At 59.7% G+C, this 112647-nt stretch carries 110 protein-coding genes, 1 tRNA gene and 3 pseudogenes (1 of these 114 cut by a window edge); 40 read left to right on the top strand and 74 right to left on the bottom strand.

Annotated elements, in window-relative coordinates:
- The first annotated feature begins 325 nt into the window (after positions 1-325).
- The 4 genes from leuA to FCU66_RS15615 all read left to right on the top strand — a co-directional run bounded on the left by leuA (position 326) and on the right by FCU66_RS15615 (position 5740).
- Positions 326-2065, top strand: coding sequence for a 2-isopropylmalate synthase (leuA, locus tag FCU66_RS15630; protein WP_136616837.1), 1740 nt, complete (start codon positions 326-328; stop codon positions 2063-2065).
- 184 nt (positions 2066-2249) lie between these two features.
- A complete protein-coding gene (locus FCU66_RS15625; protein ID WP_136616838.1) occupies positions 2250-4013 on the top strand; it encodes a tetratricopeptide repeat protein in 1764 nt (587 codons plus the stop codon).
- Between the two features lie 195 nt (positions 4014-4208).
- Complete coding sequence (locus FCU66_RS15620; protein ID WP_136616839.1) at positions 4209-5012, top strand: alpha/beta fold hydrolase; 804 nt, start codon at positions 4209-4211, stop codon at positions 5010-5012.
- 110 nt (positions 5013-5122) lie between these two features.
- Entirely contained in the window at positions 5123-5740 is a 618-nt protein-coding gene (locus FCU66_RS15615; RefSeq protein WP_136616840.1) for a hypothetical protein, read from the top strand.
- On the opposite strand, the gene FCU66_RS15610 is transcribed toward FCU66_RS15615, so the two are convergent.
- Complete coding sequence (locus tag FCU66_RS15610) at positions 5724-6653, bottom strand: metallophosphoesterase family protein (protein ID WP_136616841.1); 930 nt, start codon at positions 6651-6653, stop codon at positions 5724-5726. The genes FCU66_RS15615 and FCU66_RS15610 overlap by 17 nt on opposite strands.
- 53 nt (positions 6654-6706) lie before the next feature.
- Here FCU66_RS15610 and FCU66_RS15605 point away from each other — a divergent pair, with 53 nt between their 5' ends.
- A complete protein-coding gene (locus FCU66_RS15605; protein ID WP_136616842.1) occupies positions 6707-7201 on the top strand; it encodes an NUDIX domain-containing protein in 495 nt (164 codons plus the stop codon).
- Between the two features lies 1 nt (position 7202).
- Here the strand turns inward: FCU66_RS15605 and FCU66_RS15600 are convergent, their stop codons facing one another.
- Positions 7203-8195 carry a glutathione S-transferase family protein gene (locus tag FCU66_RS15600; protein WP_136616843.1) on the bottom strand — a complete coding sequence of 331 codons (993 nt, stop codon included), beginning with the start codon at positions 8193-8195 and terminating at the stop codon, positions 7203-7205.
- A 273-nt stretch (positions 8196-8468) separates the two neighbouring features.
- Between FCU66_RS15600 and FCU66_RS15595 the strand changes: the two genes are divergently transcribed.
- The 6 genes from FCU66_RS15595 to FCU66_RS15570 all read left to right on the top strand — a co-directional run bounded on the left by FCU66_RS15595 (position 8469) and on the right by FCU66_RS15570 (position 13341).
- A complete protein-coding gene (locus FCU66_RS15595) occupies positions 8469-9005 on the top strand; it encodes a GNAT family N-acetyltransferase (protein ID WP_136616844.1) in 537 nt (178 codons plus the stop codon).
- A gap of 61 nt (positions 9006-9066) precedes the next feature.
- Positions 9067-9828: a 3-hydroxyacyl-CoA dehydrogenase gene (locus FCU66_RS15590; RefSeq protein WP_136616845.1), complete on the top strand. Its 762-nt coding sequence runs from the start codon at positions 9067-9069 to the stop codon at positions 9826-9828.
- A gap of 6 nt (positions 9829-9834) precedes the next feature.
- Positions 9835-11010 carry a CaiB/BaiF CoA transferase family protein gene (locus tag FCU66_RS15585; protein WP_136616846.1) on the top strand — a complete coding sequence of 392 codons (1176 nt, stop codon included), beginning with the start codon at positions 9835-9837 and terminating at the stop codon, positions 11008-11010.
- A 31-nt stretch (positions 11011-11041) separates the two neighbouring features.
- Positions 11042-11830, top strand: a complete 789-nt coding sequence (locus tag FCU66_RS15580; protein ID WP_136616847.1) for a HugZ family pyridoxamine 5'-phosphate oxidase — start codon at positions 11042-11044, stop codon at positions 11828-11830.
- Positions 11831-11975: 145 nt separating this feature from the next.
- Entirely contained in the window at positions 11976-12320 is a 345-nt protein-coding gene (locus FCU66_RS15575; RefSeq protein ID WP_136616974.1) for an ArsR/SmtB family transcription factor, read from the top strand.
- Between the two features lie 217 nt (positions 12321-12537).
- Positions 12538-13341, top strand: a complete 804-nt coding sequence (locus FCU66_RS15570; protein WP_136616848.1) for a TrmH family RNA methyltransferase — start codon at positions 12538-12540, stop codon at positions 13339-13341.
- A gap of 2 nt (positions 13342-13343) precedes the next feature.
- Here the strand turns inward: FCU66_RS15570 and FCU66_RS15565 are convergent, their stop codons facing one another.
- Both FCU66_RS15565 and FCU66_RS15560 read right to left on the bottom strand, forming a co-directional pair.
- Positions 13344-14474, bottom strand: coding sequence for a coiled-coil domain-containing protein (locus FCU66_RS15565; RefSeq protein WP_136616849.1), 1131 nt, complete (start codon positions 14472-14474; stop codon positions 13344-13346).
- Between the two features lie 232 nt (positions 14475-14706).
- Entirely contained in the window at positions 14707-15243 is a 537-nt protein-coding gene (locus FCU66_RS15560) for a DUF1134 domain-containing protein (RefSeq protein ID WP_245270509.1), read from the bottom strand.
- A 392-nt stretch (positions 15244-15635) separates the two neighbouring features.
- Here FCU66_RS15560 and chpT point away from each other — a divergent pair, with 392 nt between their 5' ends.
- Positions 15636-16265 (top strand): histidine phosphotransferase ChpT, encoded by a 630-nt coding sequence (gene chpT, locus FCU66_RS15555; RefSeq protein ID WP_136616975.1) that lies wholly within the window; start codon positions 15636-15638, stop codon positions 16263-16265.
- 236 nt (positions 16266-16501) lie between these two features.
- Positions 16502-16906, top strand: coding sequence for a response regulator (locus tag FCU66_RS15550; protein WP_136616850.1), 405 nt, complete (start codon positions 16502-16504; stop codon positions 16904-16906).
- 97 nt (positions 16907-17003) lie between these two features.
- Here the strand turns inward: FCU66_RS15550 and ctrA are convergent, their stop codons facing one another.
- Positions 17004-17699: a response regulator transcription factor CtrA gene (ctrA, locus tag FCU66_RS15545; RefSeq protein ID WP_006203583.1), complete on the bottom strand. Its 696-nt coding sequence runs from the start codon at positions 17697-17699 to the stop codon at positions 17004-17006.
- Between the two features lie 451 nt (positions 17700-18150).
- Between ctrA and FCU66_RS15540 the strand changes: the two genes are divergently transcribed.
- Positions 18151-18528, top strand: a complete 378-nt coding sequence (locus FCU66_RS15540; protein ID WP_109659601.1) for a flagellar export protein FliJ — start codon at positions 18151-18153, stop codon at positions 18526-18528.
- Positions 18529-18628: 100 nt separating this feature from the next.
- Here FCU66_RS15540 and FCU66_RS15535 read toward each other — a convergent pair whose 3' ends face one another.
- A complete protein-coding gene (locus FCU66_RS15535; protein ID WP_136616851.1) occupies positions 18629-19027 on the bottom strand; it encodes a winged helix-turn-helix transcriptional regulator in 399 nt (132 codons plus the stop codon).
- A 90-nt stretch (positions 19028-19117) separates the two neighbouring features.
- Between FCU66_RS15535 and FCU66_RS15530 the strand changes: the two genes are divergently transcribed.
- Positions 19118-20044, top strand: coding sequence for an NADP-dependent oxidoreductase (locus tag FCU66_RS15530; RefSeq protein WP_136616852.1), 927 nt, complete (start codon positions 19118-19120; stop codon positions 20042-20044).
- 71 nt (positions 20045-20115) lie between these two features.
- On the opposite strand, the gene sciP is transcribed toward FCU66_RS15530, so the two are convergent.
- Entirely contained in the window at positions 20116-20391 is a 276-nt protein-coding gene (sciP, locus tag FCU66_RS15525) for a CtrA inhibitor SciP (protein WP_013529904.1), read from the bottom strand.
- A 289-nt stretch (positions 20392-20680) separates the two neighbouring features.
- On the opposite strand from sciP, the gene mnmA reads away from it, so the two are divergent.
- The gene (mnmA, locus tag FCU66_RS15520) at positions 20681-21871 is read left to right on the top strand and encodes a tRNA 2-thiouridine(34) synthase MnmA (RefSeq protein WP_136616853.1); all 1191 of its coding nucleotides are present in this window, start codon (positions 20681-20683) and stop codon (positions 21869-21871) included.
- A gap of 8 nt (positions 21872-21879) precedes the next feature.
- On the opposite strand, the gene FCU66_RS15515 is transcribed toward mnmA, so the two are convergent.
- Positions 21880-22845, bottom strand: a complete 966-nt coding sequence (locus tag FCU66_RS15515) for a Gfo/Idh/MocA family protein (protein ID WP_136616976.1) — start codon at positions 22843-22845, stop codon at positions 21880-21882.
- Between the two features lie 240 nt (positions 22846-23085).
- On the opposite strand from FCU66_RS15515, the gene FCU66_RS15510 reads away from it, so the two are divergent.
- Both FCU66_RS15510 and FCU66_RS42650 read left to right on the top strand, forming a co-directional pair.
- Positions 23086-23162 (top strand) — tRNA-Met (locus FCU66_RS15510).
- A 40-nt stretch (positions 23163-23202) separates the two neighbouring features.
- A complete protein-coding gene (locus tag FCU66_RS42650; RefSeq protein WP_342778165.1) occupies positions 23203-23409 on the top strand; it encodes a hypothetical protein in 207 nt (68 codons plus the stop codon).
- A gap of 342 nt (positions 23410-23751) precedes the next feature.
- Here FCU66_RS42650 and FCU66_RS42645 read toward each other — a convergent pair.
- Positions 23752-24807 (bottom strand): annotated as a pseudogene (locus FCU66_RS42645) (recombinase family protein); the annotation flags it as partial.
- A 259-nt stretch (positions 24808-25066) separates the two neighbouring features.
- Here FCU66_RS42645 and FCU66_RS15500 point away from each other — a divergent pair.
- Entirely contained in the window at positions 25067-25414 is a 348-nt protein-coding gene (locus FCU66_RS15500; protein WP_136616854.1) for a hypothetical protein, read from the top strand.
- Positions 25415-25536: 122 nt separating this feature from the next.
- On the opposite strand, the gene FCU66_RS15495 is transcribed toward FCU66_RS15500, so the two are convergent.
- Entirely contained in the window at positions 25537-26388 is an 852-nt protein-coding gene (locus FCU66_RS15495; protein WP_246093913.1) for an SDR family NAD(P)-dependent oxidoreductase, read from the bottom strand.
- Between the two features lie 729 nt (positions 26389-27117).
- On the opposite strand from FCU66_RS15495, the gene FCU66_RS15490 reads away from it, so the two are divergent.
- From FCU66_RS15490 to FCU66_RS15465, 6 genes and pseudogenes are all read left to right on the top strand, one after another.
- The gene (locus FCU66_RS15490) at positions 27118-28023 is read left to right on the top strand and encodes a LysR family transcriptional regulator (protein WP_136616855.1); all 906 of its coding nucleotides are present in this window, start codon (positions 27118-27120) and stop codon (positions 28021-28023) included.
- A gap of 173 nt (positions 28024-28196) precedes the next feature.
- A complete protein-coding gene (mgrA, locus tag FCU66_RS15485) occupies positions 28197-29222 on the top strand; it encodes an L-glyceraldehyde 3-phosphate reductase (RefSeq protein WP_136616856.1) in 1026 nt (341 codons plus the stop codon).
- A 62-nt stretch (positions 29223-29284) separates the two neighbouring features.
- A complete protein-coding gene (locus FCU66_RS15480) occupies positions 29285-30316 on the top strand; it encodes an aldo/keto reductase (RefSeq protein WP_136616857.1) in 1032 nt (343 codons plus the stop codon).
- Positions 30317-30363: 47 nt separating this feature from the next.
- Positions 30364-31269: an NAD-dependent epimerase/dehydratase family protein gene (locus tag FCU66_RS15475; protein WP_136616858.1), complete on the top strand. Its 906-nt coding sequence runs from the start codon at positions 30364-30366 to the stop codon at positions 31267-31269.
- 254 nt (positions 31270-31523) lie between these two features.
- The gene (locus tag FCU66_RS15470) at positions 31524-32408 is read left to right on the top strand and encodes an NAD(P)-dependent oxidoreductase (RefSeq protein ID WP_136616859.1); all 885 of its coding nucleotides are present in this window, start codon (positions 31524-31526) and stop codon (positions 32406-32408) included.
- Positions 32409-32633: 225 nt separating this feature from the next.
- Positions 32634-32819 (top strand): annotated as a pseudogene (locus tag FCU66_RS15465) (ferritin-like domain-containing protein); the annotation flags it as partial.
- Positions 32820-33569: 750 nt separating this feature from the next.
- Here FCU66_RS15465 and FCU66_RS15460 read toward each other — a convergent pair.
- Genes FCU66_RS15460 through FCU66_RS15420 form a run of 9 tightly spaced genes read right to left on the bottom strand, consistent with a single transcriptional unit; the run spans position 33570 to position 42363 of the window.
- On the bottom strand, positions 33570-34481 hold the full coding sequence (locus FCU66_RS15460; RefSeq protein ID WP_136616860.1) for a dihydrodipicolinate synthase family protein: 912 nt from the start codon (positions 34479-34481) through the stop codon (positions 33570-33572).
- 17 nt (positions 34482-34498) lie between these two features.
- Positions 34499-35935: an aldehyde dehydrogenase family protein gene (locus tag FCU66_RS15455; protein WP_136616861.1), complete on the bottom strand. Its 1437-nt coding sequence runs from the start codon at positions 35933-35935 to the stop codon at positions 34499-34501.
- A complete protein-coding gene (gene fdxA / locus FCU66_RS15450; RefSeq protein ID WP_136616862.1) occupies positions 35932-36273 on the bottom strand; it encodes a ferredoxin in 342 nt (113 codons plus the stop codon). The genes FCU66_RS15455 and fdxA overlap by 4 nt, the downstream gene beginning before the upstream one ends.
- Positions 36274-36283: 10 nt before the next feature.
- The gene (locus FCU66_RS15445) at positions 36284-37060 is read right to left on the bottom strand and encodes an enoyl-CoA hydratase-related protein (RefSeq protein ID WP_136616863.1); all 777 of its coding nucleotides are present in this window, start codon (positions 37058-37060) and stop codon (positions 36284-36286) included.
- Entirely contained in the window at positions 37057-38259 is a 1203-nt protein-coding gene (locus FCU66_RS15440; protein ID WP_136616979.1) for a CaiB/BaiF CoA transferase family protein, read from the bottom strand. Before FCU66_RS15440 ends, FCU66_RS15445 begins: the two co-directional genes overlap by 4 nt.
- A gap of 7 nt (positions 38260-38266) precedes the next feature.
- A complete protein-coding gene (locus FCU66_RS15435; protein ID WP_136616864.1) occupies positions 38267-39622 on the bottom strand; it encodes an FAD-dependent oxidoreductase in 1356 nt (451 codons plus the stop codon).
- A gap of 41 nt (positions 39623-39663) precedes the next feature.
- Positions 39664-40512 carry an ABC transporter permease gene (locus tag FCU66_RS15430; RefSeq protein WP_136616865.1) on the bottom strand — a complete coding sequence of 283 codons (849 nt, stop codon included), beginning with the start codon at positions 40510-40512 and terminating at the stop codon, positions 39664-39666.
- On the bottom strand, positions 40512-41324 hold the full coding sequence (locus FCU66_RS15425) for an ABC transporter ATP-binding protein (protein WP_136616866.1): 813 nt from the start codon (positions 41322-41324) through the stop codon (positions 40512-40514). Before FCU66_RS15425 ends, FCU66_RS15430 begins: the two co-directional genes overlap by 1 nt.
- A 4-nt stretch (positions 41325-41328) precedes the next feature.
- Positions 41329-42363 carry an ABC transporter substrate-binding protein gene (locus FCU66_RS15420; protein ID WP_136616867.1) on the bottom strand — a complete coding sequence of 345 codons (1035 nt, stop codon included), beginning with the start codon at positions 42361-42363 and terminating at the stop codon, positions 41329-41331.
- Positions 42364-42531: 168 nt separating this feature from the next.
- On the opposite strand from FCU66_RS15420, the gene FCU66_RS15415 reads away from it, so the two are divergent.
- Complete coding sequence (locus FCU66_RS15415) at positions 42532-43452, top strand: LysR family transcriptional regulator (protein WP_136616868.1); 921 nt, start codon at positions 42532-42534, stop codon at positions 43450-43452.
- Positions 43453-44331: 879 nt separating this feature from the next.
- On the opposite strand, the gene add is transcribed toward FCU66_RS15415, so the two are convergent.
- The 17 genes and pseudogenes from add to FCU66_RS15330 form a co-directional block, all read right to left on the bottom strand.
- Positions 44332-45345, bottom strand: coding sequence for an adenosine deaminase (add, locus tag FCU66_RS15410; RefSeq protein ID WP_136616869.1), 1014 nt, complete (start codon positions 45343-45345; stop codon positions 44332-44334).
- Between the two features lie 101 nt (positions 45346-45446).
- Positions 45447-46292: a fumarylacetoacetate hydrolase family protein gene (locus FCU66_RS15405; RefSeq protein WP_136616870.1), complete on the bottom strand. Its 846-nt coding sequence runs from the start codon at positions 46290-46292 to the stop codon at positions 45447-45449.
- A 20-nt stretch (positions 46293-46312) separates the two neighbouring features.
- The gene (locus FCU66_RS15400) at positions 46313-47044 is read right to left on the bottom strand and encodes an SDR family oxidoreductase (protein ID WP_136616871.1); all 732 of its coding nucleotides are present in this window, start codon (positions 47042-47044) and stop codon (positions 46313-46315) included.
- A 63-nt stretch (positions 47045-47107) separates the two neighbouring features.
- Positions 47108-48890: pseudogene (locus tag FCU66_RS15395) on the bottom strand (IlvD/Edd family dehydratase).
- On the bottom strand, positions 48887-50056 hold the full coding sequence (locus FCU66_RS15390; RefSeq protein WP_136616872.1) for a fumarylacetoacetate hydrolase family protein: 1170 nt from the start codon (positions 50054-50056) through the stop codon (positions 48887-48889). The pseudogene FCU66_RS15395 and the gene FCU66_RS15390 overlap by 4 nt, the downstream one beginning before the upstream one ends.
- A 39-nt stretch (positions 50057-50095) precedes the next feature.
- Positions 50096-50644: a DUF4269 domain-containing protein gene (locus FCU66_RS15385; RefSeq protein ID WP_136616873.1), complete on the bottom strand. Its 549-nt coding sequence runs from the start codon at positions 50642-50644 to the stop codon at positions 50096-50098.
- A 34-nt stretch (positions 50645-50678) separates the two neighbouring features.
- Positions 50679-51638 carry a nucleoside hydrolase gene (locus FCU66_RS15380; protein WP_136616874.1) on the bottom strand — a complete coding sequence of 320 codons (960 nt, stop codon included), beginning with the start codon at positions 51636-51638 and terminating at the stop codon, positions 50679-50681.
- A gap of 72 nt (positions 51639-51710) precedes the next feature.
- Positions 51711-52679 carry an ABC transporter permease gene (locus FCU66_RS15375; RefSeq protein ID WP_136616875.1) on the bottom strand — a complete coding sequence of 323 codons (969 nt, stop codon included), beginning with the start codon at positions 52677-52679 and terminating at the stop codon, positions 51711-51713.
- Positions 52679-53791: an ABC transporter permease gene (locus FCU66_RS15370; RefSeq protein WP_136616876.1), complete on the bottom strand. Its 1113-nt coding sequence runs from the start codon at positions 53789-53791 to the stop codon at positions 52679-52681. The genes FCU66_RS15375 and FCU66_RS15370 overlap by 1 nt, the downstream gene beginning before the upstream one ends.
- Positions 53791-55383, bottom strand: a complete 1593-nt coding sequence (locus tag FCU66_RS15365) for an ABC transporter ATP-binding protein (RefSeq protein ID WP_136616877.1) — start codon at positions 55381-55383, stop codon at positions 53791-53793. The genes FCU66_RS15370 and FCU66_RS15365 overlap by 1 nt, the downstream gene beginning before the upstream one ends.
- Complete coding sequence (locus FCU66_RS15360) at positions 55377-57593, bottom strand: N,N-dimethylformamidase beta subunit family domain-containing protein (RefSeq protein ID WP_136616878.1); 2217 nt, start codon at positions 57591-57593, stop codon at positions 55377-55379. Before FCU66_RS15360 ends, FCU66_RS15365 begins: the two co-directional genes overlap by 7 nt.
- A 19-nt stretch (positions 57594-57612) precedes the next feature.
- Positions 57613-58620: a BMP family lipoprotein gene (locus FCU66_RS15355; protein ID WP_136616879.1), complete on the bottom strand. Its 1008-nt coding sequence runs from the start codon at positions 58618-58620 to the stop codon at positions 57613-57615.
- 177 nt (positions 58621-58797) lie between these two features.
- Positions 58798-59802 (bottom strand): BMP family lipoprotein, encoded by a 1005-nt coding sequence (locus FCU66_RS15350; RefSeq protein WP_136616880.1) that lies wholly within the window; start codon positions 59800-59802, stop codon positions 58798-58800.
- Between the two features lie 263 nt (positions 59803-60065).
- Positions 60066-60956 (bottom strand): NAD(P)-dependent oxidoreductase, encoded by an 891-nt coding sequence (locus tag FCU66_RS15345; RefSeq protein WP_136616881.1) that lies wholly within the window; start codon positions 60954-60956, stop codon positions 60066-60068.
- Between the two features lie 3 nt (positions 60957-60959).
- Positions 60960-61991, bottom strand: a complete 1032-nt coding sequence (locus tag FCU66_RS15340; RefSeq protein WP_136616882.1) for an aldo/keto reductase — start codon at positions 61989-61991, stop codon at positions 60960-60962.
- Entirely contained in the window at positions 61988-62677 is a 690-nt protein-coding gene (locus FCU66_RS15335) for a GntR family transcriptional regulator (protein WP_136616883.1), read from the bottom strand. The genes FCU66_RS15340 and FCU66_RS15335 overlap by 4 nt, the downstream gene beginning before the upstream one ends.
- Positions 62678-62705: 28 nt before the next feature.
- Complete coding sequence (locus tag FCU66_RS15330) at positions 62706-64073, bottom strand: aspartate aminotransferase family protein (RefSeq protein ID WP_136616884.1); 1368 nt, start codon at positions 64071-64073, stop codon at positions 62706-62708.
- A gap of 170 nt (positions 64074-64243) precedes the next feature.
- On the opposite strand from FCU66_RS15330, the gene FCU66_RS15325 reads away from it, so the two are divergent.
- On the top strand, positions 64244-64681 hold the full coding sequence (locus FCU66_RS15325) for a tyrosine-type recombinase/integrase (protein WP_246093912.1): 438 nt from the start codon (positions 64244-64246) through the stop codon (positions 64679-64681).
- A 224-nt stretch (positions 64682-64905) separates the two neighbouring features.
- Here FCU66_RS15325 and FCU66_RS15320 read toward each other — a convergent pair whose 3' ends face one another.
- The 5 genes from FCU66_RS15320 to FCU66_RS15300 all read right to left on the bottom strand — a co-directional run bounded on the left by FCU66_RS15320 (position 64906) and on the right by FCU66_RS15300 (position 70287).
- The gene (locus FCU66_RS15320) at positions 64906-66333 is read right to left on the bottom strand and encodes an NAD-dependent succinate-semialdehyde dehydrogenase (protein WP_136616980.1); all 1428 of its coding nucleotides are present in this window, start codon (positions 66331-66333) and stop codon (positions 64906-64908) included.
- 161 nt (positions 66334-66494) lie between these two features.
- Entirely contained in the window at positions 66495-66872 is a 378-nt protein-coding gene (locus tag FCU66_RS15315) for a nuclear transport factor 2 family protein (protein ID WP_168991779.1), read from the bottom strand.
- A gap of 13 nt (positions 66873-66885) precedes the next feature.
- Positions 66886-68193: an aminotransferase class III-fold pyridoxal phosphate-dependent enzyme gene (locus tag FCU66_RS15310; RefSeq protein WP_136616886.1), complete on the bottom strand. Its 1308-nt coding sequence runs from the start codon at positions 68191-68193 to the stop codon at positions 66886-66888.
- Positions 68194-68254: 61 nt separating this feature from the next.
- Positions 68255-69007, bottom strand: a complete 753-nt coding sequence (locus FCU66_RS15305; RefSeq protein ID WP_281285527.1) for an amino acid ABC transporter ATP-binding protein — start codon at positions 69005-69007, stop codon at positions 68255-68257.
- Positions 69008-69333: 326 nt separating this feature from the next.
- Complete coding sequence (locus FCU66_RS15300) at positions 69334-70287, bottom strand: LysR family transcriptional regulator (RefSeq protein WP_136616888.1); 954 nt, start codon at positions 70285-70287, stop codon at positions 69334-69336.
- A 190-nt stretch (positions 70288-70477) separates the two neighbouring features.
- Here FCU66_RS15300 and speB point away from each other — a divergent pair, with 190 nt between their 5' ends.
- A complete protein-coding gene (gene speB / locus FCU66_RS15295; RefSeq protein ID WP_136616889.1) occupies positions 70478-71425 on the top strand; it encodes an agmatinase in 948 nt (315 codons plus the stop codon).
- Positions 71426-71571: 146 nt separating this feature from the next.
- Here the strand turns inward: speB and FCU66_RS15290 are convergent, their stop codons facing one another.
- The 4 genes from FCU66_RS15290 to FCU66_RS15275 all read right to left on the bottom strand — a co-directional run bounded on the left by FCU66_RS15290 (position 71572) and on the right by FCU66_RS15275 (position 75813).
- Positions 71572-73293, bottom strand: coding sequence for a N,N-dimethylformamidase beta subunit family domain-containing protein (locus FCU66_RS15290; protein ID WP_342778164.1), 1722 nt, complete (start codon positions 73291-73293; stop codon positions 71572-71574).
- Entirely contained in the window at positions 73235-74014 is a 780-nt protein-coding gene (locus FCU66_RS15285; RefSeq protein ID WP_168991780.1) for a transporter substrate-binding domain-containing protein, read from the bottom strand. Before FCU66_RS15285 ends, FCU66_RS15290 begins: the two co-directional genes overlap by 59 nt.
- 129 nt (positions 74015-74143) lie before the next feature.
- Complete coding sequence (locus FCU66_RS15280) at positions 74144-74818, bottom strand: ABC transporter permease (RefSeq protein ID WP_168991781.1); 675 nt, start codon at positions 74816-74818, stop codon at positions 74144-74146.
- Positions 74819-74820: 2 nt separating this feature from the next.
- Positions 74821-75813 (bottom strand): ABC transporter permease, encoded by a 993-nt coding sequence (locus tag FCU66_RS15275; RefSeq protein ID WP_168991782.1) that lies wholly within the window; start codon positions 75811-75813, stop codon positions 74821-74823.
- 412 nt (positions 75814-76225) lie between these two features.
- On the opposite strand from FCU66_RS15275, the gene FCU66_RS15270 reads away from it, so the two are divergent.
- The 4 genes from FCU66_RS15270 to FCU66_RS15250 all read left to right on the top strand — a co-directional run bounded on the left by FCU66_RS15270 (position 76226) and on the right by FCU66_RS15250 (position 79650).
- Positions 76226-77380: a DmpA family aminopeptidase gene (locus tag FCU66_RS15270; protein WP_136616894.1), complete on the top strand. Its 1155-nt coding sequence runs from the start codon at positions 76226-76228 to the stop codon at positions 77378-77380.
- A gap of 392 nt (positions 77381-77772) precedes the next feature.
- Positions 77773-78525 (top strand): helix-turn-helix transcriptional regulator, encoded by a 753-nt coding sequence (locus FCU66_RS15260; RefSeq protein ID WP_136616896.1) that lies wholly within the window; start codon positions 77773-77775, stop codon positions 78523-78525.
- Positions 78526-78606: 81 nt separating this feature from the next.
- Positions 78607-79215, top strand: a complete 609-nt coding sequence (locus FCU66_RS15255; protein ID WP_136616897.1) for an acyl-homoserine-lactone synthase — start codon at positions 78607-78609, stop codon at positions 79213-79215.
- A 15-nt stretch (positions 79216-79230) separates the two neighbouring features.
- The gene (locus tag FCU66_RS15250; RefSeq protein ID WP_136616898.1) at positions 79231-79650 is read left to right on the top strand and encodes a LysR family transcriptional regulator; all 420 of its coding nucleotides are present in this window, start codon (positions 79231-79233) and stop codon (positions 79648-79650) included.
- Here FCU66_RS15250 and FCU66_RS15245 read toward each other — a convergent pair.
- From FCU66_RS15245 to FCU66_RS15180, 14 genes are all read right to left on the bottom strand, one after another.
- Complete coding sequence (locus FCU66_RS15245; protein ID WP_136616899.1) at positions 79642-79866, bottom strand: DUF2274 domain-containing protein; 225 nt, start codon at positions 79864-79866, stop codon at positions 79642-79644. The genes FCU66_RS15250 and FCU66_RS15245 overlap by 9 nt on opposite strands.
- Complete coding sequence (locus FCU66_RS15240) at positions 79863-81077, bottom strand: TraB/TrbI/VirB10 family type IV secretion system protein (protein ID WP_136616900.1); 1215 nt, start codon at positions 81075-81077, stop codon at positions 79863-79865. Before FCU66_RS15240 ends, FCU66_RS15245 begins: the two co-directional genes overlap by 4 nt.
- Positions 81074-82087, bottom strand: a complete 1014-nt coding sequence (trbG, locus tag FCU66_RS15235) for a P-type conjugative transfer protein TrbG (protein WP_246093911.1) — start codon at positions 82085-82087, stop codon at positions 81074-81076. Before trbG ends, FCU66_RS15240 begins: the two co-directional genes overlap by 4 nt.
- A 47-nt stretch (positions 82088-82134) precedes the next feature.
- Positions 82135-82821, bottom strand: coding sequence for a conjugal transfer protein TrbF (trbF, locus tag FCU66_RS15230; RefSeq protein WP_136616902.1), 687 nt, complete (start codon positions 82819-82821; stop codon positions 82135-82137).
- A complete protein-coding gene (trbL, locus tag FCU66_RS15225) occupies positions 82818-84188 on the bottom strand; it encodes a P-type conjugative transfer protein TrbL (protein WP_136616903.1) in 1371 nt (456 codons plus the stop codon). The genes trbF and trbL overlap by 4 nt, the downstream gene beginning before the upstream one ends.
- On the bottom strand, positions 84185-84553 hold the full coding sequence (gene trbK-alt, locus FCU66_RS15220; protein WP_136616904.1) for a putative entry exclusion protein TrbK-alt: 369 nt from the start codon (positions 84551-84553) through the stop codon (positions 84185-84187). Before trbK-alt ends, trbL begins: the two co-directional genes overlap by 4 nt.
- Positions 84554-84564: 11 nt before the next feature.
- Complete coding sequence (trbJ, locus tag FCU66_RS15215) at positions 84565-85314, bottom strand: P-type conjugative transfer protein TrbJ (protein ID WP_136616905.1); 750 nt, start codon at positions 85312-85314, stop codon at positions 84565-84567.
- Positions 85311-87860, bottom strand: coding sequence for a conjugal transfer protein TrbE (gene trbE, locus FCU66_RS15210; RefSeq protein ID WP_136616906.1), 2550 nt, complete (start codon positions 87858-87860; stop codon positions 85311-85313). Before trbE ends, trbJ begins: the two co-directional genes overlap by 4 nt.
- Positions 87861-87872: 12 nt before the next feature.
- Entirely contained in the window at positions 87873-88154 is a 282-nt protein-coding gene (locus FCU66_RS15205; protein WP_136616907.1) for a VirB3 family type IV secretion system protein, read from the bottom strand.
- The gene (locus tag FCU66_RS15200) at positions 88154-88417 is read right to left on the bottom strand and encodes a TrbC/VirB2 family type IV secretion system protein (protein ID WP_246093916.1); all 264 of its coding nucleotides are present in this window, start codon (positions 88415-88417) and stop codon (positions 88154-88156) included. The genes FCU66_RS15205 and FCU66_RS15200 overlap by 1 nt, the downstream gene beginning before the upstream one ends.
- Positions 88418-88466: 49 nt before the next feature.
- Positions 88467-89465: a P-type conjugative transfer ATPase TrbB gene (gene trbB / locus FCU66_RS15195; RefSeq protein ID WP_181956553.1), complete on the bottom strand. Its 999-nt coding sequence runs from the start codon at positions 89463-89465 to the stop codon at positions 88467-88469.
- 213 nt (positions 89466-89678) lie between these two features.
- Positions 89679-90080, bottom strand: coding sequence for a CopG family transcriptional regulator (locus tag FCU66_RS15190; protein WP_136616981.1), 402 nt, complete (start codon positions 90078-90080; stop codon positions 89679-89681).
- Between the two features lie 47 nt (positions 90081-90127).
- On the bottom strand, positions 90128-92125 hold the full coding sequence (locus FCU66_RS15185) for a conjugal transfer protein TraG (protein WP_136616910.1): 1998 nt from the start codon (positions 92123-92125) through the stop codon (positions 90128-90130).
- A gap of 700 nt (positions 92126-92825) precedes the next feature.
- On the bottom strand, positions 92826-93401 hold the full coding sequence (locus FCU66_RS15180; RefSeq protein WP_168991785.1) for a CGNR zinc finger domain-containing protein: 576 nt from the start codon (positions 93399-93401) through the stop codon (positions 92826-92828).
- Between the two features lie 119 nt (positions 93402-93520).
- Here FCU66_RS15180 and FCU66_RS15175 point away from each other — a divergent pair, with 119 nt between their 5' ends.
- A complete protein-coding gene (locus FCU66_RS15175) occupies positions 93521-93853 on the top strand; it encodes a putative quinol monooxygenase (protein WP_136616912.1) in 333 nt (110 codons plus the stop codon).
- A gap of 105 nt (positions 93854-93958) precedes the next feature.
- Here the strand turns inward: FCU66_RS15175 and FCU66_RS15170 are convergent, their stop codons facing one another.
- The 9 genes from FCU66_RS15170 to FCU66_RS15130 form a co-directional block, all read right to left on the bottom strand.
- Positions 93959-94675 carry an SDR family NAD(P)-dependent oxidoreductase gene (locus FCU66_RS15170; RefSeq protein WP_136616913.1) on the bottom strand — a complete coding sequence of 239 codons (717 nt, stop codon included), beginning with the start codon at positions 94673-94675 and terminating at the stop codon, positions 93959-93961.
- Entirely contained in the window at positions 94672-95043 is a 372-nt protein-coding gene (locus tag FCU66_RS15165; protein ID WP_136616914.1) for a YciI family protein, read from the bottom strand. The genes FCU66_RS15170 and FCU66_RS15165 overlap by 4 nt, the downstream gene beginning before the upstream one ends.
- 52 nt (positions 95044-95095) lie before the next feature.
- Positions 95096-95887 (bottom strand): SDR family NAD(P)-dependent oxidoreductase, encoded by a 792-nt coding sequence (locus FCU66_RS15160; RefSeq protein WP_246093910.1) that lies wholly within the window; start codon positions 95885-95887, stop codon positions 95096-95098.
- Positions 95877-96836: a sugar ABC transporter substrate-binding protein gene (locus FCU66_RS15155; protein WP_136616915.1), complete on the bottom strand. Its 960-nt coding sequence runs from the start codon at positions 96834-96836 to the stop codon at positions 95877-95879. Before FCU66_RS15155 ends, FCU66_RS15160 begins: the two co-directional genes overlap by 11 nt.
- A 54-nt stretch (positions 96837-96890) precedes the next feature.
- Positions 96891-97883: an ABC transporter permease gene (locus tag FCU66_RS15150; RefSeq protein WP_206077108.1), complete on the bottom strand. Its 993-nt coding sequence runs from the start codon at positions 97881-97883 to the stop codon at positions 96891-96893.
- 2 nt (positions 97884-97885) lie between these two features.
- Complete coding sequence (locus FCU66_RS15145) at positions 97886-98866, bottom strand: ABC transporter permease (protein WP_136616916.1); 981 nt, start codon at positions 98864-98866, stop codon at positions 97886-97888.
- The gene (locus FCU66_RS15140; protein ID WP_136616917.1) at positions 98856-100451 is read right to left on the bottom strand and encodes an ATP-binding cassette domain-containing protein; all 1596 of its coding nucleotides are present in this window, start codon (positions 100449-100451) and stop codon (positions 98856-98858) included. Before FCU66_RS15140 ends, FCU66_RS15145 begins: the two co-directional genes overlap by 11 nt.
- 105 nt (positions 100452-100556) lie before the next feature.
- Positions 100557-100877: a DoxX family protein gene (locus tag FCU66_RS15135; RefSeq protein ID WP_136616918.1), complete on the bottom strand. Its 321-nt coding sequence runs from the start codon at positions 100875-100877 to the stop codon at positions 100557-100559.
- The gene (locus FCU66_RS15130) at positions 100874-101356 is read right to left on the bottom strand and encodes a RidA family protein (RefSeq protein ID WP_168991786.1); all 483 of its coding nucleotides are present in this window, start codon (positions 101354-101356) and stop codon (positions 100874-100876) included. The genes FCU66_RS15135 and FCU66_RS15130 overlap by 4 nt, the downstream gene beginning before the upstream one ends.
- Positions 101357-101585: 229 nt before the next feature.
- Here FCU66_RS15130 and FCU66_RS15125 point away from each other — a divergent pair, with 229 nt between their 5' ends.
- The 7 genes from FCU66_RS15125 (at position 101586) to FCU66_RS15095 (ending at position 107103) form a co-directional block, all read left to right on the top strand.
- Entirely contained in the window at positions 101586-102476 is an 891-nt protein-coding gene (locus FCU66_RS15125) for a dioxygenase family protein (RefSeq protein ID WP_136616920.1), read from the top strand.
- Between the two features lie 23 nt (positions 102477-102499).
- A complete protein-coding gene (locus FCU66_RS15120; protein ID WP_181956552.1) occupies positions 102500-103315 on the top strand; it encodes an SDR family NAD(P)-dependent oxidoreductase in 816 nt (271 codons plus the stop codon).
- Between the two features lie 9 nt (positions 103316-103324).
- Positions 103325-104221 carry a beta-keto acid cleavage family enzyme gene (locus FCU66_RS15115; RefSeq protein WP_136616921.1) on the top strand — a complete coding sequence of 299 codons (897 nt, stop codon included), beginning with the start codon at positions 103325-103327 and terminating at the stop codon, positions 104219-104221.
- A 49-nt stretch (positions 104222-104270) separates the two neighbouring features.
- A complete protein-coding gene (locus FCU66_RS15110; RefSeq protein ID WP_136616922.1) occupies positions 104271-105308 on the top strand; it encodes a quinone oxidoreductase family protein in 1038 nt (345 codons plus the stop codon).
- 47 nt (positions 105309-105355) lie between these two features.
- Complete coding sequence (locus FCU66_RS15105) at positions 105356-105658, top strand: cupin domain-containing protein (protein WP_246093909.1); 303 nt, start codon at positions 105356-105358, stop codon at positions 105656-105658.
- Between the two features lie 21 nt (positions 105659-105679).
- On the top strand, positions 105680-106207 hold the full coding sequence (locus tag FCU66_RS15100) for a gamma carbonic anhydrase family protein (protein ID WP_136616924.1): 528 nt from the start codon (positions 105680-105682) through the stop codon (positions 106205-106207).
- A 158-nt stretch (positions 106208-106365) separates the two neighbouring features.
- Positions 106366-107103, top strand: a complete 738-nt coding sequence (locus tag FCU66_RS15095) for an SDR family NAD(P)-dependent oxidoreductase (protein WP_136616925.1) — start codon at positions 106366-106368, stop codon at positions 107101-107103.
- Positions 107104-107660: 557 nt separating this feature from the next.
- Here the strand turns inward: FCU66_RS15095 and FCU66_RS15090 are convergent.
- The 6 genes from FCU66_RS15090 to FCU66_RS15065 form a co-directional block, all read right to left on the bottom strand.
- Positions 107661-109400, bottom strand: a complete 1740-nt coding sequence (locus FCU66_RS15090) for a relaxase/mobilization nuclease domain-containing protein (RefSeq protein ID WP_136616926.1) — start codon at positions 109398-109400, stop codon at positions 107661-107663.
- Positions 109401-109646: 246 nt separating this feature from the next.
- Positions 109647-110735 (bottom strand): lytic transglycosylase domain-containing protein, encoded by a 1089-nt coding sequence (locus FCU66_RS15085; protein ID WP_136616927.1) that lies wholly within the window; start codon positions 110733-110735, stop codon positions 109647-109649.
- Positions 110736-110739: 4 nt separating this feature from the next.
- Positions 110740-111066: a DUF736 domain-containing protein gene (locus tag FCU66_RS15080; RefSeq protein ID WP_136616928.1), complete on the bottom strand. Its 327-nt coding sequence runs from the start codon at positions 111064-111066 to the stop codon at positions 110740-110742.
- A 45-nt stretch (positions 111067-111111) separates the two neighbouring features.
- Positions 111112-111672 carry a S26 family signal peptidase gene (locus FCU66_RS15075; protein WP_136616929.1) on the bottom strand — a complete coding sequence of 187 codons (561 nt, stop codon included), beginning with the start codon at positions 111670-111672 and terminating at the stop codon, positions 111112-111114.
- Positions 111669-112133 (bottom strand): DUF2840 domain-containing protein, encoded by a 465-nt coding sequence (locus tag FCU66_RS15070; protein WP_136616930.1) that lies wholly within the window; start codon positions 112131-112133, stop codon positions 111669-111671. Before FCU66_RS15070 ends, FCU66_RS15075 begins: the two co-directional genes overlap by 4 nt.
- A 319-nt stretch (positions 112134-112452) precedes the next feature.
- Positions 112453-112647 carry the end of a replication initiator protein A gene (locus FCU66_RS15065; RefSeq protein ID WP_136616931.1) on the bottom strand. Its footprint extends 690 nt past the window's final position, so 195 of the gene's 885 nt are visible here — the last part of the coding sequence; the start codon falls outside the window, past its right edge — the gene reads right to left on this strand; the stop codon is at positions 112453-112455.

The following is a 112647-nucleotide window of genomic DNA, read 5'->3' as shown; positions in this document are numbered from 1 at the left end:
ACTCATCTGCTTACGACACGCCATGTGGCCCCACTTGCCTCTCACAAGCCGCTCCTGTATGAGAACCGCCATGAACACGCGCGCCACCAACGCTTCCCGTCCGACCGGTTTTTCCGGCGAGACCGTGCGCGCGCTGGCCTCGACCCTGCTTCTTCTCGGCCTTATCGGCGATCGCCGGGTTCGCTGAAGGAGCGCCCGGCGGTCGAACCGCCGCGCAAGCGCATGCTCCTTGGCAATCACATCAAGCGAACGAAATTCTGGTAAAGGCGCCGCTCGCCATCAATCCACCTGAAGGTGGATCCATGAGCCGCCGGGAGAAACGACGATGAACGCACGAGAAGAGATCCGCTCCGATGCCGCGGTAGCCGGCAAGGATGCGACTAGAGGCATGCCTGACGCAGCCCGCAAATATCAGCCCTATCCCACCGTCGGCCTCACCGACCGCACCTGGCCCTCGAAGGTCATCGACAAGGCGCCGATCTGGTGCTCGGTCGACCTGCGCGACGGCAACCAGGCGCTGATCGATCCGATGGGCCACGAGCGCAAGGCGCGCATGTTCGGCCTGCTGCTCGACATGGGCTTCAAGGAAATCGAGATCGGCTTCCCATCGGCCTCGCAGACCGATTTCGACTTTGCCCGCTGGTGCATCGAGGAAGGCAACGTACCCGCCGATGTCTCGCTCCAGGTGCTGGTGCAGTGTCGGCCCGAACTGATCACCCGCACCTTTGAGGCGCTGAAGGGCGCCACCAACCCGATCGTCCATTTCTACAATTCGACCAGCGAATTGCAGCGCCGCGTCGTCTTCGAAAAGGACGTCGGCGGCATCAAGCGCATCGCCACCGACGCGGCCAAGATGATCACCGACATGGCGGCCAAGGCCGGCGGCGGCTTTCGCTTCGAATATTCGCCGGAGAGTTTTACCGGCACTGAGCTCGAAGTGGCGCTGGAAATCTGCAACGCCGTCACCGAGATCGTCAGGCCGACGGCGGACAACAAGCTGATCGTCAACCTGCCATCGACGGTCGAGATGTCGACACCCAACATCTATGCCGACCGCATCGAATGGATGTGCCGCAACCTCGACAACAGGGAGAACCTGCTGGTCTCGCTGCATCCGCACAATGACCGCGGCACCGGCATCGCCACCACCGAACTCGGCCTGATGGCCGGCGCCGATCGCGTCGAAGGCACGCTGTTCGGCAATGGCGAGCGCACCGGCAATGTCGACATCGTCACGCTGGCGCTCAACATGTACACGCAAGGTGTCGATCCCTTGATCGACTGCTCCGACATCAACCGGATGAAGGACGTCTACGAATATTCGAACCAGTTGAAGATCCCCGAGCGCCACCCCTATGTCGGCGAACTCGTCTACACCGCCTTTTCCGGCTCGCACCAGGATGCCATCAACAAGGGCATGAAGGCGCTGAAGAAGGCCAATACGAGCCTTTGGGAAGTGCCCTATCTGCCGATCGATCCGGCCGATGTCGGCCGCAGCTACGAAGCCATCATCCGCATCAACTCGCAGTCCGGCAAGGGCGGCATCGCCTATGTGCTGCAGGCCGACTACGGTCTCAACCTGCCGCGCAATTTGCAGATCGAATTCAGCCAGGAAATCCAGGCGATCACCGATGCCGAGGGCAAGGAAGTGCCGGCCCGGCGCATCTACGAGCGCTTTCTCGAGACCTATGTCGATCAGCCTGCCGCGCGGCTGAAATTCCTCGATCACCACACCTATCCCAGCACCGAAATCAAGGGCCGGCGCGTTGTCGAGGCCGTCATCCTCGACCAGGGTAAGGAAGTGACGATTACAGGCACAGGCACCGGTCCCATCGACGGCTTCGTCGATGCGCTGTCGCGTCATCTCGGTGTCGAGATGTCGGTGCTCGACTATTCCGAGCACTCGTTGCAGCGCGGCTCGAACGCGTCCGCCATTTCCTATGTCGAGATGGAATATCCCGGAGGCAAGCTGTTCGGTGCCGGCATCAACACCAACATCGTCGCCGCCTCGCTGGAAGCGGTGATGTCCGCCGCCAATCGTATCATTGGCAAGAAAGCCGGCTGACGCACGACCAGAGCAAAGATCGGGACCGTCCCAACCGGTTGATCGGTTCCGATCTTTCGAGCCATTAACCACCGCGGAATTATCCGGTGGGGTACGTGATCGCATAATGGGTGTATGCTTGTGTGGCGGTGCGGGAACTATATGATCGCGCCTCAACCTGTGCCGACTTCGAGAGGATCGACACTTGCAGCATGCCACGCCTGCCGCCCCCGCAGTGCGCGAGACACTGGAGCGACTGCTTGCCAGCCAAACGTTCGGTCGGTCCGAGCGTGCGCGCAAGCTGCTGCGTTATCTTGTCGAACGTGAACAAGCCGGCGAAGGCGACAGGCTCAAGGGCTTCTCCATTGCCATGGATGTTTTCGGCAAGGACGGCGATTTCGATCCGTCGACCGATGCCGTGGTGCGGGTGCAGGCAGGCAGGCTGCGCGAGCTTCTGCAGCACTATTTTGCCAATGAGGGCATTGCCGAACCCGTCCGCATCGCCATTCCGCGCGGCGGCTATGTTCCTGCCTATGAACTGAACGCGATCCGGCTGCCGGATGTTGCCGAGCTCAAACTCGACGGCGCTGTATCCGCCGATCCGCCCAACGACGCCAGCACGGGCATGCTGCACGCGGTATCGCTGGCTTCCGTACCGTCTTCGCCCGCCCCCTCGGTGGCGCGTCATCTCCGCTTCTTCTGGGTGGCGATCACCCTGGTCATCGCCATGCTGGGCGTATTGATCCTTCGACAGGGCAGCACTGCCTTGCTGACGGGCGGCGACATGTCGGCAACGCTCCAGACCGCCGGCGCAACCGGCAGCATCGTGCCATCGGCAATGGCTGACGTCCTGCCGCTCGTCCATATCGGCGTCAAGGCGGAAGGCGCCGATGCCAGTCGTGTCGCCGCGTCGTTGCGTGCCGGCCTGAGCGGCTTCGATACGATCGACTTCATCGGCCGCGACTCAGCCACCGATCCAGCGGACGATGCCACGAGCTTCATATTCGACATCCTGCCCGGACCAAACGCGGGCGACATCACCATCGAACTGCAAAGCATGGCGTCCGGACGGGTGCTTCTTTCACGCAATCTCACCCCTGCCGACAGCGCACCTGCCGCAGTCGAAGACCGTATCGCCGACATGCTGAGCTCGGCCCTTCCCGCCTCGGGCACGATCTACAACTATATCGAGCAGACCGGCGCGCCAAACGGTCTGACGCAATGCCTGCTGCTCAACGATAAATATTATCTCGACCAGAACGCCAGGACCCATGAGGCTGCCTATCGCTGCCTCGAAAAACTGGCCAATGGCGGAGCGAAATCCTCGCTCGTCTATTCGGAACTTGCCTCCCTGCATCTCGAGGCGGTCTCCGATCATTACGCCTATCCACCCAATGCGACGATTGAAAAGGCAATGGAGTTTGCCCATCGCGGCGTGCAGATGGGGCCGACCAGCCCTTATGCGCATCGCTCCTACGGCTACGTCAGTTCGCGCCTCGGCAACACCGACGAAGCGATCCGCTGGATGCGCAAGGCCTACGAACTCAATCCCTATGATCTCGGCATGGCTGCCACCTACGGCTATGGGCTGATCTTCGCCGGCCGCTACGCGGAGGGAACGCCGATCCTTGCCCATGCCGTGGAGACCTTCAGCGGCCACTCGACATGGTGGGATTACGGACTGTTCGTCGGCGAGTTCATGCAGGGCGACATGAACAAGGCCATCGCGGCCAGCACGGCACTGAGGACGACGGCAACGAAATCGCACTATCTGGCGGCGCGGCTGATCGGCGCCAAGGCTGCCGGACAGGACCATTTGGTGAGCACGCTGCTGAACCAACTGACCACCGAATTCCCTAAATTTGCCGCCGATCCGCGCGCGACCTTCGTCGAGCGGAAATATCCAGCCGACCTGACCGAGCGGCTGGTCCAGGCGCTGCGCGCCGCCGGGCTCGGCAACCCAAGCTGACACCATCAACCTCCGCGGATTGAGCGCGCCGCGTCCCGATGGATTTCCTGCACTCTTTCGCATGATGCCGATCAAGCGCCGAGTTCTGTCCGCAACCGTACGAATCGCGAAAATTTTACTGGCCATCGCTGTGGACTAGGAGCAATCCAGCCACAATTGGTGTCGCGCATCCTGCAATAACAAAAATCAGCTTTCATGACCGCATCGCTTTTTGCCGCCGAACAGGGTGTTGGCTCGAAGGCCATCGTCCTGCTGCATGGATTCGGCGGCTGCCACGATGTCTGGCGCGAGGTGATTTCCTCCCTGGCACCTTCCACGCACACACTGGCCTATGATCTGCCGGGGCATGGGTTGTCCCTCGATTTTCCCGCCGCCGGTCCGGCCAAGGTGGCGGCAAGGGCCGTGCTCGCCGATCTCTCGGAGCGTCGCCTGAAGCGCGTTCATCTCGTGGGCCACTCGATGGGCGGTGCGGTGGCGGCGCTGATGGCGCTGTCCGCGCCCGAAAAAATAGCCTCGCTGACGCTTTTGGCGCCGGGCGGCCTTGGCCCCGAGATCAACGGACCACTGTTGCGTCGCTATGCCGTCGCTGCGGATCGGTCCGAGATCCGGGCCTGCCTCGCCGCCATGTCGGGGCCAGGGACCCGGCCCTTCGATCGCACCGTGGACGTTCTCTGGGAAATGCGCAGGCGCCCCGGCCAGTTGGAAAAACTCGTCGAGATCGCAGCCGCCATGACCGTGGACGATCGGCAAGGCGTCATCCCGCACGATCGTCTCGACGGGCTGAACATGCCGGTGATGGTGGCGTGGGGAACCGACGACGCGCTGCTGCCCTTTACCCAGGCCGATGATCTGCCGGCGCATTTTCATGTGCACCATGTGCTGGAAGCCGGCCATATGCTGGCCGAGGAAGCCCCCGACCTCATTGCCGAGATCATTCGCCGCAACACCAACCGCCGCGCCAGGCCACAGCGCCAGAAATTAGCCGCCACGGCCAACTGACCTTTTCGCGCACAACACCTTCCTGAGCCTCGATCTCGTCCATCTCGCCAGTGCATTTTGCCGGCGGCTGTGTTAACCCCGTGTTAACCAAACCCGCGAGGCAGACGCCGATGAAGGAAGCAGGCGAGAAGACCATCGACCAGTCGAAGAAACTGTCCGACGCCATCCGTGATGTGAAAAATGCCTTCGCCGACCGCGACGATGTCGTCGTCGATATGCGTGAGGCCCATCGCATGCGCCTCGATCTGCTTGCCGCCGAGCTGGCGCCGGTTTTTGCCGATGTTCCGGCCGACATGGACAATTTCGACTTTGTCGTCTCGTCCGGCTTGCAGCCGCGCCTGTGGATCGACGCCGTCAGCCATGTCGCCATGGGACGCGACCGCCGCACCTATCGCTTCCTCAAGGACACCCGTATCGGCCGGGTGGTGCTTGCCGAATCCACCGAGATGAAGCCGGTTGTCGATTCCGTGACGCGCTATGTCGCCGAGCGTATCGTCGAGCGTCAGAGGATGATGGAAGGCGGGGTCGAGCCGGCTGTCGCCGGTATGAAACGCGCCGATGTATCGGAAGCCGAACCGCCACTGCGTGCGATGACGCGCGGCAAACGCTGGTCGGCCTTCCTGTCCGGGCTTGGCCTGGTCGCTGCCGGCGCGCTGGTCGGCCTTGTGGTGTCGGTCGTCTTGTTCTGGGACCGTATCGTCGCCATGGTTGTCAACTTGCGGCCATAGCGGCTCCAGCCGCGGCACCGAGCTCCAGCGTCTGCAAATCGGATGGCGGTATGGACGGCCCGGTCAGGCCGCGCCGTGTCAGCCGGATTCGCCAATTGCCCTTTTCACCGTCGATGTCGAACAGATTGTACTGCGCCGCCGGGTGCTTGCCGCCCGGCGCCTGGCCTGCGGCAGCAACGCCGACCGCCGGGATCCTGATGCCTCGACCGCCGATGAAGAACAGCGACGGCAGATGCGAGTGGCCGTGCAGCACAAGTTCGGCGCCATGGCGGCGAATGATCTTGTGAAAGCGGGCGATGCCGAACAGCCGCTTGTGCTGCGGGACCGCGCCGCGCACTGGCGGATGGTGGATCATGATGGCGCGGAACAGCCCCTGTTCGGCGGTATCCCGGAGGATTTTGCCGAGCCGCTCCGCCTGGCCTTCCATGAAGAACCCATTGGCCATGAAGGGTGCTGTGGCGCGTGCCGTCGAGACGCCGATCAGCGCGACATTGCCGCGCACGCGCAGATACGGGAACGCGTTGCGGTCGACCGGCGTGTTGATGCCGTCGCCGCTCATCCACGCCGCCCAGGATCGGCAGACCTTGTCGAAGGCGCCGGGCACATAGGCGTCATGGTTGCCCGGAACGACCGAAACATCATGCGGCGGTCCCAGCGTCTCCAGCCAGTGCCTGGCCATCTCGATCTCGCCGTCCAGCGCCAGATTGACCAGGTCGCCGGTGACGGCGAGGTGGTCAGGCGTGTTCGCCTTGATGTCGGCGACGATCGTGTCGATGACGGCGTCATGCATGTGGCGGCGGCGGTTGCGCTGCCAGTTGACGTAGCCGAGCACGCGCTTGGAGGCGAGATCGCGATAGGATACATCGGGGAGCGGCCCCAGATGGACATCGGAAATATGCGCGAGCCTGAACATTTCTCCTTCATAGGCGACCCGCGCTTGGCTTTCCACCCACGGTTTCGCAGCTGATGGCGAAGCCTGAAGATGCCTTCCGCCAGGCCGGCTGGGCGGGCCTCAGGGCCCGGCTGTTCCATCTCTATTTCGTGCTGCGGCGGCCGATGACGCTTGGCGTGCGCGGCCTGATCCACGACACGGCGTCCAATTCCGTCTTCCTCATTCGCCATACTTATGTGCCGGGCTGGCAGCTTCCCGGCGGCGGCGTCGAAGTCGGCGAGACGCTGGCCGAGGCGCTGGCACGTGAACTGGCCGAGGAAGGCAACATCGCGCTGACCGCCCCGCCGGTGCTCAAATCGATGCATTTCAATCGTCGCGCCAGCCGCCGCGACCATGTCGGCTTCTACCTGATCGAGCATTTCAGCCAGACGGCGCCGAAACTGCCGGACCACGAGATCGCCGAAGCCGGCTTCTTCCCGCTCGACCGCTTGCCCGAAAAAACGACGCCGGCGACGCTGCGCCGGATCGCCGAAATTTTTGGCGGCGAGCGGCCTTCGCCCTACTGGTAGATCAGGCCGCCACTTTTTCGAACCGCGCCCGGTCATGCCATGCGGCATAATCCAGTTCCGGGCCGGCAGGCACGATCCGCGTCGGATTGATCGTTTCGTGGCTACCGTAGTAATGCGCCTTGATGTGATGCAGATTCACGGTCTCGGCGACACCAGGCACCTGGTAGAGGTCTCGCAGATAATTCGACAGGTTCGGATAGTCGGCGATGCGGCGCAGATTGCATTTGAAATGGCCGACATAGACCGGGTCGAAGCGCACCAGCGTGGTGAACAGCCGCCAGTCGGCCTCGGTGATACGGCCGCCGACGAGATAGCGCTGTTTTGACAGCCGCTCCTCCAGCGTATCCAGCGCCGCGAACAATTCGCCGAACGCCTCTTCATAGGCGCGTTGCGTGGTGGCGAAGCCGGCGCGGTAGACGCCGTTGTTGACTGCTGGATAGACCAGCGCATTGATGCGGTCGATCTCGCGGCGCAGGTCCTCGGGATAGAAATCCAGGCTGGCGTCACCCCATTCATCGAAGGCTGAATTGAGCATGCGGATGATCTCGGAAGACTCGTTGGAGACGATGGTCTGCTCCTTTTTGTCCCACAGCACCGGCACCGTCACCCGGCCCGAATAGGCGGGATCGGCTTTGGCATAGATCTGGTGCAGGAAGTCGAGGCCGTAAGGCGTGTCGCCGGTGGCGCCGTCCTCAGCCACGAACGTCCAGCCGTTGGCGCCCATGAAATGATGCACCACCGACACCGATATGATGCCTTCCAGCTTCTTCAGCGCGCGAAAGATCAACGTCCGGTGCGCCCACGGGCAGGCAAGCGAGACATAGAGATGATAGCGCCCGGGCTCGGCCTTGAAGCCGCGCATCCGGCCTTCGGCCGGCGCCCCGTCAACGGTGATCCAGTCGCGCCATTGCGAGTGCGTTCGCAGGAACCTGCCGCCATTGTCCGCCGTATCATACCAGCGATCCTGCCACCTGCCTTCAACCAGCAATCCCATGCAAATCTCCTTGCGTCCTGTTGATTGATGTAGGCGCAAGATTGCCCTGTCGAAGACGTCAGGTGCTGAACAGACCGTCACTTGGCAGAAACGACGGACAAAAACGGCCGATTGCAGCGGCGGGAAATTGATGCTAGCGGACAATCCGCATGTTCGACTTTGCTTTGATCCGGTTTGACCGACGACGAAAGGGCGCCCGCGCTTGATGAAGCGCTGACTGGCGAACGCTGCCGTTTGCAGCAAACCTTTCCTCCTTACCGGAACGCAAAGACCATGAGCCTTGCCGACGTGAAATACCTGCCGGAAACCCCGGCGCATGACCTCCAGATCGAAGCCATCAACGACGAAGCCTTCGGGCCCGGCCGCTTTGTGCTGGCCGCCTACAAGATCCGCGAAGCCGGAGGGCATGAACGCTCGCTGTCCTTTGTCGCCGTCGACGGCGACCTTGTTGTCGCCTCGGTGCGCATGACCCGCATCGCCGCCGGCGCCGGTCGTGCGCTGATGCTCGGGCCGCTCGCGGTGCGGCCGGCCTTCAAGAATCTCGGCATCGGCCGCCGGCTGGTGGCAATCGCGCTGGAGGCCGCCGCCAAGGTCTGCGCGCCCGCCGTCATGCTCGTCGGTGACGAACCCTATTACGGTCCGCTTGGCTTCAAGCGGATCCCGCGCGGCCAGATTTCGATGCCGCGCCCCGTCGATCTCGACCGGCTGCTGTCACACGAGATCGTACCGGGCGCGGTCGCCAGGCTCTCGGGCGAGGTCTGCCACGCCGATCAGGCCAGGGTGGCCGATCCTATCGCGGCGATGGCTTGACCTTTCCCGTCGATCTGGCGCCTGATCCGTCCCACTGTTCCTGAGATCAAAGGATGACGCCATGAACCCGAACGGCCAGATCGCGATCGTCACCGGCGGCGGCTCCGGTCTTGGCGAGGCAACGGCGCGCGCGCTGGCCGCCAAGGGCGCCCGCGTCGCCATCTTCGATGTCGGTATTGACCGCGCGGCGAAGGTCGCGGCCGAGATCGGCGGCATTGCCGTCCAGTGCGACGTCAGCAGCGCCGACAGCGGAACCGCTGCATTCGCCGACGTCGCCGCCAAGCTTGGCGAACCGCGTATCCTGGTCAATTGCGCCGGCATTGCCATTGGCGTGAAGACGATCGGCAAGGATGGTCCCCATCCCCTCGATCAGTACCGCAAGGTGATCGAGGTCAATCTGATCGGCACGTTCAACATGATCCGCCTCGTCGCCGAGCGCGCGTCAAAGCTCGAGCCGCTGCAAGGTGGCGAGCGCGGCGTCATCGTCAACACCGCTTCGGTTGCCGCCTATGATGGCCAGATCGGCCAGGCCGCCTATGCGGCGTCCAAGGGCGGCGTCGTCGGCATGACGCTGCCGGTGGCGCGCGACCTTGCCCGTTCAGGCATCCGTGTCTGCACCATCGCGCCCGGCATCTTCAAGACGCCGATGATGGCCGGCATGCCGCAAGAGGTGCAGGATTCGCTGGGCGCCGCCGTGCCCTTCCCGTCGCGCCTGGGCGAGCCATCCGAATATGCCGCTCTCGCCCTGCACATCATCGAGAACCAGATGTTGAACGGCGAGACCATCCGTCTCGACGGCGCCATCCGCATGGCGCCGAAATAGAAGGTCATGAGCACCGGCCTGTCCGCTGCCGGGAAGACCGGTCCGCTGGCCGGGCTGAAGGTGATCGAGATGGCCGGGCTCGGCCCCGTGCCGCTGGCCGGCCTGTTGCTGTCGGAGATGGGCGCGCAAGTGCTGCGCATCGAACGGGCGGGGAAGAGCCAGCTCCTGTCGCTGCCGGATGAGTACAACATCGATCGCCACGGCCGCGCCCTCCTGCGCCTCGACCTGAAGCGCCGGGAAGGCACCGATCTGCTGCTGCGCCTGGCCGAAAAGGCGGACATCTTGCTCGAAGGGTTTCGTCCCGGCGTCATGGAACGGCTTGGCCTCGGCCCGGAGGCAGTGCTGGCGCGCAACTCGGCGCTGATCTACGGCCGCATGACCGGCTTCGGCCAGGATGGGCCGCTCGCCGGCCGCGCCGGCCACGACATCACCTACCTCGCCTATTGCGGCGTGCTGCACGCAATTGGCCACGCCAACAACCGCCCCGTCCCACCACTCAACCTCGTTGCAGACTACGGTGGCGGCGCCATGATGCTGGTTGCCGGTATGCTGGCCGCCTTGTTCCAACGCTCGCGCACGGGCAAGGGGGAGGTCATCGACGCCGCGATGGTCGAAGGCGCCTCGATGCTGGCGGTGCCCCTGCACGCCTTGATGGCCGCCGGGTTGTGGAGCGAAAAGCGCGGCGCGAACCTGCTCGATTCCGGCGCCCCCTTCTACGACACCTATGAGACGGCAGACGGACGCCACATCGCCATCGGCTGCCTCGAGCCGCAATTCTTCGCCGAATTCGTCAGGCTGCTGCCGCTCGACGAGCGCTTTGTGTCCGGCCAGTACGACAAGGCACTGTGGCCGCCGATGCGCGCGGCCATCGCCGATCGGGTCCGGCAGAAATCGCGCGACGACTGGGACCTGCTGTTTGCCCAGACCGATGCCTGCGTCGCTCCCGTCCTGTCGCTGCAAGAGGCGAAGCACCACCCGCACAATCGGGCGCGCAACGCCTTTGTGAGGGCGGGTGCATTCGAGCGCCCTGCCCCGGCGCCGCGTTTCTCGAGCTCGCAACCGACACTGGCCACTATGCCCGGCGATGAGGATTTGTCGCCGGCGACAATACTGGCACGTTTCGGCCTTGCGAAAGCCGAGATCGACGACCTTGTCAAATCCGGTTTGCTGACCGATAACTAGAGAAGAAAAATCAACTTATTGCGGTGCTGCCTTGGACGAACCGAAGAAGGACGTGATCCGCGAGACAGACGCCGAAGCGATCCGGCTGGGCAAGACGCTTCTGCGCAGCGCCCGCTTTGGCGCTCTGGCGGTGATCGAACCGCAAACCGGCTGGCCGCTGGCCAGCAGGGTCGGCGTGGCCACCGACATCGATGGCGCGCCGCTGATCCTGGTGTCGATGCTCTCGGCGCGCACCGGGGCCCTGCTTGCCGATCCGCGCTGTTCCCTGTTGCTTGGCGAACCCGGCAAAGGCGACCCGCTGGCGCACCCGCGCCTGACTCTGGTCTGCCAGACGGCACGGCTTGAGCGCGGATCAAGCGAACACACCCGCGCCGAACGCCGCTATCTCAACCGCAATCCCAAGGCGAAACTTTACGCCGGTCTCGGCGACTTTTCGATCTTTCGTCTTGAGCCGCAACGCGCCAGCCTCAACGGTGGCTTCGGCAAGGCCTATCAGCTCGATCAATCGGATCTGCTCACCAGCGGACCGATCGTCGAGGAACTGGCGGCGAGCGAACAATCCGCCATCGACCACATGAACGCCGACCATCTCGACGCGATCGCCGTTTATGCAAAGCACTTCACGAAAGTGTCCGGTAACGGCTGGAGCGTTGCCGGATTCGATGCCGATGGTATGGATCTGGTGTCGGGCGACGATGTTTGCCGGGTCTTCTTCCCACAACCCCTGGCGGCAGCACGCGAATTGCGACACGTTCTGGTCGAAATGGCCAGGGTCGGAATGGCCTCGGTCGACGCTGGGACCGGACTTAATTATGATTGATCAAAAGCAACACTTGAGATTTAAATGAAATGCTCTACCTTTTGTTGATGACGCTGAATCGCATGCGCCGATTCACGAGTGAGTTTATGGAATCAGATGCCATTGCCCCCATGGCGTCAGGATGAACAAGAAGCATGGGGGATCGATGGTCTCGACAAAGCTAATCGTCAACGCCGAAGCGGCGGCCGAATTTCTCATGCTGATGGGCAATGAGAAGCGGCTGTTGATCATGAGCTATCTCGCCGACGGTGAAATGTCGGTCGGCGCCATCGCCGAGAAGGTGATGCTCAGTCAATCCGCCCTGTCCCAGCATCTGGCCAAGTTGCGGGCGCTCGACCTCGTCGAAACCCGCCGCGACCGGCAGATGATTTACTATTCCTGTAAATCCGACGCCGTGCGCGAACTGCTCCATATGCTGGACGGCATTTTCGGCAGCGGCAAGGATGACCTGTCCCAGATGGCGCACCGTTTGCGCCGTGCCGGAACCTGACCACCCTGTAGCCGCTGTCCTCGCCGGCGACTTCAGAGCGACATGCGCCCATCCGGGCGCACAGAGGTAGCTGATCGTTTTCAGAGCGACATGCGCCCATCCGGGCGCACAGAGGTAGCTGATCGTCTCGAATTGTCGCATCGTGCTTTCCGAACCAAAGGTGAGCGCCGCGGATCGGTCCGGATTTTCGGGCCGATGCGACGGCCGCGAGGAATGCATGGATCCCATTCGCATTGACGACCCGCAAGATCCGCGCGTCGCTGCCTATCTCGACATCCGCGAGCGCGACCTCGCCGGCCGGCAAGGCCGCTTCGTCGCCGAAGGCAAGGTGGTGCTCGACCTGCTGCTCTCGGCCGGACGTTTTGCCGCCGAATCGGTTCTGGTCCTGGAAAACCGGCTGGCCGGCCTCGAGGATATCCTGCGCAAAGCGCCGGCCGACCTCCCGATCTATGTCGCCACCAGCGCGGTTATGGACGCAATCGCCGGATTTCACATGCATCGCGGCATCCTGGCCATGGGACGCAAGGGGGCGCCGCAGTCGGCTGAGGCTCTTCTCGATGCCTTGCCGGCCCGGGCGCTGGTCGTGGTGCTCGTCGGCATCGCCAACCATGACAATATGGGCTCAATCTTCCGCAACGCGGCCGCCTTTGGCGCCGACGCGGTTCTGCTGGATGCAACATGCTGCGATCCGCTCTACCGCAAGGCGATCCGCGTTTCCGTCGGCGCCGCGCTGAAGATCCCTTTCGCATCGTTCAACGACGCCGCCGACTTCACGACGATGCTCGTCCGGCGGGGCTTCGAACAATTCGCGCTGTCGCCACGCGGGCTGACCGACATCCGCGATGCGCAGCGGAGCGAGCGCCTGGCGCTCTATCTCGGCACCGAGGGCGAAGGCTTGCCGGACAGCCTGCTTGCAAGCCTGCACACTGTGCGGATCACCATGTCGGAAGGCTTCGACAGCCTGAACGTCGCAGCCGCATCAGCCATCGCGCTGCATCATTTTTCGGCAAAAGAGAGCTGATTTCAGCTTGTCGCGTCAGCCTTCTGCAAATCCCGCACGCGGTCGGCAAGACTGCGGTTGCCGGAGCGTGCATCCGAAGGTGCCGCCAGCGCCTTGGCGATCGGCGAACCAGGCCCCTCGAGCTTGGCCGTCAGATGGACGACCTCCGCCGCGAGTTCGTTCATCTGCTCGCGCAGGGCGGAGCTGCCGTCCGTGGGATTGGACACGGCCAGCGCGGTGAGGTCCGCCTTCAGCCGCTTGTTCTCGCGCGCCAGCGCCGTTAGCCTGGCCTCGAGCAGCTCACGGTCGCTGTCGAGCTTGGCGATTGCCTTGTCGAGGTCGTCGCTCTTGATCGTTTCGCCGCCCTTGCCGACCAGCCGCAAGGCCGGTGCGCTGTCTTCGGCTTTCGATTTTTCGCGCATGCGCGCCAGCTCCTTTTCGCGGCGGTCGAGCTTGTCCTCGCGATCGGCAAGCGTGGCCAGCAGCCGTTCGACCTTCTTGTCGAGCTCGGCGGTCCTTTTCTTCTCGGCTTTCAGGGCGTCGCGTGCTGCCTTGCTTTCGGCAGCGATTTCCTGGCCGCGCCTGTCGGCTTCCTTGCGCTGGCCGCGCAGCAGCGCAATGTCACTGGCGAGTTTCTGCATTTCGGATTCGCGCGCCACGAGCTCGATCTGCCGGCTGCTGGAGGAAAAACTGGCGTCGTCATACATGCGCTCCAGCTTTTCCAGCTCGAGCGCGCGCTTTTCCAGCTTGCGTTCGGTTTCCTTGAGCCGCTCCGAAAGCTGATGCAACTCGCCCTCGCGCTGATGCAACGCTTCATTCTTGGCGCCGAGTTCGGTCAGCGCATGGTTCTTGTCCATGCGCTCGACCGCCAGCCCCTTCAGGGCCTCGCGGCCGCGATTGATCTCGACGAACTGTTCGGCCGCCTTCTCGCGCAACGCCTTGACGCTGATTTCGAGGCGGCGCGTCGACATGGCGTACTCGGCGCGGATGCGGTCCTTGTCCGCCTGGATCTCGGTTTGCGTCAAAGGGATCGAGCCTTCGACACGTTTGCGTGTCAGGGCGACGGCGCGACGCCATATGGCCGGAGCCACCATAAGCGCTAGAAAGCCGGCGCAGAGAAAGCCAAGGACGAAGAACAGGACCGACTGGACCAAGTGACTACCCGTTGTGGACGGCAACCATCAAACCAATGCATGTCGCCCAAAAATGGGAACCGGTTCTGGGACAACGACACGCAACAAGAGCGCTTTTGACTGTGCCACGTTGACATGGCGGAAATCCAGCGTTGCGGCAAGGGTTTGCCGCAACGGTACGGGTTTAATGCATGTCGCCCAAAAGCGGTCCCGGTTTTGGGAGAACGACATGCATAGGCCAAAGACCTTCAGCTCAGAACGGATTCCAGGTGGCGCGCTCGGTAAGCTTCAGATAGCCGAGATTGACGCCAAGCCGGGCACCGACACCGGTGCGGATCGGCACCAAAATCACATTGTTGTTCTTCAGCACGTTGAAGCCTACACCAGCCACCACATAGGCCGAACCGGCGACGCCGCCATAGCGGTTGTAGAGGCTGCCCACATCGTCGAGATTGTAGACCAGCATCATCACCCGCGACCCCTCGCCGCCGAAATCCCAGCCGAGCGACGGGCCTTGCCAGAACACTTTGTGATCGCCGGCATTCTTGGTGTAGAGCGTGCCTTCGCCATAGGTCAGGCCGCCGATCAGCGCGCCCGAGCCCTCTTCGCCCAGCAGATAACCGTTAGGCAGGCCGTAGGAAGCAAAGATCTTCTCGACGACCGTGGCGAGCCCGCCTGATGTCGCGCCGAAGAACTTGTGCCCGGAATCGACAATCTCCTGAGCGGTGTATTCCTGGGCCCGCAGGGCTGAAGTCGAGAAGACGAGAACGCCCAGGAGCGTGACCGCCATTGAGAAGACACGGAGAAAGCTCCGGTCGTAGTATCGGGAAAACATGCTTCCAATCTCCGTCAGGGAGCACCTTCGCCGACGCCTCGCACCCCGTACGGCTCTTTTAGCCGGCCGTTAAGGGTAACTGTTACGGGCAAACTATGCCGTAATCCTTTTTCAACCATTAAGCTCCCACATGAACATGGCGGTTCGAAGGCTGTTTGGGGTCGCTCAAGTGGGGCCGGCGGCCTGCGTGAACACGCCATTTGCCACATCCACAATTTTGGATTTGTTGCTGCACGCACGGGTGCTGTGTATTCAGAAAGCCCGAGGAGAGAGTGCGTGATTCGTATGGGCAGGCGACGATCGATCGCTCGGCCATGAGTTATGAGATTTTGCAGGGATTTTCGCCGATGGCCGAACTGTTCACCCTTTCCGCACCCGATCTGGCAGCGCTTTTGTGCAGCCGGGTTTGCCACGACATCATCTCGCCGGTCGGCGCGATCAACAATGGGCTCGAACTGCTCGATGAAGGCGGCGCCGACGAAGACGCCATGAAGCTGATCCGTCAGAGCGCGCGCAACGCTTCGGCCCGCCTGCAGTTCGCCCGCATCGCCTTCGGCGCCGCCGGCTCAGCCGGCATGCTGATCGATACCGGCGATGCCGAAGCGGTCGCCATCGCCTTCCTCAAGAACGAAAAGCCGGAACTGACCTGGAACGGGACCCGGGCACTGCTGCCCAAGAACAAGGTCAAGCTGCTGCTCAACCTGATCCTCGTCGCCAACGCCGCCATTCCGCGCGGCGGCAAGCTTTCGGTGACGCTGGAAAACCTCGAGACCGAACCGCGTTTCGCACTTGCGGCGGCTGGCCCGATGCTGCGTGTGCCGCCGAAATTCCTCGAATTGCATTCCGGCCACAAGCCGGAGGAGCCGATCGACGCGCATTCCGTGCAGCCCTATTACACGCTGCTTCTGGCGCGCGAGGCCGGCATGACGATATCGATCCACGCGACGCCGGAAGAAATCGTGCTTTCGGCGGCCTGATAGCGCGGTCGAGAAGCTGAAGTATTTTTACATCGAAATCTGTAGTTCCGGCCCATCGACATGAAGTGCGGTTAGTCGCCTGGGCAGTGTCGAAGCATTCGCGAATAAAGCAAGCAGCCGCCATCTTTGTAAAAATTTTACCTAACGCCTTTTCGGCTTCTTTACCAGATTGGCCTATGGTGCGTCTGGATGCCCCCGACGCTACCGGATTGCCAGAAGGCAAAGAGGACCCGGAAATGAAACGCTGCATGTTCGTCGACGATTCAAGCGTCATCAGGAAGGTTGCAAAACGCATCCTGGGCGGCTCCGAAATGATTGTCATCGAGGCAGCCAGCGGACTTGACGCGCTGGAGATGTGCGCCGCCGACATGCCCGACATCATCGTCGTCGATGGCGCCTTGCCTGATGTGCCGGCGGTCGATCTCATCCGTCGCGTGCGCGCCATGGAGAGCCCGATAAGGCCGCAGATCCTGATTTCACTGGTCGAGCTCGATATCGCCTCGATCATGCGGGCCAAGCGCGCCGGCGCCCAGGGCTATCTCTTGAAGCCGTTCAACAGGCCGCAACTGCTCGAGCGTTTTCGCACCTTGAAGATCGCACCTGATTCGGCGGCGTTGAGCAATTCCAGGAAAAGCGCGTGACGGCCTTCCGTCTAAAAGTGTGCAAAAACCAATAGTTGTCAGCTATAATGCAAAAACCCGGCCGAGGCCGGGTTTTTTGTTCGAACGTGTTCGTCGCTCAGGCGCTGACGCGGATGTCTTCCGGTTCGCGCAGCACATAGCCGCGACCCCAGACCGTCTCGATATAATTCTGGCCGCCGGATGCCGCGTCGAGCTTCTTGCGCAGCTTGCAGATGAAGACGTCGATGATCTTGAGCTCAGGCTCGTCCATGCCGCCATAAAGATGGTTGAGGAACATTTCCTTGGTCAGCGTCGTGCCCTTGCGCAGCGAGAGCAGCTCCAGCATCTGGTATTCCTTGCCGGTCAGGTGCACGCGCTGGCCGCCGACTTCGACGGTCTTGGCATCGAGGTTGACCACCAGGTCGCCGGTGGTGATGACCGACTGGGCATGTCCCTTGGAGCGCCGCACGATGGCATGAATGCGGGCAACCAGCTCATCCTTGTGGAACGGCTTGGTCATGTAGTCGTCGGCGCCGAAGCCGAGGCCGCGCACCTTGTCCTCGATGCCGGCCATGCCGGAGAGGATGAGGATCGGCGTCTTTACCTTGGAAAGGCGAAGCGTTCTCAAGACCTCGTAGCCCGACATGTCAGGCAGGTTGAGATCGAGAAGGATGATGTCGTAATCGTAGAGCTTGCCTAGATCGACGCCCTCCTCACCGAGATCGGTCGTGTAGACGTTGAAACTTTCCGATTTCAGCATCAACTCGATGCTTTGTGCGGTTGCACTGTCATCTTCTATCAGCAGAACACGCATTTCATTCCCCTTTTCTGCTGCCGGACCATTTCACGACCCGTCCGGACCCGGAGCAGTGGTTGCCTTGTGCAGAGGCTGCCATCAAATGGTTAACAAAACCTAATTTCCCGTCCACGACGGTACCAGATTTTTTAACCTCTTTCTACACCCTCTTGAATCTAATAACGAATCTCAGAACCAAATCCTAATGCAACACATCAACAATCTGGACTAAGTGACTCCAGGGACTCATCGACGTCGCTTCCGCATCGGCGGCCGGAATTTTTACCCGGCCTTAAGTCCTGACCCGTATGATTAACAATGCCCGTAAACGAATGGTTACCGCCGGCAAAAAACTTTAGGGTTTTGTTTCCCATAGTTCGGGGAAAGCCGGTGGACACGGGTGCGGCCTGGGCGTTTCCAGGTGGTTTGGACGATAAGTGCGGGTGTGCGTTTCCGGGAGTACCGAATCATGAAGTCACGTGAAAACCTCGTTCGGCTGAAACAGTTTCAGGTGAATGAGAAGCGGCGGCAGCTGCTGCAGCTCGACATGATGATCGCCGAGTTCGAACGCATGGCCGTCGAACTGGAGCTTCAGATCACCGCTGAAGAAAAGAAGGCCGGCATCACCGACATCAACCATTTCGCCTATCCGACCTTCGCCAAGGCGGCGCGTTTGCGCCGCGACAACCTCAGAAATTCGCAAAGCGACCTCGCGCAGCAGCGAAGCACTGCCGAATCATTACTCGGCGAAGCTGAAGCGGAGCTTTCCAAGGCGGAAATGCTGGAATCGCGTGACACCAAGATCCGCGAAGCCGAAATCGGCGGCCGCAGCGCCATGATCGGCTGAAGCCGGCCTGTACACGACATCAGCGCTTGCCACCCGGCGAGTGCATGATCTCGGCTTCCAGCCTTTGGCGGGAAGGCCGCCAAGAGAACTGAAAACCGCCCTAAGCGGCCCAATCCCCTTCACCATCGGCAATTGCCCTTGCACGGGCATCCTTGATGTCCGGTGCATGCTGCTCCGCCCATGATCTGATCTGGGTAAGCAGTCCCGCCAGGTTCTGGCCGAGTTCGGTCAATTCATATTCGACTCGCGGCGGGATGACCGGGAAGATCTCGCGCCGCACCAGTCCGTCGCGCTCGAGCACGCGCAGCGTCTGCGTCAGCATCTTCGGCGTAATGCCTTCGAGCTTGCGGGCAAGCTCGCCATTGCGCAGCCGGCCTTTGCGCAACGCGCAAACCACCAGATAGACCCATTTGCTGGCCAGCATCTCCAGCACGGTGTGCGAGGGGCACGTCCGCCGGAAAGCATCATAGCCGAAACCGCAGTCATCCTCACTATCCATAAGGTGCATATATATCAAAAAGGTACATACTAGACAACAGACAATTACTATCCAAATGATAGTGGCACCAACCAAGCAGGAGACATCTCAATGCGTGCCGTTATCCAGAATTCCGTCGGCGGACCCGACGTCCTTGTCATCGCCAACCAGCCCGACCCCACACCAAAGGCCGGCGAGGTGCTGGTCCGCGTCAAGGCCGCCGGCATCAATCCGGTCGATGGCTCCGTCCGCGCCGGCCACTATCAGCTGCTCGGCGAGCCGCCCTTCATCCTGGGCTGGGATATCTCGGGGACAGTCGAGGCGCTCGGCGCTGGCGTCACCGGCTTCAAGATCGGCGACGAGGTGTTCGGCATGCCGCGCTTTCCCAAGCAGGCGGCGGCCTATGCCGAACTGGCGGCTGTGCCTGCCGATGAAATCGCACTGAAACCGAAGGGCGCCGACCACCTCCAGGCAGGCGCCCTGCCATTGGCCGGCCTGACCGCCTGGCAAGGCCTCGTCCGCCATGGCGGACTGAAATCGGGCCAGCGCGTATTGGTGCATGCGGGGGCCGGCGGCGTCGGCCATCTGGCGGTGCAGATCGCCAAGGCGCGCGGCGCCTATGTCATCGCCACCGCCAGCCCGGGCAAGCTCGATTTCGTCCGCAAACTCGGCGTCGACGAGGTGCTCGACTACACCAAGGGCGATTTTGCCGACCAGGTTCGCGACATCGACCTGGTGCTGGACCCGATGGGCGGCGAGCATGCCGAACGCTCACTGAAGGTGCTCAAGCGCGGCGGCGTGCTGGTGTCATTGCTCAATGTCAGCGACGCCACCAGGGCGCAGGCCAGTGCGCAAGGCATCCGGGTCGAGCGCATGTCCGTCGTACCCGACAGGGAGGGCCTGCTGGAACTGGCTCAGTTGATCGATGCGAAAGAGCTCGCCGTCCATGTGGCCAAGGCATTCCCGCTCGACCAGGCGGGGGCTGCTCACGCCTTCCTCGCCACCAAGCCAATCGGCAAGGTGGTGCTGGCGGTCTGACCGCCGCAACAATCGCGTCAAAAACAAAAGGGCGCGGAGTGCCGCGCCCTTTGATCGTGTTCAGACCGGCTCTAGTGCCGGTATTGCTGGATGCGCGTCGTGCGCAGCCCGGCAAGGCCATATTCGTCGATCGACGCCTGCCAGGACAGGAATTCCTCGGTGGTGAGCTTGTAGCGTTGGCATGCCTCGTCCAGGCTCAAAAGCCCGCCGCGCACTGCCGCAACCACTTCCGCCTTACGCCGGATAACCCAGCGACGTGTATTCGTCGGCGGCAGATCGGCAATCGTAAGAGGGCTGCCGTCAGGCCCGATAACATACTTGACTCTCGGTCTAACCAGATCGGTCATCGTACTCTCTACAAAAAACTCAAAGACCCAATCCCCGCCACGTTACCGCCACAGCTTTAAAAATTGCCTAAGCAGACCCTAATGACTAGGTAAGGATCATGAACGCCGCGTTAGTCTTTTCACCGGCATTTGAAACATCCGCCCGGAAGCGCCTGCTACACGCGGAAAAATCCGCCCATTCCCCGGACCGGTCGCTGCTTGTCGATCGGCCCTGCAAGCTGGCGTAGCCGCAAAGCTTGACCTATATTCCCGTCATTGGCATTCAGACGCCGTGCAGAACGAAAGAACCATGAACAGCCTCGATCTTCCCGGACGCCCCGAAAACACCCGCATCGTCGTTGCCATGTCGGGCGGTGTCGATTCATCGGTCGTCGCTGGCCTGTTGAAGCGCGAGGGCTATGATGTCGTCGGCGTCACCTTGCAGCTCTACGACCATGGCGCGGCGACGCACCGGGCCGGCTCATGCTGCGCCGGGCAGGACATCGACGATGCCCGCCGTGTCTCCGAGACGCTCGGCATTCCCCATTATGTGCTCGACTACGAGGAGCGCTTCCGCAAGGCAGTGATCGATCCCTTCGCCGAGAGCTACGTCGCCGGTGAGACGCCGATCCCCTGCGTTTCCTGCAACCAGACGGTGAAGTTCGCCGACCTCCTGGCCACCGCCAAGGAGCTTGGCGCCGACGCGCTGGCCACCGGCCACTATATCCGCTCCGGCGCCAACGGCGCCCACCGCGCGCTCTACCGGCCGGTCGATGCCGACCGTGACCAGAGCTATTTCCTGTTCGCCACCACGCAGGCACAGATCGATTATCTGCGCTTTCCGCTTGGCGGGCTGTCGAAGCCGCAGGTTCGCGCCATTGCCGAGGAGATGGGGCTGACGGTTGCCGCCAAGCAGGACAGCCAGGACATCTGCTTCGTGCCGCAGGGCAAATATTCCGACATCATCGCCAAGCTGAAGCCGACGGCCGCCAATCCGGGCGACATCGTCCACATCGACGGCCGCGTGCTCGGCCGCCATGAAGGCATCCTGCGCTACACGATCGGCCAGCGCCGCGGCATCGGCATCGCTTCCGGCGAGCCGCTTTACGTCGTCCATCTGGATGCCGACCGCGCCCGCGTCGTGGTCGGCCCGCGCGAGGCGCTGGAGACGCACAAGATCTATCTGCGCAACATGAACTGGCTGGGCGACGGACCTCTCACAGACGTCCCTGCAGGCGGCCTGGAGCTGTTCGCCAAGGTTCGCTCGACGCGCCCGCCGCGCCCGGCCGTGCTGCATCATCGTGCCGGCGCCACATGGGTGGAACTGGTCGACGGCGAGTCCGGCATCGCGCCGGGCCAGGCCTGCGTGCTCTACTCCGATGACGGCAACGAGGCCCGCGTGTTCGGCGGCGGCTTCATCGAGCGTTCGGAGCGCGGCGCCGAGGCCGAGGCCATGCTGACCCGGCTTGCTGCCAGGCCGGCGCAGATTCCCGCGGAATAAATCCGCTTTCAGGAATTCGATTTGGTGTGCGTGACCGTGCCTGCGGTCAGGATACGCAGCACCCTGATGGCTTCCTCGCCGCTGGTGCGCGGCTCGGCACGCGTCTCGATGCACTGGATGAAATGCTCCAGCTCGCGGGTCAGCGGCATGCCCTGGGCAACCGCGACATAGGACGGCTCATTGGTGGTGAAGGCCCATTGGCCGCTGTCCTGCCACACCGCATGGCGGTAGACGGCAAGCTTGCGTTCCCATGGCTCGACATCGTCGAACACCGCCATCGCCTTGGTGCCGACCACGGTCAGCCGCCGCTCGCGATAGGGATTGAGACGCGAGGTGAAGAGATGGCTGCGCAGGCCGTTGGGAAAGCGCATGTGCAGATGCGCGAAGTCGCTGAGATTGTCGAGCAGGGCGGCCCCCTCGCCGCGAACCTCGATCGGCTCTGTGCCGGTGATCGCCAGGATCATCGACAGATCGTGCGGCGCCAGGTCCCACAGCGCGTCGTTCTCGGTGTGGAACTTGCCGAGCCCGAGCCGGTGCGAGTGGATGTAGCGGACTTCGCCGAGTTCGCCCTTGTCGATCAGCCCTTTCAGCGTCTCGAAGGCGGGATGGAACCGCAGCACGTGGCCGACCATGAAGACGCGGCCATTGTCCTTGGCCGCCTGCACCGCACGCTCGGCGTCGGCAACCGTCAGCGCGATCGGCTTTTCCACCAGCACGTCCTTGCCGGCCTCGACGGCACGCACGGCAAGGTCGGCATGGAATTGCGGCGGCAGTGCCATGACGATGGCGTCGATATCGTCACGGACGAACAACTGGTCCGGCTCGATCGCCAGGCAGTCCTGCTCGCTGGCGAAGCCTTCGGCACGCGCCCGGTTGGTGTCGGAAACCGCGTGCAGCGCGCCGAGCGCCTTGAGGGTGCGGATGTGGTTGCTGCCCCAGTATCCGCAACCGAGGACTGCAATGCGCGGCTTCATCTGTTTCAAACTCTAAAAACTCGTGGCCGAGACATAGCGACGTGCCCCCCCGAACTCAACCCCGGCGGCAGCAACCAAATGTCTGCGCGGTAAAGCTTTTCGATAATGACGATAAGCCGGCAAGCCGGTTGCTTCGAAGCTTGACAGGCTCACCCTCCCAACCTTATATCCGCGCGACCTTGGCGAACGCCCCCGACATGCCTTTCGATTTGAGGCGGATTTCGGGCCTTTCGCCGCCCTGGCGGGGTAGCTCAGTTGGTTAGAGCACGGGAATCATAATCCTGGGGTCGGGGGTTCAAGTCCCTCTCCCGCTACCACCCTAAACCCACTATCGTACGTAATAGTGGGATCTTGCCTGTGGCGCTCCTCGGCCACCGCGCGTTCCCCAGCATAGCGCGCTTGGGGAAATGTGTTGCCGCCGATGAGGGCGGAAAGCTTGCCTTTGACCTCGACCTCAATACCCTGGCGCGCCCCTTTGGGATGAACTGTCACACTGTGAACGAGCGCGCGGAAGCTCTTCACCAGCGCGCCTTGATCGTCATTCGCATCGGCGTGATGAGCTAAAACCGAAGCGAGCTCGTCGACCGTTTTGACATACCTCTCTATCGTCGCTGGATGTACGGCAAGGGTTGACGGCGCCTCTTCAAGATTGGCGAGTTCTGCCTCGGCCTCGATGCGTCGACCTTTCAGTTCGGCAATGCGTTCTCGGGCGTCGTCATCCCCAATGACTCCCTTGACTACTAGGTCAATGTTGCGTTGTCGCTCGGCTTCAATCCGCGCGATCTTTGTCTCGAGGGTGGTCCGAGCATTGGTTGCGCCGGCTGCCAGCCGTTGACGCTCTTGATTATAATTCCGCGCGTAAATCTCGATGAGGCGCGGGTCCTTCAGCTCATCACGCATTCCATCCAATACAGCTTTCTCTATGTTCCGCAGATAGACTATGCGACGATTGGAGCAGCTGCCGCTCTCACGAACTGTCGAGCAGCGGATTCGTGTTTTGCCAGTTTTGTCGCGGTCGTGCACCGACATTCCCGAACCGCAGCCGCCACATCGTAACAGGCCCGAGAGGAGGTGCGGCGGCCGACGCTTCACACTCGATTTCAGGCGGGATCTTTCTGTCTTCAAGGCCTGCGCGCATCGCCATATCTCTTCGTCAACGATACGCAGCTGTGGGACGTCAATTGTCTGCCACTGGTCGCGGCTATTCGGACGGGACAGACGCCTGCCGGTATCTGGGTCCTTAACCATCCGAACCTTGTTCCAGACGATGCGTCCAAAATAAAGCTCGTTCAAAATCATTCCCGCGCCACGTTGTGCATTGCCGTTGATGGTCGAGGCGTTCCAACGAGTGCCGCGCGGCGGACAAACGCCTTCGCGATTGAGATCTTGTGCTATTTCGCGTGGTGGTCGGCCAGAGGTGTAGGCCGCAAAAATCCGGCGAACAACCTTAGCCTCCTCTTCAACGATCTCCAGTTCACCGGGTCTCCCGGGAACTGCCCTATAGCCGTATGCGCGACCGCCGGCATGGCGCCCGTCCCGAACCACTCCGGCCATTCCTCGGCGCACCTTTTTTGCACCGTCCTCGCGCTGCATCTGGCCCACCAGACCTCGAATCCCGATCAAGATTGCGTCAGCCGTGCCGTCGTGAACAGCTTGGATCTCGATCTCCAGGAATGACAGTCGTTTGTGAAGCCCCGCGAGATCCTCCATATCGCGCGAAAGGCGATCGAGTGCCTCAACAATGACGACATCAAACTTTCGTTCGCGCGCCGCATCCATCATTCTCATCAGGCCATCGCGGCCAAACATCGAAGCGCCAGAGCGAGCTTTGTCCTCGTAGGCCGCAACCACATCAAGCCGATGCCGCGCAGCATACGCGCGGCAAAGGACTATCTGGTCATCGGTGGATTTCTCGTTCTGCAGCTCGGTCGAGAACCGGGCATAGATGGCTGCGCGTGTCATTCATGAACCTCGCCGTTACGACCAATTGCTTCGACATCCCATTTAGATGTCGAAGCAGATAGCCTCACGGCGAGATGATCGCGCCTAGCATCGGCAATCGCAAGAGCTTCCACGAACCGAACTAGCATAGGATCGAGCGCATGTTGCACCGCCTGATGCGTGCAGGCATTTGGCCCAGCGGCATTCCGCTTGTTCACCGATTGCTTCATCGGAGTGAAGGATGTGGGGGCCTTCAGCGTTAAGGAAGCGGACCAAGCGCATGTTCGTACAGATCGGACACGACGACGTGCGAAAGGGACAGGCGCCAGCGGGATCTTCTCGTGAGTTTGTTGAAACGTCATTGCGACCTGAATGGGTCAACCCGCCGGTTGTCGATCCGAAGCCTTCGGTTCAAATCACGGACACGCAACCACCGATACCGACATTCGCTGATCGTGCCGATTTGACGATTGTAGCCCGACGCATTGATAAATCTGGTGGGCCCGAAGGATGTGCCATAACCGTTGATTTCATTGGCTTTTTCGTGGGTCAGAATCAGAAATCTTCCCGTATCGTTCCGCATGGTCCCTCCCAGAACCACCGCGAAGCGGTTAGCGCAGTGGTCTGAGCGCAGGTCCATGAGGCCCACTTAACCAACTGAGGCCAGCTGACCTGGCGAAATGAAACCAGCGTCGATCCCACTATTGCAGGCCGTTAGGCGTGTGATCTTCGGGTCTGTTTGAGCCCTGCTCACGGAATGTCGCCGACCATGCCGGAGAACAGCACTGAGCCGCGCTGCTCGAGGAGCGACAGCGAGGTGTAATCCAGGATCGATAGGCCTCCATCGGCGACCAAGGTCTGGCCCGTGATGAACGAAGCCTCATCGCTCGCAAGGAACGCGACAGCCGCAGCAATTTCGGCCGGCGTACCCATCCGGCCGAACACGCTTGGCGCCACAGTCCAGTCGCCGGCACCCGATGCGGGCGCCGCTGTATCGGTTTCGGTGGCAATCCAGCCTGGACTGACGCAATTCGCCCGGATTCGATGCGGAGCGCCTTCGATGGCCAACGATCGTGTGAGCGCCTCAACGGCCGCCTTGGCGACGCAGTACAGGCCCCAGTTGCCGTGCAAGGTAGCCGTAGACGATATGTTCACAATAGCACCTCCGCCGAAATCCCGCAGCAGCGGCAAGGCGTAGGAGGATACAAAGTAGGTGGAGTCCAGGTTAGCGCCGCGCATCTTGTCCCACCTCGCTCCGGGGCGATCGCCCGGTTCGATCCCGCTCCGGCGCGAACCGGCGCCTGCGTTGTTGACAACAACCGCCAGCCGCCCCCATTGGCCGGTCTGGCCGATCAGGTCCTCGACTTGATGTTCCTCCGACAGATCGCACTGGAAAAAGCGGGCTTCACCTTCGATCGCCTTTGCTTCCGCTTCAACGGCGCGGCCCTTTTCGCGATCGCGGCCTGCGAACGCCACCCGGGCTCCCTCTTTCAGGAAATAGTGGACGATACCACGGCCTATCCCCGAATTCCCGCCGGTCACGAGAACGTCTTTACCTCTAAAGCGCATGGTACCTCCTGCAGACGATACAGATGCGCGCATTGCGGCATCTCTGATCCATTCCGCTGAGAAACGGGGGACCAAAGCAGGGATATGCTCCGCTCTTCAATTCAGCGTCAGTGCCACAGCGGGTCGAGGATTGGACATCGAGCGGGAGCGAGTTCTTCCCTGGCAGCGGGATGAGCCATATCCGGCAGTTTTTTGAAGTCATGGTCCTTTATTGGTTGAAAACTGCTGTCAGGTCTTCTCGTGTTCGCCAGGAGTTGCAGAAGACCTTCGGCGCGTGATCTGGAGGGCAATGACTTGGGCCGTCGCCGGCTGCGTAGCTTACGACAGCAGAGTTCTGTTTGTGCGATCGGGTTGATGCTGAGCGTGCAGGCCGTGCTTCGGCGATGGCTTCCGGAACAAGGGCTATCGCGGGATCGCAGGCAACCAGTTACACGAGCGTTTCAAGGTCGCTGACCACGAAGACTGTGCGACGCTCGATGCCAATCTCCAGAAAGGCGCGGTCGACGAGTTTCCGCGTCCCCCAATCCGACCGAAATCGACGAATGGTTCGTCTTTCAACGCGGAGAGCACCCGTCACGGCCGGCCAGGGCATGATTCAGCGCACTCGCGAGCTCGACACATCTGACGGATGGCGGCGTTATTTTTGTGTGGCATGGTGGATCAATCGTGAGGATTCGATCTCGTCCGCTTAACGCCACATCGGTGAGTTTTCATCTCTGCACCGACGCCCAGGCCGTGGCGATCTAGATATTGGGAGTTGTTATGTCGCTTAGTCGCGCTGAAGTGTACGATCTTTCGATATTCCTGCTCATCGTACAGTATCGCAGTTTTAGAAAGGCGGCGGACAATCTGGGCGTAACCGCATCAGCACTCAGCCACAGGGTAAAAGCGCTTGAAGAGCGACTTGGAGTAAGGCTGCTAAACCGCACAAGCCGAAGTGTTGCTCCAACAGTAGCGGGAAGCGCGCTGGCCGAAAAAGTGAGTGCTGGCCTCGATCTTATCAATTCCGGCTTGGAAGAACTGCACGGGCACCACGAAGGGACCGCCGGTAGTGTGCGGTTGAATGTACTGCGCGATGCGTCAACTTTACTTCTGCGCCCGGCATTGCCGATCTTCTTGCAGCGCTTTCCCAATATCGAACTGGAGATTGCCGTCGACGATCACTTCGTCGACGTGACAGCGGAAGGCTTCGATGCCGGTCTCAGATATGGTGGCACGATACCGGAGGACATGATCGCCATTCCATTGACGCCGCCACTCAAGTGGGTGGTCGTCGGCGCACCGGCTTACTTCGAGCGCCGCGGTCGGCCGGAATTGCCTGACGATCTTCATTCCCATCAATGTATCCGCATCCGCACGGGGCGAGGGCAGATTTACAAATGGGAATTCGAGCAGGGCGACGATCGGCGCGAGATCGACGTTCCTGGCTCACTCATCTCAAGTGAGTCTGCCTTCGCCATCAATGCTGCGATCGACGGTATTGGTCTGTTTTATTGCTTGGAAAAGCTCGCGAGCCCTCACCTTGCGGCTGGACGGCTGGAAGTGGCACTGCCGCAATGGTCGTCAATCGGCCCACCATTGTCCATGTACTATTCGAGTCGCCGGCAACTGCCCTTCGGGATCAGCGCCCTTGTTCAAGTGATACGCGAACTCAATCCGCTGAAATGAACTTTGCGGAGGCCGGACCATGGGTGACAATCAATTGGCCATCGATGAGCACAGCTCACTGATCTGATTACCTATCACCCATTGATTCATTAATCGACGATGCTATTCAATCTCTCGAATGCTGCGCGGCCGATGGACCGGAATGGCGCATGCAATGCAAATACGAGGCTTGAATGTACGTTGCAGATGCCAAGAGATACGACGCGATTGCCTACCGCCGCTGTGGTCGGTCCGGGCTGAAGCTCCCGCCGATTTCGTTGGGGCTGTGGCAGAACTTCGGTGGTCAAGATGTCTTCGAGACCGGCCGGTCGGTGATCCGGCGTGCCTTCGACAAGGGCGTCACTCATTTCGACCTGGCCAACAATTATGGCCCGCCCTACGGGTCGGCGGAAGAGAATTTCGGACTGGTCCTCAAAAAGGACTTTTCGAGCCACCGCGACGAGATGATCATCTCCTCGAAAGCCGGTTGGGATATGTGGCCGGGTCCTTATGGCGCGGGTGGATCCCGCAAGCACCTGCTTGCTTCGCTCGAACAGAGCCTGAAGCGAATGGGTGTCGAATATGTCGATATCTTCTATTCCCACCGCCCGACACTGGATGTTCCGCTCGAAGAAACCATCGCCGCGCTCGTGCAGATGGTGCGGCAAGGCAAGGCGCTCTACGTCGGAATTTCATCGTATGGGCCAGAGCGGACGCGGGAGGCAGAGCGCATCCTGCGGGCTGAAGGCATTCCCCTGCTTATCCACCAACCCTCCTACTCGATGCTGAACCGCTGGATCGAGGACGGGTTGCTCGATACGCTGGAAGAGCTTGGCGCCGGCTGTATCGCTTTTTCGCCTTTGGCCCAGGGGCTGTTGACATCAAAGTACCTGAACGGCGTCCCGGACGGCGCGCGTGCGGCGCGTGGCGGCTCGTTCGACACAAAGTTGCTGAGTGATGCAAACATAGAGCGTGTCCGCGGACTGAACGCGATCGCAAGCGACCGCGGGCAGACACTTGCCCAGATGGCGATCGCGTGGACCTTGCGAGATCCACGCGTAACGAGCGCGCTGGTGGGCGCGCGCAACGTGGCCCAACTCGATGATTCCCTCGGCGCTTTGGAGAAGCTCGAATTCAATACCGAGGAACTCCGCAAAATCGACGGGTACGCAACCGAGGGCGGCGTCGACCTCTGGCGAGCTCAATCAAAGGCAGCCTGAGGAGACGATGGCATCGGCCCGCGACGCGACAGGCCCGATCAAATCCCTGAAGGAGCAAGACCATGGAGTATCGCAAGCTTGGCAATAGCGGCGCCGTCGTCTCGGCCTATTGCCTCGGCACCATGACTTTTGGACACGAGTCCGACGAAGCTACGTCGTTCGCGCTTATGGATGATTATGTCGAGGCCGGCGGCAATTTCATCGATACGGCCGACGTCTACAGTGCCGGCGTGTCAGAGGAGATTATCGGCCGTTGGCTCAAGAGCAAGCCCGGAACCGCCAAGGATCTGGTGATCGCCACCAAGGGTCGTTTCCCCATGGGCGCGGGACCGAATGATCTCGGCCTGTCCCGCAAGCATCTCGGGTCAGCGCTCGATGCCTCGCTCAAACGCCTGGGCGTCGAGCAGGTTGATCTTTACCAGATGCACGCCTGGGACGCGCTGACGCCGCTGGAGGAGACGCTGCGCTTTCTCGACGACTCGATCCGTAACGGCAAGATCGCCTATTACGGGTTCTCCAACTTCCTGGGCTGGCACCTGACCAAGGCGGTGTGGCTGGCCAAAGCCAATGGCTACACACCACCCGTGACGCTGCAACCGCAGTACAGCCTGCTGGTCCGCGACATCGAACATGAGCTTGTGCCGGCCTCGCTCGACGCCGGTATCGGCCTGCTGCCGTGGTCGCCGCTGGGCGGCGGATGGCTTTCGGGCAAATACAAGCGCGACCAGGTGCCGGCGGGCGCCACGCGCCTTGGCGAGAATCCCACACGCGGCATGGAAGCGTTCGCCGCCCGCAACGCCAGGCCGATCACCTGGAACGTGATTGGCGCGGTGGAAGATACCGCGAAAGCGCTTGGGGCGAGCATGGCGCAGGTGGCGCTGGCATGGGTCGCCGCGCAGCCGGCGGTCACGTCGGTTATTCTCGGGGCCCGGACACGAGAGCAACTGGCCGACAATCTCGGTGCGGCCAAGCTGAGGCTGACGGACGAGAACATTGCCAAACTCAACGTGGCGAGCAAACCGGAAATGTCGGAATATCCCTATGGAACGGGCGGCATAAGCCAGCGCGACCGCAAGATCGAGGGTGGCCGCTGACTTCGGCGGCACGCCAACCGCATCGATAAACATCAAAGGAGGCCAGCATGTCCGCATCCGATACCCCAGGCAAGCGCATCGTCTTTACCGGCGGCACCGGCAAGGCCGGCCGGCACGCTATTCCCTACCTGCTGGAGCGCGGCCACGAGGTGCTCAACCTCGATCTGGTGCCATTCGCCCACCCCGGTGTCAGGACGTTGATCACCGACCTCACCGACAGCGGGCAGGCCTTCAACGCGCTGTCGATGCATTTCGACAGCAGCGGGCTCACCACGGGCAAGGGGCCTGCGCCGGTGGATGCTATCGTGCATTTTGCCGCCATCCCCGCCTTGTTGCTGCGCCCCGACAACGTCACCTTCCAGGCCAATGTCGCTTCGACCTACAATGTCATCGAGGCGGCGACAAAGCTCGGCATCCGCAAGATCATTATCGCCTCGAGCGAAACCACCTATGGCATCTGCTTCGCGGAAGGGGACAAGGACTTCCACCAGTTTCCCCTGGAGGAGGATTACGATGTCGACCCGATGGACAGCTACGGCCTGTCCAAGGTGGTGAACGAGAAAACGGCGCGCGCCTTCGCCATGCGCTTCGATACAGACATCTATGCGCTTCGCATCGGCAATGTAATCGAGCCGCATGAATACGACCGGTTCCCGAGTTTCGTCGCCGATCCACCGTCGCGCAAACGAAATGCCTGGAGCTACATCGACGCGCGCGACCTGGGTCAGATCGTCGATCTTTGCGTCCGTAGGGACGGTCTCGGCTTTCAGGTATTCAATGCCGTCAACGACACGATCACCGCCAATGAGCCGACCGAGGCCTTCTTGAGGCGTTGGTGCCCTGATGTGCCGCTCACCCGCCCGATGGGCGAATTCGAAGCGCCGCTGTCCAACCGCAAGGCGCGCGAGGTACTCGGATTCCGCGAGGAGCATAACTGGCGGAAATATGTCTGACGAAGGCGCTGGCGCGGTGTGGGAGTACCGGCCGTTCGTTCCGCTCGTCCTGGGGGCAAAACGACACCCGAGAACTCAAAGCACAGCCGTCGCGACGAAGAAATGGAGTAGGATCGTCAGCGCACGCTGATGATCTCTGCGATCGGACCAGAGTCCGAGGCAGCATCGATCATCGCCCCGGCCGCTTCAGAGCGCTTTTCCAAGACGGAGCGAACTCTGGATCTGCACGTGGGTCATCGACAAAGGAGACCGTTATGAATGTTGGTTTCATTGGACTCGGGCGCATGGGTGCTGGAATGGCAGCCAATCTTTTGAAGGCCGGGCATGACGTTACCGTCTACAACAGGACGCCCGGCAAGGACGAAGAGCTCGTCCAGATGGGCGCCCGGTCTGCCGCCGAGGTTGCGGAAGCCTGCGATGGCGAGATCGTCGTGACGATGCTGGCAGACGACCATGCGGTCAAAAGCGTGGTGTATGGCGACCAACGCATACTTGCGAGCCTGGCCAAAGGCGCGATCCATGTCTCCTCCAGTACAATTAGTGTTGCCTTGGCGGAGCGGCTCGCAGCCGATCACGCCGCAGCCGGCCAACGCTTCGTCGCTGCTCCCGTGTTCGGTCGGCCTGAGGCTGCGGCGGACGGAAAGCTCTTTGTCGTTGCCGCCGGCGAGTCGGAGGCGGTCACAACCGCGACTCCGTTCTTCGACGCCGTTGGGCAGAAGACTTTCGTTGTATCCGAGACGCCCAAGGCCGCCAATCTCGTGAAACTCAGCGGCAATTTCCTGATCGCTTCGGTCATCGAATCACTCGGCGAGGCGCTTGCACTTGTCGGTAAAGGCGGCGTCGATCGACATCAGTATCTCGATATGCTCACCTCGACGTTGTTTGGCGCTCCTGTCTATAAGACCTATGGCGGGCTGATCGTCGATCGAAAATTCGAGCCGGCAGGCTTCGCTGCACCACTCGGCCAGAAGGACATCCGGCTGGTGCTCGCGGCGGCCGAAGAGCTGCGCGTACCGCTTCCCATCGCCAGCCTTCTGCGTGACCGCTTCCTGAGCCTGCTCGCCCATGGCGGCGACAATCTCGACTGGTCGGCGCTTGGTTCGCTTGCAGCAAGAGATGCTGGGGAGGCAGCAAAGTAGGGACCCGCGATTCCGCGCCAGCAAAGGCAGACCAGGAGGTGGCCCCCTGTCCAAGGATCGACCTGACTGCGCATTTCATTCAAAAAGGATCGCAGACCGGGAGCGCTCTTGGGCGGCCACAGCTTTCTTGGATACTGCCCTGCGCGCCGCGGAACCGCTCGACGTGGCCAAATCGACGATCGCTGAGCACGCTCTTCCTTGTTCGGACCACTCCCGTTGGCTCAGCCGCACGAGATGCTCGCCGAACTGCGCGAGGACAATGCAACGCTGGTCGCGAGCATGCGCTCGATGCACGATCTCTGCGACGAATATGGCGATGTGGCCACCGCCAGCCTTATGGAAAACTGGATCGACGAGGGCGAGAAGCGCGTCTGGTTCCTATTCGAGACGCTGCGCGGCACTAACGGATAACGCATTGCCGCCGCGCGGCGACGGGGTCAGCTCGAATTAGCCAACGGTTTGAGGATGCTCGCCATGACTGCTTCGATCCGACCGGTCTATGGCAGGGAAAATGCAGACTTTCCCCCTTGCCACATGAGCGCCCAACCATCCCATTTGCACGTCGTTGCCGCCGATCACCGCACGGATCGCTCAGCGCTCTTTCGGCGCCAGAATTTCTGTATTAGGTGTGACGTGTGTCTTGGATGAGAAGGAGAATCGACGCGCAAAGGGCCCAAATGTTTTCTTTCGAACGCCATGAGCTTAGCCGAGATAATTGAACTCACCTGTGAATATTTTCGGGTAAGCCTTTGATATACATTAATGTGGTGGGCCCGGAGGGACGTCATCTTATCAACAAAATCAACCAGTTAGCGGGTGGTTCGCCACACCATATCCTTCGTATGTTCTCGTATGGCCTGGCGAACCAAAGAACCAAGAAGACAATTAGTTTCCATGCGAGCGTTGCCTCAGTTCTATCCACAAAAAAGGTCAATCAATGCATTTTTTGATCACAGCGCTATGAGCGCAGCCGCATTTGGGCCGATAGTGGACCGTCTGCTGCAGAGAAAAATAGGGCAGAAGCAGACTCCCACGCGAAATCGACGGACTGTCCGCAGAACCCAAATTTGAGGGCATCCTACGCTGAGCGTGTGCGCTAACCCAGAATTCCAAACAAGTCTCCAAGATACGGGGCACTGTCTGATTTATTCAACGCATGGGTTATGTATGTTGTTCATTGTCCCGTAAATTGAAATCTTGTAATCTCCCAGAAAGCTCGTCAGCATCTCCTGGCGAAAGTCCCGTCAACGGCGGAACCAAGCGCAGCCAATTTGTGTCCTTCTGGATGATCGACAATGCTGCTTTGACCGACGCTACCAGCGGAAACCGGGTAATCGCCTTTCGCATCTCAGTTGCTAGCTTCAAGGCTGTGCTCTTTTCGTCGGCATTGTCACTTCTCCAAGCTCGACCAGCAGCCGGCCCTGTGACATTTGCGGTCGCGGATATACAACCTGCGAATCCCATTTCGGTCGCTGTCGCTAAAGACCCTTCGGCACTCGGAAACACCAAAAACCCTGGCAGGCTTTTGGCAACAGCGGCTGCATAGTCGAGATCGCCGGAGCTGTCCTTCAATCCAAGTATCTGTTCCGGATAAGCGCTTCTCAATCCGACCACGCTCTGAAGATCGTAAGGCACTGCCGACATCGCCGGAAAATTGTAGAGATACAGCCGCAAGCCATCGCAGCCGATGGTCTCAATTAACGCGCGGAAATAGGCCAGCAAGCCTTCCTGGCCGATGCTTTTGTAGTAGAACGGCGGAATGACGAGTGCGCCGGCAAAATCGAGATCCCGTGCGGCAGAAGTCAGCATGCAGGTGTCGCCGAGGGCTGCAGCCCCAGTGCCGACCATGAACCGGTCAAGCGGCAAACCCGCTTTAGCAACTGCTTCCATCGCGCCGAGTCGCTGCGCAACGGAAAACGAGGAGGCCTCCCCGGTCGTGCCCAGCAGATTGATGCCGTCGCAGCCTCCCGGCCCGAGAAGCCATCGGCAGTGTTCGATAAGATGATCGTTGTCGATCTGCCAAGTCGAAGTGACCGGCGTGGCTGCGGCGGCTATGACACCGTGCAAATTCATGTGCTTGTCTTTCTGTGTTAAGGCTGCGTGTACGACGTCTTGACCGTCGTATAGAATTCCGCCGCGTAGCTGCCTTGTTCGCGAGGTCCATAGGAGGACGCTTTTCGTCCGCCGAACGGAACATGGTAGTCGACACCCGCCGTGGGCAAATTCACCATCACCATGCCGGCTTCGGAATTTCTCTTGAAATGAGAAGCGTGGTTCAGGCTGGTCGTGCAAATTCCTGCCGAGAGGCCGAAAATTGTATCGTTGGCAACCGCCAGCGCTTCTTCGTAGTCCTTGACACGAATGACGCTCGCGACCGGTCCGAATATCTCTTCACGGTTTATGCGCATGCTGTTGTTCGTCTCGGTGAAGAGGGCTGGCTGGAGGTAAAAACCTGGTGTTTCGCGGATGAGGTGTTGGCCACCCCATGCCAGCTTAGCGCCCTCGCCACAGCCGATCTCGATGTAAGACATGTCCTGATCGAGCTGCGACTGGTCAACGACCGGACCAATATGAGTTCCGGCCTTGAGTCCGTCATCGACAGTGACCGTCTTCAAACGATCGATTACAGCGGAGACGAACCTGTCGTGGATCGCCTCAGTTAAAATCAGCCGTGATGACGCCGTGCAGCGTTGGCCCGTGGAAAAGTAAGCCCCGTTGATGGCGCAGTCGACAGCGGTAGAAAGGTCGGCATCGTCAAGCACGACGAGCGGATTTTTACCCCCCATCTCAAGCTGGAATTTGCGCATCTGTGCGACACAAGCGGCCGCGATCCGCTTGCCAGTTCTAACAGATCCAGTGAAAGTAACGGCGTCGACCCTCGGGTCCTGAAGAATGACGTCACCAATTTCAGATCCTCGCCCCATAACAAGGTTGAACACGCCTTCCGGAACTCCAGCGCGCACGATGATGTCGGATAACGCCCAGGCCGAGCCTGGAACGAGTTCGGCTGGCTTGAACACAACGCAATTTCCGTAGGCTAGCGCGGGAGCAATCTTCCAGGCGGGTATTGCAATGGGGAAATTCCAAGGGGTTATCACTGCAACGACGCCCACTGGCTCGCGGGTGATCTCCACATCAATTCCAGGACGGGTTGATGGTATTTTCTCTCCCGCCAACCGCAGCACCTGACCCGAAAAGAAATCAAAGATTTGGGCGGCGCGAAGAACCTCGCCGGTCGCCTCAGGCAGCGTCTTGCCCTCCTCCCGCGCGAGGAGCCTGCCGAGTTCATCCTTCCGCGCCAGGATTTCGTCGGCCACCGTCTTCAGGATATCGTGGCGTCGCTGGATACCGGACTTCGACCAAGCCGGAAAGGCAGCGTGAGCAGCGGCAATGGCTGTCGATGCCTGCTCACGCGAGGCCCGCGTATAGACTCCGATAATGTCCTTCGTGTTTGATGGGTTCGTATTCTCGGCGGACTCGCTGCTGTCTGACCAAGAGCCGGCAACGAAATTCTTATGCAACGTCATGCCTGGTTGGTTTCCTTTTTTTGGACGTCCACCACATTCGGGTGGTCCATATCGGAACGAAAATGTGCCGTGGCGCCTCCGGGCTCGCCCCAGCCGGTAACGGCATCCCCAAAGAACTCGGCGTTGATCTCGCGAAACGCTTGTTCGTGCTGGGGCAGATCGTCCTCCGAGAAGATCGCGTCCACCGGACAGATCGACAGGCAGAGCCCGCAGGAGATGCATTCATCCGGATGGATGTACATCATACGCCCGCCTTCGTAGATGCACTCGACAGGGCACACGTCCTGGCAGGCGCCGTCTTTGACGTCGATGCAATTGGCAGCAATTACGTAGACCATTGTGGTTCCGTCAGCGCCCAGTCCAAACCGGCGCGCGCTTTTCTTGGAATGCCTTCACCCCTTCGTCCTGATCCTGTGAATGCAGCGCGTCGACCAGTTCGGGAAGACGCAGCATCTGTGCATCCTTGGGCCGCAGGGTAACGGCACTTCGTGCCAGAGCTTTGGTTGCCTTCAATGCCAGGGGCGCACATGCCAGTATGTCTGAAACCCAATTGTCGACGGCCGCATCAAGGTCGTCCGCGGCCACCACTTCGTTGACCAGGCCAATGCGAAAGGCGTCTTGCGCGCCAATCTTCTTACCGCTCAGCAGCAAGCCCATTGCGTGCACGTGTGCGACACGACGCGTCAGCAGCGCGATACCGCCGGTCATGGCGATGCGTCCCACGCGCGGCTCTGGACAGCCGAATGTCGCCGCCTCGGATGCAATCACGATGTCGCAGCCCAGGACCATCTCCATGCCACCGCCGAGAGCATGACCATTCACCCTCGCGATCACAGGCACGTTGAGCGTGTCGCGAAGCGCGATGCCGCCGAAACCGCCGGGCCTTGGCGCTGCCCAATATTCGAGCCCGCTCATGGTCGAGCCGCTTTTCATGTCGGCTCCGGTCGAGAAGGCCCGGGAGCCTGCACCGGTCAGCACGACAACGCGCACATCGTTGTCTTTCTCAATCGCTTCCCAAATGCTGACAAGCTCCGCCTCAGCCTGAGCATCGATGGCGTTCATCCGATCTTGCCGGTCAATCGTCACACGCGCGACGTGATCGCGCACATTGAAGTGGATGCTCATGCTGCTTTCCTGTTCTGGTCGTAGGCCAAGACGCCTTCGGCAATCAGCGACGCTATCTTTTCGTCGGAATATCCCGCCTCCTCCAGAATGGCGCGCCCGTCGGCGCCGAGGCCCGGCGGCGAATGTCTGATCCTGAAGCCGTCGTCGCTCATGGATAAGGGCGTTCCCAGAAGTGCGCCTTGAGTATCCTCGACGATGCTGTTGTTGGCGGCTGTCTGGTCGTGATCCAACGCCTCCTTGAGAGACAGGACGGGTGCGCACAACAAGTCCTGCTCTTCGAGCTGGGCCAGCCAATAACTGGTGGTGCCGGTCGCAAACCGTGCACGCAGGCGTGCCTGCAGATCGGCCTTGTTGAGAACCATCGCGGAGAATGTAGAGAAACGTTCATCCAGAGACAGATCCGGAAGCTTCAAGGCTCTGCAGATGTCGCGCAACGGATGCTGCTTGAAAGCGCCGACCAGGACCAAGGCTCCATCGAGGGTCTCGAACGTCCCGGTTAGTGGGAATGCCGCCCAGTTCAGCTCCTGCTTGCGCTGCAGCAGCATTGCTGCTTCCTGCATCTGCATCGCCAGCATGGATTCAAACAGCGATACTGAGACCGATTGTCCGCGACCTGTCTTATCCCTTTGCAGGAGGGCCAGCAGGATGGCTTGCACCAGATGCATGCCGGCTGAATAGTCGGCGAGCGCAGTGGGGTATATTGATAGAGGTGATTTGACCTCGGCTCGACGAGACATGGCGCCGGAGAGTGCTTGCGCCAAAGTGTCCTGACCGCCTTTGTGTGACAGCGGACCGATTTGGCCAAAACCGGAACCGAATGCCGAGATAATTCTCGGATTGATCTCGACCAGCTTTTCGTGGCCGAAACCCATGCGTTCCATCACGCCGGCCCGAAAATTGTTCACCACGATATCGGCGCTTCTGACTAGGTCGTAGATCACCTTTTTCGCCGGTTCTTTGCGCAAGTCGAGCGCGATGGACCGCTTGTTTCGATTGAGACTTTTGAACACCGGATTGTTCAAACCTTCCGGATCGTCCGCAATGGCGGTTCGGGAAAGATCACCAAATCCTGGGCGCTCGATCTTGATGATATCGGCGCCGTAATCGCCGAGGACCTGTGTGCAGCACGGACCCAGCATGACTTGTGTGAAATCGATGACCTTGATGCCAGCCAGGGGTTGTTCGCTTGCCGTCTCCATCACTGATTTACTCCGCTGCTGCCATTTCGGGGGATGCATTTGCTGACGGGCGGTCGCCGGGATCGGCGCCTTGCTGGCGCAGTTTGCGCTGCAGCTCCGCTACGTCGATCCGATTGAGGGCCAACCCTTGCTCGAGCGCCATCGCTGCGGCCACCCCGGCAGCTTCTCCCATCGCCATGCAGGGAGGAATTTCCCGCGTGATCCTCTGCGCCGCGGCAGTGGACGAATAATGCCGTCCGGCCACAAGCATGTTGGCGATGCCCTTCGGGAGCAGCGACCGGTAGGGATAGTAGTAATCCCGGCCGCGAGCGACGCTGTCGCCGAAATGTCGTCGCGACGTCACGTCTTCCTTGGTGACGACGTATTCTCCCTCCAGCAGCCGCGACTGACGAACGCCAACCTGTGGAGCAACATCGACAATGAACGCTTTGGCGAATCCGGGCATCTTGGCTTTCACGAAAGCCAGCAGCTCAGCAATCTTCTCACGGCCTTTGAAATCGGCCCGTGTCAGATCTTCAACAGACAGGCCGTCAAACCCGGCCATATGCGGGCAGTTGCACCAGACAATGCCCGGCAAAGGTGTTTTCAGCCACCAGCGCTCCCACGAGCCACCCATGATCCGCTTCGCGTCGCGATCGAGCAGCGGGAACGCTGCGGGCTCCTCATACTCAAATCGCTCGGCCTCCTCTGTGTCGACACCGCCAAGGCGAAACACGGTGGTGACGACGAAGGAGCCCTTGCTGTGCGCCGAACCGGCTGATGCCGCGACGTCGAGATCCCCCGTCGCATCCACGACGATCTTGCCGAGTACAGCCTGCCGCCCCGCCTTGGTCTCGCAGATCACGCCCTTGACTTCACCGTCCGCAACAATCGTGCTGGAAAACCACGAATGAAGCCTCAGCGAGACCCCTGCCTCCGTAATGATATCGTTGCTCGCTCGCTTGAACCCGTCCGGATCAAAGGCAGACGCGTAGCAAATGGGCTGGGGCTTCTCGTGGGAATGGAAGTCATACACACCCCATCGAGCCCAACGCTGAAAAATCTTTTTGTCTGACACCCAATCCTGGGCCGGAGGCGTCACGCAAAGACCAAGCTTTGTCATGCGGTCAATGAGTTCCGCGCAGATTCCCCGGACGGAAATTTCCGTGCCGTTCGACATGTCGTCGAGCACCAGGACCATACCGCCTGACGCCAGTCCGCCAAGATACGGGTATCTTTCAAGTAGCGTCACCGACAACCCATTGCGGGCTGCCGACACGGCGGCCGCTATCCCGGCTGGCCCTCCGCCGACAACCACCATGTCGCTCGACCCGACGACGGGAACCTGCCCACCTGGCTCTGAAATATAGTCAAGATTTGCCATGGATGGCACTCCCGTTCAGTTCGTGAAAACGTTGCGCTGGATCAAGCCGTCTCGTCGACATTCCAAGAAAGTGTGCGCTGCTCGATCCACGAGATTGTCGCGAAAAATGTTCCCGACAGAGCGGCGCCCACCACTATCGTGGCGTACAGGAGAGGCGAATTGTAGTTGTAGGTGGCTTGGATGATCAGCGCGCCAATCCCCCGGTCGGCGCCGATCCACTCCCCCACGATGGCACCGATGACGGAGGTAGAGGCTGCGATCTTCAAGGCCGAAAACAGATAGGGCAGCGAGTTCTTGAACCGCAGCTTTTGAAAGACCTCACGTGGCGAGGCAGACAGTATCCTCATCAGCTCCAGCTGCTGTGGGTTCACGTTCTTCAGCCCGCGCGTCATATTCACCAGCGTCGGGAAAAAGCAGATCATGGCGGCTATGGCGACCTTTGCTTCCATCCCGTTGCCAAGGAGAAGAACCAGGATTGGGGCATAGGCCATGACCGGTATGGTGTGGACCATTACGGCTATCGGAAAGAATGCTTCCTCGGCGGTCCGCTGGTAGACGAACGCGGTCGATAGCAAAACCGCCGCGATGTTGCCGATCGCAAACCCACAAAATGCCTCGACGGCAGTTGGCCACAGGTTGGCCATCAAAATTGAGAACTTCTCTACGAACACCACGGCAACCGCGCTCGGCGCCGGTGCGATGAAAGACTTTATGTCAAAGAAGCGGACGCCAGCTTCCCAAATGATGAGGAGCGCGATTCCGGCCGCTAGCGGCAGCAGACGCTTCCTCCAGGCCAGATACCGTCTGGCCGCGTTGAAGCGCGCCTGAGCTTCCGTATCATTGGCGAAGCCCTTGTTTACCGCCAGCGCATGAACAGGCATCGCACTCATCAACATGTCTCCAGAATGGCGCGAAGGCGTCCGGCAAGTTTGGTGAATTCGGTCGTTTCGCGCAGTGCTATTCGACGCGGGCTGGGCAGGGAAACCGGCACAATTTCTTTGATGCGGCCTGGATTTGCAGCCAACAGCAGCACCCTTTCAGCCAGAAAGGCGGCTTCGTAGATCGAATGGGTCACAAACAGGATTGTTGTGCCGGTGCTCGCCCAGACGTCCAACAATTCCTCGTTGAGCCGGTCTCGGGTGATCTCATCCAGCGCGCCGAAAGGCTCGTCCATGAGCAACAGCCTCGGGTCATTGACCAAGGCTCGCGCTATTGCCACACGCTGTCGCATGCCACCCGAGAGCTCGTGAGGGTAGGCATTTTCCCATCCTGAAAGTCCGACCAGAGCGAGCAGTTCGGCCGGAGAGCGCCGGCCCGGACGGCTGATGCCACCCACCTCAAGCGGTAGCGCTACGTTTTGCAGCGCCGTGCGCCATGGCAACAGTGCGGCATCCTGGAAGACAAATCCGATGTCTCGTCTCGCCCGTGCCAGGGAGGGAGATCCTCCAAGCACGGTCGCGTTGCCCGATGTCGGCGCAATGAGATCGGCGATGACCCTTAGCAACGTGGATTTGCCACATCCGGAGGGGCCAAGCAGCGTCAGGAATCCTCCGATCGGCACCGAAAGATCGATGTTCTCGAGAGCGGTAACGGTCCCGCGATCTGTGGTGAAACGCACGGACACCTTGCGAAGATCGATGGCGCTAGCTTCGGTGTCGGAGTTGGATCTTGGGTTCTCGAATGCAGCAATCTGAATTGTCATTATCTCAACCGATTTTCGGGCGATCGTTCTTGGTGGCGTCGAGAATGGATGTTGTTTCGACACTGTCGAGCGACGGCTTTCCGGCCGGCAACTGCCCTAGCGTGTCGAACATATCGATCTGGCTTTGCCAGACTTTCGGATCGAAGCTGCCCCAGCCGTTGAACTTGGTTTTGTCGGTGAAGGCGAAACCCAGCATGATGGGAGCGGTCAGCATCTCGTCCTCTTTCACAAGGTTAGGATACTCCTTGATCAAAAGGTCGACGGCCTTTTCAGGGTTGTCGTGAGCGTATGCCCAGCCTTTGCCTGCAGCCCGGACAAACGATGCGAGCAATTCCTGCTTGGACTGCAAGGCATCGTGGGTTGCGTAATAGGGCAGCGCGTAGAGTTGGACGCCATTGTCCCACAGCCGCATCGTAATGAAATCTGGACCCAGAACGCGCAACGCCGTCGTGCTGGTCTCCCAACCGGCGATGGCATCGACCTGGCCGCTCGCCAGCGGCGTCAAATCCGAGCCGATGATGACCTTTTGAATTTGGTCTTCGGTGATGCTGTTTTTTGCCAGGACGGCGGCCAGCAGGTTCTGCCCCGACACCTCCACGCCAATTCTCTTGCCGATCATATCGGACGCTTTGCGGACTGGATTCTTCGGCAATGAGAAATAGGCGTAGGGGTGCTTCTGGGCCCCGATCGCGAAGGAGGTCACGGGGATGCCTTGGGAGGAGGCAAGTATGACTTGCGTGCTGGACGACACCTGACCGAATTCGTAGCGACCGCTAGCCACCACCGCCACGCCGTCGATGTTGGGGCCACCAGGCTGGATAGCAAGATCAATTCCGGCCTCTTCGAAATAGCCAAGTTGCTTTGCCACAACCTCGCCCAGTTGGTTGCCGCCGGCGAGCCAGCTAAGCTGCATGTTGATCGTCTGCACGCCTGATGCGGTGCGACCCCGGGTGGCAACTATCGTCGGCATGGCAAGAGCGCCCCCGACAACCAAGCCGGTCTTCAGCAGGGACCGTCGCGAAACACTACCTTTGAACATTGTCGTCTCCCATTCGATTGAGCTTTTAAGCTCCGTTGCACCCGGCCCTCTATGTCTTGTCGACTTCGTTTTGGAGGACGCCGACATAATGGACATGAGAAAGTGCTGTCGGGAAGCGCAGATTTTCGCTATGAGCGATGCCAGAAAGGCATCACTTAGGGCTGCGACATGCATTCGTCCATCTTGAAATATATCGATCAGGTTGCTCGACTGGGATCGATCCGCAAGGCAGCGGGCGTCTTGAATGTTGCCTCTTCAGCGGTCAATCGCCAGATCCTGAAGCTGGAAGCCGATATGGGTGTGACGATCTTTGAACGGCACGGGAACGGGGTTCGCCTGACGCCGGCAGGCGAAAGCGTTGTTCAGCATGCACGCGAAACATTGGCGAAATGGCAGGATATGCGGCGCCACGTCTCTTCGCTAACGGGCAACATCCACGGCGAGGTGAAAGTCATTTCGATACCGTCGGTGATGGTACGCATTCTTCCTCGTGCGATCGAAGCAACCGCTAAGGAAAATCCCTACATTTCATACCGTGTCATCGACGCCAGCCCGCGCCAGAACACCGAGGAAATGAGAGCCCAACGGCCTGATGTCGCCGTTCAGTTTATCGACGAACGCTACAAGAAATATGCTGTCGTAGCGCGAATAAGAATGCGCCTCGGTGCTATTGTGAACAAGAATCACCCCCTTGCCGAGCGCGATCAAGTCTCGCTTACTGAATGCGCCGACTTCCCTGTCGTGATGCTCAATGAACCGTGGATTCTCGACGCAACCGCCGAGGCGGAGTTCGTCCACAGTGGAGCCGAGTTCAATCCCGTGGTGACAACAAACTCACTGCAATTGACCAAGCACATTATCTCGACAGGGCTTGGTCTGGGGTTCTTCACTCCACTGGGATTCATCGACGAATTAAAGAGTGGCGAGCTAAGACATGTGCCTCTGGCCGAACAGGATCTTCGGGCCAGCGAAATTGGGCTCCTGGTGCACTCGGACCGACAGGGCAACGCTGCAGTGAAAGCAGTTTGTAATAACCTTAAAGCTCAGTTTGTTGAGCTTGAGAGAGACCTGACTGCCGCATTGAGATAACTGGTATGCTGCGCTGGATTGCATCGCGCATATTCCGCAGCCGTCGTTAGCGCAAACGACTATACGGGCCAATGGTGCTCTCAGCGGCTGGCCGGTAACTCGACGAAACGGTCCCGTCGCCTGCCTGGACCGACTTGGTGCTCATCGCTCCATCGTAACGCCTGCAGCCGCCGGCTGGTTGGCGTGATGGCAATGAGATATGGCCCGACCCCAGGCGACGATCAGCCAGAGATAGATTACGGGGCCGTCGTGACGACCGTCCGATTGAACGTCAACAAAGTCTGCTTTTGGCATCCGACTGTGCTGATTGCCGCGGCCGACATGAAGGCGCAAAGCTGCCATTCGGTAGAAGATGAATGCGGTCAGCGAGCGGCTATCAGCTTCTTGAATCAATTTGGGCGAACCGCTTCGTAACCCATTGACAAATAACGATTATGTTAGTCGCAGAGGGACGTCGTCTTTTCAACAAAAACAAACGGTTACCGGGTGGTTCGCCAAACCGTATCCTTCGTATGTTCTCGTATTCGGTGGCGAACCCAGTAATGAAGACTCCAGTTGAGGCTCTGCTCTGCTCGCCTCGTCACATCGTCGAAAGCAACGACGCAGAGGCGTAGGATTACAAAGCATGTTGGTTGCAGGGGGCGCAACCACCGATCCGCTGACGGTGGCCATCTGAATGGAGAATTCGTCTCGATGCAAAACAGCACAATAATCCTGGTGCACAAGGATCCCGCTCGATACCCCACGGGCACGAGCCGTCACGAACCACCGTGGAGTACTTGAAGGGCCTATCGGGAGGTATTTTCCCGGCGAGCGAGCAACCGCATTCAAACGACGCAATTTCGGGTTCCATCGAGACTTCGACGACCCGTCGTCGTCTTAGACTCTAGCGAATCCTTCAGACATCCAACCCTGGAGATCTCCCAGAAGTTGGGTCTTAACATCCTGGTTCGCAAAGGATGCACGGATTGAAGTCTCAGCCACAGCGCAACACGTCGCTTTATCCCATCCAAAAGTCGTGGCGCAGCGCTCAAATTCGTCAACCAACCCAATCTGCAGCAATGCCGGGTCGTCGGTATTGACCGACACCGGTACCCCAGCCTTCCGCAAAGTGTCGATGGGATGCTCCTCAAGACTTTTATATAGGCCGAGAACTATATTGGAGGTAGGGCAAATGCCTAGCGGTACTTGCCTGTCACGAAGCACCTTTATTAGATCACTATCCTCAACAGCGCGAACGCCATGGTCTATGCGATCTGCTTCCAGAAGGAAGATCGCATCTCGTATGCCTTCCGGCCCACTTGATTCTCCGGCATGCACGGTCTTTTTGAACCCGGCAAGTCCAGCGCGTCTAAATGCATCGGCAAAACGAGGACCGGTGCGCCCGGCGGTCATTTCATTGCCATCGATCGACAATGCAACTACCCGCGGGTGACGAAATTGCGTCAGCATATCAACCAGCTCGAGAGCTTCCTCGCCCGTTTGCTGGCGAAGAAGGCTTATGCAAAGGCCTACGGGTGGCATGCCTTCCTGCTCAGCGGCCCGAAATCCAGCGTCGAGTCCATCAATGAAACTCGCCAAATCATTCCGCCAAAGCTTCCAATGTGTCGGATTCACAATCAAATCAGCGTAGCCGATACCCGAATCCTTAAGGCGCTTGCTAAATGCATAGGCCGCCTTGGCAAGCTGATCCTTCGTGCGGCTTAGGCCGCAAATAAAATCCAGGAAGTCAAGAAACTCGGCAAGGCCAGAGAATTTAAGCAGATCGGTTTCGGGCCTTGGCAACTGGAGGCTGTTTTCCCGAGCCAGTTCGACGATGGTGGAAACGTCAAAACATCCCTCCAGATGCACGTGAGTTTCGGCCTTTGGAAGCGACTTAAAATCAAGATTCATGAATTTCTCCCAACAATCTGAGTTCGTCCCGGCGAGAAATTGTTCGGACAGCAACGGGGGGAGCCGTCCATTCCCGCGGATGCCAATGCGGAAAACTTCAATCAATCCATAGCTCTGAACTTTTGCCGCTGCGCACCCAGCCCATCGATGCCGAGTTCCACCACGTCGCCATCCCTCAGGAAACGCGGCGGTTTCATACCCATTCCGACACCGGGCGGCGTTCCTGTGGCAATGATATCACCGGGGTGCAGGGACATGAATTGGCTGAGGTAGGAAACCAGGAAAGCCACCCCATAAACCATCGTTCTTGTGGACCCGTCCTGCATCTTGCTTCCGTTCACTTCGAGCCACATCCGCAAGGCCTGAAAGTCAGAAACTTCATCCTTCGTTACCAACCAAGGTCCTACCGGCCCGAACGTGTCACAGCTCTTACCCTTGGTCCACTGACCCGACCGCTCGGTCTGATACGCTCGTTCCGACACATCATTCACCACGCAGAAGCCGGCCACATAGCCAAGGGCATCTTCTTCAGTGACGTATTTTGCCGTCTTGCCAATAATGACCCCAAGCTCGACCTCCCAATCGGTCTTCTGGGATCCCCGGGGAATGACGACATCGTCATACGGGCCCGCGATTGAGGACGTGGCCTTCATGAAGATGATTGGCTCTGGCGGTACGGTCGCTCCGGTTTCCGCGGCATGATCGGAATAGTTCAGGCCGATACAGATAAACTTGCCCACTCCAGCTACACATGGACCTATGCGTGGGTGGCCATTGACCTTCGGTAGTTTTCTCGGATTAAGCTTTGCCAACTCGGCGAGCGCCTTTGGATCGAGCGCCTCCCCGGAAAGATCGTTCACTTGGCCAGACAGGTCGCGAACCGTCCCATCATGGTCAACCAATCCGGGTTTTTCGGCGCCCGGATTGCCATATCGTACTAACTTCATACCCGCTTCTCCTGAGTGTTTTAGAGCGCCCAGCCGCCGTCAATCACATAGGCCTGCCCTGTTGTGTAACTTGCTCCAGCGAGGTGGACGACGAGGTCGGCTACTTCTTCCGGAGTGCCAAGCCGGCCCATTGGCTGCCTGGCGATAAAAGCAGCTCGCGCCTCTTCGTAATTGCCCTGCGCACGCATCCGTCCGTCCAACGAAGGACTTTCCACCGTCCCCGGGCAGATTGCATTGCACCGCACACCCCGACCGACATAATCCGCAGCCACAGACTTCGTGAGGCCGATCACGGCAGCCTTCGTGAGCGAATAGGCAAAACGATTTTGAACGCCCTTGATGCTCGAGGCGACAGAGGACATGTTGATGATGGAGCCTGCTCCGCGCCCTGCCATGCCAGGAAGTACTGCGCGTATGGTCCTCACCATCGAGTGGACGTTCAAATCAAGCGCAAACTGCAGTTCCTCGTCCGACATCTCAAGGATGGTTCCGGCATGTACGAAACCCGCACAATTGAACAAAATGTCGACCCGCCCGATGTCGGCTACCGTCGCCTTGATTGCTTGGTCGTCCCGAACATCCAATGCGCGCGTCCGTATGCCGGACACTCCCCCCAGATGGGAAAGACCCGGTTCGTTGATGTCGGTTGCAATCACAATCGCACCTGCGCGTGCCAAGGCGTGCGCACTCGCCTCTCCTATTCCCTGGGCAGCGGCCGTGATCAGAACGGTCTTTCCAACAAGACTTTGCATTCTTTCTTCCCCTGAACTGTGCGGACCCCGACGAGGCATGGACGTCAGCATTGGCCGATGCGGTCAATGATTGTGTCGGGGCGGCCGCCGAGAAATATCCCTGAACTCAATGCTCTCCTCGATGCAGGCCCCCTCCGACAATTGCCCGACGGTCTGCCTGTAAATTCGCTGCCATGGGGTAGCGTCCGCAGGCACGCCTGGGAAGCCGTCGCGCATGCGTGTTTCAATCTCGGCAGCATCGACCAGCGCGTCGCAAGTCCTTGCATTGAGATCGATCCGGATGAGATCGCCTGTGCGCAACCACGCAAGCCCTCCGCCGATGGCGCTTTCGGGAGACGCATTCAGGATTGAGGGACTGTCAGCCGTTCCCGATTGGCGCCCATCGCCAATCGTTGGAAGGCTCAATATTCCCCTGCGCAACAGTCGGTCCGGTGGCTGCATGTTCACCACTTCGGCGGATCCGGGCCAGCCGACCGGTCCACTTCCCCTGATCACCAGAATGCTGCCTGTGCCGATCTCGAGCGATGGGTCGTTTATGCGGTTGTGATAGTCTTCGGAGCCGTCAAATACGACGGCCTTTCCTTCAAATATCCCCTCGCGTCCGGGCTGGGACAAATACCGTCGACGAAAATCCTCGGAGATCACGCTCGTTTTCATGATGGCGAAATCGAAGAGGTTTCCACGCAAAACCAGGAAGCCGGCGCGCTCCTTCAATGGCGAAGCGTACGGGCGGATCACTTCACGGTCCTGCGACTCGCGTCCTTCCAGATTTTGAGCGATCGTAAGGCCCGTGACCGTCGGACACGATCCATCAAGAACTCCGGCTTTCAGGAGCTCCCACATGACGGCAGGAACGCCGCCAGCGCGATGGAAGCGTTCACCCAAGAACGCGCCTGCGGGCTGAACATTTGCGAGGAGCGGAATATCATACGTGGACCTGCCAGTCGTCGTGGAACAGATCGACGCCCGCGTGCCGAGCCATGGCAACCAGATGGGGTTGCGCATTTGTCGAGCCTCCAATCGCCGTGTTCACTTTGATGGCGTTCAGAAACGCTGCCCTGGTGAGGATGTCAGAGGGTTTCACATCATCGCGCACAAGCTCGACTGCCCGGCGGCCCGTCCAGTAAGCCATCTGCCCTCTCTCGCGATAGGCGGCAGGAATTGCTGCGCATCCTGTTAGCGACATGCCGAGAGCTTCGGCGATGGCATTCATCGTCGATGCCGTTCCCATCGTATTGCAATGTCCTACCGACGGCGCGGACTCGAGCGCCGCTTTCAGGAAGCCCTGCTTGTCAATCTCGCCCGCGGCAAGCCGCCGCCGTGATCGCCAGATAACCGTGCCGGAGCCTACCAGGTCGCCTTCGTGCCACCCATCGAGCATGGGACCGCCAGAGAGAACGATTGCCGGAATGTTCACGGTGGCAGCTGCCATCAGCGCGGACGGGGTTGTCTTGTCGCATCCAGTCGTCAGCACGACGCCGTCGATCGGATAACCATAGAGGATCTCGACAAGTCCCAGATAAGCCAGATTTCGGTCCAGGGCGGCGGTGGGGCGCTTGCAGTTTTCAAACAGCGGATGTGTCGGGAATTCAATCGGAATGCCACCCGCGTCACGAATTCCGTCTCGCACGCGCGCAACAAGTTCGACATGCACCCGGTTGCAGGGCGTCAGGTCGCTGCCGCTTTGCGCTATCCCGATAACAGGCCGGCCGGACCGCAACTCCTCCGGGGTCAGGCCGTAGTTCATGAAGCGCTCAAGATAGAGCGCGGTGAGATCGATATGCTCGGGATTGTCGAACCAATCCTGGGATCGAAGTCTTTTGTGGGCGCCTTGGTCAGTCGTCATTGCGGTAGAAGCCCACGCCGCGCCAGGTTCTGCATCAGCGCACCGACGCCGAACGTCCATGGTTCAATCGCGTCGCACCAATTCACAACATTGATTAGGCTTCCCAGGTTAGGGCTCGATATCCGTACTTCGTCGCCAACTTCGTGGGTGAAGCCCATCCCTATGCCCTTTCGATCCTGCACTGGAGCAAACATGGTTCCGAGGAAGAGGATCAAGCCGTCGGGATAGTGGTGGTTGACGTTAATCGTCTGCCGAACAAGGTCCGCGGGCTTTCGCGATATGGCGCTCATAGGGCTTTGCTCTTTCAGCGAAAAGCTGTCCCGGCCCGTAATCTCAAGCGACACGATCGCCCGCTCGACATCTTCCAGCCCGAAACTGGCGTCGAAAATCCGTATGAATGGTCCGACTGCACAGGCGGCATGATTATCCTTTGCCTTGCCGAGCAGCAAAGCGGAGCGGCCTTCGACATCTCTCAGGTTGACGTCGTTTCCCAAAGTGGCGCCGCGGATTGCGCCATGCGAATTCACCACGAGAACAATCTCCGGCTCCGGATTGTTCCAATGCGAGATCCGGTTGATCCCGACCTCAGCACCGCAGCCCACTGATGCCATGGGCTGGCCTTTGGTGAATATCTCGGCGTCCGGTCCGATAGCGACTTCCAAATACTGCGACCACATTCCACGTTCTTGCAGGACGTCCTTGACGTGCTCAGCCGCGGTCGAACCTGTTATAACGCCTCGCAGACTGTCGCCCAGAACCGGAGCTAGCTCAGATCTCAGTCCCTCTGCACGATGCGGATCGCCATTTGCGCGTTCTTCAATCACACGCTCCAGGGCGCTGCCTGCGAACGTCACGCCGGCGGCCTTCACAGCCTGGAGATCGCAAGGTGCAAGCAGCGCGCCTGAGGGCCCTCTGTTGCCACCGCTGCTGAGAAAGTCATCGACGTTGCCGAGCATAGGCAACCGCTCTGGATCGTCTAATGCTTCGTGGAGCGTCGGGATTTCGAGCAGCCCTGATACCGTAGGCGCGACACGCGACAAGTCACGCAACTTGTCCCCATCGACCAGGACCGGGCATGGCCCGCCCGCCTCGTTCGACCATACGCGCCCAATCAGGAGTCCGGCACTTCCCTGCGGAAGCAGGTCATTTGCGGTTACTCGCGTCATCACAACTGTCCTATTCAATAGTGCCGTTTGAAAAGCTCTCTAGGAGTTTCTGGCAATGAGGAGGCACAGGTCCTCGTCTTCGGCTTCAAACAGTTTCTGCATTTCGGAAAAAGGATTGCCGTCGAGTCCAAGAACCTTCGCAAACGCCGGTTCGGTCTTGAAACCTTGCAGTCGCTCGGCAAAAACGCGTTGCCGCAATGTCTCGCCGCCCAGCGCCAGAAGGCGTTGCTCGACGACGAAATGACGCCACGCCGCCTGATCGACAATGCACCGACGATCCCCAAAGATCTGGAATTTCCAACCATCGAAGAAGAAATCGCAGACGACGCATCGTTCGCCAGAAGACCACTGCCTCAAAGAGAAGTCGAGGTGGTAGCCAAACGAACCCCAGACGACGTCTGCAAACTGCTCATAGTTTAACGTATGACAGATGATATCGATGTCGCTGTTCGGCACGTCGATACCAAGTGGTGGGGTTCCAACGATACGCCAATCGAAATCTGCCAAATGTTCGACTACGCGGGCACCTATAACGGCGTCCACGTAGTTTGGTCGAAATCCGTCGGAAAGCGCCGGAACAACACTCATTCAATGATCGCCTACCGACGCAATAATGAACGCTCTAAACCTCTACGCGGCTCAGGAACATTTCCCGGAAACGGTCCCGGTCAACGTCGCGAAGGACTTTGGTCAAGGGCATATCAGGCCACTGTCCATCTCCCCCATTGGCCCCGTTCGTCCGGCGATCGGCAACGGTCATCCCACGGGTAATCGAGCCTTTGAGCTCGACTTGAACTTTCAACCTTTCCGACGCTGTCACGATAGTCGGGTCGGAGACAACGGCTACGGTGAGAGCGGAGTGCGCCGCACAAGCGTAGCGTCCAAGCTTTTTTGAATAGAAGTTCATATAGAACGGCATCATCGCCGCCAGGTAACGGCCCTGCGCGCTGCCAGCCTTCAGTCTTTCGAGATCGTTTTCATCGAGCAGGGTGTCGTCGGTCACGTCGAGGCCGACCATTTCGACCTCCCATCCGGATTGCTGCAGCACCATCTGTGCGCTTTCCGGATCATGCCACGCGTCCGCTTCTGCCACGGGAGTAACGTTGCCGGGCACATAGACCGCCCCTCCCATCCAAACGACTTTCTTGAGATAGGTTGGGAGGTCGGGATCGATTGCCAGCGCCAGGGCCAGATTGGTGAGCGGCCCGAGAGCGATGTAGCTGACCTCTCCAGGATTGGCGCGCGCAAGTTCAACCGTAAGCTCTGCAGCCGACGCCTTGATCGGCTTGACCTTCTTTGCCTTTTCGAAGCCAGCGTTACCAACGCCGTCGTCGCCATGGACGAACGGTGAGTAGTTTGGGGTGCCGACCAGCCCGCGACCAGCGCCTTTTGCAAGCGGAATGTCTGTCCGATCGAAAACCTCCATTAGATAAGCAGTGTTCTCTGTCGTAAGCTCAACGCTGACGTTTCCGAAGATCGACGTGAATGCCAGAACGTCCAGTTCCGGCGATCTGAGCGCGAGCGCGCACCCCATCGCGTCGTCCACGCCCGTGTCGGTGTCGACAATTACTTTCGTCTTCATCGTATTTCCCTTTTATGCATTCATGAGATTCCACGGAAATCAATGTCCGGAAGACCCGTGGCGGTCTTTCCGCTAGCGCTCGCCTTTGACGTAGGGCCTTCCAGCCCCCGCAGGCCCTTCCGCCCGGCCCACAACCCCGGCGAGTAGGAGGATCGTGAGTAAATAAGGCAGCCCCTGGATCAATTGCGTCGGGACTTCGAACCCAGCGAGGACGGAGCCTTGAAGCCGCCCTTGGATTGCGTCGGCGAAAGCGAACAGAAGGCAAGCGGCAAGGACCCTTCCCGGACGCCAGTTGCCGAAGATCAACGCCGCGAGCGCCATGAACCCCTGCCCAGCGGTCATGTCCCGATAGAAGGCCCCGCCTTGGACGATAGCAAGATAAGCGCCAGCCGCGCCGCAAAGCGCGCCGTTAATGACCATGGCCGAATAGCGAAGCCCGACAACCGAGACGCCTGCCGTGTCGACGGCTTCCGGTTTGTCGCCGCACGCCCGCAGCCGCAGGCCGTAGCTGCTGCGATACAGAATAAACCAGGTCGCAAGCACCGTCGCGAAAGCGAGGTAGCCGAGGATTGTGTGGCCGCTCAGCGCAACATTATACAGAGGCCCCACCACTGGAACGTGAGCGATACTCTCCGCGAAGGGAAGTTTCAGGGCTGGAAACCTGGCAGCATCGGCAAGCGGGGTCGTCTGGCCTCCCCTCTGGTACCAGGCGATGCCGAGGAACACGGTCAGCCCGCTGGCGATGATGTTGATGGCCAATCCAATCACGAGTTGATTGCCGCGCAGCGTGATAGAGGCGAAGCCTTGCGCCATGGCAATGACGATTGCCACTGCCATGGCCCCAGCCAATCCAATCCACGGATCTCCGGACAGCGAGGCGAATGCGCCTGCGGCAAAGGCTCCCACCAGCATTTTGCCTTCTAACCCGATGTCAATCAGGCCGGATGTTTCCGCGTAAAGGCCGGCAATTGCGGCAAGCAAAACGGGGACAGCAAGGCGAAGTGCGGAGGCGGTGATCAGGAGTAGAGCGAGGTAGTCCATTAAATGCGCTCCCCAGCCATACCCATCCGGACCAGCACGGCCTCGACCGCGCTTGTGGCGAGTGGACGCAACACATGCACGAGCCCGCCGGCGAACAGGATCACCAGGCCCTGGAGGACAATGACTACGTCTCGTGAGACCGATGGAAACAGGAATGAAAGCGAGGCACCGCCCTGATAGAGCGCGCCGAACAGGATCGATGCCGGGATGATGCCTGCCGGATGGTTGGCCCCAATGAGTGCAACAGCGATACCCGTGAAGCCGTAACCAAAGGCAAAGTCGAGCATCAGCCGATGCTGGGCCCCCATGATCTCATTGACGCCAATCAGTCCGGCAAGCCCGCCAGAGATGCATATCGCCTGGATAATCACGCGATTGACCGGAATCCCCGCGAACGCCGCCGCTTCGGAGTTGGCCCCGACCGCACGCAGCTCGTACCCCCACCGCGTGTGCCAGACCAGATAGGTCACGAGAACGCAGCAAACCAGCGCCACGAGAATCGTGACGTTGAGAGGAGACTCAGGGACCTGAACTCCCACCGCAGCAAGGATCTGATCGAAGCGAAGCAGTTCGAGGGAAGGCGAGATTGCAGCACTCGCCGGTATCATGGAACCGGCCTCGCGGAATTGATTGACGATCAGGTAGATCATCAACAGGGACGCCAGGAAGTTGAACATGATCGTCGTGATGACGAGATGGCTGCCGCGCCGCGCGACCATATAGGCGGGAACAGCGACCCAGATGGCGCCAAAAGCCATCGCCGCGACAATCGCGAAGGGCAAGGCAACATACCAGGGAAAGCCCGGCATCGCGAAGCACAGCAGCGTTACGCCGAGACCGCCGAGATAGGCCTGTCCCTCGCCGCCGATATTGAACTGGTTGGCCTGCGCAGCGATTGCCACGGCCAGACCGGCGAAGATGAAGTTCGTGGCATAGTGCAAAGTGTAGCTTAGTCCGTCCAGGCTTCCGAAGGCGCCCTGAAGCACGACATCCAATGCGGCAATCGGATCTTCGCCTACTGCCAGGATTAAGATGCCGCCAAGCGCGACCGCGATGAAGATGTTGATGAAAGCGGCCAGAACGCCGCCGACGACCGTTGACATGCGACGCATCAGCCTTCTCCTCCGCCAATCTGCTTGATAGCGCTGTCGCGCTGCGAACCGGCCATCATCAGGCCGATCACTCGTTCGTCGAATTCATCGCGCAGCAGTTCACCCATCGAACGGCCTTCGAACATGACCAGGATGCGATCCGAAAGATCCATCACCTCTTCGAGCTCTACCGACACAAGAAGGATGGCCTTGCCGGCTTGCCGCTGCGCGAGGAGCTTGCGGTGGATGCTCTCGATGGCACCGATGTCGACGCCCCGCGTCGGCTGGCCGACCAGAATGATCTCGGGATCGAGCGCCAGCTCCCTGCCGATCACCAGCTTCTGCTGATTGCCACCGGAAAAAACACGGATCGGCCGATGCGGATCGGGAGGCCTGACATCGTGTGCGATCATCAGCTCGCGACACCATTCCGCAACTTTGGACCGCACGATCCAGTTGCCCAGCCCGGCTACCTTGCCGGACCGCTGCAGCCCAAGGACGCTATTTTCCAATGCGCTCCATTTCGGCACGAGACCGTGGCGCAATCGATCCTCAGGCACATGGGCGACACCGCTGGCCCGCACTTTGATCGGAGACGCCGGCTGGTTTGGCGTGACGGTTAGAGACCCGAGCTGGATACTGCCGTCCGATGGGCCAACGAGACCTGCAAGCATCGAAAGCAATTCGGTCTGGCCGTTTCCGGAAACGCCCGCAACTCCAAGAATCTCTCCGCCATGAACGTCGAACGACAGGCCGGAGACCCTTGCCGTTCCTGACGGATCACGGAACGCCAAATCCCGGACCCTGATCCTTACGTCGCAAGTCGCAGGCGCCCTGACGTCCGAAATACGCCCGACTTTTCTCCCAACCATCATCTCCGCGAGGGAGGCGCGGGTAACCGAATTTGTCGGTGTGGTGACAATACAGCGTCCCTGCCTGAGCACCGTCACATTGTCCGTCACCTCCAGGACTTCCTGGAGTTTGTGGGTGATCAGGATGATAGTCTTGCCCTCGGCGGCGAGGCTGCGAAAGACATGGAACAGACCTTTGGCTTCGTCGGGCGTCAGCACGCTGGTAGGCTCGTCGAGGATCAGGATTTCCGCGCCTCGATACAGCGATTTGACGATCTCGACACGTTGCTGGACGCCGACTGGGAGGGATCGGATCGTCGCATCGAGAGGGAACGCGAGGCCATACCGTCGCTGGATAGCCGTCACCTTTTCACGACAGGCGCTGATCCTCCCGCCAAGCCAGAACCGGCCTTCGGAGCCGACGATCACGTTCTGCAGAGCGGTCAGGCGGTCTACGAGCATGAAATGCTGATGAACCATGCCAACGCCGCGTGCGATGGCAGCCGAAGGACTTTTGATCGAGACCTGCTTTCCGTTGAGCCTGATCTCGCCGGCATCCGGTTTGTACAGACCGAAGAGCGCGCTCATGAGCGTCGATTTTCCGGCTCCATTCTCACCGACGATGCCGTGGATCGTTCCCGCGCGGATCGCGAAACTGACGTTGTCGTTGGCGAGAAGCGACCCGAACTTCTTGGTCAGCCCGATGAACTCGATGGCGGGCGGCACTGCCTCCAAGATCGACTCTGGTTTTGTGATTAGCATGCTGCCCACCCTTCGGCCGAAACCATCCCACGTCTGAACGCTGCATCGGCCAGCAGGTCGCGCAAGGCGGCCTCGGTCACCGATGCAACTTGCATTTCATCATTTGGATCGAGAAGACCGTTCGTCCAGCGGATGGAGCCGACGGAAAAAATCTGGCCGCCGCCGTCATGCCGAAAAAGCACCATGTCTCCCCTGACCATGGCATGCAGTGCAGCCCTCGGATCAACGATCAGGACGTCGAGGTCGGCAAACTCTTCGACGGTCGGCACATAGCCGGGCGGCATGCTTTCAGCACGCGCAAGAACGATCGCGTCGGCACGAGAGCCTAGTTCCGGAGCGTATCGGTCGAGTTCTAGACCGGCTACGCCGAATGGGCGGTCTCCGATCTTTCGGAATGCTGCCGCCAGATATCGGGGAAGACTTTCCGGCTTCAGTGACGTTTCGACCTTGTAGGTTCCGTCACCTGAAAAACCGTGTGCGCAGTAGCCAATGCCGAAGAGCCTGTTTGGCGCGCGGCCCAGCCCGCGCCAGATGCCCCCCTCACGACCGTCAAGCTGCTGACGCCGTTCGCCTTGACCTGTTGACCAGGTTCGCCCGCCTTCCGCCCTGCGCACCTCGATCAACTCGGGCACGTCTGCATTCAGCCCGATCGACCAGTAAAAGCCGTTACCGCCCAGATACATGATCGACCCCCCTGTCGCCGCAAAATCCTCATAGGCATCAAGCAGGGATGCGCTGGCGTATTCGGGATGGGAACCTGTCAGAATCACATCGTACGGGGCGAGTACCGAATGTCCGCCGTCATGCAACATCTCGTCGGTGAGGATGTCGAAGTCGATGTTCAGGTCGTGAAGCCATCCAACGATCGCAAGGTCCGCGGAGAATTGATGCGGGAATCCTTGCAGTTGGGAATCGAAGTCGGCCCTGGTGGTGACCTGCGGCCTTTTCAGTGACGCCAGACACACGCCGGATCCGTCGCTGTGGAGGCTGTAGAGCGATTTCAGGCCGTGATCGATTGCATAGTCATACAGTGGCTTCGAAACCGACGTCTTCTTTCGCTGAAACACCTTTGGATCGGCCTCTTCCGCAAAGGTGTTGTTGGTATAGGCTCGATACGAGAACGTTGGCAAAACCAGCGCGACGCGTGAACTCGAGGTTGATGACGGCGGCACAAACAGAGGCACCGCGTCGAAGCTCGCACGATCCGTCCAGTCGACGTCCCTGAATGCGGAAAGGATGATCGAGCAGGCGCCCACAGCACTTGCTGGGACAGTTAGCTCAAAATCAACGGGCCATCCGGCATCGCCAAGGTCGTCGCGGTGAAACCAGACGGCATCATATTGCGAACCGAAGTCGCGGAAGTCGTTGTTTCTCCCATCCCAGGAAGATGAGGTAACCGCGCGGGTGGGGCTATTGAGAAATTGGCCTGGCTGACAATTGCCCCATTCGTCCGGCGCGCTGAATGGTCCTTGTTCGAAGGATCCGAAATTCCAACGCGCGATGCGCTCCGATGTTTCGGGAGATACCAAGACCTGCGCCAATGTGCGCACTGTGCCGAACAATGAGGGAGACGCGATCTTGCCGTCAAAGTCGCCGCGTATCCCATCGGCTGTAGACCGGCCGGCGAGTGCAAACCCTGTTAGAAAAGTGCTGTGAGGAGCGCCGCCTAGTCGAACGGTCTCGGATTGCGCTGACGAGCCGTCAACGGAGGCATCAAGCACTCCATTGGAGGGATCCAGCCGGACAGCGATTCTCTGCCATCGCAGGAGATGAAGTTTGAGGCCATCAAATTTCCTGATTTCTTGGGCGTCCGGATTTCCGGCGGCTACGAAAAGCACGCCCGATGGATCATGACGCAGACTCAGGTGCCACTGCTCGAAACCAATCGTAACAACGGTTCCGCCATCAGTGCCGAAGCAAGTTGGGAAAAGATCGAAGACCAGAACCAACGCGGCTTCGTTCAACTGATGGGTGACATCGCTGGAGAAGAAAGAACCGAGTTTCAGCGGCCGCTCGACAGCCGGATATGGCCCGCTTCGCGCTTCGTTGATTTCAACTGTTTTCGACGACCAGTGCTGGGAAGTTTCAATCGCTCCGAGGTGGCAGACAAGCCGCGCGTAAAACGACGGATGGCGAGACGAGACCCGAACACCAACCTTCTCCCCGGGTGAAACCACCCACTGATCCGTATATCCGGCGATTTGCAGCATCTGCCTTATCAACCCGTCATTACTCTTTGGGGCAGGAGTTGGTCTCGATGTACTCGGGCACCTTGACCTTGCCGCTCGCGATGTCGGCCTCGATTGTCTTGACCTTGGCGATGTCATCATCAGTCAGAAGTGGACGATTGTTTTCATCGAGATACCAGCCAACGCCGCCTTCCTTGACGCCGAGCCGCAGCACTCCTGCCTTCCAATTTCCGTCCGATGCATCAGACAGCGTCCGGTAAACGGCAACATCGATTCCAGCCGTTGCCGAAGTAAGGACATGGCCTGGATGCACGCCATTTTGGTTCGTTCCGACGCCGATCGCCAATTTGTCGGCATCGGCCGCGGCCTGAAGAACTCCCATCGTGGTGCCTCCGGCAGCCGCGAAAACGATATCCGCGCCTCGATCGTATTGACCGAGAGCGAGTTCGCGGCCGCGGGCCGGATCCGCCCAGGCAGACGGCGTCGTCCCGGTCATGTTCTCAATGACCTTGATGTCGGGACGGGTATGCCGGGCACCAGTCTCGTATCCACATTCGAAGCTACGGATGATTGGGATATCCATTCCGCCGACAAAGCCGATGGATCCTGTCTTGGTCTTGAGCCCGGCGAGTGCTCCAACTATGAAAGCACCTTCATTGTATGCGAACTCGATCGATTGGACGTTTGGAAGATTGACCTTGCTGTCGATGAGCACAAATCTTGTGTTCGGATACTGGGGAGCAATCTTTTCCAGTGTGAGGGCCCACGGAAAGCCAACGGTTATGATGGGATCGGCGCCCCTTTGCGCGAACGTCCTCAAAGCCTGTTCGCGCTGGGCATCATTGTTCGGTTCGAATTCCAGAAAGGGTACGCCCCTCTCCTTCTTGAATTTTTCAGCGCCGTTGAACGCGTTCTCGTTGAAGGAGCGATCGAACTTGCCGCCGAGATCGTAGAGCAGAGCAGGCTTGATGTCGGAGGCAAGGGAAGAGGACGTCAACTCCAGCGCCAGGATGGCAGCGCAGAAGAATGAAGAAAACTGGCGTAACATTTCTATTCTCCTATCGAACCAGGCAGGCGATGACTGCCTGGTGGGCGCTATTTCACGGCTGCCAGTTCGGTTCCCGGTGGACGGAACGGCGACGATCAGCGGTCGGGGCTCAGAGGTGACCAGGGCCGCGAAACGGAACGCGCAGCACACGGCCCATTTTCCTGGATGCCACGGGCTTCAGCCGGCAGGACACGAGTTGGTTTCGGTGTATTCGGGCACCTTGACCTTGCCGCTGGCGATGTCAGCTTTGACAGCGTCAACCTTCGCGATGTCGTCATCGGTCAGAAGCGGGCGATTGTTCTCGTCGATAACCCAGTTGACACCCCCCTCCTTGACACCGAGACTTGTGGCCCCAGCCTTCCAGGTTCCGTCGGCGGCATCAGAGAATGCCGTGTAAACAGCAACGTCCGTCGCCGACATCGCAGATGTCAGCACGTGGCCGGGATGGATGCCGTTTTGATTGGAGTCGACTCCGATCGCGAGCTTGTTGGCGTCGGCGGCCGCCTGCAGAATGCCCATCGTGGTACCGCCCGCTGCCCCGAAAATGATGTCGGCGCCTCGATCGAACTGCCCCAGCGCCAACTCGCGGCCGCGCGCCGGATCGGTCCATGCTGACGGGGTGGTGCCCGTCATGTTCTGCAAGACAGTGACTTTGGGGTTGGTGTGACGGGCACCGGTCTCGTAGCCGCACTCGTAGTCACGAATAAGCGGAATATCCATGCCGCCGACAAAGCCGACGGTGCCAGTCTTGGTCTTGATGCCAGCCAGCGCTCCGACAAGGAACGCAAGTTCGTTGTAGCGGAATTCGATGGATTTCACGTTCGGTAGGTCGACGGTGTTGTCGATGGTGACGAAACGGGTCTTTGGATATTGAGGAGCGATCTTCTCCAGGGCCAGCGCCCAGGTGAAGCCGACCGTAACGATGGGATCAGCCCCTCGTTGGGCAAACGTCCGCAAGGCTTGCTCGCGCTGGGCGTCGTTGCTCGGTTCGAATTCCGAGAAGGAAATGCCCTTCTCCTTCTTGAATTTCTCCGCGCCGTTGAACGCGCTTTCGTTGAAAGAGTGATCGTACTTGCCTCCAAGGTCGTAAAGGAGGGCCGGCTTGATGTCGGCTGCGAAGGTCATGGTCGATCCGAGCGCCGTCGCAGCAGCACACGTCAGTGCATAAAGCTTGCTTCTCATAATCTGTTCCCCGGTCTCTTTGTTGGCCGTTTTTTGCTGCGATCGTCATCGCTGTGTTTGTCATAATGTATACTTTCTAACAAATCAAGAGGGTAGATCGTAATTGGCGCTCATGCATGCGCTACAGGTCGATCAGAAAAACGCTGGATGTGGCTGTGATCATGAGCTGCCGATGATCGGCGCCGCCAAATGCCAGATTTGCTGCAGGCTCGGGCGCAACCGCCGCAATTCGCGGCCCAACTCGTGATTGGCTAAGGTAATCGTCACGGATGACCGGGCGCCCCGTACGCCAGGACATAGCCGCTGTGATCGGTCTCGCCCAGGCCCTGTGCAACCAAAGCCTCGAAGACGTCGAGGGCCTTGTTTGCATGCCACAAATGACAGAACGTCTCGGAGGACCTGCCCTTGGCCAAACGAAGATCCTTCAGATGGAGTCGCATCGTCCCGCCTGCCGAGAAATCGCGCGCAGCCATACGCGGACCGTGCAGACGCAACACTGCGCTGTCGGCAAAACCTCCCTTGAGCGCCGCGAGCAAACTGGCGGCGTCGAGGCCGTGCGTTTCGGCGAACGTCAATCCTTCGGCCAGTGCCGCGATCGTAACCGCCACGATGATCTGGTTGGCCAGTTTTGCAGTTTGCCCGGCACCTACCGGACCAAGGCGATGCGGCGTTCCCATTGCTTCCAGGATCGACTTCACCCGTTCGAAGTCTTGGGCCTCGCCTCCAGCAAAGATGGTGAGAGAGGCGTTCAGGGCCCCGGCAACGCCGCCAGAAACCGGAGCGTCCAGATAAGCGCAGCCACGCATCGCAAACCTTTGGCGATGCTCGCTGGCCAGTTCGGGTCCGGAAGTCCCCATGTCAACGATGATCGTCCCCGGCCGCAGCCTGTCGGCGACGCCCGCACCGAAAAGCACGTCATTCGTGGCAGCGCCATCAGCAAGCATTGCAACAACGGCGGTGGCACCCTCGACCGCTGCGAGCGGCGAAGCAAGGAATTCCACAGCTGCTGCGAGGGCGCCCGGTCTTCGATTGGATCTTGTCCATGCGCAAACGCGAAACCCTGCCTTCGCGATCGCATTGGCCATCGGAACGCCCATCTTGCCCAAGCCGAGAAAGGCGACATGCGCGGGCGGTCTTAGAGTGTCGCTGGCCATCGCCTACGCCGCCTTGGCTAGGGGACTGTCGGGGTGCAAGAGGCCGAGAGACATCAATTCTTGCCAGAAATCCTGCGGGATGCTGACGTCCAGCAAGCGCGCGTTCTCTGTTGCCTGGGTCGGCGTTCCGGCCCCCGACACGACGCTGGCAACAATTGGATGGCGGAGCGGGAACTGGAATGCGGCTGCTTTGAGTGGAACGTCGTGTCGGAGGCAGACCGCCTCTATCCGCTTTGTTTTTTCAAGAATAGCCGGGGTTGCGGGCAGGTAGTTGTAATAGGGATTGGTGGTCGTCGTGCCCGTAGCTAGGATTCCGGACGCGTAAGGAGAGCCTACGATGATCCCAACACCTCGCTCTCGGCAAAGTGGAAATTCTTCGTTGAGCACATTCTGATCGAGGAGCGTGTAAGGCATCGCCACCAGGAAAAAGTTGAGGTCGAAGCGTCGGAGAAATTCCGGGATTGTGCCAAGGATGTTGACGCCAGCCCCAATGGCCGAAATCTCGCCCGAACGGCGAAGTGCTTCCAGGGCGCGCCATCCGGATCGCTCCAAATCCCTGAAGTGATGTTTCACGAGGTCTTCGGATCCGATTTCGGCGACGTCAAGATCATGGATAAGCAGAAGATCGATCGTGTTCAGCCCCAGCCGCATCAGGCTCTGGTCATAAGAACGCATGATCCCTTCATAGGTGTAGTCGAACCGGTGCTCGAAAGGCAGACCGCCAGCCCAGAATTCGCCCTTGAAAGATGCCGGATCGCTCGGCCGGTGAAACGTACGACCAACTTTCGTAGACAGCACGAATTCGCCGCGCGGCTTTTGCCGCAGCAGGGTGCCGAAGCGCAGTTCGCTCAATCCGCGCCCATACCAGGGCGACGTGTCGTAGTAGCGGATGCCTGCGTCCCATGCCGCCGACATCGTCTCCTGCGCAGCAGTCTCGTCTACACGGGCATAGATTTCGCCAAGTGGAACCCCACCCAAACCAACGGGCGATAGCAAGACGCCGCTGCGTCCCAGCTTTCTCGACGAAGCGGTCATTGGGCCTTCGCCGCCTTCTGCGCTTCCGACTGCACTTCACGATGCTGTTTTAGATATCCCATGATGTGGCGCTCGATCTCCTGATCAAGGGCGCCTCGCTTCCGGTCGCGGATCATCTCGACAAGCAGTTCGTGGTCGCGGATCGATGCTTCGTAGTCGAAGGCGACATTCCTCTCTTGCATGAGAAAAACCAGGACACCACGAGCGAGCGAATCCCAGATCGGCTTGAGTACCGGGCTTTGCGAAAGCTCCACCATCCGGCTGTGGAATCTCAGGTCAGCGCGGCAGTATGCAAGCTGGTCGGACAGCTTGGCCGCCCGACGCATTTCGTCGATCGAATCCTGCAGCTCGCTGATGATTTCAGGCCGGGCAGCAACCTGTTTCAGCAGGCGCCGAAGTGCGATCCGCTCGACGCTTAGGCGCACCTCAAGCATCTCCGATGTCTCATCCGATCCGAACTCAGTGATGAAGGTCCCACGATTGGGTTCCGTCGTGACAACGCCCTGCGTCTGGAGAATTCGAAGGGCCTCGCGAACCGGGATTCGACTGACGCCCAGGAGCTGACAAATATCTTTCTCGAACAACCGCTGTCCGGGTTGCAAATCGCCATTCGCCAGCAAAACAACGATATGTTCCGCTACCTGATCGGGAAGATTGCGATGCTTGAATTGCGGTTCGAATGTCATGGCCTACCCAGAATTGGTGCTGTCGATTTCAAATTGTCGCGTCAATCAGCGGCTTTCGCCGCTGCAGGAATCCGGCCACCGCCGTGACTATCATATCGTGGTCTTGCTGCGTCATTGGCAAGCTGAGATTGATTTGCCCCCTGCGTGCCGCGTAAACACCCGCATCGAGGAGATCGAAGTGAAACAGCTTCATGAGATCCTTCGATTCGTGTGCAACGTCCTCGGGGCAGCTGATCTCGCCGCGGACGAAATGGATGTTCATCACGGAGCCACAGCCAGTGAATTGAACCGCGGGCGATATAGCCTTGGCGGTTTTGTTTAGCCGGTCTCGCAGTTTTTCCCCTTCATCAAAAAGCCTCTGGGATTGCTCCGTCGTAAATACGTCCTTCAAGCCTACCGCACCGACCGACATCGAGTACACGTTATTGTTGAACGTACCGGCATGAGGAAGAGCGTCGGACCGCATGGGATTCATCAGATCCATTATTTGAGCACGGCCACCAAAAGCGCCGAAGGAAAAGCCGGCGCCAAGGTACTTTCCCAGAGTTGTAATATCGGGGAGGACTCCGTGAATCTGCTGCAGTCCACCTGGGCCCATTCTGGACGTCACCACCTCGTCGAAAATCAGCAGCGCTCCAACGGCAGTGCATCGCTCGCGGAGCATCCGCAGGAACTCAGCCCTTGCCGCTATGCAGCCGCCATTGCTCATCATCGGCTCAATGATTATTGCCGCCAAATCCGACCCCAACCTATTGATCGTTTCTGCGACCCCTTTATCGTCATTGTAACGGCACACGGTCCAGTCGAACGGGACATTCATTGTGCTACCGCCACCGCCGAAGACAAAGACGCCGCCATGATAGGCGCCCGAAAAACACAGCAGCTTCCGACGGCCAGTTGCGATTCTTGCTAGGGTTAGCGCGTATAGATTTGCCTCTGTTCCGGAATTGCAGAACCGAACAGTTTCTATCCCTGGAAACCGGGCACAGACGAGTTCTGCGAGCTCGATCTCCGCCGCGCCTGGAGCACCATTGGATACGCCGCGTTCCGAGGCTGAAATCACTGCCCTCTGAATGCGGTTATCTGCATGACCGTAAATTCCGGCGGTGAATTCCCCGAGAACATCGAGGTATCGGTGATCATCGATGTCGCGAATGTACGCACCCGCGCTATCGCTGACATAGAGGGGGAATGGATCGAAATGCAGCGCGCTCCGGGTGTTCCCACCCGGCATCGATTTTTGTGCACGCTCGAAAAGTTTCCTGCTGCCTTGGTTCTTTGATGCGTACAGCTGCATCGCCTGATCGACCGCATCGACGAGGACGCTGTTTCTGTGTTCGTTCGGACCTGCCGACTGTTTCAAGGATCCCACCAGGCCTTCGACCGCTGCATTCATGTTAGCTTCCCGAGTTAATGTATTAAAGTATACATTATGTGAACGCGTTGTCGAGATGCCGTTTAGCGTTTCGAGCAACGAAAAAGGCCGGATCGCTATGATTTTGACTTCGCTTCGAGGACAGCAAGGAAGGGGTCTCTGTAAGGCCTGTCGGGCTGCCGGTCCTGGACATGACGGATGATCTAAGCAGGAATGAGCAAGACACCTTCGTCTTTCCGGGCACGGTCGAGGGTAAGCCGCTGGTTGGCTTCCCTAAATATTGGAAGAAGGTTCTCAAGGGGACCACACTCGAGGACATAACGCCCCACGTGCTCCGCCATAGCTTCGCCAGCATCGCCAACGACCTCGGTTTCACAGAAGCTACCGTTGCGGCTCTGCTCGGTCATTCGCGTGGCACAGTGACGAGCCGATACATCCATACCGTTGATACCGCGCTGATCATGGCGGCTGACACAACCGCAGGGTACATCGATGGACTTCTGGAGGGAATGCGCTTTACGCGAACATCGTACGCCCTCGATCGCCCGGCAAGAGGGGCCGCTCTTTCGCGTCTGTTTCCTGAGGTCGCGGCTGACGAGGATGTCGACGTCGAAACGCTTGCAGCATAGCCAAGTGCTGTGTTCGCCAAATCGTCTGGGGTGCCTGCGCGGCTACATTCCGTCTCTGACCGGTGTGCCTCTCATCAAGCCTGCGCCGGCCATGGCGCAGGTTCGAACCGCGGAGGCGCAGCTACCGATACCTATAGCGGACTGGTCCCGCTTGGCCCCGATGTCTTCCAAGAAAATTGTGGGCTCGAAGGCCGTAGGAGCTTAGAAAAACAATGGGTTAGCGGCTATCCAACGCTGAGGCACACGTATTTGATATCTAAGTAGTCATCCGCTCCGTACTTAGAACCCTCCCGACCAAGGCCAGACTGTTTGATTCCGCCAAATGGCGCCATCTCGCTTGAGATCTGGCCGGTGTTAATGCCTACCATTCCCGTTTCCAGCTCCTCTGCGACGCGGAATATCCGGCCGAGATCACGCGAATAAAAATATCCTGCGAGACCGAACTCGGTATCGTTCGCCATCGCAATAACCTCTTCTTCCGTGTCGAATGAGAAGAGCGGCGCAAGCGGACCAAAAGTCTCCTCCCGAGCGATTGTCATTTCAGAAGTGACGTTGACCAGGACAGTCGGCAGGAAAAACTGGTCGGATGCCCTGTTGGGCTCGCCCCCTACTGTGACGCGTGCGCCTAGGGAAAGCGCGTTTTCCAGATGTGCGTTGACCTTCTTCACTGCGTTCGCATCAATCAGCGGACCAAGTTCGGACCCTTCCGCAAAACCGTTGCCGACCCTCAGGCGGCTGACGCGCCGGGAGAATTTTTCCGCGAACGTATCGTATATTCCGGATTGAACGTATATGCGGTTCGCGCTGACACACGTCTGTCCGGCGTTGCGGAACTTGGCCGCAACCGCTCCTTCAACCGCGGCCTCGAGATCGGCGTCGTCGAACACGATGAATGGGGCGTTGCCGCCAAGCTCGAGGCTGAGCTTTTTGATCTGATCAGCTCCCTGTCGCATCAAGATCCGGCCGACATTTGTTGAACCGGTGAAAGAAATCTTCTTGACCAGTTCGCTGGCGCACAGCGTCGATCCAACCATTGCAGCGTCTGTGGAGGTGACGATATTGAACACACCAGGGGGCAGGCCGGCGCGTTCGGCGAGCACACCGAGTGCAAGTGCCGACAGCGGCGTCTGCGCAGCAGGTTTCGCGACGAGCGAGCAGCCAACGGCCAGCGCCGGCGCGAGCTTGCGCGCGAGCATGGCGCTCGGGAAATTCCATGGCGTAATGGCGCCAACAACACCGACCGGCCTCTTCACGACGAAGATACGCTTGTCGAGCTGATAGCTTGGGATTACGTCGCCATCGATGCGCTTGGCTTGCTCGGCAAACCATTCGACGTAGGCTGCCCCGTAAAGCACCTCGGTTTTAGCCTCCTGCAGAGGCTTGCCCATCTCCGCGGTAAGGATGATCGCCAAATCGTCTGCGTTTGCCACGATCAGGTCATAGAACGTGCGCAGGCTCGATGCGCGATCTTTCGCGGTGAACTTTGCCCAGGGCTTCTGCGCCCGGTAAGCGGCGGCTATCGCCAGGTTAACCTCGTCCGCCCCAAGATCCGGGACTGCGGCAATCTTTTGCCCGGTGGCTGGGTCGATAACGTCGAACGTGGCTCCGCTTCGAGCTCTTGTCCATTGGCCGGCGACAAGAGCCTTTTCCATGAACAGAGTGGAATCTTTCAACTTCGATGCCAAGTCCGATGCGACCAAGGTTTCCTACCTCCTCAACGAGAACGGCGAGACCGCCGGTACAACGTGGCGTGCGATGCCGATGGTATCTTGTGGAGCCACGCGTCTTTGAAAAATCCCGCAAGCATCCTAAGTCACAAATCGAAGTGCCAGACCTTCGAAACGATTTGCCACTTGCCGTCGAGCTGCACGAAGGTGAGATCGTCGACAAACCTTTTGGGCAAGTAGACGTCTTTGACCCGAACATGTGCTGTCGTCGGACTGCCCACGGACACTGAAAGGATTTCATCCTGGCGGTGATCGCCCTTCTCTTGAGGGGACGGGCGGCTAGCGACCATGTCCATGTATGCATCGACAGTCAGGTTGATGAGTTTTCCATCAGTGGCAGAGTAAAGCTGTGCCTGAGGATGGAAGACGGAGCGAAACCCTTGGACGTCTCCGAAGAACAGCGCGTCCAGATACATCTGTGCCGCCTTGCGGACCGCTTTCGTGGCTGCGTTTGTCGTGTCCATATCCTGTCCTCGTCTAGGCGGCGCCACGCTCGAACTCGGCATCGGCGAGTTCTAGGCCATGATCGAGAGCAGAGATGAGCGTATCCAGTTCGTCGTCGGAAATGATGAACGAAGGCGCGAGAAAGAGCGAAGTCTGTTCGCCGCTGGTGCCTATGACGGCACCGGCCTCGATGGCCTGAGCAGCAACACGCGATGCAATCGGCGCCTCGATCGTGTCTGCATACCAGTGGCGCCAGTCGGGACCGTGCAACTCGATGGTCCAATGCAGACCAAAGCCGTCGACGCGGGCAACGCTCGGATGCTTGCGAGCGATCTCGACGAGCCGTTGCTGCATCCGCGTCTCAAGCTCTTTGACGCGGCGGATGATTTGTCCATCCGCCATCACGGAAAGGTAAGCCCTTATGGCCGAGACCGCGCTTGGGTGCGCGCGGAAGGTGCTATAGGTCTGCCAGCTCTTGTCCTTCATCTGGTCTACAACGTCCTTCGACATCACGACGGCTCCGGCTGGGGCGGATCCACCAGCCAGGCACTTCCCGAGCGTCACGATGTCTGGACGGGTTTCGCCGCCTTGGAACGCGAACCAGCGACCACTACGACCTAGGCCCGTCACGACCTCATCGGCGATCCACAACGACCCTGCCTTGCGGGCGGCATTGGCAACATAATCCTGATATCCGGAATCGTAATAGATGCCGCCTTGCGTGTAATCTATGATCGTTGCCGCGACCGAAGACAGTATCTCTTCCGTACCCGCCATTCGCTCGGCGAGGGGCCGATTGTCGGAAACGCCGCCATACTTCGCATTGACAGGAGCTGGGAGGATACGGACCGAAGCTTGCGATGGAACTGGCTTGCTGCCACCACCTTGAAGGGCAAGGCCGCCATGCCAGTGCGGCTGCACTGTCATCTGGCGAGCGAGGCCAGCCATACCGTGATAGGCGCGTTCGCGTGTGGCCAGTTCTCTGCGCCCGGTTAGAGCCTGGCAGAATGTCAGCGCTAGGTCGTTGGCCTCGCTGCCACTGAGGAAAAAACGGACGGCCCCAACCCAACTTTTCTCTTCGCCGAAGGCGATATCGATCAGGTCCTCGGCAGCGGCCTCACGTTCAGCCCAGAACCAACCTTCGTTGATGACCGGGTTCGAAGCCGCCTTCTTCATTGCCTCCACCATAACGGGATGCTTGTGGCCGAGCGGACCGCCTGTATTGCTTCCATCGATCAGCCGGCGACCGTCCGCGAGAACGAAATAAACACCTTCCCCGTCGATCACTTTGATGAGCGGGTCCTTGCCCGCATTGAGTCCAGTTTGCAGAAGTCTGCTCATGCGGAGCCTCCTTAGATGTAAGCGTTTGATGGCTTTTCCGGTATGTGGGCGCGATGCGCGACTAGTGGATGTGTTCGTACACTTGCCGAAGGAATTCCTTCGTACGCGGATGCTTCGGCCTGGCAAAGAATGACGCCGGCGCGTCTTCTTCCACGATCACCCCGCCATCCATGAAGATCACTCGATCAGCCACTGTCCTTGCAAACCCCATCTCGTGAGTGACGACGATCATCGTCATGCCTTCCCGAGCCAGATCGATCATGACGTCGAGGACTTCCTTGACCATCTCGGGGTCCAGGGCGGAGGTAGGCTCGTCAAACAGCATCACCTTCGGCTGCATACAAAGGGCACGCGCGATTGCGACACGCTGCTGCTGTCCGCCTGACAACTGTCCCGGATACGCATCAGCCTTGTCCGCGATCTTCACACGCTCCAAGAGGCGCAAGGCCCGAGCCCGTGTCTCCTCACGAGACAGTTTCCTCACAATTCTCGGCGCCAGCATCAGGTTCTGCAGCACAGTCAGGTGTGGAAACAGATTGAATTGCTGGAAGACCATGCCAACCTCGCCGTTGAGATCGACAATGTTTTCACAGTTGGGGTGCAACTCGTGACCATTTACCAGAATCTGCCCGCTGGTCCGCGTTTCCAAACCGTTGATACACCTGATCAGAGTGCTTTTTCCCGATCCCGAGGGGCCGCATAGCACCACCCGCTCGCCAGCAGTAACGGCGAGGCTTATGCTCTTGAGCACCTGCAGCGACCCATAGGATTTATGGATCCTGTCAAGGCTGATCATTGGTGAGCCTGAGGTCATTTTCTATCTCGGTCAGGTAGTTCAGGTTGCGCGCTGCAAGCGGAGTTCGCCGGCACCGTCGAGTGCCAGAACGTCCACGACACGAGGGCTGACAGGCGCGATGAACCGGCCTGTCGAAAATCCTCCCAAAGGAAACGGAAACGCTGTTCGCCGACGGAGGCGCAGGCCAGCGACCGCCGGCGCGAGATGGATATTGATCACAACGGTTCGCATCGCAGCTCCCATCTTCGCCACAGCGGCGCATAGACGGGAGCAGCTAGCGGTCGTGAGACGTTTCCGTCTATTCGATCTTTTAGCGCCTTACATCGAAAAATCGAATATAAGCGCTAGCGCCTTTTTCGGCCGATACCGCCTTCAAGGGGCTGTATCGACTGCGAATGCTGCGCTGATTTCCGAATTTTAAATTCTCGAACTCTGTTGACGAAATTTCTGACGAGAAGGTTTTCTTCGGCGTTGGTTTTGTGAAGAAGGTAGAAAGGCGAATAATAGTCGGTGCCGTCTGTAGTTCTCACCCTCGTAAGCGAAGGCAGGATGTCAGCGTAGTGCACGGGCAGATAGCCGATGAAGCGGCCTGATTGTATCAGAAGCGCTTGCGACTCTATCTCCTCTACGACTGCACCGGGGTTGAGGTGCCCAACTCGCTCGAGATCGTATCGGTGCAGATAGCGGCGCGCGACAAAAGCATAGCGTTTCAACTCGGCGGTCTCAACGAGTTCCTGGCTTGCCAGTGGATGATCGTTTGCGCAGAAGATCGCGTGCTGCTCATTGAAGAGAGGGATATAGACGACGCCGACGGTTTTTCGGGTAAATGCGCCGGCGATCGTAACGTCTCGCGCCCCTTCGATGACTAACCGCTCCATATTGCCAGGCGAGTCCATGAAGATCTCGATCACGGTCTTCTTGGCGCGGTCGTTGAACTCACCGAGAATTGCCGACAAGTCCCAAGCCCGGTTGGTAATCATCGCGTCCGCTATGCCTAGCCGCAATACACCCTTGAGTTCACCCGAGATCGAGGCAGCGGTATTCTGAAACCGGTCGGCGGCTGAGAACAGGTCCCCACACGCGTCGTAGGTCTGCTGCCCGGCCTTTGTGAGCGCAAATCCTGATCGACCTCGGTAGCACACGCGAAACCCGAGCCTTTTCTCGAGATCGGCCAGTTGCGTGGAAAGCGTCGATTGAGACACGTTCAAAGTGAGCTGCGCCCCGACGAGGCCGCCCGCCTCGACGATCGCGCGAAATGTACGAAGCAACTTGAGATCAATGTCGTGAACGCGTCGCATAACATTCCCTCCTCATCGGCAAATTCAAAATGTTACATCGGCATGCCCGATACAACACAGGTTAATCGCTATTTTTCTGACGCAAGAAATTCGCCATGGATCGCCCGTTGATGGGCGACCCGATTTTGAGAGCTCTCGTTTTGCCCACCGCGCATATGCCGGCTGAAAAAGAGAATTTGGAGAAGCAACTATGACCACATTCAATCAACCGCTTGGCGGCAATGACATGCCACGCTTCGCAGGTATTACGACGATGATGAGGTTACCTCACGCGCCGGACGCGAAGGGACTGGACGCCTGTTTTGTCGGCGTACCCATGGATATTGGCACGTCGAACCGGAGTGGTGCACGGTTTGGTCCTCGTCAGGTTCGCGCTGAATCGGTGATGATCCGCCCCTACAATATGGGAACTGGAGCCGCCCCGTTCGACAGCCTCCAGGTCGCGGACATTGGAGATGTCCCGACGAACCCTTATGATTTGAAGAAGTCGGTGCGCATAATCTCGCAATTCTTCGACGGCATCTTGAAGTTCGACTGCAAGCCGCTCGCAATAGGGGGAGACCACACCCTCACATATCCGATCCTGCAAGCGATGGCGCGCAAGCACGGTCCAGTCGGGCTCATCCATATCGATGCACACGCCGACATCAATGAGCATCAGTTTGGCGAAGCCATTGCGCATGGAACACCGTTCCGGCGCGCTGTCGAGGAAGGTCTTCTGGACTGCAAGCGTGTGGTTCAGATAGGGCTAAGAGGGTCCGGTTACGCCGCAGAAGATTTCGACTGGCCGCGTGGGCAGGGATTCCGCGTCGTCACGGCGGAAGACTGCTGGCATAAGTCGCTTACTCCGCTGATGGCCGAAGTCCGACAGCAGATGGGCGACGGCCCTGTCTACGTGAGTTACGATATCGACAGCCTCGATCCCGGAATCGCCCCTGGCACGGGGACGCCGGAGATCGGTGGGCTCACAACCATCCAGGCCCTGGAAATCATTCGGGGGTGCAAAGGGTTGAATATCGTCGGCGCCGATCTGGTTGAAGTGTCTCCACCTTACGACACTACGGGAACAACAGCGATCACCGCTGCAAACCTACTTTTTGAACTGCTTTGTGTCATGCCTGGCGTGATCAGCAGATAGGGGGTTGGGCTGGCGCGTGCGACGCGCCAGCCTTTCCGACGTTCCATACTCAAGCGCTCGCAAAAAAATCTTCCCGAGGCTGGCCCTGTCGCAAGGAACTTTGGCGCGGAACCTGTTCGACGGCTGCTCTTGAAATCGCTGATCCGCTAAAGGGCCAGAAATCGGTCAAGAACATTCCTGGTGATCTGCGCAACGATCTGGTCATCACGCACAAGCCCCATTATCCAATCGGAACTTCCGGCATGAAAGACTTGCCCCTTTCCGCGTTCGAAGTGAACGATTGCGCCACATCCCCTTTTCGTCTTCTCGATGCTTGCCTCATCGGCCGACCCGGTTAGAACCATGGCGACATACTCTGCATCTTCCCGTCCTAAAAACGTCTGGCCTGTCTTTATCGAATCCCCCTCCTCCATGGTCGACGACAGGCCTAGAGCCAGTATTTCCATACCAGCAGGTGCTACCATTCCGGGAGCAACGAATGGCAGGCCCCCGCGGATTTCGTAGCCAATCCCATCAACCTCGTAGCCGAATACGCCGCTCTGGCCGCCAATGATGTCCCCGTAATACAGTCCAGTTTGCGCGAATGCCCAATGATCCGGACGGTAGAGAGGAAATCCCTTGGCCCCACGGGGTGAACATCCGGACCAGCTCGCATACATGCCTTGGGTAGCGTTGAGGCCGAACGTCGAGGCACCGGGTCGCCCTATTTCGCCCGCCTCCCAGGACTCGGTCACGAGATGCCTGGGCCCCGTTGTCATCAATGGATCTCGATCACGAGCTGTATACTTGTAGCAAACTTGCGTACTCCCACCGTCCTCCAGCCGGATCTGCCACATGAAATTTCCGGCGAACCTCGCGATACAGCCGCCGCCTTCGACATAGGCATCTATCGCATCACGCATTTCCCACGACCAATATTCGTCATGGCCGATGGTCGCCACACATCGGTAACCGAACAGAATGGTTGGATCGTTGTGCAGATCGGTCTGAGATATTACGTCGACTTGGTAGCCCTCTTTCTCGGCCCAAATCACAAATCTTCGTTCGAAACTTGCCCATCCCGCGGAAACATATTTTTTGCTGTATCCATTGCGATAGGCCCACTCCATATGCGGGTATTCCGGTTCTTCCAGAATGCCGGGCTGATCCAGCAGCACTGCACGTGGAGCCTCATCGGGAATGCTGACGAAACCGCGGGCGTAAGGTCGCCGAATGCTCAGACGCGGCGAGAAATCATTTCCTTTGGGCCCGGACAGTCCCTGATAATGATTGGAGCCGCCCCAATCATTATAGGCTGTCCATGTGGCCGTCGCCGCTATCAGAAGCAGCCTGTCATTGATCCCGGTCGTCCGCGTTTGACGATCCGGGCCGATGATGACGACGTGCTCGCTCTCGGCGACAACGCCATCACTGCCGGATGTGGCGAAAGCCTTGATAACAAAACCGCCTGAACGCCAGCTTTCTGTATCGGATACGATTGCCGAAACCGGCCAGTCGCAGCCCAGCTCCGAACAATTGACGTCTGTGGCCGACCAAGTGCCTGGAATACCATCACGGCGAAACACCAGCTGACGATGGGCGCCGTCCCGGTATATTTCGAGCGAATAGCGTTGCGCGTTGGTGTTGACCGAGATTCGAATGGGGTCGCCTGGTCCGTACGAAATGCGATCTGAATATAACCATATCCGGATCGGCCCCCCTGGACCGGAGGGGGGCCTTTCGGCGTAGTTTCCCTGCACAGCCTCGCGCCGCCAATCAACACCGGAGGATTGGGCTTGAGATTGGCCGCTCATGGCGCGAGGATTCTGGTCACTTGTCGTTACCGATGCGGAAAGGAAAGTATTTGGCCCAAAGCGTGTCAAACTCACCGTCTGACCACATCAGATCGACGGCCCTCTGGACCTCCGAATGCAATGGCTCATTGCCTTTCTTGATGACGATCCCGGCGCCGTCTCCAACGGATGGATCCGTAATCTTGGCTTCCGAGACCTTGCAGCAATCCTTCCCCTCGCCTTGTACCCACGTGTAGAGAGTCGGGGTATCCCCCATGACGGCATCGATCCGACCGGCGCTGAGATCGGCATAGGCCTCGATTTGGGAAGGATAGAATTTCAGGGTCGCTCCTGAAAAGTTTTTCTCAAGATAGGAAGCATGGACCGTCCCGGTTTGGGCGCCTACGGCTTTTCCTGCGAATTTGGCGGGGGACAGGTCGGAGCCGTCGCTATCCTTTCGAATCACGAAGCTCGCGGAGTTGTTGTAATACTTGATCATGTCCACGACTTTCTTTCGTTCAGCCGTGATCGAGTGCGAGGCGATAACCATGTCGTAGCGGCCGTTCTGGACGGCGGGTATCAAGCCTTCGAAGTCTTGCGCCGTCCATTCGCACTTTGCGTTCAGCTTGGCGCAAATCGCATCGCCGATTTCAATGTCGAGACCGGTTATCTTGCCTGAGTTGTCAACGACGCTGAAAGGAGGATAGAGGCCATCGGTGCCAATTTTTAACGTGCGCTGCTCAGCCATTGCCGACGAGACACTGAGTGACAGCGAGGCCACCGCGAATAGTGCCTTGTAGTGATTTGTTGATTTCATTTGCTTGCTCTCCCTTGTTAAACACTTGTTATTTCTCTGAGCGTCTGAGGCAGCCCACTCCTTGCCGCACACTCTTGAATCGATCGCTGCCGTTCCCGCCGGGATCTGTTGCCGGGCCATCGCAAAACATCACCATCGAAAAAATGATCGCTCCAACAGCGCAAAGCCGAGCCTGATCGCAGAGACAATGACGATATATATGGCAGCGGCCCAGATATATATGGTTATATCAAATGTTCTCGAATATATTACTTTTATAACTCCAAGTAACTCGTACAGGGTAACAGCCATTGTTATGGAGCTTGCCTTGGTTAGGAGAACGATCTCATTCCCGTAGCCAGGCAAGGCTACTCGGATAGCTTGGGGCAAAATGACTTTTCGCAGCGTAGCGAACCAGCCAAGCCCAAGAGCAGCAGCAGCTTCCCATTGCCCTTCGGGTAGCGCATCGATCGCTCCCTTCACCAAAACTGCGGTGTAGGCCGCTGAATTAAGGGCAAATGCCAGAACGCTGCAGAAGAACGCGTCGCGGAAAAGCCACCAGACGCCGAGATACTCCAACAGCGGTCGAAATTGGCCACTCCCATAGTAGATCAGGAAAAGCTGAGCCAGGAGCGGAGACCCGCGAAAGAAGGTGACATACGCACCGGAAACAGCGCGCGGCGCCCATGCATTCGAGCGCAATCCCAACACCAATGGGACGGTCACGATTGCGGCGCAGGCGGCAGACAATCCCACCAATGCAAGCGTTAGCTTGAACCCTTCGTAGAGACGTCCGGCGTTGTCGACGACCAGCGAAGTATCCATGATCATGCCGCCCGCACAAGGTGGCGACTTGCTCTCAGATTCAATCGTTCGAGAACAAACTCCGATATCTTTGTCAGAACGATGTAACCCAGACAGGCGAATAGATAGAGAACGAAGTATCTATGTGTTGCCGCAACCGCCAGGTTTACTTCTCTCATAAACTCGGAGACAGATATTAGCGATACAAGCGCGGTATCTTTCAGGAGGATGATCCAGAGATTACCGAGCCCAGGAAGAGCGAGCCGGAAGGCCTGAGGCAGTACGACAATTCTCAAGGAGACGATGCCCGAAAGTCCGAGAGACATTGCTGCTTCGTATTGGCCCCGCCCGATGCCCGCCAGAGCACCCAACCAGATCTCGCTTGAATACGCAGCGAACACGAGACTGAGAGCAAACGACCCAGCCGCAACACCCGGAACGGTCCACGACGTCTGGATATCGAGGCCCGACATCAGAAGCTGAATGAGATGGGAGCAGCCATGGTAGATAGCAAAGATAGTCAACAATTCTGGGATCGCCTGGAATGCATTCGCGTAGCCAATCGATGCAATCCTGAGAAGGCGCGATTTGCTTTGCCTCCCCAATGCAATCAAGAGGCCGAAAAACAGTCCCAGCGGCAGGGCAAGGATTGCCACTTCCACGGTGACGACCAGACCACTTAGAAACGACCAGCCCCAGCCACCGGCACTGAAACCCACTAGCTCCATGCGCCATATCCCCTTGCCGCCCAACCAATGGAATGGATTAGTGAGTGCAATCTTTAGAATGTTAAATCCGCAATATGTTGCGCATACATCGTGAATGCAGATGTATCGACCCGCTCCAAGGCGGCCGCTTCGGCAAGCGGTCATACGTAACCAGCTGGGAGCCGATGGAATATAAGAACGTACGCGACCACCAAACGTCGGCGTTGCATCGATAACGGACCCCAATGCAGAATTGAGGAGGCGCAGCTGTTTTGTACCCGCGACACAAACGACGCTGACCTTGCTCAAGAGCATATTTTGAGACGAACTGAACGCAGCCGTGGACATAGCGTTTAGCGGGACGGTTTGCGGATGAGGCTCCTATCTGAAGGACTGAGGGTGTTGAAGGGCAATCGGAGAACAGCAGCAATGAAATCGCCGGAATGAGCCCACTTCCCCGTCATGACGGAGGACATGAATATCCGCAGGCTATTGCCGGGCACGCGTCGAACCCATGTAAGTGTCAACGCGCGGGCCAGAGAAGAGCGACACTGCACGAGAACCGTATCGTGATACATCGACCAATCCGATGCAATATTACCCGCGTCGCTATTTGTCTGTCTTTCAAGAGCGATAAGGTTGCCCGAACCACGGGTTTGGGAGGTTTGGCGTGCTTAAGAAATTCATTCCGGTCCTGCTTGCGGCATCGCTGTCGAGTGGCATGGCGGCATCCAGGGAACGCGCCCGCGACCTGGGCGTAGATTTCGACGGGACGCCGGGCAAGCTCAACGCGATTACCGACGTTGCCGGCGTCGAGGTAGGCCATGTCACCTTGATCGAAGGGGACGGTCGGATCAGTGTGGGGCAAGGTCCGGTCCGGACCGGCGTGACGGTCGTTCTGCCGAGAGGCCACGCCAGTTCGAAGCCGGTGAATGGCGGCTTCTTCAACCTGAATGGCTATGGGGAAATGACCGGCCAGTCCTACCTGCAGGACCTCGGCCTCGTTTATGGCCCCATTGGCATTTCCAACACCAACGCCATCGGGCAGGTCTATGCCGGCATACAGCGGTGGTCCGCGCAGAAATTCGGCGAGGCGGTGACGCCGGTCGTGGCGGAGACGTGGGACGGCGGGATGAATGACATCCAGGGCTTCCACGTCAAGCCGGAGCACGCGATGGAGGCGATCGACCGCGCCAATGGAGGCCCGGTCGCCGAGGGCAATGTCGGCGGAGGCACCGGCATGCGGTGCTTCGGCTTCAAGGGCGGCATCGGCACGGCATCGCGAGCGATCTCCATCGACAAAAAACCCTACACCGTGGGGGTGCTCGTTCAATGCAACACGGGCGCGCGGCAGGTCCTTCGCATTTCGGGCGTTCCGGTCGGACGAGAACTGGCGGCAAAATGGCTGCCGTGCTACGCGCCGGGCCAATCCATCGAGAAAAAGAACCCGGAGTGCCAGGCCGACGGCAGCGGCGGAAAGCCGGTTCCCGACGACGGGTCGATCATCGTCGTCGTGGCGACCGACGTTCCGTTGAATTCCATCCAGCTGAACCGCGTGGCAAGGCGCGCTTCGTTGGGTCTCGGCCGGCTCGGTTCTTTTTCGGGCAACGGGTCCGGCGACCTGATCGTCTCCTTCTCCACGACCTCCGCCGCGAACGACGTGCCCGACGAAAAGATAAATGAAGGCCCGATGCTGGCCACGGGGCAGCTTGACCCCGTGTTCCAGGCGACGGTGGAGGCTACGGAGGAGGCGATCGTCAACGCCCTGGTGGCTGCCGACACGATGACGGGCGGGGACGGCTACACCCTGTTCGGTCTGCCTCACGACAAGCTGAAACAGCTTCTCGGGCTGTACGGCAGGCAGCAGGCGAAGTGAGGTTGAAGCAATCCCGGAAAAGTGCGGCACGGTTTTCCGTCAGGAACCGCGTAAAAACAAATGGACAACGCTGTTTCGCGACGAACTTCAACACCGCCGTTGAGACGTGGGAAAGACCGGTGCTGTGTGTCACCCCGAGAGATGGCAAACCATTCGTTGTTCTCAATAATTGTTGCATAGGCTTGCCTCCCAAGGCGGAAGCGTGCTCCGCAGTCGAAGCCAGATGGCAAGGATTGCGGAGCACTTTTCAACTCGCTGTCGCTGGCCGTCGCCAGTAATAAACCGAGCTCGCATCTTCTCGGCGGACGAGCTCCAAACTGTTGGACACGAAATCCCGAGACGCCGAGTGAAACGATTTCAGATACACCGAGGACTTTAGGTGGTTAGAAGCAGTGCGGGGAAAGACTTATAGTTGGCGCCGCCAGCTTGAAGAGACCGGCCGATATATTTCAGACATCCAGGAAAGCCGGACGTTGCAGGATGTCTGCGACTGTCTGCTCGCATTCGCGGGATGTTTAGGCGCGACAAATCTTCTCGCTGGTGCTATCCCACCACCATCTGCATCGCGTCGCGAACAGCTGTCACATGTCCTTCTCGATGCGTGGCCCGAAGAGTGGTCAAACCGATATTTTTCGAGCGGATACCTCTATCGCGACCCGACTATTCGTCTTGTGAGACAGTGCTGTCTTCCATTTACTTGGAACGAAGTAGGAGCGCTCTGCAACGTCTCCGCCGTCGGTCGCCGAATCATGAATGAAGCGACAGAGTTCGACCTGTCTGATGGATTTACGGTGGCATTTTCGACTATTGAACGCCTGCCGGTAGGTGTTTCAATTGCGGGAAAAAAGCTCGAGGCGGATCCAATCCAGCGCATGGCTTTCCAACTCGTTGCCGCCTGTGCTTTTGGATCCGCTTCCGTTCTAGTCAGGGGTGAGCGGCCGCGGAAGCATATTCAGCTGTCGCGACGTCAGCTTGACGTGCTCCATTGGGCCGCGGAGGGGCTAACTGTCGACCAGATTGCTGGGCGCCTGACCATCAGCAGTAACACTGCAGACACCCATTTGCGTATCGTACGCAATAGGCTGGGCGTGACGAGCACCATTCACGCCGTCGCCGAGGCATTCAGACTCGGTCTTATTTCCTGAACAAGCTCACGGGATCACGTGATATCCGAGTGCAGATGAACGTCGCAGTGTCAGTCGAACTTCAGCACCGGAGGACGACAGATGCTCCACATTGTGACTGCCGAAAACTTCAGTTCCTACCGCCAGGAAATGGACGAGGCATTTCGACTTCGCCACAAAGTCTTTGTAGATGAGAAGAGGTGGATTGAGCTTGCGCAGGAGAACGGGCTCGAAACGGACCGCTTCGATGACGAACACGCCGTTCACATGCTTTTTATCGCGGACGGTCACGTCATCGGTTATCAACGGATGCTTCCTTCCATCAGGCCGCACCTTCTCACCGAAGTCCTTTCGGATCTCTGCGAAGGCTTACCACCCGCCGGTCCGAACATCTGGGAGTGGACCCGCTATTGCGTCGAAGCCGGTCATCGCGAGCGCGGCAGGATCCTCAGTCCTGTGGCGAACGCGCTCCTTTCCGGTATCGTCGAATGGGGACTAGGCCGAGGAGTCGACACAATCATCATCGAGATGAATCCACTCTGGCTGCTGCGGCTCGTTCAACTCCATTTTCGGGTCACACCGCTTGGCCTACCGCGGGTCATCGGCGGCGAGGAAACGATGGCTGTAACTGCCAGTTTCGACGAGCGGACGCTCGCCAGATTGAACGAGATGCGTAAACCGAGCCCGCGAGCCGGCACCGTAGACAATTGAGCACGACGAAGTGCTATGCGGCGACGCGTCCAGCTCATTACACTCGATTGCGCAGTTGTCGTCGCCGAGGAAGGCAGTTTCCTCGGCGCCTCTCGACACATGGGAATCCACCATTCCGCCCTCAGCCGGCGCATCCGTGACCTAGAGGACTCGCTTGGAACGGTCCTGTTTGAACGTCACGCGGGCGGTGTCCGGCCTACCTTGGACGGCGCGGAATTTCTGCGCAATCTGCGCCGCGTTCTGATCGACCTCGATGAAGCACTCGCCATGGTCAACACACATCGAGGCCTAGAAGCTGGCGCCATGTCGATCGGCTTCGATGCGTCCGTGCACGCAATCGCGTTCCTTGATGCCGTTGCGGATTTCGTCCGGCGCAGGCCTGATATCGCCCTGCGCTTCGTGGAGGACAAACGTGCCGCGACTCGCTCACTCTGACTTAGGTTCGCGCCGGGCTCGGCTGAAGGCACGGTCCGTCGCCATGAATCGTGTCAGCATCGGCGTGACCAACTTTGCAGGAGCGACTGTCTGGCCTGTCTCACGGCTTAGCACCTCCGCGTAGGCAACAAGATCTCGGTGAACTGCGGCAGGCAAATCGATCGTCATCTTGACCTGTCGATCATCAGGAATGGTGGCGAGCTTGAGCTTAGTCATGAATGCGGCCTCTCATCACCGTATGGCGCAAGCACCAGATCCCGGTTGACGATCACGCGAACCGGAAATCCAGGGCGTACTGTCAGGGTCGGCTGGACATCGAGTTGGCGGCCCACGATCTGCTGGCCAACAGTGCTCGTCGAGTTTTGAGCGCTTTCTCTGATCGCCTTGGCGATATCGCTCTCGTTGTCGCTGGAACCGATGCTGGAGCCGGCGCCCAACAATGTCGAAAGCGCCGCCGCCTTGAACAGCTGCCCCCAGTGATGGTCGACCTCGTCCTCAAGTCCGGACAACCCTTGGGCGTCCGAACCCTGCTGACGCTCGAGTACAATCGAATTTCCGTCGGGCAAGATCAGCCGGTTCCAGACCAACAGCACGCGTGACTGGCCGAAAGCGACCTGACTGTCGTACTGGCCGATCAGCCTCGCGCCCTGCGGGATCAGGAGATAGGATCCTGTCGGACTGTCATAGACGTTCTCGGTAACCTGGGCGGTGATCTGGCCCGGCAAGTCGGATCGGATGCCGGTGATCAAGGCGGCCGGAATGACAGACCCGGCCTGCACAACATATGGCGAGGCTTTCCCGGCGAGACGGTCAGGACTCACGGTGCGGCGATCCGGATTCGCATTGACGAAGGCGAGCTTGCGGTCCTGGATGTCTGGAGTGGCGCCGGTGTCGAGCGGGCGCTGTTCTGTAGGGAGCGTCAGACCGGACATGGACCCCGCCATGGCTTCTCCTTCGACAGCACCCTGCCGCCCTGGATTTGTCCGCGTGTTGGTATCGGTAAAGAGCTTTGCAATGCGCGCGGCCTCGATCTCGGCGAGGCGGCGCTGTTCTTCCGGATCGACGCGGGGCGAGGTTATGCCGGGCGCAATGACCGGCCTGCCCTGCTCCTGTGCACGCAGGATCGGCCGGCCGAGATCGCCTGGCAGCGCTGGCCCGAGTTTCGGAACGCCGGCATAGTCCTTCGGCAATGTCTGCAATCCATCGGCGGTCGAGCGGTTTTCAGTAGTGAAGAGTTCGGAAGGCTCATCGTTGCCGCGCCGCCTGGTGTCGAGCGCCCAGATCAGTGTGCCGAGGATCGCAACGCTGGCCACTCCACCAAGACCGATCAGCACCTTGCGCGAAAGGCGCGTGACGCTGGCGGGCTCGGGCCTCAGACGCAGGTCGGCTCTGATGTCCACGTTCGGGGAATCTGCAACGTCGCTCATCGGAACAGCCCCGCGCTGCGCGGCGGTCTTTTCCCGTCAGTGCGCACGATTCTGACACGCCTCTCGCTCGTCTTGTCGCCGAGCCTCAGTTCAGCTGCGGCGAACAGCCGGTCAACGACATAGTAGTTTTGCCGAGCGCGGTAGTTGACCAGTTCCGAGCCGCCCGATGGGCCGATGACGAAGAGCGGCGGCATCTCACCCTGAGCGATGCCGGACGGGAATTCGATATAGACTTTTGTGCCGTCATCGAACACACGCAGCGGCTTCCACGGCGCCGTGTCGCCCTCGATGCGGTAGCGGAAGTTGAGTTTCTGGATGTCGACGCCGGCAGCGACCGGCTGCGCGGCGGAAACCTGTGCGTTCTGGCGCCGGAGCGCGATCAGCTGATCTTGCGGATACTGCCATGAAACCGATGCCATGTAGGTGCTTTCGGTCGATCGCAGCTCGAGATGATAGGTACGACGATCGCTGTTGATGACAAGGTTGGTCTGGAGATCGGGCCTCGTCGGCTTGACGAGGATGTGGACCTGAAGCCGATCCCCTGCCCCGCTCTGCGTGTCGCCGATGATCCAGCGCACAGTGTCGCCGGCAGCGACAGGACCGGAGCCAACAAGCTGCTCGCCCGGCTGCAGCGCGATGTCGGTGACCTGGCCGGGCGCGGCATAGATCTGGTACAGCGCGCCTTCACTCCAGGGATACAGCTGGATCGCGTTGATAAAACCATCGCGGACAGGCTGCATTCGCGCGGCCTCATTGGCCTGGCTGATCCTCTGTTTGGGATCGGCCGGCTCCGCCTTAGCCTTACTGGTCTCTATCGGCTTCAACTGGCCGGGCAGCGGAAGCGGTTTCGGCAGCTCCACCACCTTCACCGCACCAGGCGGATCGGCCTTCTGCACGGCAGGCACAGCATCGTCGTATTGGATCTCCGGCGGAATGTATTTTTTCGAGGCGCAGCCGGCGAGTGCTGTCGCCGACAGCAGTGCCAGGACAAGCACACGCGCCTTCGTCATGGTGCGCGCTGTATGTTCCGTCTTCTTGTCTGTTCGTGCCGCACACATCATGAAAGCTCCTTCGACCAGTTGATGGCGTTGACATAGACGCCGAGCGGATTGGCCTTCAGCCGGTCGGCATCGCGGGGTTGTTGAGTGACGATCGTGAGGATGGCGGTCCAGCGTTCGGTGCTGGCCAGGCTTCCGTTCTCGTAACGGCGCTCGACCCAGGCGACACGGAACGAATCTGGCGAGGCCCGGATGACGCTGGAGACCTCGACCGCGATCTGGATTTTGCCGACCTTGGCAAAAGGGTCGTTCAGGCGGGCGTAGTCGTTCAGCGAGACGGCGCCGCGGTCGGTCGTGTAGTCGTAGGCACGCAGCCAGTTCTGGCGGACAATGACGGGATCGTCCGGGATGCTTCTCACCTGTTCGATGAAGCGGGCGAGATGCCATGCGATCTGCGGATCAGTCGGCCGATAGTCGGCGACAGCTGAAGCGACCACTTGCGCCTCGCCGAGCTTGTCGACCTGCACGACCCAGGGCACGATCGTGCCACGCGTCGACTGCCAGATCAGCGCGGCGGCGAAACCGCTTGCCAGAATCAGCACGCCGAAGGCCATCAGCCGCCAGTTTTTCGCTTGCACGCGAGCCGCGCCGATGCGCTCATCCCAGACTTGCGCAGCACGTTGGTACGGCGTCTCCGGTTGAGGCGTCGTTCCGTAACGAACGGAAGGTCGTTTGAAGAGGTTCATCGGCGGTCGTCCTGATTGAGGGAAACATTCATCGAGCCGCCGCCGTGATCGCCGGACCGGACGGAATGCGCGGCCATGCCCGCGCCATGGCTCATGGCCTGGCCGCGCTTCATGCGGTTGGCCCATGCGGGCGGCGATCCAGCGCCGGATTCAGTTGTCGACGCACGCCCTGAAGCAGCAGCTGCTGCTGGCTGCTCTCCACCCGTTGCGGTCCATGCAGCCGAGCGGCCAGCCTGCTGGCTGGAAGACAGGGCTGAAGCCGCGCGCGACATTGCCTGCTTCACCGGCTGAACGGCAGCGCCGGCACCAGCCTTGGCGACCCCGGCAATGCCGGCGGCGATCGAGCCAGCACCGCTCTGTCCGGATGTTGCGGCGGCGAGGCCGTAAGCTGTCGAGGTGCTGCCGGCCAAATGCGCGCCACCACGTGCGGCGGCCGCTGACATGCGTCCACCTGCACTGAGCGCACTTGCGCCGCCGCTCAATCCGGCGCGGGCGCCCATGGCACCAGCAGCACCTAGACCAGCGGCAGCGAGGCCGGTGCCCACAGCAGCGCCGGCGCCAAGCTGCGGCGCACCGGAAACCAGGCCCGTCGCGATGCCGGGACCGAAGATCGAAAGCCCCATCAGGGACAGAGCGCCGAGAACGAGCGACAGCGCATCCGTGATCGTCGGTTGTTCAGCCCCAAAACCTTGGGTGAATTCGCCGAAGAGACCCGAGCCTATGCCGACGATGACGGCGAGCACCAGGATCTTGACGCCGGAGGCAACGATGTTGCCGAGCACTTTTTCCGCAAGGAAAGCGGTCCGGTTGAAGAGTGCGAAGGGTATCAACACGAAGCCGGCAAGCGTCGTCAGCTTGAACTCGATTAGCGTGACGAAGATCTGCACGGCCAGAATGAAAAAGGCGATGAGCACGATCGCCCAGGCGATCATCAACACCGCGATCTGGACAAAATTCTCGAAGAAGGAAACGTAGCCCATCAGCTGGCTTGCGGCCTCAAGGATCGGATTGCCGGCATCAATGCCGACCTGGGCGACGCGCCCAGGCTGCAGCAGTGCGGAGCCGGAAAGTGCTGATCCTCCCGCCTTCAGGCCGAGCCCGGAAAAACTCTCGAAGACGATGCCGGCGAGACGATTGAAATTGCCGATGATGAAGGCGAAGAAGCCGATGTAGAGCGTCTTCTTCACCAGCCGGTGCAGTATGTCCTCGTCCGCGCCCCAGGCCCAGAACAGTCCAGCGAGCGTGATGTCGATGACGATTAGCGTCGAGGTGAGAAAGGCGACCTCGCCGCCGAGCAGGCCGAAGCCTGAATCGATGTAGCGGGTAAACGTCTCCAGGAAGCGGTCGATGACGCCGGTGTCATTCATGGCGTCACCGTGTTCGGGCGGCGTTGATCTTGCTCACCCAGGGGCATCGACGGCTGAAGGGGCAGGAGCCGGCTATGGTCCTTCTCGACTGACGGAACTGCGTACGGCGTTGCAGGCTGTGCCGGCCGAAGGAAACGCCGGCGGTTTTCCGCCCAGGCCTTCCTGCAGGCTTCGTCGGCGATCGCGGCCATGCCGATGTTCCGGCAACGCGCAAGTTCGACTCCTGCCGGCTCGCCGCCCGGACGTGCGAAGCGCGGGGAGGACGCGTCCTGCGAGCCGTCGCCGCGCAACGCCATGAAGGCGGCGGTCATGGCGGCGCCAAGGGCGAGAACGGCTGTCATCCGGGCGGCGATCTTGAGATCCATGGTGACCAGCCTCAGTCGTGGAACATCTTCACGGATGACGGGCTGTAGCCGCTACCCGCCATGAAGCGGCCGAACTGTTCTCGTGCTTGCTCCTGCGCTGCCGCCTTCCTCGCCTGCTCCAGCGCGTTGGCGCGGCCTTGTGCTGCCATCATCGCAGTGAGGTCGGCGACCTGCTTGGCCTGCACGGCGAGAAGCTGGTTGCCGGCCTGCGTCGCCTGCAGCACGCCGACAGCCGATTGACTTGCATCGACCAACACGGTGGTCTGTTCTTGCGTTCCCTCGATATTATCGACCGCGACTGCTCCAGCCTTCAGCGAGTGCTCAAAGGCTGACACCGAAGTCTGCCAGCGCTCACGCGCACCGTCGACAAGCTGCTGGCTGGAGAGGTTCGAACCAAAATTCTCGTAGGTCGAGGTGAATTGGCTCTCGATGTCCTGGACGCTGTAGGCGAGTTTGTCCGCCTCGCCGAGCAGGCTCTTCATCTCGGAAAAATTGCCTTCGATCTGGCCAAGCAGCGATGTCGGTAGCGAGGTGAGGTTCTTTGCCTGGTTGATCAGCATCTGCGCCTCATTCTGAAGCGAGGTGATCTGGTTCTGGATCTGCTTCAGCGCACGTGCGGCCTGGAGAAGGTTCTGGCTGTAGTTGGTGGGATCATAGACGATGAACGCCGACGCCGGCGCCGATGACAGCGCGACCGCGACGGTGATGACACTGGCTGCCGCCATGTGTCGAAAACGAAGATTGTTGCGAACGGAATTCATGACGGAATCTCCTTTGCGGATCGGTCGATGACATTGGTGAGATCGGGAACCAGGTCGGCGGCCCAGCCGAGACCGCGGTCGGTGAGCCAGGCCTCGAGGAAATGTTTCTGGCCGGTGCCAGTGATGATCCGGTCGATTGCCGCTTGATCGGATTTGGACGATGCGGCGCACAGCGCCAGCCCGATCGGACCAAGGCCCAGTTCGAATAGCCGGTTGCCGCGCCGCGACTGGCAGTAATAGTCACGCTTCGGCGTCGCGCGGGCGACGATCTCGATCTGGCGATCGTTGAGACCGAAGCGCCGGTAGATCTGGGTGATCTGCGGCTCGATCGCCCTCTCGTTCGGAAGGAACAGCCGCGTCGGACAGCTCTCGACGATGGCGGGCGCGATCCTGCTGCCGTCGATATCGGAGAGCGATTGCGTAGCAAAGATGACGGAAGCGTTCTTCTTGCGAAGGGTTTTTAGCCATTCGCGGAGCTGATCGGCGAAGCCACCATCGTCGAGCGCCAGCCAACCTTCATCGATGATCAGCAGCGTCGGCCGCCCGTCCATCCGCCGCTCGATCCGATGGAAGAGATAGGCAAGCACGGCGGGCGCCGCACCAGTACCGATCAGGCCTTCGGTCTCGAATGCCTGGACGGAAGCATCACCAAGACGCTCGTGCTCTGCATCGAGCAGCCGGCCATAGGGACCGCCGATACAGTAAGGCCGGAGTGCCTGCTTCAGTCGCGAAGATTGCAGCAGCACCGATAGGCCGGTCAGCGTCCGTTCCTGGACCGGCGCGCTGGCCAGCGAGGTCAGCGCCGACCACAGATGTTCTTTCACCTCCGGCGTGACGGGGACGCCTTCTCGCACAAGAATATCGACGAGCCAGTCGGCCGCCCATGCACGCTCAGGTGTATGATGGATGCGGCCAAGCGGCTGTAGTGAAACGGCGTCGACGTCATCCGACAGGTCCGCCAAGGTGAGCAGGGCAAGGGGATCGTCCGGCCGCTGCCAACTCGATCCGTTGCCACCGAGATTGTGCCAGTCGCCGTCCATGGCGAGCATGGCAGCGCGGATCGAGCCGCCGAAGTCGAACGCAAAAATCTGGTTGTTCTCGTAGCGCCGGAACTGCAGCGCCATCATCGCCAACAGGACTGACTTACCGGCGCCGGTGGGGCCAATGACGAGGGTGTGGCCGACATCGCCCACATGCAGGCTGAACCGGAATGGCGTAGCACCCTCCGTCCTGGCAAAGAACAGTGGCGGGGCGCCAAAATGCTCGTCCTCGACAGGTCCAGCCCAGACCGCCGAGAGCGGGATCATGTGGGCGAGGTTCAGTGTCGACAGTGGCGGCTGGCGGACGTTCGCATAGACGTGGCCTGGAATGCTACCGAGCCATGCTTCGATGGCGTTGACGCCCTCGACGATTGCTGTGAAGTCCCTGCCCTGGATGATTTTTTCCACCAGCCGAAGCTTCTCGTCGGCGATTGACGGATCGGCATCCCACACCGTCACCGTCGCGGTGACATAAGCCTGGCCGATCTGGTCGGAGCCGAGGTCCTGAAGGGCGGCGTCAGCATCGGCCGCCTTGTTGGCGGCGTCGGTGTCCAAAAGAACGGATGCCTCGTTGGTCATTACCTCCTTGAGGATGGCGGCGACCGACTTGCGCTTGGCGAACCATTGACGGCGAATGCGCGTCAGCAGGCGCGTGGCGTCTGACTTGTCGAGCATGATCGCCCGCGTCGACCAGCGATAGACGAAGGCAAGCCGATTGAGATCGTCGAGGATCCCCGGAAAGGTTGCCGTCGGGAACCCAATGATGGTGAGCGTCCGCAGATGGAAATCGCCGAGCCTCGGCTCCAGCCCGCCCGCAAGCGGCTGATCGACCAGCAGCGCATCGAGGTGCATCGGCGTTTCAGGAACACGGATGCGGTGACGCTTGGTCGAGACCGTCGAATGCAGGTAGGTCAGAGTCTCGGCGTCGTCGAGCCATGCGGCCTCCGGGACAAAGCCCTCGACCAGGTTCAGCAGCCGATCAGTGCGGTCGACAAAACCCTTCAGGAGTTCCCACGGATCGACGCCACTGTTCTCTCGGCCTTCGTACAGCCAGCTCTCGATGCGAGAAGCTTCCTCGGCCGGCGGCATCCATACGAAGGTGAGAAAGTAGCTGCTCTCGAACAGCTCTCCGTTCGGCCGGCGACCGCCCCACTGGGACGATTCCTGATAGACCTCACCCTCGAACTGCTCACGACGTTCGAGATCGAGCAGTGCCGACGCGCTGTCGGGGAAAAGACCTTCGGGATAGTGCTGCGCAGCAACCCGAACGGCTTCGACGAAGATTGCCCAGCCGGAGCCGAGACGGCGCAACGCGCTGTTCAGCCGCGCCGTCGTGCCGACCAGTTCCGCCGGCGTCGCACTGTCGAGATCGGGACCGCGAAAACGGGCGGTCCTCTGGAAGGAGCCGTCTTTGTTCAATACGACGCCCGGCGCGATCAGTGCAGCCCAGGGCAGGTAGTCGGCAAGGCTGGATGAGCGTTTGCGGTATTCGGCGAGGTTCATCATGGGCAAGACCTCTCAGCAGCCAAAATGTGCGGGATAGCGCAGATGCCGACGAACCACGTCGATGAACTGCGCATCGCGCTTGGCTGCCCAGACAGCCGCGAAATGGCCGATCGCCCAGATGACGAGGCCAGCGATCCAGAGGCGGAGGCCAAACCCAACCGCGCCGGCCAGCGTGCCATTGGCGATGGCGACCGCGCGTGGCACGCCGCCGAGCAGGATCGGTTCGGTCAGCGCCCGGTGTACCGGCGCGAAAAAGCCGCGGACTTCGTCGTCTTCCAGCAGGGATCCAGCCATCAGACGAGCGCTCCGCCGCCGAAAGAGAAAAACGACAGGAAGAACGAACTCGCCGCGAAGGCGATCGACAGTCCGAACACGATCTGGATCAGCCGGCGAAATCCGCCCGAGGTGTCGCCGAACGCGAGTGACAGGCCGGTGACGATGATGATGATCACCGCCACGATCTTGGCGACTGGTCCCTCGACGGATTCGAGGATTTGTTGGAGCGGCTGCTCCCATGGCATGGAAGAACCTGCCGCGTGAGCGGGCGCGATCATCATGGCCGCGACCGCGGCAGCCGCAGTGGCCAGCGGGAGCACCGCACCGAGCTTACGGATAGATGACGAAGTGAAGCGGATCGGATTCATTCTGAGACTCCATGGGGGATCGGGGATTCACGGTTGGTGTTGTCTCGAGCTTTGCCTCGAGCGTGCGGTAGTCGCCGGTGGAGGGATCGAGCCCATCGACGAGAGCAATCTCAATGAGCCGGCGGGACGAGCCTCGGCCGGCGAGCACGGCAACGATGTCGATCGTCTCTGCAATGAGCGCACGGGGGACCGTGACGACAGCCTCCTGCACGAGCTGCTCAAGTCGACGCAGTGCGCCGAGGGCGGAACTGGCGTGGATGGTGCCGATGCCGCCGGGGTGGCCGGTGCCCCAGGCCTTCAACAGGTCAAGTGCTTCCGCGCCGCGTACTTCGCCGATCGGGATGCGGTCGGGGCGTAGACGCAGCGACGACTTCACCAGATCGGAAAGCGAGGCGACGCCATCCTTGGTGCGCAGCGCCACGAGGTTCGGGGCGGCGCATTGCAGCTCGCGCGTGTCCTCGATCAGCACGACGCGATCGGCGGTTTTGGCCACCTCTGCCAAAAGTGCGTTGACCAGCGTGGTTTTACCGGTCGACGTGCCGCCAGCGACCAGCACGTTCTTGCGTTTCTCGACGGCAAGCCGAAGTACGTCGGCCTGGCTCTCTGTCATGATGCCGGCCGTGACATAGTCCTCGAGCGAAAACACAGCGACGGCCGGCTTGCGGATGGCAAAGGTCGGCGCCGCGACAACAGGCGGCAACAAGCCCTCGAAACGCTCGCCGGTCTCCGGCAGTTCGGCAGATACACGGGGGCTGCCGGAATGCACTTCCGCACCGACATGATGCGCGACCAGCCGAACGATCCGCTCGCCATCGGCCGGGATAAGGATTTCGTCGGTGGCGACAAGCCCTTCCTTCAGCCGGTCGACCCAGAGCCGCCCGTCCGGATTGAGCATCACCTCGACAATCCCCGGGTCTTCAAGGAAGCTGGCGATGGCGGGCCCGAGCGCCGTGCGCAGCATGCGCGCGCCGCGCGAAACCGCTTCCCTGCCAAGCTGATGACTGGTTGCCACGATGATCCCCATTCCTTACGGCGAGTTGGTTCGTGCCGCGGTCGGGGATGATTAGAAGAGGCAGGAATGCCGGCCTTGCAACAAGCAAAACGGCCGATCCTGATGCGACGTGCAGAGACTTGCAAAATGCGGTGCGGCGGAAATGGCGAGCTCGGCTCAGGCCTAACCCGCAGGCAAATCATCCGAGTCGGCTGGCAGTGCCGCGGGCACGTCCTCGGCGATTTCCTGACGGAGCTTTGGTCCTTTGCTCAACCGGCGACCGAGCGCGTCGACAAAACCATCGTAGCGCTGCAGGCCCTTCGCGCGAGCTTCGGCCTGGGCGGATTCCGGCAAAGCCGGAGTTGAGGTGAGCCAGAAGCGGACGAATAGCGCCAGCGTCTCGATGGCGATGCCGACGTCGCGCTCGACGCGCTGCACGCGCCGGTCGATCTGGTCTAGGCGTCGGGCGATCGCCGCTTCCTTTCGCTCGTCGGCATCCGGCGAAAGCAAGGAGGCGATTGCAGCCTCGGCGATCAGCGACAGTGAGACGTCGCGCCGTGCGGCGTAGTCGGCCAGCGCGTTCATCACGTCTGGATCGAGATAGGCCGAGAGCCGTTTCTTCTTCGGGTTCTTCACAACTCAATGCCGTCATTGGGATCAAGGGCGGCCTGCTGTGCGGCGCGCCGCATGACCTGGTCGACCGAGCGCCGACGGACAGCGTCGTCGTCAGGTTCGTCCCGGTCAAGGTCGAACTCATCGTCGCGTTGTATTGTTTGCTCCGGCGCGATGTCTTCGTATTCGGGAATCTCGGGCTGGCGACGTATGCCGCCATTTGCCGGATCCTCGTCCTGTAGACCCATGGAGGGCTTCGATTGCAGAGAATTGCCTTCCGATGCCGCGGGAACCGTTGCGCCAGTCCAATCGTCGGGTCGTGACGTTTTCTTGCTCTCTCCAGGCTTCGGCGGCGGCAGGACACGCTCGGCAAGCCGCGGATCGGCGAAGTACCGCGCCTTCTTCGCCCGGATCGGGAACAGGCCTGACACCATGACGATGGCATCGGTCGGCGGAAGTTGCATGATCTCGCCCGGGGTCATCAGGGCGCGCGCCGTTTCCTGCCGCGACACCATCAGATGCCCGAGCCAGGGCGACAACCTGTGCCCGGCATAGTTCTTCATGGCTCGCATCTCGGTTCCTGTTCCCAGCGAGTCCGACACGCGCTTGGCCGTCCGTTCGTCATTGGTGGCAAAGCTCACCCGCACATGACAATTATCGAGGATGGAATTGTTCGGCCCATAGGCCCTTTCGATCTGGTTGAGCGACTGCGCAATCAGGAAAGATTTGATGCCGTAGCCCGCCATGAAAGCCAGCGCGCTTTCGAAGAAATCAAGTCGCCCGAGTGCCGGGAACTCGTCGAGCATCATCAGCAGGCGCTGGCGATGATCCTTCGCATGGAGATCCTCCGTCAATCTGCGGCCGATCTGGTTAAGCACGAGGCGGATGAGCGGTTTTGTGCGACTGATGTCTGACGGCGGCACGACCAGATAGAGTGTCGTCGGCCGCACGCCCTCGACAAGGTCGGCGATCCGCCAATCGCAACGAGACGTCACCTTGGCCACAACCGGATCGCGGTAAAGGCCCAGAAAACTCATGGCCGTCGAAAGCACCCCGGACCGCTCATTCTCCGACTTGTTGAGCAGTTCGCGCGCCGCCGATGCCACGACCGAATGTGGACCGGCGTCGCCCAGATGCCGCGTCAGCATCATGGTGCGTAGTGTCGTTTCGATCGCCCGTTGCGGATCAGAGAGGAAGTTCGCAACGCCGGCGAGCGTTTTTTCCCGTTCGGCATATAGGACATGCAGGATGGCGCCGACCAGCAGCGCATGGCTGGTCTTCTCCCAATGGTTCCTGCGTTCCAATGACCCCTCTGGATCCACGAGCACGTCGGCCACGTTCTGCACGTCACGGACTTCCCATTCACCGCGTCGCACTTCCAGCAGAGGATTGTAAGCGGCCGACGCCGCATTGGTCGGATCGAACAGCAGCACGCGACCAAAACGCGACCGCCACCCGGCCGTCAGTTCCCAGTTTTCGCCCTTGATATCGTGGACGATCGCGGAACCCGGCCAGGTCAGCAGGGAGGGCACGACGAGGCCGACACCCTTGCCGCTTCGGGTCGGCGCGAAGCACAGAACGTGTTCAGGACCGTCGTGACGGAGATAGTCGAGGTCGAGTTTTCCAAGCACAACGCCATCCGGACCGACCATGCCCTCGGCTTGGATCTCCTTGCGCGTCGCCCAGCGTGCCGAACCATAGGTGGCTGCGTTCTTCGCCTCCCGTGCCCGCCACACCGACAACCCGATGGCCACAGCGATCGCAATGAAGCTGCCGCTCACCGCGATCAGCGCGCCCTCTAGGAAAACCTCTGGCGCATAGGCGTCATAGAAAAACCACCACCAGAAAAATGCGGGAGGCGGATAGACGGATTGGCCGGCAAGTTCGAACCAAGGCGAACCGAGTTGCGGCTGGAATCCGAGCCGCCATGCCGTCCACTGCGTCGCGCACCAAGTGGTAAAAAGGACGATTAGAAGGACGGTAACGACTTGGCCCCACAATATCCTGGTCGCCGGCACTTCTGTCTCCCTGACTGAGCAATTGGGAGCAGATAGAAAATGTCGAATTTCCGAATATGCAAGAACTGTGAGTCGATTGGCAGAACGCAGCGTAGCCGGAGGTGCAGAGACTTGCCTGGTGCGGTGCAGGGCCTTGATTGGCGATTAATGCGGTTCGGCGGATAGGCGCGATGTCAACTTCTGACCCGAAGCCGATGTATGTCTTCCCCGACGCGAAAGGCGGCTTCGCGCCTCATCTCGGCCGTATAGATCAGCATTGCCGTTTCCTGAAAGTTGACGGTCGCAGGCGACCACTCTGAGGTCGCGGTTGCGCCAGGAGCGGTCATCTCAGCCTGTGCTCGGGAATGACCGGATTGGGCCTGAAAGCCGACCGGCTGCTTTCAGGCTGGCCCGCTTTTAAGGGGGGTGAGACGAACCGAGAGGTGGCTGCGGCGCTGAAGGTGGCAGTGTGGAGCGTGATGAAGTGGGCGGCGCGCATGCGTGGGCTGGGCAGTGCGGCACTTATCAAGATGGGAGTCATCGGCCCTGTCTAATCGACCGTGCTTTGGTCCTGAATGAAATCGAGCGAGATGCCAACATGACGTTTCATTGCGCGGCTGGGATGTACTCGGCAAGAGCCAGTCAGCCAATGCGGCTTACTGGCTTTGGACGCCCTAGGAGGGAGCACGGCATAAAACGCGCGACAGATTATGGCTTGGTTTCACGAATGCGCCTTCTTGCGAAACCGCGCCTTCTTGGCTTGATCGCCGCATGTTGTCATCGAACACCAACGGCGAAGTCCAGGTCGCGACTCGTCGACGAAAAGTCCTTGGCATTTTGGATTGGCACAAATTCTGATGCGGTCGCGAAAGCTCCCTGAGAACAGATCGACGGCATCGCGCGCGACGCGCGACAAGGCCGCTTCGACGCCGCCTGCGACCCATCGCACAGAAGCCGCGTCTTCCGACAACTGAGGTATGACCTCGACCGACGCTGCAACATTGACTTGAGCGATGTCAGACAGATCGGGAGATCGCCTCGTGGCAATAGACTCTCCAATTCGCTGCAGCGATTCCCTCAGGGAGATGGCTTTGGCAAGCTTCTGCTCATCCACCGCCGGGGCCCTGTCAAGCAATCCGCTTTCCACGCACCATCTCCCCAGATCCTCCGGAGACCGCATGCGCTCAAAGGGTTGCGTAGACCCCCTGTCACCGAGCGTTGCCGGAAGGGTGAAACAGAGGCGGGTGTCGCGAAAACGAAAGTCTTCCTTGCTACGATGTGTGGCGTCATTTTCCATCATAGCACCAGTTTAAGTGGTGTTCGTTGATTTGCCAAGAGAGAATCGCTTGCGCACCGGTTAAAGCGGTGCTATCGACGGGTCAAGGACAGATAATCCTTCAATGATGCGAGGTGACGATGTGTGATTTCGTGGTGGTGGTTTCTAACCACGTGAAACCGGGGCATGAGGCAGAATATGTCGAACTCGTCACGCCCGTTCTCGACGCCATGCGGCATGAGAAAACCTTCATCAACACAGTCCTCAATCGAGATCCCGAGGATCCCACCCGTTTCATGCTTTATGAAACCTGGACCGACAAGGCGGACTTCCTGGAGGTGCAGATGACCAGGGAGTACCGGAAAAACTACGAAGCGCGCCTACCCGAAATCCTGAGGGTGCCAAGAGTAATGCAGTATTGGGAACCGATAAGGGAAGACTTCGCTTTCTTCGCGCCGCGCGGCGATGGCTGACGTTCCAGACTTCATCGGTGGATTTCTCCCCCTACCGCTGACACCTGCCCGGTAACCTGGTTACCGGGCTTTTTCTTGGTTGATGATGTTGGTTGGGCGACCGCGCTACTGTGCGGTATAACCGCCGTCGACGATCAACGATGTGCCGGTGACAAAACTCGCCTCGTCGCTGGCGAGGAACAACGCCCCGTTGGCGACTTCTCGCGGCTCGCAGCCTCGGCCAAGCGGCGTCATGGCAACAACGCGGCCCGTGATCTCTCCAGACTGTGCTCGTACCATCTCCGTGAGTGTCAGGCCTGGGTGAAGCGCATTGACCCTTATCCGGTCTTTGGCGAAGCTCACCGCGCCACAACGCGACATATTCACAACCGCAGCCTTCGACGCATGGTAGGCAATTGCGCTCGGTACCGCGACCAGGCCCCAAGTGGACGATACGTTGACAATAGAGCCGCTTCCGCCGCGTCGCATCGCGGGCACCACCGCGCGCATCCCGAGCCAGACGGCGGTCTGGTTGACGTCGATTTCCCGCTGCCACGACTCCATCGTCTCGGCCTCGATGGTATTGTGGCTGATGATACCGGCATTATTGACGAGAATGTCCAGCCTGCCAAACAGTGTCGTCGTCTCATCGACCAAAGTTGCCCAGGATTTCTCATCGGTGACGTCATGCAGGAATGGCGTAAGCTGCCCGGCCGGCCAATCCTCGACATGGAGGTCTGCCGCGACCACGCAGGCACCCTCTTCGGCAAACCGGCGCGCGATAGCGAGCCCAATGCCGCGCGCAGCACCCGTAACGATGGCGACCTTCCGCGCCAGCCTCATTTCGAGCGCGCTCCCGATTTCTGAACGGCTTCTGCGGAAATGGAAAAGTCCTCGCTGAAGAAATGATCCATCAAGCGGCCCTCGTGCGGGTCGGGATTGAGCTCGAACTCGAATATCCAGTAGGAAGAGCAGCCATGAACAGTGAAGGGATCGGTGGCCAGAATGTCCAGCATTGCCTGTCGATCTTGCGCCGCCATGATGTTGACGCCGCCGGTACCGGGCACTTGCCGCCCAGTGGCGATCGTGCACCCGTTTCTGTCCTGTTCTTTCAGCCACTCAATATGGGCCGGAAGGTGGATATCAACCTCTGCAATCGGCTTTCGATATTGACTGATGCAGACAAAGATATTGTCGCCTTTGCTGGGCATGAAGCATCCTCCGCTGGATTGCTGTTAAACCTGTGTAAATGGGGCAATCTGTCTATTGAGCGAGATAGCCGCCATCGACGGCAAGACTTGCACCGGTAATGAAGCTTGCGTCATCGGACGCAAGAAAGGCTACCGCGGCAGCAATTTCGGTAGCGCGGCCTAGCCTTCCCATCGGCGTTCGCGTCAGGCTGGCTTGGGTAAATTCGTCCGCCTGTGAGCGCACGAGATCGGTGTCCGAAATTCCAGGAAGCACCTCATTCACGCGGATGCCGTGGGCCGCATACGTGATAGCGGCGTTTCGGGTCATCTGGGACACCGCTCCCTTGGTGGCATGGTAGGCGATTGCCCCGGCAACCGCGACAACGCCAAGTGTGGACGAGACGTTGACAATCGCCCCATTGCCTCGAAGCAGCATCCGCGGCAGAACATGACGCAACCCCAGCATCACACCCGTCTGGTTGACGGCAATCGCCCGGTTCCAGTCAGCGAGCTCTATTTCGTGTGCCGCCGGATAGATATTGATACCGGCATTGTTGACAAGGATATCGACCTTGCCGGCTTCGGAGAAAACGGTAGCAACCGCGGCAACCCATGCCTTTTCATCAGAGACGTCGAGCTGCAGCGCCCGCAGACCTGTCTGTTGAGGCACATTCAGATCCGCCGCATAGACTTGCGCGCCTTCCGAGGCCAACAAGTGAGCGATTGCCGCACCAAACCCACGTGCGGCGCCGGTCACAATGGCGACGCGACCCTCGAACCGCATGGAACCACCCCATTTCTTGTCGAGACTCGCCCGGGCGACAACGCCCCCGGGCGAGCCGGTTTGCCTGACGTCAGGATGCAACCCCAAGATCCTTGAGCGACTTGCAGGTCCGCTTTTCGAGCGGTTGACCGAATTTGTCGGCTGTCTCCTTGGTGATCATCTCCGCCTTCAGTTCCAGCCGTTCCGGAACCGCCTCGCCCCTGGTCACCCGGTCGATGATTTCAACCGCAGTGCAGCCCATCTGAAAGCCCGAGAATTCCGCCGAAGCCAGCAACCGACCGGCCGCTACGGCTTGCACGCCGTCGATCGTTCCGTCCATGCTGACGACTTGGGTGCCGCTGTGTCCGGCGGATTCCATCGCTTCGATCGCCCCCAAAGCCATGTTGTCGGATGCCGCGATGACACCGTCTATTTCCGGAAATTGCTGCATCAGATTCTCCATCACTTGGAGAGCCTGGAGCCGTTGATAGTTTGCGGCCTGAACGGCCACCACCTGGATCTGGGGATAGGATTTCAAGGTTTCCTGCGCGCCAGCGGTGCGATTGTCGCTGGTTGCTGATCCCTTTATGCCTTCAATGATGACAATCTTGCCCTTGCCACCAAGTTTCTCGGCAAGGATGCGGGTGACATCGGCGCCCATCCTATGGTCGTCATAAATCACGTAGGAATTGAAATTGCCGTCACCTGTATCGATGAAGTTGACGATTGGAATGCCGGCCTCCCGAACTTTGGCGACCGATGGCTTGAGGCCCTTCGTATCAACCGGGACAAACACCATGCCCTTGGGTTTGCGTGTGATGGCGTCTTCGACCTGAGCGATCTGCTCCTGAAAGTTGTTCGGACGTGTTGGGGCGTATTGGACCGTCGAATAGCCAAGACCTTTGGCGGCCACATCGGCGCCGACGCGGGCTTCCTCGAAAAACGGATCGACCTTGTTCTTGGTGAAGACGGCGATCTCACCCTTGTCCTGGGCCATGGCGCAGGAGGCTGAGATGGCTAGAAGAATTATCGAGGCTAATGCAGTTTTCATTTTCTCTCTCCGTCTCCCACTCTGGATATTTTTTATGGTTATTGACCAACGCCGCTAGCTGCGACGTCGATTGAGAAAGGCGTCGGCAAGCATGGCTCCAACAAGGACGATACCTGTTGCGAAAGGCTGCCAAGCAGAGCCGATCGTCAGCAGGTTCATCGCATTGAGGACGATCGTAAGCAGAAGCGCGCCAAGTGCCGTGCCCAATAGCGTTCCAGTGCCGCCGAACAGCGACGTGCCGCCCACCAGGATTGCCGCGATCGATGGCAGCAACAGCGGGTCGCCCATGCCTGGGTCTGCCGAGTTCACACGGCCAAGGGCGACTACGGCTGCCAGTCCGGCGCATGCGCCGCTGGCTACGTAAACGCAGATCAGGTTGCGCCGCACAGGTATGCCGGCAAGTGTAGCCGCCGCGCGGTTGGCTCCCATCATGACCATCTGCTGACCAACCGTTGTCATATGCAGCACGACACTGCCGGCGAGCGCGGTAGCGATCATAATCAGGATCGGTACGGGAATGCCGAGCAGAAATCCGCTGCCCAGGAAGCGGAACTCACGGGGAAAGCCGGTGATGGGAATGCCGCCCATGTAATAGAGCGCCCCACCAGACAGAATCCACAGCATGCCGTAGGTGACGAGGAATGGGGGCAATCTCAGCCCCGCCACCAGAATGCCATTTGCCAAGCCTGCCGAGATGCCGATGGCAAGTGCTGTTGCTATGCCAAGACCAGAGGATCCAGTTGCGTGGATGACCCCGGCCGCAACGCACGCCGACAATGTCAGGATGGCACCAACGGAAAGGTCGATGGCACCGGCGATAATGACGAGTGTCGCGCCGGCCGCGATCAGGAACAGCAGGCTTGCCTGCCGAAGAACGTTGGTGAAATTGGCGACGGACAGGAAGTTTTCGTTCAAAAGCGCTACGCCCGCACACAGCACCGCCAAAACAACAAAACGGGCAATGATGGAGCGCAGCTCCGGATCGAGCGGTGCGCCGGCGTCGCTGCGGAAAGTGCGAATGGCCGGCATCTCTGTGGTCTCCGTCATGCTCAAGCACTCCTCTCGCTGGCCAGTCTCTCAACCAGCAGGACGGCAATCACCAAGGCGCCGATTGCGACCAGTTGCAGAGACGTGTCGACACCGATCAGGTTGAGACCATTGCGCAAGACGCCGATGGCCAGCACACCAAGGACAGTGCCAAACAACCAACCATTGCCGCGTTCGAATGATGTACCTCCGAGCACGACTGCGGCGATCGCATCGAACTCCATGCCCAGCGCAATCGTGGGATGACCTGCGTTGGTGCGCGCGATCATGCACAGAGCCGCGAAACCGGCTGTTGCTCCGGAAATCGCATAGACGGCGCCGTGAACAAGCCGCACGCTGACACCTGAAAGACGCAGGGCCTCGGCATTGCCCCCGACGGCAATCACATAGCGCCCAAAGGTGGTGCGGTAGAGCACCAAGTGGAAGATGCCGTACGCAGCGATGGCTATCAGGACCAACACCGGCAGACCGAAAAAGCGGAACGCGGAAAATGCCTCGATCTCGGGTCCAAGTCCCGACACGGCGTTGCCGTCGGCAAGAGCCAGCGCCAGACCTTGTGCCATGCCCAACGTACCCAGTGTCACGACAAAAGGCGGCATACCGAGGTTTGCAACGCAAAAGCCGTTAAGAATGCCGAAGAGCAATCCCACTGCCATCGCCGCCAAGGTAGCGGCAGGAATCGAATAGCCGGCCACCAGCAACAGCGCCAGCACAACGCCGCATAGGCTAAGCAACGCACCGGATGAAAGGTCGAGGCCCTCGGTCAGGATAACCAACGTCATGGGTAACGCGATCAGGAGCAGTATTGAGCTCTGCAGGGCGATATTGACGAGGTTGTGTGGCGACAAGAACCCGCCCGCAAACACGCCGAAAAGCGGGACCAGGATAATCAGAACCACGCTCGCGCCCAGCGCCTTGGACGGCAAAAGGTTGAGGGAGCGATTGCCCCGCAGCCTCGATATGCGCGCAACGTCAGCTATCATGATGCACCGCCAGCTTCATGATGGCTTCTTCGGTCAAATGAGCACCGGACAGCTCGCCTCGCACCGTGCCGCTTTGCAGCACATAGACACGATCGCAAAAGCCGACGACTTCTGGCAGTTCGGAACTGATCATCAGAATCCCGCACCCTTCTGCGGCAAGACCTTCGATGAGCTTCAAAATCTCAGCCTTGGCGCCGACATCGATGCCGCGCGTAGGTTCGTCAATAATGATGAGCCGGCGGTTTCCCTCGATCGGCAGCCACTTGCCGATAACCACTTTCTGCTGGTTCCCGCCGCTGAGAGTCCGCACCGGCTGACGGGTCGAACGTGTCGCTATGCGCAGGCGCTCGATGAGACCACGTGCTACCCCGGCAGCCCTGCGGCGCGAGCGGAAGCCGTGCGGAAAGATCTTCCAAAGGGCGGGAAGCGTGAGATTGTCACAGACTGATTTGGTCAGCGCCAGTCCATGCTCCTTCCGGCTTTCCGGCACAAAGGCTATTCCGGACCGCACAGCACGAACCGGGTCAGAAGGGAGCGGTAGCTGGTGGAGAAGCACGTCACCGCCGGTGCGTCTGTCAAGCCCGAAAACCGCCCGTGCGAACTCAGTTCGCCCCGATCCAACAAGACCGGCAAGACCGACAATCTCGCCGCTGCGCACGACAATATTCATGTCGACCAGTCCGGCCGCGGAACAAAGTGCCCGCGTTTCAAGAATGACTTCGCCAGCCACGAACCGCTCCAGCCGCTGATAGAAGGATCCTACAGACCGTCCGACCATCGCCTTGATCAGCAGTTCGGGAGTCGTTGCATCCGGAAGCGTGGTCAGGATTTTCCGACCGTCCCGCAGAACGGTCACCCGGTCTGCCAATTCGAAGACCTCGCGCATTCGATGCGAGATGAACACGATCGCCACGCCGCGACGCTTCAGATCGCCGATGATCGCGTGGAGGTTCGTAGCGTCCCGCTCCGATATGGAGGCCGTCGGCTCATCCATAACCAATATGCGCGATCGATGCGCGAGCGCCTTGGCGATTTCAACCAACTGCTGCCTGGCCGTGGTGAGGTTCGCGACTTTACCGCGTGGATCACCGTCGAAGCCAACCAGTTCGAGGGCACGTCGCGCCGTTTCGCGCTGAACCCGGCGGTCGATCGATCCGGGGATCAAAAACCTTGGCTCACGCCCCAAAACTATATTCTCCTCGACCGTAAGGTGGGGAACAAGTGCCAATTCCTGATGGATGACGCTGATGCCGGCGCGGCGGGCGTCAGATGGTCCGCCAAGCGCCAATCGATTTCCATCGAGCAGAATTTCGCCGGCATCGGGCGCGTAGATTCCCGCGAGCGTCTTGATCAGCGTCGACTTGCCGGCGCCGTTCTCACCAAGCAGGACATGGACTTCGCCAGCATAGATCTCGAGATCCACCTGCGAGAGCGCCTGCATCTGGCCGAATGACTTGCTAACCCCGTTGAGCACCATCATCGGCCTGGGCGTATCGGCGCGCGCGGCCGACAAAACCCCGATGTCTGGGCCAGCGACGCCGCTGCCTATTCCGACGGGCCCTTCAGAGCCGGATTCTTCCAACATGAGTGAACTCCTCCCTTGACGCGCAGCACCGACTTGCACTGTTCTACCAACCGGCCTCCCCTGGCCGGCCTGCCCGCTGTTATTTTTCATGCGGGCTCTTCGACATCACAATGCGACAAGCAAAACGCACGCGACGAGCAAAACAGCCGGATACTCGAGCCTTAGCCACTCGCGCGTACGCAGCAGTGAAACGATGACACCGACCAAGACGACCCCCCCTATCGCCGCCCCAGATCGTTGGCCGTGCGGCCAAAACAACATCGCCGCCGCCGAGATTTCGACCAATCCGACCGCTATGCGCATGAAGGCCGGATAGCCCCACTTGTCGAAGTCCGCGCGCACAAACGCGGGCCCGGTCAAATTAAGCGCGCCGGCCCACAGGAAGACGACAGCCAGCAGCGCGGCGAGCCCCCCGACAACTGTCATGTGTTGCCCACCGAAGTTGAGGATCTCGGAAAGACGGCGATCATATCGAGCTCAACCCGTGCGCCCTGGGTCGAGAGCTGGTTGATGCAGATTGTCGTGCTGGCGGGCTTCCAGTCCCCGAAATACTCCTTCAGAACCGCCACCATCCCGTCTTGATCACGGATATCCGTCAGGTACTTCGTTACTTTGACCACATCGCTCCACTGAAGCCCTTCGTGGCGCAAGATAGATCCGATGGTCTCCATGGCGAGGCGCGTCTGATCGCGGATGTCGACGGGATGGTTGTGCTCATGCAACTCATGAGGGTGCTTGTGATAGAGTGGTGACGGCGTCGCGCCCGAGATGAAAAGAAGGTCGCCAGGGCTCTCAACGCGTATCGCCGGAGCGTAAGGCATGTCGACATGCCGTTCAGGAATGGTCTGAACCTCAACCACGTCCGCATTGGACGGTGAGGACCTGAAACCCGGTTGCCTTGCCACACTGCACCTCCAAAAAATTCGCCCGTAATGCGTAGCGAGCAATCCATCGAACCTGGCGATAGGTAAGCGCATTTGCGTGCAGGTTGTCAACCGGTATTAGCGGTGCCATCCTTTCTGTCTGGAAATGCCTCTCGTACAAATCCCTTCTTTGATGGCGCGTGCAAAACCTCTTGCAAAATTTTGTCACCCCTTATACTGGTGCCAAGTATGGCGTTAGGAGAACAGGCCAATGATCATTGAGAGCGAGGAGAGCGTCACGGCTGCTGTGCTCGATGCCATGGCGTCAGCAAGCAGCCCACGTTTGGTGCACGTGATGTCGGCCCTGGTCCGGCATCTTCACGCCTTCGCGCGTGAGGCCGCGCTTTCTGAAGATGAGTTTGAGATCGGTATCGACTTCCTCAATCGCATTGGTCAGGCAACGAACGATCAGCATAACGAAGGAATTCTCTTTTCCGACGCCATCGGCCTGTCCTCCCTTGTCTGTCTCTTGAACAACGGGCGTAGCGGGGCCACCGAAACCGCGGCAGCACTGCTTGGTCCGTTCTGGCGAATGAATTCGCCACAAACGTCCAATGGCGGCAGTATCCTTCGTTCGGACACGCCTGGCCCAGCGCTGTTCGCAAACTGCTCCATTAGCGACCCCGAAGGGAATCCGCTCGGCGGAGTCGAGGTCGATGTCTGGCAGGCCTCACCGGTCGGCCTCTATGAGAACCAGGATTCCACGCAGGCCGATATGAACCTGCGCGGCAAGTTCCGGACCGATGCCGGCGGACGCTTCTGGTTCCGTTCGGTCAAACCTGCGGGATATCCAGTGCCAACGTCCGGTCCGGTGGGCCACCTGTTGCGAGCGCAGAACCGTCACCCTTACAGGCCGGCGCACCTGCATTTCCTCGGTTTCAAGTCGGGATACAAGACACTCATTACCCAAGTTTTCGTCGACGACGATACGCATCTGGAGAGCGACGTCGTTTTCGGGGTAACGCGCCACCTGATCGGCGACTATCGGAAAGGTGCAGGCGCTGCGCCCGACCCCGACGTAACAGGCGACTGGCATAGCCTCGACTACGCGTTCGTCATGGAACCCGGCGAAGCGAAGCTCCCTGTCCCACCAATCAAATAGTCTCCAAGAAGGATCCGACCGCGATGAATTCATTGACGAGCGAATACTCCACACAGACCCCAAGCGAAGTTCGTCGAGCGCCTTTTCCCAAATCGTTGACGGGCAAGATCGCACTCGTCATGGGAGGCGCGGGCGCCATTGGGGCTGCGACAAGTCGGCTTTTTGTCCAGGCCGGTGCCAAAGCGATCGTGACGCATCTGGAAACCGAGAGGGACACAAAGGCCGGGCGGGAGATCGTGGCAGCACTGGGCGACGCCCATTGCGAGGCACTGCCCGCAGACATTGCCGACACGCAATCGCTGCTGGCCTTGAAGCAGGTGATTGAGCAGCGCTACGGAAGGCTCGATGTGCTTATCAATGCGGCCGGTTATACCGTGCCAGTCCCGCACGGTGATCTCGACGCGCTGACCGATGATCTTATCGACCGCATGTTCACGGTTAACTGGCGAGGTCAGTTCGCGGCGATCAGGACGTTTGCTCCCTTGCTCAAGGCATCGGGCGATGGACTCGTGGTTTCCTTGTCGTCCATTGCCGCGTTCACGGGCGTGGGATCATCAATAGCTTATTGCGCGGCCAAAGCTGGAATCGACGTGATGACAAAGGCGCTCGGCCGGGCGTTGGCCCCCCAGGTCCGGGTGCTCGCGGTTTCGCCAGGCGTGGTGGATACACAGTTCGTGCCGGGACGAGACGAAGATTTCAACGCGAAGGTTGCCGCCTCGACACCGCTCGGCAGAATTGCCGAGGCAAATGAAATAGCGGCCGCGATCCTAGCTTGTGCAACAATGCTGACCTATTCGACCGGACACACGATCCAGGTCGATGGCGGCCGTGCATTGTAGGGGTGTCGGATGCGCTCTCCCCTCCCGAAGGTGTTCATCACTTGTGCCGTCACGGGCAACCTCACATCTCCGTCGCAGACGCCCTATCTGCCCGTAACGCCTGAGGAAATCGCCAACTCGAGTTTGGCCGCAGCGGATGCCGGCGCGGCCATTGTCCACATTCACGTGCGCGATCCGATTTCCGGGGCGCCTTCCATGGATATCGCGATTTACCGGGAAGTCATCGACCGCATCCGATCCAGGAATTCGCAGCTGATCATCAACCTGACCACCGGCCCAGGCGGACGATTCGTCCCCTCGGAACAAGATCCCAGGGTTGCCGCTCTCGGCACCACGCTACTTATTCCGGAAAAGAGGGTGGAGCATATCGCAGCATTAAAGCCGGATATCTGCACGCTCGATCTTAACACGATGAACTCTGCTGGCCAGGTCGTCATAAACACGCCAGCCAATGTCCGACGCATGGCGGCGGTGATCAACGCGGCTGGCGTGAAGCCTGAACTGGAACTGTTCGATTCCGGCGACATTGCCCTGATGCATGATTTGGTCAAGGACGGCACTCTCAGCGGACCCTTGCTGACTTGTTTTGTCCTTGGTGTGCAGTACGGCTTCCAACCGAGCGCAGAAACTGTTCTCTACGCACGCAACCTCGTGCCTGAAACCGCCTGCTTTACCGCGATCGGCATTGGCAGGAGCGCCTTTCAGGCTGTCGCACTTTCCTACCTGACCGGGGGCAATATCCGCGTCGGCCTCGAGGATTCTGTCTATCTGGAACGCGGCGTCCTGGCGCAGTCCAACGCAGCGATGGTCGCGAAGGCGCGGCGGATCGTCGAAGACTTGGGCGGTCAGATCGCCTCGCCCACCGAGGCACGCACGTTGATTGGCCTGTCGGCCTTGGCTGCCTGACCCGGAAATCCTTCGCTGCCGTCTCACCTTTGATGCCATGGAGATGAATATGAAACCTTCTGGAAACTGGCGAACACAAGGCATTGAGGCACATGCGCTGCGCCTCGAGGAAAAAGTGTCAAGCTATGCCGAAATCGCGCTTCCGGTTGCCAGCCACCGACTGCGCGTGCCCAAGGATCATGAAGTTATCGTCGAGGTGCTAGCGGCGGCTGTCAATCCTTCGGACGCCAAGGCGGCGACCGGCCTCATGCCATACGCCGTCTTCCCACGCACGCCAGGTCGTGACTACGCCGGTAAGGTCATTGCCGGACCAGAAACGCTTGTTGGCCTCAAGGTTTTTGGCTCATCCGGCGATCTTGGTATCCGCGTTGACGGCAGCCACTCGAGCCATCTTATTGTCGAGGCCGATGCCATCGTTCCTGTTCCAGAAGAATTGACCATGCAGGAGGCCGCCGGCATCGGCGTACCGTTCGTCACCGCTTGGGAGGGTCTGTCCCGTGTGGGTCTTCCGACATCGGCCGATACAGTTTTGATCCTGGGCATAAACGGCAAGGTCGGACAGGCTGCAGCACAGATCGCCTCGTGGCGCGGCGCTCGTGTCATCGGCGTGGTGCGGCGCGAAGAGGGCTATGTGGGCCATTCCAACGGCACGGTCGAGATCATTAACGCCACCCACGACAACGTGCCGGCGCGCGTTCGTGAACTGACAGCAGGAACCGGAGCCAGCGTCGTTTTCAACACAGTGGGCGATCCCGCCTATGAGATGGGCCAAGCTTCCATGGCCGCCGGCGCAAGGGCGATCTTCATCGCGGCCGTTGAACGGCTTGTGACATTCGATATCTTGGCTTTCTACAAAGGCCGTCACACCTATGTAGGGATCGACACGATTGCCCTTGGATCGGTAGCGAGCGGGGCGATCCTTAGGCAGCTCGTGCAGGGCTTTGCGACAAAGGCTCTCAGACCGTTTCCGATCCTGCCCCACGCGATGCACCCACTTGAACGCGCTTATGATGCGTATCAGCTGGTCATGGGCTCGTCTCGGGACCGCGTCATTCTCATGCCACAGGGCCTCGATCCGTGCACATAACGCGGTTCGAGGCGGCCCCAGCCTACCAAACAGCCGGCCACGACCATATGACGATGGTCAGGCTGCAGGGCCGCGAAGCGGGCCCCGCAGATCAGTTGTGGCTGGGTGTGTCGACGATAAAGCCCGGCGGCGGCACTACGTTGGATACGTCGCCTGCCGAAAAGTTCTATGTCGTTCTGGCCGGACAAGTGCTGGTGTCCAACGGCACAGAGGAAGTGGTCCTTTCGCCATGGGATTCATGCCGCTTTGCACCTAGCGAGGCTAGGAGACTGCGCAACATCTCCGGCACCGACGCGTCCATACTGTTGGCAATGCCTTTAGCCGGCCACAAGCCAATCGAAGCTCCTTAAAATTCTCAAAGCGAGACGCTCATGCCAATCTATTCCCTCGATGGTATCCGGCCAAGAATAGTAGATGACAAACGGTTCTGGAGTGCCCCCGATGCGGTGCTCATCGGCAATGTCACCTTGGGCGAGGATGTCAGCATCTGGTTTGGCGCCGTGATCCGTGGCGACAATGATCCGATAACCATCGGCGATGGGACCAATATTCAGGACGGCGCCGTCCTTCACACTGACCCCGGATTTCCCCTGCACATCGGCAATAACGTTACGGTCGGTCATCGTGCGATCATCCATGGCTGCACGATCGGGGCCGGAAGCTTGATCGGCATGGGAGCGACCGTTCTGAACGGCGCCCACATTGGCGAGAATTGCCTGATTGGGGCCAACACGCTCGTGAAGGCAGGCGCCGTGATCGCAGACGGTAGTCTGGTGGTGGGAAACCCCGGGCGCGTCGTAAGGGAGCTTGGATCCGACGATCTGACGAACATGAAAGGAGCTGGGGTTCGCTATGTCCAGAAGATGGGGGCATACCGGGACACATTGCTGAGAGCTTGATCGCCTTTGAGAAGCCGGGAAGTGGCCGTTCGCACTTGGCCGTAATGCCCGCATGATCGAACAACAAGATCATATTCAGAACTTGACCAGCCATTCTTGGCGCCGGTTTCAAGTGACATCTGCCAAAATTAATTCAGTCAGCTCGCATGGAGATCCAAATGTCCCTTAAAGGAAAGCATGCCTTTGTAACTGGTGCGAGCCGGGGTATCGGCGCTGCAATCGCGCGCCGGCTCTCGGCAGAGGGCGCCGACGTAGCAATAACTTATGAACGGTCGGCCGATGCTGCCAACAGGCTCGCAGACGAGCTTGGAACATCTGGACAACGCGCCATTGCCATTCAGATGCAAGCATCTGATCCAACCTCAATCAAGACCGCGGTGGATCGGGCGGCCAGGGAGCTGGGCGGTATCAGCATCCTTGTCAACAACGCCGGAATCTGGCGTGCCGGCCCATTTGAGCGAGTTTCCCTCAAGGACATCGACGATACGCTCGCCATCAACGTTCGGGCTGTCATGCTAGCCTCGCTTGCGGTGCTGCCTTATCTCTCTGATGGAGGCCGGATCATCTCTATCGGAAGCAACCTCGCTGAGCGCGTACCTGACATTGGGACCGCGCTTTATTCCGCAAGCAAAGCCGCATTGGTGGGTTTTACCAAGGGGCTGGCACGCGATCTGGGGCCACGCGGCATCACTGTGAATATTATCCATCCCGGCCCAACCGATACGGATATGAACCCCGCAGATGGTCCCTACGCCGAGCACCAACGCCAGCGTATGGCAATAAAACAATATGGACGACCCGACCATGTAGCGGCGCTGGTCGCCTTCGTCGCCAGCCCTGAGGCTCGATCGATCAATGGTGCCGGGCTCACCATCGACGGCGGCGCCAATGCATGAGAAGGTTGACCGTGAAATTCCAGCATCGACGGAACTTCCTATCGAGTTGCTATGGTGCCCACGCATCGCCGGATGCGCCGACCATCGCCGCTCCTTTCATCAAGGCCGCTGAAGTGCGATACGACACTTGGGAGCATCGTCCCCATTGATCGTATGGTGAAACCGGGAGCTCTACGCGCAGTCGTGGCTAGCAGTCGTAAGCATCCCACCACGCCGTCCGTTATCGCTGCGATCACGTCCGAAAGTCGCCGGCCGGAAAGCCCACAGGTCGGCGTTCCAACGTCCGGCTTTTGCGACGTGAACAGCTGGCAGCTTACGGGATCAAAATCGCCTTGCTGAACCGCTGACATGAGACGCATTGCTGCCATCGCAACGCGGACAATGAAGGTTACCCCTGGGTCAGCTTCAGACTTAGGCCCACCGGGGCTGAACGTCCGTTATTGTTCCTCGGACGCCAAAAAGCCGACAGGCCGCTGTCGGCCCAACTGCGGTCATTTGGGCGGATGTCCGCTTTTGGTGCATTTGAGACTGCACTAAGCCCACACGATGGGAGTAATTCACAGCCCAAGTGTTCGTTTCTTTCCGAACGTCCAGTCGACTCCACCCCCTGCCCGAACAACACCGGAAATATGGTTGCCCAGCTGTCTCTCGGCAGACGGCGACCAAGGCACCAGTTTGAAACCGAGCCCATCGTCGATCATTGCGAAGCGGCCGGAGGCGAGCGAGAAGCGCTGCCGGTAGATGCCAGCTAATTGGTCGCCTTCCGAAGCCTTAATGAACGGCAGTCCGATCTTGGCGGCGAGCTGAGCGCCGAAGGTATTCACCTCACGGTCGCGTAGCGCGTCGATCAGATTGCGACCAAAGACGATGCGTTGATCTTCGCGCCGTGCGAAGCCCTGCTCAATAAGGTGATCGGCGCGATCCTTTAGCGCCTGCTCCACTTCCCTGCCGAAGCCACCCTCCCCAACTTCGACGGGTGCACGCGCAACAAGCTGACGGTCGAGCCAGGTCGCGCCATGGGCATGGATTTGTTCTTCAATCGAGGAGTCGGAGCGGACGGCGAGTGCAACGCGGCCGCGGCCCTTCGCATCCTCGTAGCGACGAAGCTCGACGATCGAGCCCCGGCCGGAATCGCCGGTAGCGTCTAGATCTTGAAATCGGATGTGATGGGCACGACCGTCTATGCCGTCCACGATGGCATAAGCCGACCCCTGTAGCTCATCGTCGAGCCCCCGCTCCAACAGCCGACCGATGATAGGTTTGTCGATCTGCTCAGCTGCAAGGACATAATCGGCTACGCCTTTGTCGATGCCATGGCCGGTCAGGCTGCGATGCATGCGCTTGATGATGTCGCCGCGCTCGCCAAGCGCGCGCAAGGTGGGTTCGGCTTCATACGCCATGATCCATTGGCCCGGGGCGACCTCGCCGGCAAGGCCGAGCTTTTCGAGCCTGCGAAGCCGGCCGACCTTAAGTGCTAGGAACTCGTCCGGTCGGCGATCGCGATGCGGCGCCAGGTCGATGACACCGTGGCCGTCGGCATCGTGAACAAGCTGGCGGTCGAGCTGCGTCCAACGCTCGGTGTCAACCTGTCGCTCGATGGTCTGGCGGATGTCTTGGTCGGTTCGGAGACCCAATGTCTGGGTAAGTATGTCCCCGGACCGATCGCGCATGCCCTGACGGATGTAGTCGCGTGAGATGACGAGGTTCTCGCCATCATCGGCGACACCGCGAACGAGAATATGGACGTGCGGATGTTGGGTGTTCCAATGGTCAACGCCCACCCAATCGAGTTTTGTACCGAGATCGCGCTGCATGTCGAACATCAGGTCCCGGGCGAAGCCTTTGAGGTCACCCAACTCGTGAGCATCGTCCGGTGAGACGATGAAACGGAAATGGTGCCGGTCCTCCTTGCACCGATCGGCAAAGACGTCGTGATCGGCTTCGTCCGTGTCAGGACCAAACATCGTCGCCTTCTCACCGTCGCGCGTCACGCCTTCGCGACGAAGGTATTTGAGATGAGCAGCGAGCGGCGCCGAGCTTCTAAATTGTCGAACGACGCGCGCTTTGACGATGGCAACGCGCGAGCGGCCGATGATGAGGCGATTGGCCCGAATGCTTGCCGACCGGCCGCGACCGAAGGTGGAGTTCCGTGGCGAAATGATCCGGCCTTTGCGCGAGATTTGCCCGCCCGCCCGTTGTGCCGCTGCGAGTGCCTGGACGAGAAAGGGGCGTGCGCGCTGGCCGGAGCGAGAGCGGATACGGCCGGGGCGGACGCGAAAGATATCATCACGGTTCATGGCTGCTGAGCTCGCGAGGTGCGGTTTCGATTGAAAAGATTCCGAAAATGGCGGTCGCGCGCATCGCCGATTGCCCAGAACATCGCAAATCGAGGCGAAAACCATAAGTAAAACAACCAACCGACCGAGCCGCACATCGCGGCCCTTTATCCTGCCATCCCTCTTCGTCCTCTCTCACGGCCAACCCTCCCGCCGCAATTTCCGCGACGGAACAGGTCGGAATGCGATTGACCAGGAATGCTGATCTCATTGTGGAGTCGCGGCGGAGGTCTGCACAAACGGACTACGGATAGCGGGATTCGGAACTGATAAGCCTTCACTACGCGAGCCGTCCGGTTGCGGTACGAGCGCCGTAAGATCGGTGACCGCTTTGTCCACTGGTGCTCGTACGCTGGGTGAACGGGTCGCCGTGAAGACGGTCTCTACGGGAACATCAGTCTCGCGCTCACCCTGCGGAACCAAGCTATTCCGCGTGTTGACGGCATGCGCGAAAATCGCCGCTTCGAGTGCGCTCGCCCTGCCCGCTCCTTGGCGTGGACGCGTCGGAACAGGCATCGCACCATTGATCAGTGGCGCGAGTTTCCTGACGTAGTCGATCGTCTCTCGCGGCAGCGGCCGGCCGGTTGCAAGGTGCTCTTCGTAGCGCCCAGGTCCGGCATTGTAGGCGGCGAGGAAGCCGTTGCCGCCGAAGCGGTCGAGCATCTCGCGCAGATACGCTGCACCTGCAAAAATGTTGTCGCGCGGCTGATAAGGATCGTCACCAAGGCGGTACCTGGTGCGCAGTTCTTCCCATGTCGCCGGCATGATCTGCATCAAGCCCATTGCGCCCTTGCTCGACACCGCATGAACATCACCAATGCTCTCGACATGCATGACAGCCCGAAGCAGCCGCTCGGGCATGGCAAAGCGCTTGGCAGCCTCCCGGATATGCGCCGACCAGGGATCAGCGGACGAGATGACGCTGTCGGGGTGCGCCGGCCGCTCACGATGCGCGGAAGGCTCTGCACAGACAGTAGACGCCGGGAGGGCAAGCATGACGCTTGCAGACAGTGCTGCAATGCCTCGGCAGATAAAAGCACATACACCCCGATCCCGACGCGCCTGCAGCCTGCCACCGTGCTCGCTTCGGTCAAGGGCAAGGCTTTGCCGGCCGGACTTGCTTGCCGCCAGCAGTGGCGCCATGAACGTCCTGAACGAACGGCAAGCGTCCGGCCGCCCTTGACCTTCGCTGCGCGCGTTGGCCGCCTGACAGGCGATCGGGTCGAAGGGTTTGAACGGCGCCCGATCGATCAAAGGGTTTGGCGCAGAGGGCCCGCTGAAGCGCAATCGGATCATCCGATCAGCCTCGCTCGTCGCGCTTAGACTGCCGGTTCCAGTGCAGGTGCCAGACGTTCTTCTCGGCCTCGGACTGGAACAGATTGGCGCGGATCGGCTGCGTGAAGGACGGATCGTCGATGGAAACGGAGAGATAGGCGCCCGCCTTCTCGCCAGTGCGATCCCACGCCGCGCCGATCTCCATGCCTTCGCAGAAGACGCGATGGTCAGGCGCGCTTTCAGCATCCGATTTCTCGGCAGGCAGGATGGCAATCTTCGCGTCGAGCGTCAGCGTTGAGATGTTGCCGAAGAAGCCGTCGTCGTTGCGAGTGAAGGTGCCGATCTTGGCCATTGCAGTGCTCCTTTCATGAGCTTTGACAAGTGTTGGTGCGAGCGGTCATGGCTCGCGGCGATCCGCTTCGCCGGAATCGTCCGTCGCCTGAGAAGCGCGGTCGTTGGTCCAGACCGGGACCGCGCGACCGATGATCGAATTGAGCGGGAGTGGGCCGAAATATCTGCCGTCGAAACTGTCAGCCGAGTGCCAGTTCATGAGGAAGACTTCACAATCGGCAATGATGCGGCAGCCCTGCCAGCCGGGCAGCGGCCGGCCACGACTGTCACGTTCGAGCGCACGTCCAAAGGCCACGCCATAGACGATGATGGAGCCGCCTCGCCGGCACACCATCGTGCCTCCGAGTGCCAACACATGCTTCAGCAGCGGCACGCCGTTCGGCAAGTATTCGCGTTGGGCAAGCAAATCCGCCAGCGGTTTGGGCGGCATGACGACGGCGATATCTGAAACGCCGATCCTGTCGACCGGCTCGACGCGGTAGAGACCGACCGGGACGCTCGCTGACGCGTTCCAGATCAACTTCGGTGGATGGTCGATCCATGCCGGCGCGGCAACGAGGACCGCGCCGCCGAACATCGCGACGATGATCGTTGCGCGCATCCTCATGGCTCAACTCGGCGGCGGAGGAGCCATGCCTCATGGCGCTGGCGAGTGTAGGGCCTGGGCGCCTCGCGCGCGGCGAGTCGGCTGTGGGCATGCCGCCAGTAGTCCGGCGACACATCAATGGGATCGATGCCGATCGCTTCGATAGCGTCGATGATCTTCAGCACCTTCTCGACGTTCGGCCATCCGATAGCCGTAAGCAGGATGTCGGCGCCAGGCCGCACATAGGCGACAGTCGAGCAGCGCTCGCCGGTGGCTACAGCGCGTAAGATATCGATGCGGGAAGCGACAGTGCCGAAGTCGTTCGCGGTCCAGCGAACGAAGGCGAAGATGCTGCCTGGCGTAAAGGAGACGACACGACGGCTACGGTCGATGTTTCTGTTCGAAGCGACCTTGCCGAACCGGATGTAGTTCTCGATCCGCTTCTTCAGCCACACCAGTTCGACGTGGGTGAGATTGCTCATACTGGCCCCCACGACCGGAGGTCAGCAGTCAACACGGCGAAACGCGGGGCGGAGAAAACAGTCTTGCTCCGCGAGGAACAACGGACATCGATTATTCTCGGCCTGGCCGAAACATCATTGCTTCGCTGTCGTCCACAGCCTCGTGGATGAGCGCTTTCCGTTAGAAAGAATCCGAAGGATTCACAGTTAGAAACGTTAGAGGAGCGGGTTCGGCAATCTCTGCAATGACTTAAGGCCGATTCCGGTTCCTGATAGCACGGGAATCCGGTTCCCAATGGCACGGGAGTTGCGGTTCCTGATAGCACGGGCCTGTCCACAGTCATTTCACAGCCCTAGTGATGCGGCCACGTGGCGCGCACGGCGTTGCGTTGGCGCTCGCGAATGGATCGACCGGGTTGAGTTGGAAGTTCAGGCGTGACCGACCGTCGGGATCGACGGAGAGTGCCAGCCGGTAGCCCGGCAGTGGCTGGCGACGCACGATCTCGCGCAAGTCGAAGGTGAAGCGCTTGAAGGG

Source organism: Mesorhizobium norvegicum (assembly GCF_004919685.1).
Lineage (GTDB): Bacteria > Pseudomonadota > Alphaproteobacteria > Rhizobiales > Rhizobiaceae > Mesorhizobium > Mesorhizobium norvegicum.
Note: the sequence above shows the minus strand (reverse complement) of the source record. Positions and strands in the feature narration are given on the sequence as shown.

What these genes read in the sequence shown, in the direction of transcription:
- leuA (WP_136616837.1), top strand. Translation starts at nt 326, where the DNA reads ATGAACGCACGAGAAGAGATCCGCTCCGATGCCGCGGTAGCCGGCAAG.
- FCU66_RS15620 (WP_136616839.1), top strand. Translation starts at nt 4,209, where the DNA reads ATGACCGCATCGCTTTTTGCCGCCGAACAGGGTGTTGGCTCGAAGGCC.
- FCU66_RS15615 (WP_136616840.1), top strand. Translation starts at nt 5,123, where the DNA reads ATGAAGGAAGCAGGCGAGAAGACCATCGACCAGTCGAAGAAACTGTCC.
- FCU66_RS15610 (WP_136616841.1), bottom strand. Translation starts at nt 6,653, where the DNA reads ATGTTCAGGCTCGCGCATATTTCCGATGTCCATCTGGGGCCGCTCCCC.
- FCU66_RS15605 (WP_136616842.1), top strand. Translation starts at nt 6,707, where the DNA reads ATGGCGAAGCCTGAAGATGCCTTCCGCCAGGCCGGCTGGGCGGGCCTC.
- FCU66_RS15600 (WP_136616843.1), bottom strand. Translation starts at nt 8,195, where the DNA reads ATGGGATTGCTGGTTGAAGGCAGGTGGCAGGATCGCTGGTATGATACG.
- FCU66_RS15595 (WP_136616844.1), top strand. Translation starts at nt 8,469, where the DNA reads ATGAGCCTTGCCGACGTGAAATACCTGCCGGAAACCCCGGCGCATGAC.
- FCU66_RS15590 (WP_136616845.1), top strand. Translation starts at nt 9,067, where the DNA reads ATGAACCCGAACGGCCAGATCGCGATCGTCACCGGCGGCGGCTCCGGT.
- FCU66_RS15585 (WP_136616846.1), top strand. Translation starts at nt 9,835, where the DNA reads ATGAGCACCGGCCTGTCCGCTGCCGGGAAGACCGGTCCGCTGGCCGGG.
- FCU66_RS15575 (WP_136616974.1), top strand. Translation starts at nt 11,976, where the DNA reads ATGGTCTCGACAAAGCTAATCGTCAACGCCGAAGCGGCGGCCGAATTT.
- FCU66_RS15570 (WP_136616848.1), top strand. Translation starts at nt 12,538, where the DNA reads ATGGATCCCATTCGCATTGACGACCCGCAAGATCCGCGCGTCGCTGCC.
- FCU66_RS15560 (WP_245270509.1), bottom strand. Translation starts at nt 15,243, where the DNA reads ATGGCGGTCACGCTCCTGGGCGTTCTCGTCTTCTCGACTTCAGCCCTG.
- chpT (WP_136616975.1), top strand. Translation starts at nt 15,636, where the DNA reads ATGGCCGAACTGTTCACCCTTTCCGCACCCGATCTGGCAGCGCTTTTG.
- FCU66_RS15550 (WP_136616850.1), top strand. Translation starts at nt 16,502, where the DNA reads ATGAAACGCTGCATGTTCGTCGACGATTCAAGCGTCATCAGGAAGGTT.
- ctrA (WP_006203583.1), bottom strand. Translation starts at nt 17,699, where the DNA reads ATGCGTGTTCTGCTGATAGAAGATGACAGTGCAACCGCACAAAGCATC.
- FCU66_RS15540 (WP_109659601.1), top strand. Translation starts at nt 18,151, where the DNA reads ATGAAGTCACGTGAAAACCTCGTTCGGCTGAAACAGTTTCAGGTGAAT.
- FCU66_RS15535 (WP_136616851.1), bottom strand. Translation starts at nt 19,027, where the DNA reads ATGGATAGTGAGGATGACTGCGGTTTCGGCTATGATGCTTTCCGGCGG.
- FCU66_RS15530 (WP_136616852.1), top strand. Translation starts at nt 19,118, where the DNA reads ATGCGTGCCGTTATCCAGAATTCCGTCGGCGGACCCGACGTCCTTGTC.
- sciP (WP_013529904.1), bottom strand. Translation starts at nt 20,391, where the DNA reads ATGACCGATCTGGTTAGACCGAGAGTCAAGTATGTTATCGGGCCTGAC.
- mnmA (WP_136616853.1), top strand. Translation starts at nt 20,681, where the DNA reads ATGAACAGCCTCGATCTTCCCGGACGCCCCGAAAACACCCGCATCGTC.
- FCU66_RS15515 (WP_136616976.1), bottom strand. Translation starts at nt 22,845, where the DNA reads ATGAAGCCGCGCATTGCAGTCCTCGGTTGCGGATACTGGGGCAGCAAC.
- FCU66_RS15500 (WP_136616854.1), top strand. Translation starts at nt 25,067, where the DNA reads ATGTTCGTACAGATCGGACACGACGACGTGCGAAAGGGACAGGCGCCA.
- FCU66_RS15495 (WP_246093913.1), bottom strand. Translation starts at nt 26,388, where the DNA reads ATGCGCGCATCTGTATCGTCTGCAGGAGGTACCATGCGCTTTAGAGGT.
- FCU66_RS15490 (WP_136616855.1), top strand. Translation starts at nt 27,118, where the DNA reads ATGTCGCTTAGTCGCGCTGAAGTGTACGATCTTTCGATATTCCTGCTC.
- mgrA (WP_136616856.1), top strand. Translation starts at nt 28,197, where the DNA reads ATGTACGTTGCAGATGCCAAGAGATACGACGCGATTGCCTACCGCCGC.
- FCU66_RS15480 (WP_136616857.1), top strand. Translation starts at nt 29,285, where the DNA reads ATGGAGTATCGCAAGCTTGGCAATAGCGGCGCCGTCGTCTCGGCCTAT.
- FCU66_RS15475 (WP_136616858.1), top strand. Translation starts at nt 30,364, where the DNA reads ATGTCCGCATCCGATACCCCAGGCAAGCGCATCGTCTTTACCGGCGGC.
- FCU66_RS15470 (WP_136616859.1), top strand. Translation starts at nt 31,524, where the DNA reads ATGAATGTTGGTTTCATTGGACTCGGGCGCATGGGTGCTGGAATGGCA.
- FCU66_RS15460 (WP_136616860.1), bottom strand. Translation starts at nt 34,481, where the DNA reads ATGAATTTGCACGGTGTCATAGCCGCCGCAGCCACGCCGGTCACTTCG.
- FCU66_RS15455 (WP_136616861.1), bottom strand. Translation starts at nt 35,935, where the DNA reads ATGACGTTGCATAAGAATTTCGTTGCCGGCTCTTGGTCAGACAGCAGC.
- fdxA (WP_136616862.1), bottom strand. Translation starts at nt 36,273, where the DNA reads ATGGTCTACGTAATTGCTGCCAATTGCATCGACGTCAAAGACGGCGCC.
- FCU66_RS15445 (WP_136616863.1), bottom strand. Translation starts at nt 37,060, where the DNA reads ATGAGCATCCACTTCAATGTGCGCGATCACGTCGCGCGTGTGACGATT.
- FCU66_RS15440 (WP_136616979.1), bottom strand. Translation starts at nt 38,259, where the DNA reads ATGGAGACGGCAAGCGAACAACCCCTGGCTGGCATCAAGGTCATCGAT.
- FCU66_RS15435 (WP_136616864.1), bottom strand. Translation starts at nt 39,622, where the DNA reads ATGGCAAATCTTGACTATATTTCAGAGCCAGGTGGGCAGGTTCCCGTC.
- FCU66_RS15430 (WP_136616865.1), bottom strand. Translation starts at nt 40,512, where the DNA reads ATGAGTGCGATGCCTGTTCATGCGCTGGCGGTAAACAAGGGCTTCGCC.
- FCU66_RS15425 (WP_136616866.1), bottom strand. Translation starts at nt 41,324, where the DNA reads ATGACAATTCAGATTGCTGCATTCGAGAACCCAAGATCCAACTCCGAC.
- FCU66_RS15420 (WP_136616867.1), bottom strand. Translation starts at nt 42,363, where the DNA reads ATGTTCAAAGGTAGTGTTTCGCGACGGTCCCTGCTGAAGACCGGCTTG.
- FCU66_RS15415 (WP_136616868.1), top strand. Translation starts at nt 42,532, where the DNA reads ATGCATTCGTCCATCTTGAAATATATCGATCAGGTTGCTCGACTGGGA.
- add (WP_136616869.1), bottom strand. Translation starts at nt 45,345, where the DNA reads ATGAATCTTGATTTTAAGTCGCTTCCAAAGGCCGAAACTCACGTGCAT.
- FCU66_RS15405 (WP_136616870.1), bottom strand. Translation starts at nt 46,292, where the DNA reads ATGAAGTTAGTACGATATGGCAATCCGGGCGCCGAAAAACCCGGATTG.
- FCU66_RS15400 (WP_136616871.1), bottom strand. Translation starts at nt 47,044, where the DNA reads ATGCAAAGTCTTGTTGGAAAGACCGTTCTGATCACGGCCGCTGCCCAG.
- FCU66_RS15390 (WP_136616872.1), bottom strand. Translation starts at nt 50,056, where the DNA reads ATGACGCGAGTAACCGCAAATGACCTGCTTCCGCAGGGAAGTGCCGGA.
- FCU66_RS15385 (WP_136616873.1), bottom strand. Translation starts at nt 50,644, where the DNA reads ATGAGTGTTGTTCCGGCGCTTTCCGACGGATTTCGACCAAACTACGTG.
- FCU66_RS15380 (WP_136616874.1), bottom strand. Translation starts at nt 51,638, where the DNA reads ATGAAGACGAAAGTAATTGTCGACACCGACACGGGCGTGGACGACGCG.
- FCU66_RS15375 (WP_136616875.1), bottom strand. Translation starts at nt 52,679, where the DNA reads ATGGACTACCTCGCTCTACTCCTGATCACCGCCTCCGCACTTCGCCTT.
- FCU66_RS15370 (WP_136616876.1), bottom strand. Translation starts at nt 53,791, where the DNA reads ATGCGTCGCATGTCAACGGTCGTCGGCGGCGTTCTGGCCGCTTTCATC.
- FCU66_RS15365 (WP_136616877.1), bottom strand. Translation starts at nt 55,383, where the DNA reads ATGCTAATCACAAAACCAGAGTCGATCTTGGAGGCAGTGCCGCCCGCC.
- FCU66_RS15360 (WP_136616878.1), bottom strand. Translation starts at nt 57,593, where the DNA reads ATGCTGCAAATCGCCGGATATACGGATCAGTGGGTGGTTTCACCCGGG.
- FCU66_RS15355 (WP_136616879.1), bottom strand. Translation starts at nt 58,620, where the DNA reads ATGTTACGCCAGTTTTCTTCATTCTTCTGCGCTGCCATCCTGGCGCTG.
- FCU66_RS15350 (WP_136616880.1), bottom strand. Translation starts at nt 59,802, where the DNA reads ATGAGAAGCAAGCTTTATGCACTGACGTGTGCTGCTGCGACGGCGCTC.
- FCU66_RS15345 (WP_136616881.1), bottom strand. Translation starts at nt 60,956, where the DNA reads ATGGCCAGCGACACTCTAAGACCGCCCGCGCATGTCGCCTTTCTCGGC.
- FCU66_RS15340 (WP_136616882.1), bottom strand. Translation starts at nt 61,991, where the DNA reads ATGACCGCTTCGTCGAGAAAGCTGGGACGCAGCGGCGTCTTGCTATCG.
- FCU66_RS15335 (WP_136616883.1), bottom strand. Translation starts at nt 62,677, where the DNA reads ATGACATTCGAACCGCAATTCAAGCATCGCAATCTTCCCGATCAGGTA.
- FCU66_RS15330 (WP_136616884.1), bottom strand. Translation starts at nt 64,073, where the DNA reads ATGAATGCAGCGGTCGAAGGCCTGGTGGGATCCTTGAAACAGTCGGCA.
- FCU66_RS15325 (WP_246093912.1), top strand. Translation starts at nt 64,244, where the DNA reads ATGACGGATGATCTAAGCAGGAATGAGCAAGACACCTTCGTCTTTCCG.
- FCU66_RS15320 (WP_136616980.1), bottom strand. Translation starts at nt 66,333, where the DNA reads ATGGAAAAGGCTCTTGTCGCCGGCCAATGGACAAGAGCTCGAAGCGGA.
- FCU66_RS15315 (WP_168991779.1), bottom strand. Translation starts at nt 66,872, where the DNA reads ATGGACACGACAAACGCAGCCACGAAAGCGGTCCGCAAGGCGGCACAG.
- FCU66_RS15310 (WP_136616886.1), bottom strand. Translation starts at nt 68,193, where the DNA reads ATGAGCAGACTTCTGCAAACTGGACTCAATGCGGGCAAGGACCCGCTC.
- FCU66_RS15305 (WP_281285527.1), bottom strand. Translation starts at nt 69,007, where the DNA reads ATGACCTCAGGCTCACCAATGATCAGCCTTGACAGGATCCATAAATCC.
- FCU66_RS15300 (WP_136616888.1), bottom strand. Translation starts at nt 70,287, where the DNA reads ATGCGACGCGTTCACGACATTGATCTCAAGTTGCTTCGTACATTTCGC.
- speB (WP_136616889.1), top strand. Translation starts at nt 70,478, where the DNA reads ATGACCACATTCAATCAACCGCTTGGCGGCAATGACATGCCACGCTTC.
- FCU66_RS15285 (WP_168991780.1), bottom strand. Translation starts at nt 74,014, where the DNA reads ATGAAATCAACAAATCACTACAAGGCACTATTCGCGGTGGCCTCGCTG.
- FCU66_RS15280 (WP_168991781.1), bottom strand. Translation starts at nt 74,818, where the DNA reads ATGGATACTTCGCTGGTCGTCGACAACGCCGGACGTCTCTACGAAGGG.
- FCU66_RS15270 (WP_136616894.1), top strand. Translation starts at nt 76,226, where the DNA reads ATGGCGGCATCCAGGGAACGCGCCCGCGACCTGGGCGTAGATTTCGAC.
- FCU66_RS15255 (WP_136616897.1), top strand. Translation starts at nt 78,607, where the DNA reads ATGCTCCACATTGTGACTGCCGAAAACTTCAGTTCCTACCGCCAGGAA.
- FCU66_RS15250 (WP_136616898.1), top strand. Translation starts at nt 79,231, where the DNA reads ATGCGGCGACGCGTCCAGCTCATTACACTCGATTGCGCAGTTGTCGTC.
- FCU66_RS15245 (WP_136616899.1), bottom strand. Translation starts at nt 79,866, where the DNA reads ATGACTAAGCTCAAGCTCGCCACCATTCCTGATGATCGACAGGTCAAG.
- FCU66_RS15240 (WP_136616900.1), bottom strand. Translation starts at nt 81,077, where the DNA reads ATGAGCGACGTTGCAGATTCCCCGAACGTGGACATCAGAGCCGACCTG.
- trbG (WP_246093911.1), bottom strand. Translation starts at nt 82,087, where the DNA reads ATGACGAAGGCGCGTGTGCTTGTCCTGGCACTGCTGTCGGCGACAGCA.
- trbF (WP_136616902.1), bottom strand. Translation starts at nt 82,821, where the DNA reads ATGAACCTCTTCAAACGACCTTCCGTTCGTTACGGAACGACGCCTCAA.
- trbL (WP_136616903.1), bottom strand. Translation starts at nt 84,188, where the DNA reads ATGAATGACACCGGCGTCATCGACCGCTTCCTGGAGACGTTTACCCGC.
- trbK-alt (WP_136616904.1), bottom strand. Translation starts at nt 84,553, where the DNA reads ATGGATCTCAAGATCGCCGCCCGGATGACAGCCGTTCTCGCCCTTGGC.
- trbJ (WP_136616905.1), bottom strand. Translation starts at nt 85,314, where the DNA reads ATGAATTCCGTTCGCAACAATCTTCGTTTTCGACACATGGCGGCAGCC.
- trbE (WP_136616906.1), bottom strand. Translation starts at nt 87,860, where the DNA reads ATGATGAACCTCGCCGAATACCGCAAACGCTCATCCAGCCTTGCCGAC.
- FCU66_RS15205 (WP_136616907.1), bottom strand. Translation starts at nt 88,154, where the DNA reads ATGGCTGGATCCCTGCTGGAAGACGACGAAGTCCGCGGCTTTTTCGCG.
- FCU66_RS15200 (WP_246093916.1), bottom strand. Translation starts at nt 88,417, where the DNA reads ATGATGATCGCGCCCGCTCACGCGGCAGGTTCTTCCATGCCATGGGAG.
- trbB (WP_181956553.1), bottom strand. Translation starts at nt 89,465, where the DNA reads ATGCTGCGCACGGCGCTCGGGCCCGCCATCGCCAGCTTCCTTGAAGAC.
- FCU66_RS15190 (WP_136616981.1), bottom strand. Translation starts at nt 90,080, where the DNA reads ATGAACGCGCTGGCCGACTACGCCGCACGGCGCGACGTCTCACTGTCG.
- FCU66_RS15180 (WP_168991785.1), bottom strand. Translation starts at nt 93,401, where the DNA reads ATGGAAAATGACGCCACACATCGTAGCAAGGAAGACTTTCGTTTTCGC.
- FCU66_RS15175 (WP_136616912.1), top strand. Translation starts at nt 93,521, where the DNA reads ATGTGTGATTTCGTGGTGGTGGTTTCTAACCACGTGAAACCGGGGCAT.
- FCU66_RS15170 (WP_136616913.1), bottom strand. Translation starts at nt 94,675, where the DNA reads ATGAGGCTGGCGCGGAAGGTCGCCATCGTTACGGGTGCTGCGCGCGGC.
- FCU66_RS15165 (WP_136616914.1), bottom strand. Translation starts at nt 95,043, where the DNA reads ATGCCCAGCAAAGGCGACAATATCTTTGTCTGCATCAGTCAATATCGA.
- FCU66_RS15155 (WP_136616915.1), bottom strand. Translation starts at nt 96,836, where the DNA reads ATGAAAACTGCATTAGCCTCGATAATTCTTCTAGCCATCTCAGCCTCC.
- FCU66_RS15150 (WP_206077108.1), bottom strand. Translation starts at nt 97,883, where the DNA reads ATGACGGAGACCACAGAGATGCCGGCCATTCGCACTTTCCGCAGCGAC.
- FCU66_RS15145 (WP_136616916.1), bottom strand. Translation starts at nt 98,866, where the DNA reads ATGATAGCTGACGTTGCGCGCATATCGAGGCTGCGGGGCAATCGCTCC.
- FCU66_RS15140 (WP_136616917.1), bottom strand. Translation starts at nt 100,451, where the DNA reads ATGTTGGAAGAATCCGGCTCTGAAGGGCCCGTCGGAATAGGCAGCGGC.
- FCU66_RS15135 (WP_136616918.1), bottom strand. Translation starts at nt 100,877, where the DNA reads ATGACAGTTGTCGGGGGGCTCGCCGCGCTGCTGGCTGTCGTCTTCCTG.
- FCU66_RS15125 (WP_136616920.1), top strand. Translation starts at nt 101,586, where the DNA reads ATGATCATTGAGAGCGAGGAGAGCGTCACGGCTGCTGTGCTCGATGCC.
- FCU66_RS15120 (WP_181956552.1), top strand. Translation starts at nt 102,500, where the DNA reads ATGAATTCATTGACGAGCGAATACTCCACACAGACCCCAAGCGAAGTT.
- FCU66_RS15115 (WP_136616921.1), top strand. Translation starts at nt 103,325, where the DNA reads ATGCGCTCTCCCCTCCCGAAGGTGTTCATCACTTGTGCCGTCACGGGC.
- FCU66_RS15110 (WP_136616922.1), top strand. Translation starts at nt 104,271, where the DNA reads ATGAAACCTTCTGGAAACTGGCGAACACAAGGCATTGAGGCACATGCG.
- FCU66_RS15105 (WP_246093909.1), top strand. Translation starts at nt 105,356, where the DNA reads ATGACGATGGTCAGGCTGCAGGGCCGCGAAGCGGGCCCCGCAGATCAG.
- FCU66_RS15100 (WP_136616924.1), top strand. Translation starts at nt 105,680, where the DNA reads ATGCCAATCTATTCCCTCGATGGTATCCGGCCAAGAATAGTAGATGAC.
- FCU66_RS15095 (WP_136616925.1), top strand. Translation starts at nt 106,366, where the DNA reads ATGTCCCTTAAAGGAAAGCATGCCTTTGTAACTGGTGCGAGCCGGGGT.
- FCU66_RS15090 (WP_136616926.1), bottom strand. Translation starts at nt 109,400, where the DNA reads ATGAACCGTGATGATATCTTTCGCGTCCGCCCCGGCCGTATCCGCTCT.
- FCU66_RS15085 (WP_136616927.1), bottom strand. Translation starts at nt 110,735, where the DNA reads ATGATCCGATTGCGCTTCAGCGGGCCCTCTGCGCCAAACCCTTTGATC.
- FCU66_RS15080 (WP_136616928.1), bottom strand. Translation starts at nt 111,066, where the DNA reads ATGGCCAAGATCGGCACCTTCACTCGCAACGACGACGGCTTCTTCGGC.
- FCU66_RS15075 (WP_136616929.1), bottom strand. Translation starts at nt 111,672, where the DNA reads ATGAGGATGCGCGCAACGATCATCGTCGCGATGTTCGGCGGCGCGGTC.
- FCU66_RS15070 (WP_136616930.1), bottom strand. Translation starts at nt 112,133, where the DNA reads ATGAGCAATCTCACCCACGTCGAACTGGTGTGGCTGAAGAAGCGGATC.